This is a genomic window from Janthinobacterium kochi, assembly GCF_051380715.1.
Taxonomy (GTDB): Bacteria; Pseudomonadota; Gammaproteobacteria; order Burkholderiales; family Burkholderiaceae_D; genus Janthinobacterium.
Window position 1 is genome coordinate 297,069 of sequence record NZ_JBNYXO010000005.1, and the last position, 113,573, is coordinate 410,641.

Annotated in this window: 95 protein-coding genes, 10 tRNA genes and 1 pseudogene (1 of these 106 only partly in view); 67 read left to right on the top strand and 39 right to left on the bottom strand. The window is 62.1% G+C overall.

The annotated features are described in order from the left end of the window. Positions 1-536 precede the first annotated feature (536 nt). The 10 genes from ACQ4WL_RS13995 to aqpZ all read left to right on the top strand — a co-directional run bounded on the left by ACQ4WL_RS13995 (position 537) and on the right by aqpZ (position 6,599). Positions 537-612, top strand: a tRNA-Glu gene (locus ACQ4WL_RS13995). A gap of 122 nt (positions 613-734) precedes the next feature. Continuing rightward, positions 735-810 (top strand) — tRNA-Glu (locus ACQ4WL_RS14000). Between the two features lie 57 nt (positions 811-867). After that, positions 868-943, top strand: a tRNA-Glu gene (locus ACQ4WL_RS14005). Between the two features lie 102 nt (positions 944-1,045). Beyond that, positions 1,046-2,215, top strand: coding sequence for an elongation factor P maturation arginine rhamnosyltransferase EarP (gene earP, locus ACQ4WL_RS14010; protein WP_436510306.1), 1,170 nt, complete (start codon positions 1,046-1,048; stop codon positions 2,213-2,215). A 135-nt stretch (positions 2,216-2,350) separates the two neighbouring features. Beyond that, on the top strand, positions 2,351-2,926 hold the full coding sequence (locus ACQ4WL_RS14015; RefSeq protein ID WP_100876390.1) for an elongation factor P: 576 nt from the start codon (positions 2,351-2,353) through the stop codon (positions 2,924-2,926). A 207-nt stretch (positions 2,927-3,133) separates the two neighbouring features. After that, on the top strand, positions 3,134-4,309 hold the full coding sequence (locus tag ACQ4WL_RS14020; protein ID WP_436510307.1) for an amidase family protein: 1,176 nt from the start codon (positions 3,134-3,136) through the stop codon (positions 4,307-4,309). Positions 4,310-4,344: 35 nt separating this feature from the next. Further along, positions 4,345-4,755, top strand: a complete 411-nt coding sequence (locus tag ACQ4WL_RS14025; RefSeq protein WP_436510308.1) for a hypothetical protein — start codon at positions 4,345-4,347, stop codon at positions 4,753-4,755. A 65-nt stretch (positions 4,756-4,820) separates the two neighbouring features. Then, positions 4,821-5,279: an Ivy family c-type lysozyme inhibitor gene (locus ACQ4WL_RS14030; protein WP_436510309.1), complete on the top strand. Its 459-nt coding sequence runs from the start codon at positions 4,821-4,823 to the stop codon at positions 5,277-5,279. Then, complete coding sequence (locus ACQ4WL_RS14035) at positions 5,279-5,689, top strand: GNAT family N-acetyltransferase (protein ID WP_436510310.1); 411 nt, start codon at positions 5,279-5,281, stop codon at positions 5,687-5,689. The genes ACQ4WL_RS14030 and ACQ4WL_RS14035 overlap by 1 nt, the downstream gene beginning before the upstream one ends. Before the next feature lie 220 nt (positions 5,690-5,909). Beyond that, positions 5,910-6,599 (top strand): aquaporin Z, encoded by a 690-nt coding sequence (aqpZ, locus tag ACQ4WL_RS14040; protein WP_102121034.1) that lies wholly within the window; start codon positions 5,910-5,912, stop codon positions 6,597-6,599. 39 nt (positions 6,600-6,638) lie between these two features. Here the strand turns inward: aqpZ and ACQ4WL_RS14045 are convergent, their stop codons facing one another. Continuing rightward, positions 6,639-7,469 carry an AraC family transcriptional regulator gene (locus tag ACQ4WL_RS14045; RefSeq protein ID WP_436510311.1) on the bottom strand — a complete coding sequence of 277 codons (831 nt, stop codon included), beginning with the start codon at positions 7,467-7,469 and terminating at the stop codon, positions 6,639-6,641. A gap of 127 nt (positions 7,470-7,596) precedes the next feature. Between ACQ4WL_RS14045 and ACQ4WL_RS14050 the strand changes: the two genes are divergently transcribed. From ACQ4WL_RS14050 to ACQ4WL_RS14065, 4 genes are all read left to right on the top strand, one after another. Then, positions 7,597-8,838 carry an MFS transporter gene (locus ACQ4WL_RS14050; RefSeq protein WP_436510312.1) on the top strand — a complete coding sequence of 414 codons (1,242 nt, stop codon included), beginning with the start codon at positions 7,597-7,599 and terminating at the stop codon, positions 8,836-8,838. 236 nt (positions 8,839-9,074) lie between these two features. Next, a complete protein-coding gene (gene cysS / locus ACQ4WL_RS14055; RefSeq protein WP_436510313.1) occupies positions 9,075-10,451 on the top strand; it encodes a cysteine--tRNA ligase in 1,377 nt (458 codons plus the stop codon). Between the two features lie 38 nt (positions 10,452-10,489). Further along, positions 10,490-11,086, top strand: a complete 597-nt coding sequence (locus tag ACQ4WL_RS14060; RefSeq protein WP_436510314.1) for a hypothetical protein — start codon at positions 10,490-10,492, stop codon at positions 11,084-11,086. After that, positions 11,079-11,630 (top strand): hypothetical protein, encoded by a 552-nt coding sequence (locus ACQ4WL_RS14065; RefSeq protein ID WP_436510315.1) that lies wholly within the window; start codon positions 11,079-11,081, stop codon positions 11,628-11,630. Before ACQ4WL_RS14060 ends, ACQ4WL_RS14065 begins: the two co-directional genes overlap by 8 nt. On the opposite strand, the gene dbpA is transcribed toward ACQ4WL_RS14065, so the two are convergent. The 6 genes from dbpA to ACQ4WL_RS14095 form a co-directional block, all read right to left on the bottom strand. Beyond that, complete coding sequence (dbpA, locus tag ACQ4WL_RS14070) at positions 11,617-13,044, bottom strand: ATP-dependent RNA helicase DbpA (protein ID WP_436510316.1); 1,428 nt, start codon at positions 13,042-13,044, stop codon at positions 11,617-11,619. The two genes, ACQ4WL_RS14065 and dbpA, sit on opposite strands and share 14 nt — an antisense overlap. Positions 13,045-13,146: 102 nt before the next feature. Continuing rightward, positions 13,147-13,383, bottom strand: a complete 237-nt coding sequence (locus ACQ4WL_RS14075) for a hypothetical protein (protein WP_436510317.1) — start codon at positions 13,381-13,383, stop codon at positions 13,147-13,149. A 205-nt stretch (positions 13,384-13,588) separates the two neighbouring features. After that, the gene (locus ACQ4WL_RS14080) at positions 13,589-15,253 is read right to left on the bottom strand and encodes an acid phosphatase (RefSeq protein ID WP_436510318.1); all 1,665 of its coding nucleotides are present in this window, start codon (positions 15,251-15,253) and stop codon (positions 13,589-13,591) included. Between the two features lie 114 nt (positions 15,254-15,367). Then, the gene (locus ACQ4WL_RS14085; protein ID WP_436510319.1) at positions 15,368-17,863 is read right to left on the bottom strand and encodes a TonB-dependent siderophore receptor; all 2,496 of its coding nucleotides are present in this window, start codon (positions 17,861-17,863) and stop codon (positions 15,368-15,370) included. A 102-nt stretch (positions 17,864-17,965) separates the two neighbouring features. Next, complete coding sequence (locus tag ACQ4WL_RS14090) at positions 17,966-18,973, bottom strand: FecR domain-containing protein (RefSeq protein ID WP_436510320.1); 1,008 nt, start codon at positions 18,971-18,973, stop codon at positions 17,966-17,968. A 1-nt stretch (position 18,974) separates the two neighbouring features. Further along, positions 18,975-19,493: a sigma-70 family RNA polymerase sigma factor gene (locus tag ACQ4WL_RS14095; RefSeq protein ID WP_436510321.1), complete on the bottom strand. Its 519-nt coding sequence runs from the start codon at positions 19,491-19,493 to the stop codon at positions 18,975-18,977. Positions 19,494-19,813: 320 nt separating this feature from the next. On the opposite strand from ACQ4WL_RS14095, the gene ACQ4WL_RS14100 reads away from it, so the two are divergent. Next, on the top strand, positions 19,814-20,374 hold the full coding sequence (locus ACQ4WL_RS14100) for a hypothetical protein (protein ID WP_436510322.1): 561 nt from the start codon (positions 19,814-19,816) through the stop codon (positions 20,372-20,374). A gap of 68 nt (positions 20,375-20,442) precedes the next feature. Here ACQ4WL_RS14100 and ACQ4WL_RS14105 read toward each other — a convergent pair. The 5 genes from ACQ4WL_RS14105 to ACQ4WL_RS14125 all read right to left on the bottom strand — a co-directional run bounded on the left by ACQ4WL_RS14105 (position 20,443) and on the right by ACQ4WL_RS14125 (position 23,179). Further along, a tRNA-Met gene (locus ACQ4WL_RS14105) sits at positions 20,443-20,519 on the bottom strand. A 144-nt stretch (positions 20,520-20,663) separates the two neighbouring features. Continuing rightward, positions 20,664-20,740: transfer RNA gene (locus ACQ4WL_RS14110), tRNA-Met, on the bottom strand. A 56-nt stretch (positions 20,741-20,796) separates the two neighbouring features. After that, positions 20,797-21,975 (bottom strand): methyltransferase, encoded by a 1,179-nt coding sequence (locus ACQ4WL_RS14115; protein WP_436510418.1) that lies wholly within the window; start codon positions 21,973-21,975, stop codon positions 20,797-20,799. A gap of 58 nt (positions 21,976-22,033) precedes the next feature. Next, positions 22,034-22,909, bottom strand: coding sequence for a hypothetical protein (locus tag ACQ4WL_RS14120; protein WP_436510323.1), 876 nt, complete (start codon positions 22,907-22,909; stop codon positions 22,034-22,036). Positions 22,910-22,969: 60 nt separating this feature from the next. After that, complete coding sequence (locus ACQ4WL_RS14125; protein WP_436510324.1) at positions 22,970-23,179, bottom strand: hypothetical protein; 210 nt, start codon at positions 23,177-23,179, stop codon at positions 22,970-22,972. A gap of 178 nt (positions 23,180-23,357) precedes the next feature. Here ACQ4WL_RS14125 and ACQ4WL_RS14130 point away from each other — a divergent pair, with 178 nt between their 5' ends. Continuing rightward, positions 23,358-23,525: a hypothetical protein gene (locus ACQ4WL_RS14130; protein WP_436510325.1), complete on the top strand. Its 168-nt coding sequence runs from the start codon at positions 23,358-23,360 to the stop codon at positions 23,523-23,525. A 16-nt stretch (positions 23,526-23,541) separates the two neighbouring features. On the opposite strand, the gene ACQ4WL_RS14135 is transcribed toward ACQ4WL_RS14130, so the two are convergent. The 3 genes from ACQ4WL_RS14135 to ACQ4WL_RS14145 form a co-directional block, all read right to left on the bottom strand. After that, positions 23,542-27,300 carry an AAA family ATPase gene (locus tag ACQ4WL_RS14135; protein WP_436510326.1) on the bottom strand — a complete coding sequence of 1,253 codons (3,759 nt, stop codon included), beginning with the start codon at positions 27,298-27,300 and terminating at the stop codon, positions 23,542-23,544. Positions 27,301-27,316: 16 nt separating this feature from the next. After that, entirely contained in the window at positions 27,317-28,543 is a 1,227-nt protein-coding gene (locus tag ACQ4WL_RS14140) for an exonuclease SbcCD subunit D C-terminal domain-containing protein (protein ID WP_436510327.1), read from the bottom strand. Positions 28,544-28,655: 112 nt separating this feature from the next. Next, positions 28,656-31,676, bottom strand: coding sequence for a PAS domain-containing protein (locus ACQ4WL_RS14145; protein ID WP_436510328.1), 3,021 nt, complete (start codon positions 31,674-31,676; stop codon positions 28,656-28,658). A 282-nt stretch (positions 31,677-31,958) separates the two neighbouring features. Here ACQ4WL_RS14145 and ACQ4WL_RS14150 point away from each other — a divergent pair, with 282 nt between their 5' ends. Continuing rightward, complete coding sequence (locus ACQ4WL_RS14150; protein ID WP_034755042.1) at positions 31,959-32,330, top strand: YajD family HNH nuclease; 372 nt, start codon at positions 31,959-31,961, stop codon at positions 32,328-32,330. Positions 32,331-32,350: 20 nt separating this feature from the next. Continuing rightward, complete coding sequence (locus ACQ4WL_RS14155; RefSeq protein ID WP_436510329.1) at positions 32,351-33,019, top strand: response regulator; 669 nt, start codon at positions 32,351-32,353, stop codon at positions 33,017-33,019. A gap of 29 nt (positions 33,020-33,048) precedes the next feature. Here the strand turns inward: ACQ4WL_RS14155 and ACQ4WL_RS14160 are convergent, their stop codons facing one another. Next, positions 33,049-35,202: a TonB-dependent receptor domain-containing protein gene (locus tag ACQ4WL_RS14160; protein ID WP_436510330.1), complete on the bottom strand. Its 2,154-nt coding sequence runs from the start codon at positions 35,200-35,202 to the stop codon at positions 33,049-33,051. A gap of 285 nt (positions 35,203-35,487) precedes the next feature. Here ACQ4WL_RS14160 and ACQ4WL_RS14165 point away from each other — a divergent pair, with 285 nt between their 5' ends. The 8 genes from ACQ4WL_RS14165 to ACQ4WL_RS14200 all read left to right on the top strand — a co-directional run bounded on the left by ACQ4WL_RS14165 (position 35,488) and on the right by ACQ4WL_RS14200 (position 48,585). After that, positions 35,488-36,771, top strand: coding sequence for a winged helix-turn-helix domain-containing protein (locus tag ACQ4WL_RS14165; RefSeq protein ID WP_436510331.1), 1,284 nt, complete (start codon positions 35,488-35,490; stop codon positions 36,769-36,771). Beyond that, positions 36,768-37,760, top strand: coding sequence for a DUF2804 domain-containing protein (locus ACQ4WL_RS14170; RefSeq protein WP_436510332.1), 993 nt, complete (start codon positions 36,768-36,770; stop codon positions 37,758-37,760). Before ACQ4WL_RS14165 ends, ACQ4WL_RS14170 begins: the two co-directional genes overlap by 4 nt. Positions 37,761-37,873: 113 nt before the next feature. Continuing rightward, a complete protein-coding gene (locus ACQ4WL_RS14175; protein WP_436510333.1) occupies positions 37,874-40,540 on the top strand; it encodes a bifunctional acetate--CoA ligase family protein/GNAT family N-acetyltransferase in 2,667 nt (888 codons plus the stop codon). 114 nt (positions 40,541-40,654) lie between these two features. Continuing rightward, positions 40,655-41,329 (top strand): hypothetical protein, encoded by a 675-nt coding sequence (locus ACQ4WL_RS14180; RefSeq protein ID WP_436510334.1) that lies wholly within the window; start codon positions 40,655-40,657, stop codon positions 41,327-41,329. A 179-nt stretch (positions 41,330-41,508) separates the two neighbouring features. Next, positions 41,509-44,094 carry a DUF349 domain-containing protein gene (locus ACQ4WL_RS14185; RefSeq protein ID WP_436510335.1) on the top strand — a complete coding sequence of 862 codons (2,586 nt, stop codon included), beginning with the start codon at positions 41,509-41,511 and terminating at the stop codon, positions 44,092-44,094. Next, positions 44,091-44,564, top strand: coding sequence for a molybdopterin synthase catalytic subunit MoaE (moaE, locus tag ACQ4WL_RS14190; RefSeq protein WP_436510336.1), 474 nt, complete (start codon positions 44,091-44,093; stop codon positions 44,562-44,564). The genes ACQ4WL_RS14185 and moaE overlap by 4 nt, the downstream gene beginning before the upstream one ends. Before the next feature lie 121 nt (positions 44,565-44,685). Next, positions 44,686-47,292 carry an ATP-dependent chaperone ClpB gene (gene clpB, locus ACQ4WL_RS14195; RefSeq protein WP_436510337.1) on the top strand — a complete coding sequence of 869 codons (2,607 nt, stop codon included), beginning with the start codon at positions 44,686-44,688 and terminating at the stop codon, positions 47,290-47,292. A 171-nt stretch (positions 47,293-47,463) separates the two neighbouring features. Then, positions 47,464-48,585, top strand: a complete 1,122-nt coding sequence (locus ACQ4WL_RS14200) for a polyamine ABC transporter substrate-binding protein (protein WP_436510338.1) — start codon at positions 47,464-47,466, stop codon at positions 48,583-48,585. A gap of 69 nt (positions 48,586-48,654) precedes the next feature. On the opposite strand, the gene ACQ4WL_RS14205 is transcribed toward ACQ4WL_RS14200, so the two are convergent. From ACQ4WL_RS14205 to ppk1, 3 genes are all read right to left on the bottom strand, one after another. Further along, complete coding sequence (locus ACQ4WL_RS14205) at positions 48,655-48,783, bottom strand: hypothetical protein (protein WP_257224845.1); 129 nt, start codon at positions 48,781-48,783, stop codon at positions 48,655-48,657. 171 nt (positions 48,784-48,954) lie between these two features. Beyond that, a complete protein-coding gene (sixA, locus tag ACQ4WL_RS14210) occupies positions 48,955-49,413 on the bottom strand; it encodes a phosphohistidine phosphatase SixA (protein WP_436510339.1) in 459 nt (152 codons plus the stop codon). A gap of 25 nt (positions 49,414-49,438) precedes the next feature. Then, positions 49,439-51,532 carry a polyphosphate kinase 1 gene (gene ppk1 / locus ACQ4WL_RS14215; RefSeq protein WP_436510340.1) on the bottom strand — a complete coding sequence of 698 codons (2,094 nt, stop codon included), beginning with the start codon at positions 51,530-51,532 and terminating at the stop codon, positions 49,439-49,441. Between the two features lie 271 nt (positions 51,533-51,803). Between ppk1 and pstS the strand changes: the two genes are divergently transcribed. The 14 genes from pstS (at position 51,804) to ACQ4WL_RS14285 (ending at position 66,151) form a co-directional block, all read left to right on the top strand. After that, positions 51,804-52,853 carry a phosphate ABC transporter substrate-binding protein PstS gene (gene pstS, locus ACQ4WL_RS14220; RefSeq protein WP_436510341.1) on the top strand — a complete coding sequence of 350 codons (1,050 nt, stop codon included), beginning with the start codon at positions 51,804-51,806 and terminating at the stop codon, positions 52,851-52,853. 210 nt (positions 52,854-53,063) lie between these two features. Beyond that, the gene (pstC, locus tag ACQ4WL_RS14225; protein WP_436510342.1) at positions 53,064-54,035 is read left to right on the top strand and encodes a phosphate ABC transporter permease subunit PstC; all 972 of its coding nucleotides are present in this window, start codon (positions 53,064-53,066) and stop codon (positions 54,033-54,035) included. Next, positions 54,032-54,928 (top strand): phosphate ABC transporter permease PstA, encoded by an 897-nt coding sequence (pstA, locus tag ACQ4WL_RS14230; RefSeq protein WP_071078204.1) that lies wholly within the window; start codon positions 54,032-54,034, stop codon positions 54,926-54,928. The genes pstC and pstA overlap by 4 nt, the downstream gene beginning before the upstream one ends. Before the next feature lie 38 nt (positions 54,929-54,966). Beyond that, positions 54,967-55,749 carry a phosphate ABC transporter ATP-binding protein PstB gene (gene pstB / locus ACQ4WL_RS14235; protein ID WP_010396817.1) on the top strand — a complete coding sequence of 261 codons (783 nt, stop codon included), beginning with the start codon at positions 54,967-54,969 and terminating at the stop codon, positions 55,747-55,749. Between the two features lie 48 nt (positions 55,750-55,797). After that, positions 55,798-56,508 carry a phosphate signaling complex protein PhoU gene (phoU, locus tag ACQ4WL_RS14240; protein ID WP_070218051.1) on the top strand — a complete coding sequence of 237 codons (711 nt, stop codon included), beginning with the start codon at positions 55,798-55,800 and terminating at the stop codon, positions 56,506-56,508. A gap of 5 nt (positions 56,509-56,513) precedes the next feature. Next, positions 56,514-57,203 carry a response regulator gene (locus tag ACQ4WL_RS14245; protein ID WP_034755074.1) on the top strand — a complete coding sequence of 230 codons (690 nt, stop codon included), beginning with the start codon at positions 56,514-56,516 and terminating at the stop codon, positions 57,201-57,203. Positions 57,204-57,214: 11 nt separating this feature from the next. Next, positions 57,215-58,531 (top strand): phosphate regulon sensor histidine kinase PhoR, encoded by a 1,317-nt coding sequence (gene phoR / locus ACQ4WL_RS14250; RefSeq protein ID WP_436510343.1) that lies wholly within the window; start codon positions 57,215-57,217, stop codon positions 58,529-58,531. A 71-nt stretch (positions 58,532-58,602) separates the two neighbouring features. Further along, positions 58,603-59,799, top strand: a complete 1,197-nt coding sequence (senA, locus tag ACQ4WL_RS14255; protein WP_436510344.1) for a selenoneine synthase SenA — start codon at positions 58,603-58,605, stop codon at positions 59,797-59,799. Between the two features lie 33 nt (positions 59,800-59,832). Beyond that, a complete protein-coding gene (locus tag ACQ4WL_RS14260; protein ID WP_436510345.1) occupies positions 59,833-61,779 on the top strand; it encodes a UvrD-helicase domain-containing protein in 1,947 nt (648 codons plus the stop codon). A gap of 93 nt (positions 61,780-61,872) precedes the next feature. Beyond that, positions 61,873-62,787, top strand: coding sequence for an NAD-dependent epimerase/dehydratase family protein (locus ACQ4WL_RS14265; RefSeq protein ID WP_436510346.1), 915 nt, complete (start codon positions 61,873-61,875; stop codon positions 62,785-62,787). Positions 62,788-63,139: 352 nt separating this feature from the next. Continuing rightward, entirely contained in the window at positions 63,140-63,523 is a 384-nt protein-coding gene (locus ACQ4WL_RS14270) for a LiaF transmembrane domain-containing protein (RefSeq protein WP_243420173.1), read from the top strand. Then, positions 63,513-64,328 carry a LiaI-LiaF-like domain-containing protein gene (locus ACQ4WL_RS14275; RefSeq protein ID WP_436510347.1) on the top strand — a complete coding sequence of 272 codons (816 nt, stop codon included), beginning with the start codon at positions 63,513-63,515 and terminating at the stop codon, positions 64,326-64,328. Before ACQ4WL_RS14270 ends, ACQ4WL_RS14275 begins: the two co-directional genes overlap by 11 nt. A 6-nt stretch (positions 64,329-64,334) precedes the next feature. Further along, on the top strand, positions 64,335-65,411 hold the full coding sequence (locus tag ACQ4WL_RS14280; protein WP_436510348.1) for a sensor histidine kinase: 1,077 nt from the start codon (positions 64,335-64,337) through the stop codon (positions 65,409-65,411). Between the two features lie 11 nt (positions 65,412-65,422). Then, a complete protein-coding gene (locus ACQ4WL_RS14285; protein ID WP_436510419.1) occupies positions 65,423-66,151 on the top strand; it encodes a LytR/AlgR family response regulator transcription factor in 729 nt (242 codons plus the stop codon). Here the strand turns inward: ACQ4WL_RS14285 and ACQ4WL_RS14290 are convergent. The 3 genes from ACQ4WL_RS14290 to ACQ4WL_RS14300 all read right to left on the bottom strand — a co-directional run bounded on the left by ACQ4WL_RS14290 (position 66,137) and on the right by ACQ4WL_RS14300 (position 70,853). After that, positions 66,137-68,401 carry an ATP-dependent DNA helicase gene (locus tag ACQ4WL_RS14290; RefSeq protein ID WP_436510349.1) on the bottom strand — a complete coding sequence of 755 codons (2,265 nt, stop codon included), beginning with the start codon at positions 68,399-68,401 and terminating at the stop codon, positions 66,137-66,139. The genes ACQ4WL_RS14285 and ACQ4WL_RS14290 overlap by 15 nt on opposite strands. Continuing rightward, complete coding sequence (locus ACQ4WL_RS14295) at positions 68,398-70,050, bottom strand: VRR-NUC domain-containing protein (RefSeq protein ID WP_436510350.1); 1,653 nt, start codon at positions 70,048-70,050, stop codon at positions 68,398-68,400. The genes ACQ4WL_RS14290 and ACQ4WL_RS14295 overlap by 4 nt, the downstream gene beginning before the upstream one ends. Positions 70,051-70,148: 98 nt before the next feature. After that, a complete protein-coding gene (locus ACQ4WL_RS14300) occupies positions 70,149-70,853 on the bottom strand; it encodes an SMI1/KNR4 family protein (protein WP_436510351.1) in 705 nt (234 codons plus the stop codon). A 160-nt stretch (positions 70,854-71,013) separates the two neighbouring features. Between ACQ4WL_RS14300 and ACQ4WL_RS14305 the strand changes: the two genes are divergently transcribed. Continuing rightward, on the top strand, positions 71,014-72,231 hold the full coding sequence (locus ACQ4WL_RS14305) for an MFS transporter (RefSeq protein WP_436510352.1): 1,218 nt from the start codon (positions 71,014-71,016) through the stop codon (positions 72,229-72,231). Further along, on the top strand, positions 72,228-72,851 hold the full coding sequence (locus tag ACQ4WL_RS14310; RefSeq protein WP_436510353.1) for a helix-turn-helix transcriptional regulator: 624 nt from the start codon (positions 72,228-72,230) through the stop codon (positions 72,849-72,851). The genes ACQ4WL_RS14305 and ACQ4WL_RS14310 overlap by 4 nt, the downstream gene beginning before the upstream one ends. A 55-nt stretch (positions 72,852-72,906) precedes the next feature. Here the strand turns inward: ACQ4WL_RS14310 and phaP are convergent, their stop codons facing one another. The 4 genes from phaP to ACQ4WL_RS14330 form a co-directional block, all read right to left on the bottom strand. Next, on the bottom strand, positions 72,907-73,518 hold the full coding sequence (gene phaP / locus ACQ4WL_RS14315) for a TIGR01841 family phasin (protein ID WP_436510354.1): 612 nt from the start codon (positions 73,516-73,518) through the stop codon (positions 72,907-72,909). Between the two features lie 107 nt (positions 73,519-73,625). Continuing rightward, positions 73,626-73,820, bottom strand: a complete 195-nt coding sequence (locus ACQ4WL_RS14320; RefSeq protein WP_436510355.1) for a hypothetical protein — start codon at positions 73,818-73,820, stop codon at positions 73,626-73,628. A 47-nt stretch (positions 73,821-73,867) separates the two neighbouring features. After that, positions 73,868-76,120 carry an ATP-binding protein gene (locus tag ACQ4WL_RS14325; protein WP_436510356.1) on the bottom strand — a complete coding sequence of 751 codons (2,253 nt, stop codon included), beginning with the start codon at positions 76,118-76,120 and terminating at the stop codon, positions 73,868-73,870. Positions 76,121-76,223: 103 nt separating this feature from the next. Continuing rightward, a complete protein-coding gene (locus ACQ4WL_RS14330; RefSeq protein ID WP_436510357.1) occupies positions 76,224-76,649 on the bottom strand; it encodes a winged helix-turn-helix transcriptional regulator in 426 nt (141 codons plus the stop codon). A 115-nt stretch (positions 76,650-76,764) separates the two neighbouring features. On the opposite strand from ACQ4WL_RS14330, the gene ACQ4WL_RS14335 reads away from it, so the two are divergent. After that, positions 76,765-77,616: an NmrA family NAD(P)-binding protein gene (locus tag ACQ4WL_RS14335; protein WP_436510358.1), complete on the top strand. Its 852-nt coding sequence runs from the start codon at positions 76,765-76,767 to the stop codon at positions 77,614-77,616. A gap of 87 nt (positions 77,617-77,703) precedes the next feature. Here ACQ4WL_RS14335 and ACQ4WL_RS14340 read toward each other — a convergent pair. From ACQ4WL_RS14340 to ACQ4WL_RS14355, 4 genes are all read right to left on the bottom strand, one after another. After that, positions 77,704-77,788 (bottom strand) — tRNA-Leu (locus tag ACQ4WL_RS14340). A gap of 75 nt (positions 77,789-77,863) precedes the next feature. Continuing rightward, positions 77,864-77,948, bottom strand: a tRNA-Leu gene (locus ACQ4WL_RS14345). Between the two features lie 67 nt (positions 77,949-78,015). Then, positions 78,016-78,100, bottom strand: a tRNA-Leu gene (locus ACQ4WL_RS14350). A gap of 321 nt (positions 78,101-78,421) precedes the next feature. Continuing rightward, positions 78,422-78,506, bottom strand: a tRNA-Leu gene (locus ACQ4WL_RS14355). A gap of 406 nt (positions 78,507-78,912) precedes the next feature. On the opposite strand from ACQ4WL_RS14355, the gene rnr reads away from it, so the two are divergent. The 6 genes and pseudogenes from rnr to ACQ4WL_RS14385 all read left to right on the top strand — a co-directional run. Next, positions 78,913-81,486: a ribonuclease R gene (gene rnr, locus ACQ4WL_RS14360; protein ID WP_436510359.1), complete on the top strand. Its 2,574-nt coding sequence runs from the start codon at positions 78,913-78,915 to the stop codon at positions 81,484-81,486. Between the two features lie 15 nt (positions 81,487-81,501). Continuing rightward, positions 81,502-82,245: a 23S rRNA (guanosine(2251)-2'-O)-methyltransferase RlmB gene (gene rlmB / locus ACQ4WL_RS14365; RefSeq protein ID WP_071078185.1), complete on the top strand. Its 744-nt coding sequence runs from the start codon at positions 81,502-81,504 to the stop codon at positions 82,243-82,245. A gap of 172 nt (positions 82,246-82,417) precedes the next feature. Next, positions 82,418-83,167, top strand: a complete 750-nt coding sequence (gene cysE, locus ACQ4WL_RS14370) for a serine O-acetyltransferase (RefSeq protein ID WP_436510360.1) — start codon at positions 82,418-82,420, stop codon at positions 83,165-83,167. 10 nt (positions 83,168-83,177) lie between these two features. Further along, positions 83,178-83,888 carry a YceH family protein gene (locus ACQ4WL_RS14375; protein WP_436510361.1) on the top strand — a complete coding sequence of 237 codons (711 nt, stop codon included), beginning with the start codon at positions 83,178-83,180 and terminating at the stop codon, positions 83,886-83,888. Positions 83,889-83,996: 108 nt separating this feature from the next. After that, a complete protein-coding gene (gene udk, locus ACQ4WL_RS14380) occupies positions 83,997-84,638 on the top strand; it encodes a uridine kinase (protein WP_436510362.1) in 642 nt (213 codons plus the stop codon). Between the two features lie 33 nt (positions 84,639-84,671). Further along, a pseudogene (locus ACQ4WL_RS14385) lies at positions 84,672-84,956 on the top strand (IS1595 family transposase); the annotation flags it as partial. 80 nt (positions 84,957-85,036) lie between these two features. Here ACQ4WL_RS14385 and ACQ4WL_RS14390 read toward each other — a convergent pair. From ACQ4WL_RS14390 to ACQ4WL_RS14400, 3 genes are read right to left on the bottom strand one after another with little or no spacing between them, the layout of a single operon-like run. After that, positions 85,037-86,038, bottom strand: coding sequence for a hypothetical protein (locus ACQ4WL_RS14390; protein WP_436510363.1), 1,002 nt, complete (start codon positions 86,036-86,038; stop codon positions 85,037-85,039). Further along, complete coding sequence (locus tag ACQ4WL_RS14395) at positions 86,035-86,907, bottom strand: ABC transporter ATP-binding protein (RefSeq protein ID WP_436510364.1); 873 nt, start codon at positions 86,905-86,907, stop codon at positions 86,035-86,037. The genes ACQ4WL_RS14390 and ACQ4WL_RS14395 overlap by 4 nt, the downstream gene beginning before the upstream one ends. Beyond that, entirely contained in the window at positions 86,904-87,284 is a 381-nt protein-coding gene (locus ACQ4WL_RS14400; RefSeq protein WP_219116129.1) for a GntR family transcriptional regulator, read from the bottom strand. Before ACQ4WL_RS14400 ends, ACQ4WL_RS14395 begins: the two co-directional genes overlap by 4 nt. 719 nt (positions 87,285-88,003) lie before the next feature. Between ACQ4WL_RS14400 and ACQ4WL_RS14405 the strand changes: the two genes are divergently transcribed. Together ACQ4WL_RS14405 and ACQ4WL_RS14410 are read left to right on the top strand one after the other, a co-directional pair. Continuing rightward, positions 88,004-88,996, top strand: coding sequence for a MerR family transcriptional regulator (locus ACQ4WL_RS14405; RefSeq protein WP_436510365.1), 993 nt, complete (start codon positions 88,004-88,006; stop codon positions 88,994-88,996). A 76-nt stretch (positions 88,997-89,072) separates the two neighbouring features. Then, on the top strand, positions 89,073-90,149 hold the full coding sequence (locus tag ACQ4WL_RS14410) for an NAD(P)/FAD-dependent oxidoreductase (protein WP_436510366.1): 1,077 nt from the start codon (positions 89,073-89,075) through the stop codon (positions 90,147-90,149). 29 nt (positions 90,150-90,178) lie between these two features. Here the strand turns inward: ACQ4WL_RS14410 and ACQ4WL_RS14415 are convergent, their stop codons facing one another. Together ACQ4WL_RS14415 and ACQ4WL_RS14420 are read right to left on the bottom strand one after the other, a co-directional pair. Next, complete coding sequence (locus ACQ4WL_RS14415; RefSeq protein ID WP_436510420.1) at positions 90,179-90,874, bottom strand: SDR family NAD(P)-dependent oxidoreductase; 696 nt, start codon at positions 90,872-90,874, stop codon at positions 90,179-90,181. A 307-nt stretch (positions 90,875-91,181) separates the two neighbouring features. Beyond that, entirely contained in the window at positions 91,182-91,580 is a 399-nt protein-coding gene (locus ACQ4WL_RS14420; protein WP_436510367.1) for a thiol-disulfide oxidoreductase DCC family protein, read from the bottom strand. A 153-nt stretch (positions 91,581-91,733) separates the two neighbouring features. Here ACQ4WL_RS14420 and ACQ4WL_RS14425 point away from each other — a divergent pair, with 153 nt between their 5' ends. From ACQ4WL_RS14425 to ACQ4WL_RS14435, 3 genes are all read left to right on the top strand, one after another. Next, positions 91,734-92,240, top strand: coding sequence for a DUF3429 domain-containing protein (locus ACQ4WL_RS14425; protein WP_436510368.1), 507 nt, complete (start codon positions 91,734-91,736; stop codon positions 92,238-92,240). A gap of 296 nt (positions 92,241-92,536) precedes the next feature. Beyond that, on the top strand, positions 92,537-94,183 hold the full coding sequence (locus tag ACQ4WL_RS14430; protein WP_436510369.1) for a methyl-accepting chemotaxis protein: 1,647 nt from the start codon (positions 92,537-92,539) through the stop codon (positions 94,181-94,183). A gap of 147 nt (positions 94,184-94,330) precedes the next feature. Next, complete coding sequence (locus ACQ4WL_RS14435) at positions 94,331-94,639, top strand: GAF domain-containing protein (protein WP_436510370.1); 309 nt, start codon at positions 94,331-94,333, stop codon at positions 94,637-94,639. A gap of 246 nt (positions 94,640-94,885) precedes the next feature. Here ACQ4WL_RS14435 and ACQ4WL_RS14440 read toward each other — a convergent pair whose 3' ends face one another. The 4 genes from ACQ4WL_RS14440 to ACQ4WL_RS14455 form a co-directional block, all read right to left on the bottom strand. Continuing rightward, positions 94,886-95,629, bottom strand: a complete 744-nt coding sequence (locus ACQ4WL_RS14440) for a DUF72 domain-containing protein (RefSeq protein WP_436510371.1) — start codon at positions 95,627-95,629, stop codon at positions 94,886-94,888. A gap of 69 nt (positions 95,630-95,698) precedes the next feature. After that, entirely contained in the window at positions 95,699-96,454 is a 756-nt protein-coding gene (locus ACQ4WL_RS14445; protein ID WP_436510372.1) for a UDP-2,3-diacylglucosamine diphosphatase, read from the bottom strand. Positions 96,455-96,540: 86 nt separating this feature from the next. Beyond that, the gene (locus tag ACQ4WL_RS14450) at positions 96,541-97,032 is read right to left on the bottom strand and encodes a peptidylprolyl isomerase (protein WP_099759823.1); all 492 of its coding nucleotides are present in this window, start codon (positions 97,030-97,032) and stop codon (positions 96,541-96,543) included. A 71-nt stretch (positions 97,033-97,103) separates the two neighbouring features. Continuing rightward, a complete protein-coding gene (locus ACQ4WL_RS14455; protein WP_436510373.1) occupies positions 97,104-97,742 on the bottom strand; it encodes a peptidylprolyl isomerase in 639 nt (212 codons plus the stop codon). Positions 97,743-98,018: 276 nt separating this feature from the next. Here ACQ4WL_RS14455 and cysS (ACQ4WL_RS14460) point away from each other — a divergent pair, with 276 nt between their 5' ends. The 13 genes from cysS (ACQ4WL_RS14460) to ACQ4WL_RS14520 all read left to right on the top strand — a co-directional run. Next, positions 98,019-99,413 carry a cysteine--tRNA ligase gene (gene cysS / locus ACQ4WL_RS14460; RefSeq protein WP_436510374.1) on the top strand — a complete coding sequence of 465 codons (1,395 nt, stop codon included), beginning with the start codon at positions 98,019-98,021 and terminating at the stop codon, positions 99,411-99,413. After that, positions 99,410-100,132: a DNA-3-methyladenine glycosylase family protein gene (locus tag ACQ4WL_RS14465; protein WP_436510375.1), complete on the top strand. Its 723-nt coding sequence runs from the start codon at positions 99,410-99,412 to the stop codon at positions 100,130-100,132. Before cysS (ACQ4WL_RS14460) ends, ACQ4WL_RS14465 begins: the two co-directional genes overlap by 4 nt. 54 nt (positions 100,133-100,186) lie before the next feature. Beyond that, positions 100,187-101,161 carry an acetyl-CoA carboxylase carboxyltransferase subunit alpha gene (locus ACQ4WL_RS14470; RefSeq protein WP_436510376.1) on the top strand — a complete coding sequence of 325 codons (975 nt, stop codon included), beginning with the start codon at positions 100,187-100,189 and terminating at the stop codon, positions 101,159-101,161. A gap of 152 nt (positions 101,162-101,313) precedes the next feature. Continuing rightward, a complete protein-coding gene (tilS, locus tag ACQ4WL_RS14475; protein WP_436510377.1) occupies positions 101,314-102,732 on the top strand; it encodes a tRNA lysidine(34) synthetase TilS in 1,419 nt (472 codons plus the stop codon). Positions 102,733-102,928: 196 nt separating this feature from the next. Next, complete coding sequence (locus tag ACQ4WL_RS14480) at positions 102,929-104,176, top strand: aspartate kinase (protein WP_096234796.1); 1,248 nt, start codon at positions 102,929-102,931, stop codon at positions 104,174-104,176. 110 nt (positions 104,177-104,286) lie between these two features. After that, a tRNA-Ser gene (locus ACQ4WL_RS14485) sits at positions 104,287-104,379 on the top strand. 304 nt (positions 104,380-104,683) lie between these two features. Then, positions 104,684-105,880 (top strand): tyrosine-type recombinase/integrase, encoded by a 1,197-nt coding sequence (locus ACQ4WL_RS14490; protein WP_243136321.1) that lies wholly within the window; start codon positions 104,684-104,686, stop codon positions 105,878-105,880. Between the two features lie 945 nt (positions 105,881-106,825). After that, complete coding sequence (locus tag ACQ4WL_RS14495) at positions 106,826-107,215, top strand: DUF2946 domain-containing protein (RefSeq protein WP_436510421.1); 390 nt, start codon at positions 106,826-106,828, stop codon at positions 107,213-107,215. A 239-nt stretch (positions 107,216-107,454) separates the two neighbouring features. Then, positions 107,455-107,634, top strand: coding sequence for a hypothetical protein (locus ACQ4WL_RS14500; RefSeq protein ID WP_133250737.1), 180 nt, complete (start codon positions 107,455-107,457; stop codon positions 107,632-107,634). 11 nt (positions 107,635-107,645) lie between these two features. Continuing rightward, positions 107,646-108,158 carry a copper uptake system-associated protein gene (locus tag ACQ4WL_RS14505; RefSeq protein WP_099759816.1) on the top strand — a complete coding sequence of 171 codons (513 nt, stop codon included), beginning with the start codon at positions 107,646-107,648 and terminating at the stop codon, positions 108,156-108,158. 43 nt (positions 108,159-108,201) lie between these two features. Next, positions 108,202-110,112 carry a TonB-dependent receptor gene (locus ACQ4WL_RS14510; RefSeq protein WP_099759815.1) on the top strand — a complete coding sequence of 637 codons (1,911 nt, stop codon included), beginning with the start codon at positions 108,202-108,204 and terminating at the stop codon, positions 110,110-110,112. A 128-nt stretch (positions 110,113-110,240) separates the two neighbouring features. After that, complete coding sequence (locus ACQ4WL_RS14515; RefSeq protein ID WP_436510378.1) at positions 110,241-112,253, top strand: TonB-dependent receptor; 2,013 nt, start codon at positions 110,241-110,243, stop codon at positions 112,251-112,253. A gap of 80 nt (positions 112,254-112,333) precedes the next feature. Beyond that, positions 112,334-113,573: the 5' portion of a TonB-dependent receptor gene (locus ACQ4WL_RS14520; RefSeq protein ID WP_436510379.1), read on the top strand. 914 nt of this gene lie beyond the right edge of the window; 1,240 of the gene's 2,154 nt are visible here — the first part of the coding sequence; its start codon is at positions 112,334-112,336; the stop codon falls past the right edge of the window.

Genomic DNA, 113,573 nt, shown 5'->3' on the forward strand with positions numbered 1-113,573 from the left:
CAAAGTCGCCTTGAGCGGCTTTTTTTATTTGCGTCAGCGATTTCTTCGCTAGGGGGAATATGGCTAAGCTGTTAGCGCGCTTGCATGGCGTGCAAGAGGTCAGCGCTTAGCTCCCGCTTACCTACACCAACAGCGCAGAAACAGGTAGTGAATAAATCAAAGTCGCCTCGAGCGGCTTTTTTTATTTCCGAGACACTTTCCGCCATACCCCTCGGGGGAGTGTGGCGTAGGTCGGATTAGCGGGGCCGCCGAGGCGCAGCGTAATCCGACAACACCGTCGCCTTAAATTAACATCCATAGTCATGTCAGGTCGCTGATGCGGCTTTTTTTTGCGCCTGCTGAAATTGCAATGACGCAGTATTTCCATATCGTATGAGTATCTTCTGTTACATAGGGAGATCTCTGCAAATAAGATGGAAAATAAGAGGCCAGCAGTTGATTTCGTGAATCGCTTCGTGTTAAACTTCGCGCACGCTTTTTTGAGGGGCTAAGAAAAGCCTTCAACGAAGAGTCCGCTGAGAGTCAAGCCAGCACAGGTCCCCATCGTCTAGAGGCCTAGGACATCACCCTTTCACGGTGAGTACAGGGGTTCGAATCCCCTTGGGGACGCCAGGATTTAGTTGTAAAGCAAGAGTGCAGTGCTGAACGGGCCTGACAAGTCAGGCTTTTTTTGTTTCTGCGATTGCTGCAGTACCAGGTCAGGATGCAAAGTAATGCATTCAGGACAGATTTCTGTCCCCATCGTCTAGAGGCCTAGGACATCACCCTTTCACGGTGAGTACAGGGGTTCGAATCCCCTTGGGGACGCCAGATTCGCAAGTAGTAACAGGTCGGGATGCAAAGCAGCGCATCCAGGACAGATTTTCTGTCCCCATCGTCTAGAGGCCTAGGACATCACCCTTTCACGGTGAGTACAGGGGTTCGAATCCCCTTGGGGACGCCAGACCGGCTGAATCAGCCAACAAAAAAGCCGCCTGGGTAACAGTGCGGCTTTTTTGTTATTTGCCGGCATCCCAACGTTTTCCCCTTGATTTCTTGCCTGCTCATGCCATTACCTAGCGATCGCGCACCATCTCTGGCTATCTTCTGCAAAGTCGTCGACAACTACGGCGACATCGGCATTTGCTGGCGCCTGGCGCGGCAGTTGAGCGGCGAGCACGGCGTGGCTGTCACTTTGTGGGTTGACGATCTTGCAAGCTTCCAGCGCATCTGCCCCGGCATCGACGTGGCTGTGGAAATGCAGCAGGCCAGCGGCGTGACGGTGCGCCACTGGCGCGGCCAGGATGGCGCGTTTGCGCCGGCCGATATCGCCGATATCGTCATCGAGTTTTTTGCCTGCGACATTCCGCCTGGCTACATCGCCGCCATGGCGCAATGCACACCGCACCCGGTGTGGCTGAACCTGGAAGGCTTGACGGCGGAAGAGTGGGTCGAGGGCTGCCACGCATTGACTTCGCCGCGCCATGGCATGATCAAGCATTTTTTCTTTCCCGGCTTCACCAATAAAACGGGCGGCTTGCTGCGCGAAGCGGCGCTCGACGAGCAGCGACTGGCGTTCCAGGCCGATGCGGCCGCCATGGCGGCATTCCTGGGGCAATTCGGCGTGAGTCCGGCGGAAATGTCTGCTTTGAAAGTATCGCTGTTCTGCTACCCGTCCGCGCCCGTCGCCGAGCTGTTCGGCGTGTGGCAGGCTGGCAGCGAGCCCGTGACGTGCCTGGTGCCGGAAGGCGTCGCGTTCGATGCCGTTCAGGCATTTATCGGCGACGATGCGGTGGTGGCTGGCGCGGCGCGCACGCGCGGCGCGCTGACCGTGCGCGTGCTGCCTTTTGTGCCGCAAGACGATTACGACCGCTTGCTGTGGGCCTGCGACGTCAATCTCGTGCGCGGCGAGGATTCCTTCGTGCGGGCGCAATGGGCCGGCCGGCCTTTTCTCTGGCATATCTACCTGCAGGATGAAAACTTGCACCACGTGAAATTGCGCGCCTTCTTGCGGCGCTATGCGGCGGACGCGGATGGGCCGATAGCCAGCCTGGTGCAGGCAGCGCTGGCCTGGAATGGTGCCAGCGCGGACGCCTTGCCCTGGACGCAGTTGTGGCCCGCCTTGCAGGCCGATCTGCCGCGCATCAGCGCGCGCACGCACGTGTGGCAGCGGCAGATGCAGTCCAATGGCGATCTGGCAAGTAACTTGCTGGCGTTCGCCGGCGCGACGAGATAGGCGCTTGCCAAAAATTAAGGTAAAATGCCCGGTTATTTCTAACGTATTTTTAACCGATCAAACGCAAGCTTGCGGCGCTGATGGCGCCCAGGCGGCAGATGGTCTTCATGCAACCCACTTTTTACGTACATTCCTATGAAACCCGCAAAAGAAATTCGTGTTGGCAATATCATCATGGTCGACAGCAAGCCAATGATCGTGTTGCGTTCTGATGTCAACGGTTCGAGCCGCACGGGCTTCACCTACAAATGGAAGATGAAAAATCTTCTGACGAACACCCCGATGGAAAACGTGTTCCGCGGCGACGACAAGTTTGACGTTGTTGTTCTGGATAAAAAGCCAGTGACGTATTCGTACTTCGCCGACCCGCTGTTCGTCTTCATGGACACCGAGTACAACCAGTACGAAATCGAAGAAGAAAACCTGGGCGATGCATTGCATTACCTGAAAGATGGCATGGAATGCGAAGCCATTTTCTACGACGGCAAAGCCATCTCCGTTGAACTGCCTACGACCATCGCCCGTCAAGTGGTGTACTCGGAGCCTGCAGTCAAGGGCAACACTTCGGGCAACGTCCTGAAAGAAGCCAAGATCGAAAACGCCATCGACGCGCACCGCCATATCGTGCAAGTGCCGCTGTTCGTGGCACAGGACGACGTCATCGAAATCGACACCCGTACCAACGAATACAAGCGTGTCGTACGCAACTGATAGATCGTCACGCTGCGCTGCTCGCAGGGCCCGGCAAACGCCGGCCTGGCTTGCCCCAGTGCTTGACCATCAAGAAACGCTGCCTTCGGGCGGCGTTTTTTTTTGCTTAAAAAATAATTCCCTTCGACAACAATTGAGTTGCAAGGACTGCTATGCTATGGCTAGCACACTATTGCGTTAGAAACATTGAGGTTTCCTGGAGGTACCATGCAGCGTAGTCATATGTTGCGCAACGGCGCATATCGGGGTGCGGCGCCTGCCGCGGCGGCCGTGCCGGCGCGCGTGTCGCGCCCCGTACTAACCCGTGCCACAGCGCCCGCCAGCCCCATGGCTCATCTGCTCGATGCGGGCGTCTTGCCACAACAGCAGATGATGCAGGCAGGCAAGCTCAGTTCCCATGCGTTGACGTCGCAGTACCTGGCCCGCATCCGCTCGCTGTCGAGCACCGGCGCGCGTGCTTATCCCGGCATTGAAATCAATCCCGATGCGCTGAAAATTGCCCTGGAAATGGACCGCGAGCGGCAGGTGCGCAAGGTGCGCGGCCCCTTGCATGGCATCCCCATCGTCTTGCGCGACAATATTGCCACGGGCGACCGCATGAAGACGCGCACCCAGGCGCCCCTGGCCACGCAGGCCAGCTGCGATTCCTTTGTCGCGGCGCGCTTGCGCGCAGCCGGCGCCGTCATCATCGGCAAAAGCAATTTGCGCCAGTGGGCTGCCGTCAGCGTGCCGCATGCCAGTGCCAGCTGGGCCGGCCTGACCATTCTGGCCGTGGACAGTGCGGCGGACGGCTCCATCGTCGCGCCTGCATCAACGTGCGGCCTGGTTGCCATCAAGCCCACGGGCAGGGCTGCCAGCGGGCAGGACAGCGAGCCAACCACGGCAGGACCAATGGCGCCCAGCGTGCGCGAGGCGGCCTGGCTGCTCGCTGCCCTGAATGGCGAGCGTCTGGCCGATGGCATGGTGCTCGATGTCGCCGGCTTGCGTGGGCGCCGCATCGGCGTGGCGCGCTACCTGTTCGGCCAGTGTGCCGGGACCGATGCCGCGATCGAGCAGGCTCTGCTGGTGCTGCGCGAACAGGGGGCGGAACTGATCGAGCCGCCGGCCGCGTTTGAGCCTGGCGGCATCGCAGCGTTGCTGTGCTCGCATAAGCTCGATGCGCTGGTGGGGCCCACATGTCATGGGGTATCGCAGGCGCAGTCCGCCTTGCCGCATATCACGGTGCCGGCTGGCGTGGTAAAGGGCTTGCCCATCGGTTTGTCCTTCATTGGCCCTGCCCACGGCGACATGCCGCTCATTGCGATGGCCTATGCCTACGAGCAGGCGACGTTGCACCGGCGCACGCCCGCATTGCCATCCAGCATCACGCAGGCGCTGCGTTGACCATGATGATACCTTTCGTTTTCATTCGATAAACTATGCTTGCAACCTTGCTGCTGAGTGCGGCCGCGGCCGCCACCCCGACTCCTTTTGATGCTGCGCAACTGTCAGGCAGCTGGTCCGACAGCGTGAATACCAGTAGTGTTTGCGAAGAAGCGCGGCACTTTACGCGCATGCAGTTGTCTGACGACCATCAGCGGCTGGCGATCTTCAGCGACCGCACCTGGAAAAGCAAGCTGGGTGAAACCAATCGCTTTGCCGCGACGGTGGTGGCGGAAACGGAGCATAGCCTGATTCTGCGCTATGACAATGAAACCCGCTTCAATGCCGCTGGAAAGCTGGTGGAATGGCAGATGATCATCGTCGCGCCCGGCATGTACCGCTGGCGCGAGACGGGCTGGCCGGAAGGCAAGGTCAACGGGGTCGTCGGCATCCGCTGCTCTCCCTGATGCCGGTGTGTAAGGATGTCATTCTGCTATGCTGCCCACCTTAGCCGATGTTTTTAGGAGATTGCATGTCCGCACGTTTGCTGTTCACCCTGTTCCTGGCCGCCACCGTGGCGCTGGCCGCCATGCCGGCGCAAGCGCGTACGCCCAGGCAGTCGCTCATTGAGCAAGCGCAAAGCTGCGACGGTGGCCATACCTGTCCGTATTTCCCCGACGTCTACAAGGCGGACTACGCCTTTCGCAAGGCCTTCAATGTGGGATTGAAAAAGGCTGGCCTGAAGCGCCAGCGCTGGGTGCCGGATGGCGTTGCCAGTCCGCTCAAACCCGTCGAGATCGACGGCAAGACGCGCCTGCTCAGCAGTGTCTGCGAACCGCACAATTGCGGCCACCACTACACCATCCTGTATGACCCCGTCGAGCGCAGCATGACGGGCGTGTATATGGGCAGCGATGCCAAGGGCGGCTTGCGCACCGTGTACTTCGGCGAGCCCAGCATCGCCGAAGCCGACCTGCTGTTGAAGAACTGATGCACGCGCCACTGCGCATCTCCAGCGAGCGCGATGCACTGGACGTGCCCATGATCCACCGCTACCTGAGCGAGCAGTCGTACTGGAAGCCCGGCGTGGCGATCGAAACGGTGCGCAAGGGGATTGCCAACGCGCTGTGTTTCGGCGGCTATGTCGATGGCCGGCAAGTGGCGTTCGCCAGGGTCATCACCGATTACACGGATTTCGCCTATCTACGCGATGTCTTTGTGCTGCCGCAATATCAGGGGCGGGGATATGGCAAGCAGATGGTGGCCGCCGTGCTCGGCGATGCACGCTTGCGCGATGTCGCCTGGATGCTGGGGACCGATGACGCGCATGGCCTGTATGCAGGCTTTGGTTTTGTGCCACTGGAGGCGCCACAAAAATACATGCGCCGCCCCGCGCCGTAGAAATTATCAAAAAACCTCTAAGTAGCAAGAGAACAATTAGCATTATTACATTAAATAATGTTGCATTGACAATGGCATCATGTCATTATTCGCGCTTTGCAGCGTGCGCTGCGTTGCTGGTGCTGTGCTTTGTCGTCGCCCCCTGGGCGCAGGCAAAGGTGGTGTGCGGTCCGATTGGTCGTCCCTGGCACGTTTTCTCTTTACTTTAAAGGAATACATCATGAAACAATATGGAGCCGAGTTCCTCGGCACGTTCTGGCTGGTGCTGGGCGGTTGCGGCAGCGCAGTACTTGCCGCTGCCTTTCCCGGCCTTGGCATCGGCTTTGCCGGCGTGGCGCTGGCGTTTGGCCTGACGGTGCTGACCATGGCTTACGCCATCGGCCACATCTCGGGTTGCCATTTGAATCCCGCTGTCTCGATCGGTCTGTGGGCCGGTGGCCGCTTTCCCGCCAATCAACTGTTACCGTACATCATCGCGCAGGTGCTGGGCGCCATCGTGGCCGGCGGCGTGTTGTACGTGATCGCCAGCGGCCAGGCCGGCTTCGATGTCAGCAAGGGCTTTGCCTCGAACGGCTATGGCGCCCATTCGCCGGGCGGTTATTCGATGCTGTCGGCGCTGGTCATTGAAATCGTGCTGACGATGTTCTTCCTGATCGTCATCCTGGGCGCCACCGACAAGCGCGCGCCGGCAGGTTTTGCCCCGCTGCCGATCGGCCTGGCGCTGACCCTGATCCACCTGATCAGCATTCCCGTGACGAACACTTCCGTCAACCCGGCCCGCAGCACGGGCGTGGCCCTGTACGTGGGCGACTGGGCTACCAGCCAGCTGTGGCTGTTCTGGCTGGCACCCATCATCGGCGCCTTGCTGGGCGCGCTGGCCTATCGCTTGATCGCGGGCGAAAAAGAGTAGGTATCAGCATGAACAAAAGCAGCCTGCAGGCTGCTTTTGTCAATCGGCGGCGCGCCACTCGCTCAGATAGTGCTGCGGCGTGCGGCCCAGGATGCGGCGGAACATGGCGCTGAAGGCGCTGGGGCTGGCGTAGCCCAGCGCATAGGCGATGGCCGCCACGCCTTCGCCCCGGTCCAGGCGGCAGAAGGCCTCGGCCAGGTGGACTTGCTGCAGCCATTGGCGGTAGTGCAAGCCCGTTTCCTTGGGGAATAAGCGGATCAGGGTGCGCGCGCTGGCGCCCGCGTCCTGCGCCCATTCCTCGATGCTGCGCCGGCTGCCGGGCGCGTCCATGATGGCCGAGCAGACGGCCACCAGGCGGCGGTCGCGCGGCCAGGGTATGGCGAGGGGCACGGTGTCGGCCGCCGTCAGTTCCGACAGGATCAGGTGGGCCAGCCAGTCGCCGCGTCCCGCCAGCGCATATTCGATCGGTTCGGCCAACAAGGCCAGGATTAGCTCGCGCAGCAGCCGGCTCACTTCCAGCACCTTGCAATCGGCGCCATATGGGGCCGCCACCTGCGCATCGATATACACGGTGCGCATGCTCAGTTCGCTCAAGATGTGGACTTCATGCACGACACCCACGTGTATCAGCAGGGCGCGCCGGGGCGGCAGGATCCATACGCCATGCTCGGTGGAGACGCGCATCATCCCTTCCGTCGCATACAGCAGTTGCGCCCGCACATGGCTGTGCGGCGCCGTGTAATCGCCCGCCGCATATTGCCGGGACATGGCCGTCACGGGGCGCGGCACGTGCTGGTAATCGTGCGAGCTGGTGCTGCGGCTGAACGGCACGCCATCTGGGTGGGTCTGGGCGGTTGGGGGGCTGTACATGTGGGGCGTTGGCTTGTCTCTTGGTTGTCACTTGGGCGACGATTATTGGAAGTTGTCAGTTCAGCGACCATACTATACTGGCTTCTTTGCCGGGCCGCCCGCCGTGCCCGATTATTGCGGAAGACACATGCACACAACCACACCTGCTCCAGCATTGGCCAAGTCCGTGCCGGCGGCCCCCTCGCTTCATCGTTCCCAACAACCATCCGGTCTGGCCATGCACATCCTGGGCGCCGTCGCCTTCGTGCATTTGCTCAATGACTTGATCCAGGCATTATTGCCGTCGATTTACCCGATGCTGAAAGCCGAGTTTTCACTCAGTTTTACCCAGGTCGGCCTTATCACCCTGACGTTCCAGTGCACGGCATCGTTGCTGCAACCCTGGATCGGCTTGTACACGGACCGCCGTCCGCTGCCATTCCTGCTGCCCATCGGCATGTGTTTTACCCTGGCCGGCGTGCTGATGCTGTCCATCGTCTCGACCTTCCCGACCCTCTTGATCGCTGCGGGCCTGATCGGTGTCGGTTCCTCGACTTTCCACCCGGAAGCGTCGCGCGTGGCGCGCATGGCTTCGGGCGGGCGTTACGGCTTTGCGCAGTCGCTGTTCCAGGTGGGTGGCAACGTCGGCTCCGCCCTGGGACCGCTGCTGGCGGCGGCCGTCATCGTGAACCGCGGTCAGGGCAATATCGCCTGGTTCAGCCTGCTGGCCGTGCTGGCCATCGGCGTGCTGTACAAGGTCAGCCACTGGTACAGCGGCCACCTGGCCACCTTCAAGCCGAAGGCGGGCGGCCATGGGCCGAACTTGTCGCGCAACAAGGTCTTCCAAGCGCTGGGCGTGCTGGCCCTGCTGGTGTTCTCGAAGTACATCTACATGGCCAGCCTGTCGAGCTACTACACCTTTTACCTGATCGACAAGTTCCACCTGTCCATCGGCGCAGCGCAGCTGTACCTGTTCCTCTTCCTCGCCGCCGTGGCCGCCGGTACCTTCATGGGCGGCCCCATCGGCGACCGCATCGGCCGCAAGCGCGTGATCTGGATTTCCATCCTGGGCGCCGCGCCGTTCACCCTGCTGCTGCCGTATGTCGACCTGTTCTGGACGGCCGTGCTGACCGTGATCATCGGTTTCGTCATTTCCTCCGCCTTTTCCGCCATCGTCGTCTTTGCGCAGGAATTGGTGCCGGGCAAGGTGGGCATGATCGCGGGGATTTTCTTTGGCCTGATGTTCGGCGTGTCCGGCATCGCGGCCGCCGCCATGGGCCACCTGGCCGACGTGGCGGGCATCGCCTATGTGTATAAGCTCTGCTCTTACCTGCCGCTGCTGGGCATCCTGACGGTGCTGCTGCCGCATATCGAGCAGGCGAAAAAATAGCCAGCGTCGCGGGAGGGCTTGACGGCCCGCCCGCGCGCATGCGATATTTGCTCCATGATCTCTTCCATCCTCCTTCCAGTCCCTGCCCACCGCGCCGCCGCTGCGCTGTGTCCGTGTACCTGGCTTCGTGAGGATGCGGCCCGGCGCCGTTAAACTTTTTACTCCTCATTCGATGGCCACAGTGTTGAAAAACCTGTGGCCATTTTCTTTTTCCGCAGCGCTAATGAAAGTCCCGCATGACACTCCATTTGTACGACACGTATAGCCGCAGCCTGCGGCCCTTCGAGACCATCGCCCCTGGCAAGGCGGGCCTGTACGCTTGCGGTCCCACCGTCTACGACTATGCGCACATCGGCAACCTGCGCACCTATCTGTTCGTCGATGGCTTGCGCCGCGCGCTCGAATTCAACGGCTTGCAGGTGCGCCACGTGATGAATATCACGGACGTGGGCCACCTGACGTCGGATGCGGACAGCGGCGACGACAAGATCGAGGCGCGCAGCACTCGCAGCGGCAAGTCCGCCTGGGACATCGCTGCCGAATTTACCTGCGCGTTCGAGGGCGATCTGCGCCAGTTGAATATCCTGCCGCCCACCGTCTGGTGCCGCGCCACCGACCATATCGTGGAACAGATCGCGTTCATCGGCGACCTGGAGGCCAAGGGGTATACCTACCGCACCGACGACGGCATCTATTTCGATACCACGCGCCAGGACGATTATGGCAAGCTGGCGCGCCTGAAGCGCGATGGCCTGCAGGCGGGCAAGCGGGTGGACCTGGGAGAGAAGCGCGATATCTGCGATTTTGCGCTGTGGAAGTTCAGCGGCGTGCCGGGCCAGCGCCAGATGGAGTGGGACAGCCCGTGGGGCCTGGGTTTTCCGGGCTGGCATATCGAATGCTCGGCCATGGCGGAAAAGCACCTGGGCACGTATTTCGACATCCATTGCGGCGGTGAAGACCACGTGGCCGTCCACCACAGCAACGAGATCGCGCAGACGCAGGCGCGCCACGGCACGCGCCTGGCCAATTTCTGGCTGCACGGCGCTTTCCTCAAGACGCAGGATGCGAAAATGTCGAAATCCTCGGGTGACTTTTTGCGCCTGCAAAGCCTGGTGGAGCAGGGCGTCGATCCGCTGGCTTACCGCTACCTGTGCCTGGGCGCCCATTACCGCAGCAGCCTCAATTTTACGGACGACGCCCTGCGCGCCGCCGCCAGCGGTCTGGCGCGCCTGCGCGTGGCCGTGCATGGCCTGGGTGATGCGGACGGCGATGCCGACCCGGCGTGGCTGGCGCGTTTTATGATCTGCATCAACGATGACCTGAATTATCCGCGCGCGCTGGCCGTGGTCTGGGAGCTGCTGAAAAGTGATGTACCCGATAGCGCCAAGAAAGCGACCTTGCTGCGCTTCGACGAGGCCTTGGGTTTGGACTTGCTGCACTGGCAGCCGGCGCAGGTGGACGTGCCGCAGCAGGTGCGGGCGTGGATGGCGCAGCGGGCTATCGCCCGCGCGCAGCGCCAGTGGACCGAGGCGGACCGTTTGCGGGCGCTGGCGCGTGTGGCAGGCTATGACATTGAAGATACGCCGCAGGGCCAGCAGGCGCGCGTCTTGTGAGTGCCTTATGCGTGCCGGCGGGGCATAATGACCGCCTGATGAACACGGGAGATGTCGTGAAGCGTAGCGTGCTGTTATTGAGTTCTTGTCTTGCCTTCCCGTCTGCCCAGGCGGTCAGCGAGTGTCCCGGCTTTCCCGCCCTGGCCACGTCGGGCGAGGCGCTGCTGGCGCAAGTGCGCGCGCTGCCCCCCGTCGGCATCGACCGCGAACGGCAGGCGTGCGCGCCGGCGACCGTCATCGATTTCGCCTACAGCGGCGGGACATTATGCAGTTTCGGCGTTGACAAGGAGAGCGTGGAGGCGGCGACGGCCGCCGTCACGCGCCTGGCGGAGGGCGGCGAACTGGTCGAATATCTGTATCTGTTCCCGTATGCGCCCGCCTCGCACGCGCGCTTGCTGGCGCTGCTGGTCGCGCGTTTTAGCCAAGTCGACAAGGTGGCCTGGCCGGCCTTCCTGCAGGCTGCCAGGCCGGGCAAGGAAACCACGGCCCTGTTTGCGCACGGCGCTTACTATATTTCGCTGGGCAAGCCCACCGAAGGCGATTCCGCCGCATGGTATTCGAATGTGATCTTTGAAAAGGTGGACAAGCCCGCGCTGGGCGTGCGCAAAGTCTGCCGGGAAGGGAGTGATGGCTGAAGCCGAGGCCTTTCCGGCGGCATTGGCCGGCACGATGGCGCAGCTGCTGCCGGTGCTGTCCACAGGCCAGCTGCACGCACCGTCGGCACCGTTTGACGTGCATCAGGATGGCCGCCTGCTGCGCATCCCCATGCGCACCTATTATCACCGTGAGCAGCTGCTGGCCTGTACGCATCTGGCAGACGACGCGGGTGTGCTCGCCCTTTGCCTGGGCACGCGCCATCATGACGGTCATCTGCGCGAAGCCTGTTTAAGACAGTTGTTGCTGCAGGAGCGGGCCTGGACGATACCCTTCGTCGTGCACCTGTGCGGCGAATACGTGCTGGAGATTGTCGAGGCAATTGAAGCGGCGCTGCCGGCCTGGAATGGCGAGGCGCTGGCGCGCTATCTGCGGGAGAACCCCGCGTATGTGGACACGCTGGAGCGGCGCACGATCAGTTACTGGAGTTGTTATTACCGCCGGCGCTACCCGGTGTGGGAAGATTATCCGGCACGCAGGACCATGGCGGCCCTGCGTGCACTAGCGTTGCTTACGCCTCGATAAAACGCATCTTGAAGCTGCGGCCCTTGATGTTGCCGAAGTCGCGGCCCAGGGAGTTACCGGCGTTGAGGCGCTTGAAGGCTGCTTCGGCGACCTTGCGATCGAGTGCCACGTAGGTCATGAACTCGAAGACGTTGATCTTGCCCACTTGCTCCTTGGTCAGGCCCGCATCGCCCGTCAGCGCGCCCAGCAAGTCGCCCGGACGCAGCTTGTCCTTCTTGCCGCCCATGATGCACAGGGTGACCATGGGCGCCGGCAGCGCCTCCATACCGTCATCTTCCGCCAGTTCTTTCAGGTCGTGCCATTCGGCGGCACTGTTCTGGTACTGCTCGATCAGCTTGACCCATTTTTTCTCGTTCGGCGCGCACAGCGACAGGGCCAGGCCCTTCTTGCTGCCGCGGCCCGTGCGGCCGATGCGGTGGATGTGCACTTCCGTGTCTTTCGAGACGTCGACGTTGATCACGGCGCCCAGGTCGGAAATATCGAGCCCGCGCGCGGCGACGTCGGTGGCGACCAGCACGGAGCAGCTGCGGTTGGCGAACAGCACCAGGATTTCATCGCGCTCGCGCTGTTCCAGCTCGCCATACAGGGCCAGCGCGGAAAAGCCTTGCTGGCGCAGTTCTTCGGCCAGTTCGCGGCAATGCACTTTGGTGTTGCAGAAGGCCAGGGTCGATTCCGGCTTGAAGTGTTTCAGCAGCTTGCCGACGGCGCTATTGCGTTCGTCGAAGCCGATTTCATAGAAGCGCTGCTCGATCTTGTCGTTGTCGTGCTGCGCCTCGACCGTCACTTCCAGCGGATTGACGAGGAACGACGCCGTGGCGCGGCGGATATCTTCCGGATACGTGGCCGAGAAGAGCAGGGTCTGGCGGCGTGCGGGACAGGCGCTGACGATGCCGGCGATTTCCTCGTAAAAGCCCATGTCCGTCATGCGGTCCGCTTCATCGAGCACCAGCGTTTGCACGTGGTTCAGGTTGATGGTGCCGCGGCCCAGGTGGTCGCGCATGCGGCCCGGCGTACCGACGACGATGTGGGCGCCGTGTTCCAGCGAGGCGATTTGCGGGCGCATCGGCGCGCCGCCTGTCAGGGTCAGGATCTTGATATTGCCGGCTGCGCGGGCCAGGCGGCGCAATTCATTGGCCACCTGGTCGGCCAGTTCGCGCGTGGGGCACAGCACCAGGCCCTGCACGGCAAACCAGGCCGGATTGAGCTTGTGCAGGATGCCGATGCCGAAGGCGGCTGTCTTGCCGCTGCCCGTCTTGGCCTGGGCGATCAGGTCGCGGCCATCGAGCACCGCCGGCAGGCTTTGCGCCTGGATGGTGGTCATCTCGTGGTAGCCGAGCGAGTCCAGATTGGCCAAAAAGGCGGGCGTCAGCGGCAGGCTGGAAAAAGAATTGGTGGTGGCGGTGGTGGTGTTCATAGGGGCGGAGCCGGTAAAAAGCGGGTGGATGGGCACAGTCTACAGGCTTACGCCCTTGTGCGGTGGTGTGGAAGCCAGCGGCAAACGGCCGCCGGCATGGGGTTAATTATCGGGTGCCCAGATGGGCAAGCCGGTCAGATCCAGGCCGGCGTCGCGTGTCCACACGGGGAGGCCCGTGGCGTCGGTCGGCTCCAGCAATTCGAGCTGCACCTGCTTCAAAGCCACCTTGCGCGCACGCGTGCGGCGCTGCGGTTCCGGCGCCTGGTCTGGCGCCTCGTGCGCTGGCAGCGGGCCGAAGCCGGGCAAGTCGATGGTGGCGTTGTCTTTTTTATCTCTCATTTACTAACCTCTGTCCCTGGCCTGCGAAAGCCAAGGGGCGGGCAAGGTGCTGCCTGCCTATGTCTATACGCTTTAACTTCATCCACAAAACAAAAGCCCGGCTACTGGAGTCGGGCTCATTGTGGATGCAACCGTCAGGAATACCTGTCCTGCGGATTTAAGTGCGGCACGCAGTGTATCACAGGCGTGCCGCACTGTGGGAGGCTTAGCGGAAGCTCAAGGCGCCAGTCAAGTCGCCCGGCGGCAGCGCGCCGCGGGCCGCAAAGGCGTCGTTGCGCACTTTCAGGCCTTCGAGCAGCGGCAAGTCATGCAGGCGCGTGATCAGGCGCAGGATCGACGTGGTGTCGTAGAAGCTGTGGTCGACGGCGCCTTTTTTTGCGTACGGCGAGACGACGATGGCGGGAATACGCGTGCCCGGACCCCAGCGGTCGCCTTTTGGCGGCGCCACGTGGTCCCACCAGCCGCCGTTTTCGTCAAACGTGATCACCACGATCATGTCTTTCCACTGCGGCGATTCCTTCAAATGCTGGATGATGTTGGCCACGTGCTGGTCGCCCGACTCGATGTCCGAATAGCCGGCGTGCAGGTTCAGATTGCCCTGCGGCTTGTAGAAAGTCACGGCCGGCAGCTTGCCCGCCACGGCGGCGGCGAGGAATTTGTTCGAGATCGGGCTGTCGCCCGTGCCGCCGTCGCGCAGGTGTTCGGCGCGCGCCGCCGTGCCAGGGGCGAACTGCTTGAAGTAGTTCAGCGGCTGGTGGTGGAACTGGAAGTTCGGCTTGCTGCCGCCGCCCTTCTGGTCGAGCGCCGCTTGCCAGCCGCCGCCATACCAGGCCCAGCTGACACCCTGGCGCGACAGCAGGTCGCCGATGGTGTCATAGGTTTGTGGCGGCAGGGTGTTGGCGTCGGCCGGGTCGGCATGCAGCGGGTCGCCGTCGAAGGCGGGGCGGACATAGCTGGGCTGGTACGGCGGCGCCATGGTGTTGACGGCATAGCCGTCCGGCGTGAGGGCGCCGTCGTTGACGTATTTCGGCTTGCCATCGAGCGCGGAGGCGGGGCACTCGGGAGAAATGGCCAGGCGCACGCCTTGCGGGCCATCGGACAGCACGGCGATCTTTTTCTTCGCCGCCGTTTCGGCAGCATTGAAATATTCGTTGGCGCGGCCCGTGACGAGGAACTGGTGGTTCATGTAGGAGCCGCCGAAGGCCGCCATGAAGAAGTTGTCGCACAGCGTGTACTGCTCGGCGATCTGCCACAGGTTCAGGTTTTTCGACGTTTCGCCGTAATGGCCCATTACCAGGCCACCGCTGTCGGCCCACGCGGCAAAGCCGTCGTTCTTGCCGCCGTTGATCTGCATCTGGTTGTTATAGAAGCGGTGCACCAGGTCGCGCGTGATGATGCTCTCGGGCAGGGGCTTGCCGGCCGCGTCGCTCAATTTGTAGGGCGCGTTCGGCAGGCCGGAAATCTGGTCTTCCTTGATCAGGTAATCGATGCCGCCGATATTTTGCTGGTTCGGCACCAGGCCGCCCCAGATCTTGGGCAGGGTGGCCAGCGGCTTGCCATCGCGGTCCAGTTGCTGCGCCTGTTCTGGCGTGACGGCGGACAGGGGCGCGCTGGTGCCGGGGAAGTTGGCGAACAGGTTGTTGAAGCTGCGGTTTTCCAGGTAGATCACCACCACGTTCTTGACGTGCGCCTTGAGTTTCGCGTCGAGCGAGCCCCTGGCGATGGTCTTTCTGGCTGGCGCGGCATCGGCCAGCGCCGGCAGGCTGGCGGCCAGGCCGACTGCGGAAGCGGCCTGGAAAATGCGCCGGCGCGAGGGATTGGCGGGTTGGTCGGCCGGATCGGCTAGCAGGGCGGGGGCGAGGTCCTTCACACATTCTCCTTGGGTAATTCTGTGGCACGGGGCAGTATCTGTGCCCGTGAAGCGGAAAATTGTATCACCGGCCCCTGGATGATGCGAAATATTCGGCCCGCCCCGTTCAGTGCATCAGAACTGATACCGCACGGTCAACGCCACCTTGCGCGCCGGACCATGCATGCCCGAGTACCACCAGTCCGATACGGAAGCCGTGTACTGCTTGTCGAACAGGTTGGCCACGTTGACGGTGGCAGAGAGCTTGTCGCTGACGTCGTAGCGCGCCATCAGGCTGGCCACCGAGTACGCCTTCTGTTCCCAGTGCAGGGTACTGTTGATCTGCCACGCGTCGATGTCGGAATGCACGCGGCTTTGCCAGTTCACACCGCCGCCCAACATCAGGCGATGCAGCTCGCCGGGCAGGCGATACGTGGTCCACAGTTTCACCAGGTGGCGTGGGAAGGTGGTCAGGATCGCCTTGCCGGTATTGTTTTCCGTCTGGCTGTAAGACCACGACGCCGAGATGTTCCAGTCCGGCGTGATGGCGCCCGTCGCTTCCAGGTCCACGCCCTGGGTTCTGGCGCCCTTGATGGTGCGGTTGGCGGGATTGTTCGTGCCGGGTACGGTGTAGCCGGGATCCGATTCGGCCAGGTTGCTCTGGCGGATCTGGTACAGCGCGGCAGCCGTGTTCAGGCGGCCATCGAGCCAGCCGCTCTTGACGCCCGCTTCAAAGGTCTTGCCTTCGCGCGGCGCCAGCAGCTTGCCGTAGCGGTCCTGCGATGCCTGCGGCTGGTAGATGGTGGAGTAGCTGGCGTAGGCGCTGTGCGTGCCGTCGATGTCGAACACCAGGCCGCCATACGGCGTGAAGACCCGGCTTTCCGAGGCTGGCGACGCGCTGTAAAAATTCACGGAAGGTGCGTCCGAGATGTAGTTCTCGCTGTAGCGCAGCACTTTTGCCCCGGCGATCAATTTCAGGCGCTCGGATAGCGTAAAGCGGCTGGCCGCGTAGGCGCTGGCCTGGCGGCGCGTGCTGTCGTAAGTGACGACAGCATTGCCAAACGCGGGTGTTGCCGTGCGGTTCCAGCGGTACAGGTTAGCGGGCGTGCTTGCGACGCCGCCGCCGAAGCGGCCATCCGTCGTGCTTTGGAATTCGCTGTAGTCCATGCCCAGCACCAGGTCGTGCTGGCGGCCGAACGCGCCGAACGGGCCGCGTACATTGACGTCCACGCTGTTGACCTGGAGCTGGTAATCGCGGTAGTCGGCGTTTAACCGCAGGCCATCGCCCGTGGCCTGGTCGGGAAAGCCGCCACTCACGTCCAGGTAGATGGAGCGCTCTTCTTGCGACGACTGCACGCGGTTGGTCGAGATTTTCAGCTTCCAGTCGTTCGCCAGTGCGTGTTCCACAGTGGCGAAGAGGTCGGTCGAATTGCTGTCGAAGCGATTCGACGTGGCCGCCGGGCTGAAGGAGCGCGGCAGGTCCGTCATGGCGCCATTGCTGTAGAACAGGGGGAAGCCCAGGTAGGACAAGGATCCGTTCGAGCGCTTGCGCTGGTGCGTGACGCCGGCTGTCAGTTTCGTGTCGGCGGACAGGTCCGCCTCGACCACGCCGTAGACCACTTTCTTGTCGCGGCTGTAGCCGTCGATGATGCCGTCGCCTTCCTCGTACACCGTCACCAGACGGGCGCGCACGGTGCGCGCTTCGTTGAGCGGGCCGGCAACGTCGGCCAGGACGCGCCGTTCATTGTAGGAGCCCAGCTCGCCCTCGACGGATGCCTGGAACTGGGGCGTCGGCTTTTTGCGCACCATGTTGATGGCGCCCGAGGCGTCGCCTGCGCCCGTCATCAGGCCCGAGGCGCCGCGCAGCACTTCGATGCGGTCATACAGCGCCATGTCGGCCAGGCTTTGCGACGGTATCGCATTGAGGCCCAGGTTTTCCGAATGGGTGTTGACGCCATCGAGCTGGTAATTGGTGATCGAATAGCCGCGCGAAGTAAAGCCCGTACGCTCGCTGCCTAGCGAGAACAGGGTGATGCCCGGCGTTTGCGCCATCACTTGCGCAATCGTGCTCAAGCCCTGGTCCTGCATGCGCTGCTGCGTGATGACGCTGACCGACTGCGGCGTTTCCCGAATCGACAGGCCCAGCGGCGTGGCCGTGGCGATCGGCAGGGCGGAGACATACGCGCCCGAGCCTTCCGTCGCATCCTGCTGCGCCTTGACCGACACTTCCGGCATCATCGAGAGCGCCTGGCTACCCGCCGCCGCATCGGCCGGGCGCAGCACATAGCTGCCATTGGCGCTGCGCTCGGCCTTCAGGCCCGTGCCGCGCAGCACGCCGTTCAGGGCGGCCAGCACATCGTGGCGGCCCGTGAGGCCTGCCGACGTCTTGCCGCGCGTCTGTTCCGGCGTGAAGCTGAGGATGACCCGGGACTGGCTGGCGACCTGGCGCAGCGCCGCGGACAAGTCGCCGGCCGGCACCTGGAAGTCCTGGCTGGCCGCTGGCGCTGCGGAGCTTTCCTGCGCCAGGGCTGGCGCCTGGGCGTTCAGCAGCAGGGCCGAACCGATAAAGACGAGTTGGATGGCATACGCCATGCGCTTGATGCGCGGCTTGGAATGAATGGCAGGAGACATGGTTACCTTGTGGTGTAGTCGTCAAAAAGAACGTTGCCTACACAGGTCACGCGAGAAACGCAAACGGGTAAGGTTTTTTTGCGGTGGACTCAAGATAAATGTCTAGCGCTGCCGGCGCGCCTCCACCTGCACCCAGTAGCGTGTGCGCAGGCGCACGTCGACGGGCAGGGAATTGGGCAGCGACAGCAGCACGGCTTCCAGGTCGGCCAGCGGGAAGACGCCGGAGATGCGCAGGCCGGCGACGGCGTCGTCGCAACCCAGCAAGCCGTGGCGGTAGCGGCTCAGTTCATTCAGGAACTCGCGCAGCGGCATGGCGTCGGCCAGCAGCAAGCCCTGGCGCCAGGCCCAGATGTCGGGCGAGACGGCGTGCGCGGGCAGGATTTGTTGCGCCGTCATGCCGCCGCCCTGGCCCGCCTGGATCACGCGGTTGCCGTCGCCATGGCGCGGCGTCAGCCGCACGGCGCCTTCTTCGACGGCGACCAGGGTATTGCCGTCCGCCTGGCGCACCGAGTAGCGCGTGCCCAGCGCCTGCGCCTGGCCTTGCGCAGTGTCGACGAGGAAGGGACGGTAGGGCAGGCCCGTTTCGCGGGCGGTGGCGATGAAGACTTCGCCCTGCACCAGTTGCAGCAGCCGTTGCGTGCCCGTGTAGCGGATGTTGACGGCGCTGCCGCCATTCAGGTGCAAACGGCTGCCGTCGGGCAGGGTCAGCTCGCGGCGCTCGCCCACGCCCGTGGCCATGTCGGCCAGTGCGGCGCGTGCCATGTCGGGCGCATATTCCGAGCGCGCGCCGAACCAGCCCGTGATGCCGATGGTCGATACCCACGCCAGCAGCTGCAGGCTGTTGCGCCGCGAGACGGAACGCGAGTTGGGACTTTGCAGCAGCGCCTTGCGGCTGGCTTGCCCATCGAGTTGCCGCAAGCCGCCGCTGGCGCTTTCGATGTGTTTCCACGCCCGTTCATGGTCGGGGTGTGCCTGGCGCCACTGGTGCCAGGCCGTCTTTTCCGCCGGCGTGGTGGCGCCGCTCATCAGGGTGGTCAGCCATTCGGCTGCCTGCATGGCGATGGCCAGGTCGATGGGCTGGCCCAGTGCATAGACGGTGGCGGTGCGCATGTCAGGCGGCGGCAAAATCGGGCACGGCAAAAAAGCACAGCAAATTGGCCTTGCTCAGGTATTTTTTGACGGAATGCGTGCTGGTGCCCAGTTCGGCGGCGATCTCGGCGTAGCTCATGCCGTCCAAGTGGGCCAGCAGGAAGGCGGCCCTGGCCTTGGTGGAGAGCTGGTCCAGTGCGCGGTCGATCAATTGCAGCGATTCGAGCAGGAGGGACATCGCTTCCGGCGAGGGCGCGCAGGCTTGCGGCTGATGCCGCAGGGCGTCGAGGTAGGTCCGTTCGAGCTCTTCGCGCCGGCAGTGATTGGCCAGCAGGCGTTTGGCGATAGTAGCCAGGAAAGGGCGTGGCTGCGCGATTTCAGCACTGCTGCGCGCAAGGAAAATCTTGAGGAAGGTATCCTGCGCCAGGTCGCCCGCCAGCCCCGCATCGTGCAGGCGACGCTTCAGCCAGTGCAGCAACCAGGAGTGGTGCGCGGCATACAGGGCCTGGAAATCGGACGGCGGGGAAGGGGCGGACAGCATGTGTACAGTACTGCTTAATCTAAATGAGAATTGTTCTCATAATAACGCAGCAGCGCACGCCAGGCAATCAGGAAAATGCGGCGTTGCTGAAATGCGACTGCGCGCCCGGCCCGCGCGCGGTGGTAGCTTTGCGCTGCCGCACGGCAGATGTAAAAGTTTCCTTGGCGCAAGCTTTCATGTGAGAAAATGCGGGTTGTCGATGTGGTGCGGAGCGAAAAATGATGTGGATGGTTGGCGGTGTCCTGGTTCTTTTGGTCGCCAGATTTTTATGGTTGGCCTTTTTTCATCGGGTCAACGCGATGTCGCGCCAGGCGGAACTGATGAACTGGCTCGACATCGGCCGGGTGTCAAATGCCGATGGCGGCAAGGATATTTTGTTGGCGAGAAATGAGCGCGGCGCCCGGATCGACTGGCGCACGGGCGAGGTCTGGTTGATGAATCCCAAGGTAGAGCAGCCGTTTGCCGACTTTCTCGCCGTCGAGCGCTGGCTGACTTTGCGTGACATGCCGACGGCGGGCAAGCCGGCGCCAGCTGCGCCAGCGGAGCCTGAACCAGAACCAGCGCCTGAACCCGGGCCGGTGCGCGATACCTTGCCGGCCTTCCAGCAAAAGGTCGACGATTGCCTGGCCAAGGCGCAGGGTGGCCAGGAATTGCTGGAAACGAAGCAGGCCTTCGAGGCTGGCAGCGAGCCTTACCTCGAGGCGTCGACTGAACTGAGCAAGACCGCGCTGGAGCTCGATGTCTCGCCGGCGATGGTGGCCACCTTTCATATCAGCGCGTTTGCCGCCCTGGCTGAAACGGCGGGAGCCGACAAGCTGGAAAGAGTGGCGGCCAGCCTGCAAGCGGCGGCCAGGCAGATCAGGGCCAGCGTTGCCGTGTAAAAATATGGGCAAGTCTAGAAATGAAAAAACCGCTGAATCCCTTGCAGGAGTCAGCGGTTTTTATGTATTGGTTGCGGGGACAGGATTTGAACCTGTGACCTTCGGGTTATGAGCCCGACGAGCTGCCAGACTGCTCCACCCCGCAGGCGAATTATAACCGAGTTTGTTGCATTGCGAAAGAGCGGATTGGCACGGAGGGTATTTCGCTTGCATGAGGGCGCTGGGCATGTTGCGCCGCAATAGAAAAAGCCGCCGATCCCTTTGCAAGGATCAGCGGCTTTCATGTATCTGGTTGCGGGGACAGGATTTGAACCTGTGACCTTCGGGTTATGAGCCCGACGAGCTGCCAGACTGCTCCACCCCGCAGGCGAATTATAGCGGGGTTTGCTGCAATGCGCAATGGCCTTACAGCAGATAGGAAATCAGGCAGCTGCCAGGCGCCACAGCGACGTGATTTCCTTCGAGCGGGCCGCATGCAGGCTGTCCGTCGCATCCTGCGCGCGCGGGTGCGTGGGTTTCACGTCCAGGCGGTCGATCACTTTCAAGCCCGCCTGTTCTATCCATTCGAGCAATTGTGCGCGTGGGCGCAGGCCCAGGTGCTCGGCCAGGTCGGATAAAATCAGCCAGCCTTCGCCGGCGGCTTCCAGATGCTCGGCCAGGCCGGCGAGGAAGCCGCGCAGCATGCGGCTGTCCGGATCGTAGACGGCGTATTCGATGGGCGAGCTGGGACGGGCCGGCAGCCATGGCGGATTGCACACGACGAGTGGCGCGCGGCCCGCAGGGAACATGTCGGCCTGCAGCACCTCGACCTTATCGAGCAAATCGAGGCGGGCCAGGTTTTCGCGCGCGCAGGACAGGGCGCGCGGGTCCTGGTCGGTGGCGACGATGCGGTCGATGCCGCGCTGCGCCAGCACGGCGGCCAGCACGCCCGTGCCGGTGCCGATGTCGAAGGCCAGGTTGGCGCGCGGGGGCAGGGGTGCGTCGGCCACCAGGCCAACGTATTCGCCGCGGATCGGCGCGAACACGCCGTAATGCGGGTGGATGCGCTGGCCCAGGGCCGGCAGTTCCACGCCCGTGCGGCGCCATTCGTGCGCGCCGATCAGGCCCAGCAGCTCGCGCAGCGAGGCGACGAACGGCTCTTCGCCGCGGCCATACGCTTCATTGCAAGCCAGTTTCACGTCCGGCGCGCGGCGCAGCGGAATCGTGTAGTCGGCGTCAAAAGGTAGCAGCAGCATGGCCAGGGTGCGGGCGCGTTGCGACTGCGCCTGGCGGTGCAGATGGAACGCTTGCGTGGCGGATGGTTCGGGTTGCGCCAGCTTGGTGGCCTTGGCCTTTTTGCTCGGTTTGTCGTTTTTGTGGTCGGCGCGCCGCGCCAGCGCCTGCAGCAGCTGGCGCGCGTTCTGGAAGTCGCCACGCCACAGCATGGCCGTGCCTTCGCAGGCCAGGCGGTAAGCCTGGTCGGCCGTCGTGCGGTCATCGGCGATGACGACGCGCTTGGGCGGCGGCATGCCGCTTTCCGAGCGCCAGCGGGCCGAATGCTCGGCGCCGTTTTCGCTCCAGTGGATCTGCGGATGAACGGTAGGTGAAGAAGTGTCGGACATGGGATTCAATCGATAGAAGGGGGCGCGCGGCATGGTCGCCTGCGCAGGCCGTCTTCCATTATACGTCGCTGGCCGTGCTGTTTGCCGTGTCGGTACCATAGGCGAGTGCCAGCGCGCGGGCGCGCGCCTGCTCTTCGGGCGTGGATTCCGCGGCTTTCTTGTCAGCTTTGGCGGCCTCGGCGGCATGGTCAGGCTGCACCAGCTTGAGCAAACGCAAGCTCAGGCTGCCCGCCAGGTCGCCATCCTTGCCGCTGGCGCTGGCGCCGTCGGACATGCCCTGATACAGATTGCTTTGCAATTGCTGGCCCAGCAGCTTGAACAGGTCGTGCAGGTTGCCGCCGAAGTGGGTGGCGGGCAATTCCTTGGCGGGCAGGGCGGCGTCATCGGCGGAGCTTGCTTCCTCAGATGCCTCTTGCGTTTGCTCAAGGACGCTCGCGCTGATGTTCGATTGATATTGCACTTCCACTTCGAAGTCGAAGGTCTGGCCATCGGCCGTAGTGATCTTGCCCTTGCCGATGAAATGCGCGTTTTCATCGAGACTGAAGGCGGCTGCGCGGCTGCTGCCGCCAGCGCCCGAAACGCTGGCACTGCCGCTGCTGAAGCTGGAACCGGCTTGCAGGTCGACCGAATCGAAGGCGACAGTGGCGCCGTCGCCGAACAGCTGGCGCGTCATGTTGCTCAGAAAATCTTGTGCCACGTCGACGGTGGCGTTGCCCAGCGCATCGGTCCGTTGCGAGAGTCCCTTGGCCGACAGGTCCAGGCCATTTTTCGACAGGGCCACCACGTCTTGCGCGGTGCGCTGCATCAAGGACGAAGCGGCCAGACCGGCCGCGCCGGCGCCCGCTTTTTGCGACGCTTGCCCTGTCAGGGGTGTGGCGGCAGGTTGGCGCGAGCCGGGAGCGAGGGGGGGAACGAGGGCGGGAAGCTGGGACATGAACAAATTCCGAATGAGCAAGTACTCAGTTAACGGCAGTCGTGTCCCATTCTTTAACCATTAGTGATGGTGCGACCAGCTACCGTCGGGCGACTCCAGGTAGGACTTGACGGCATCGGCCTGGCCCGTGGCGTGGCGCTTGAGTTCGCCGCATGCGCAGATGCCCTGGTAAGGCTGGATATGCGAGCAGGCGGAGACTTTTTGCAGGTAGACCTGCATGGATTTGTGACATTTTACGCACTTGAAGGTGAGGCTGCGGGCGGCTTTCATGGGTTTCCTTGAACTGTTGCGGGGCGTAGGCGGTGCCTGCGCGAAGGCGGCGATTTTAACGCACTCCGGCCATCGTTACACGTTGTTGCATCTGCGCCACGCGCAGGTCAACTGAATCCGCGCCATGACGTTGAACGTATATAGGAGGTCGTCTGACCGCCATTGAAGAGGTAGCACCATGGACAAGCATGACAAGGAAAAGCCTGTACAGCCCGCCAAGGAGCTGGTCAGGAAGTGGTTGAAAGCGGAACTGGAACAGCGCCGCCCGCCGCCCGACCCCGAGCAGATCCGTCGCGAACTGGGCTGGGATTTGCTCAGGCTGGGACGGGAACCCCTGCTTCGCTGACGCCCTTGCCACTCCGTTAGCGCACCGTCACCACGCTCTTGCCGCCGGACCCCGGCTGCACGAGGATACGGGTGGCGATGCGCTCCGTCATTTCCTGGACGTGCGAGATGACGCCTACCTTGCGTCCCATCGCTTGCAGGCCGTCGAGCGCATCCATGGCCACGCGCAGGGTTTCCGTGTCCAGGCTGCCGAAGCCCTCGTCGATGAACAGCGATTCCACGCGCACCCGGTTCGAGGACAGCGAGGCCAGGCCCAGCGCCAGTGCCAGCGAGACGAGGAACGATTCGCCTCCCGACAGCGAGTGCACGGAACGCAGTTCGCCGCCCATGTCCTGGTCGCGCACCATCAGGCCGAGAGACGGATTGTTCGGGTTGTCGATGCGTTCGAGCTGATAGCGGCGCGCCAGGTGGTTCAAATGCGCGTTGGCATAGCCGAGCAGCACTTCCAGCGTGAATTGCTGGGCATAGTTGCGAAATTTCTTGCCGTCGGCCGAGCCGATCAATTCGTTCAGGCTGGCCCAGCGCCGCTCGATGGCGGCCTGCGCCTCGATCTGCGCCAGCATCGCCTGTGCGCTGTGGCGCCTGGCGTCGTCCTGCGCGATGGCCAGGCGTAATCGCGTCGCTTCCTGGTTGGCTGCCTGGCGTTCCGCGCCAAGCGCGTCGAGCGCCGCCTGCAGCGCGGCCACATCCGTTTCCAGTGCTTCCGGCGGCCGCTCCAGGTGGTCCGCATGCTGTTGCCGGCGTTCGGCCAGCACGGAGAGCGCCGCCGTGTGGCCGTCGGCGATTACTTGCAGGGCATCGCGTTCGGCGCGCATGGCTTCCGGCGCGATGGACAGATGCGCGCGCAAGCCGGCCATGTCGGCGGGCGCATGGGCCGGATGGGCCAGCTGGAAGCGGCGCAGCCAGTCCTCCAGCGCTGCCGCGGTATCGCTGTCTTGCTGGCGCAAGGTATCCAGGCGCCGGGCCGCTTGCGCACACGCTTCGTCGAGCCGCGCGCGCGCCTGGCTGGCCGACTGCGCCGCCGCTTGCTGCTGCGCCAGCTGATCTTTTGCGCGCGCGACGGCGCCTGCCAGCGCGCCTTCCACCTCGGCCACGGGCAGGCCATCCCACAGCGCCGCGCGCTGCGCTTGCAGCGCCTTCAGCTGCGCATCGAGGGCGGCGTATGCCGCATGCGCTTCCAGTGCCAGTTGTTGTGTCGTGTGCGCAGCCGCATTGGCCGCGTCCAGCTGCGCGGCCAGGGTCGCCAGCGCGTGGAGGCGGCTATCCTGCTCCGCCTGCTGTTTCAGCCATTGGCGGCTTTCCGTTTCGCGCGCCGCACGGAAGGCGGCAGGGCCGGCGCGCCAGCCATCCTTCCAGTCTTCGGCGCCATCCGTGTCGGCAAAGGCGGCATCGAGCTGCGCCAGCAAGCCATCGAGGGCGCTGCGCGACGTCTCCGCCTTGTCCTTGCTGGCCACCTGCTGCGCCTGCAACTGCGCCAGCCGTGTCTGCGTCTCGGCAACGGCGGCCGTCAGGCGCGCGTGTTCGGTGCCGGCCAGTTCGTGCGCCGCCTGCGCTTGCTCGCGCCGCGCGCTGGCCTGGCGCAGCGCCGTCTCCTGCTGTGCCAGCGCCTGCAAATCGGCCGCATCGGCCGCCATCTGCTGCGTGAACCAGTCCGCGCGCTGGTTTGCCGGCGGCAGTTGCAAGGTAGCGCCATGCGGCTGCCACTGCGCCTCCAGGGTGGCGATGGCGGGCGGCAGGGTCGCCAGTTCGGCTTCTATTTGTGCCTGTTCGCGCGCATAGCCGGCCAGCGCCGCCTTGTGCGTGGCCAGCTGCTCCAGATTATTGCGCGCCTGCGTGCGGCAAGCCAGCACTTCATCTTGCAAGCTGGCCAGCATTGCGTGCAAGGCGTGGTCGGCATGACTGTACGGGTGCTCCAGCGCGCCGCAGACGGGGCAGGGCTGCTGGTCCTGCAAGGTGGCGCGCAGCTGTTCGACGCTGGCCGCGCATGCCGCTTCGGCACCCTTCAAGGATTTTTCCGCCTGCGCCAGGCCAGCTTCCAGCAGCGCCGTCCGGGCGGCTTGCGCCGCCAGCGCCGTGTTTTCCGCCAGCGCGGCCTGGGCCAGTTGCGCGGCCCGTGCTTGACCATGCGCCAGTTCCTGCTGCTTGCGCGCCAGCTCCGTCCACGTCTTTTCTGCCGCATTCAACTGGCGCGCATGGTCTTCCAGCTGGCCGCGCTGTTGCTGCAGCAGCTGTCCGTCGATGGCTTGCACGGCGCCAGCCGCTGCCCGCCGCTCGGCATCGCGCGCGGCCAGCGCCAGTGCGGCAGCGGCCAGCGCGGCGTGCTCTTCACGCGCAGAATCGCTGGCGTGGCGCATCAGCTGCGCCGAAGCGGCCACGCTGGCATCTGCCGCATCGGCTTGCGCGGCGGCCTGGCCGGCCTGGGCGAACAGCTGGTCCGACAATTGCCATGACGTGGCCAGCGCCTGCCAGTGCTGGTGCGATGCCAGCCACAGGCGGCCCGTTTCCTGCTCCACCTGCATGGCGTGCTGGCGCTGCTGCAGTACCTGCAACGCGCTGCGCGCCGACTCGTTGGCCTGGTCGGCGCCTTGCGCGGCCTGCCTTGCCTGGCCATGTGCGGGCAGTTGCGCGAGGATGCTGGCGTCGAGCGCCTTGGCGGTATCGAGCAGGGGCGCAGCATCGCGCTGCACCATTTCCTGCGTCTGCAAAGCGGCTGCCGTTTGCTGCACGCTGGCAGCCAGTTGCGCTTCGGCGGCAACGGCTTGCGCCGCCTGCACGCGCGACGCTTCCAGCGCGGCGCCGGTGCTGGCGATCTCGCTTGCCAGGCGCGCCACGTCGTCGACCAGGGGGCGCGCCGGCTGCAGCAATTCCCACTGCGCCAGCGCCGTGCGGCGTTCTTCCGCGGCGGCGCGCTCAAAGGCCGCGCTGTCGAGCGCCTCTTGCGCGGCAGTTACCTGGGTTTGCAGCTTGTGCGTCTCCTGGTGCCAGCGCTGCTGCAGTTCCAGCACTGCCTTGCGCAGGTCGATGTGTTGCAGCGTGGCCTCGGCTGCGCTGCACAGCGCCTCGGTGTCGGTGCGCTCTTGCGGCGACAAGGGCCGCTGGTCGGCCAGTTTTTCGCCCAGGCGTTCGAGGGCCTGTTTTTCCTTTTTCGCCCGCTCGAAGGCGCGCACGGAAATATCGGTATAGATGCTGCTGCCCGTCAGGGTTTCCAGCAATTCTCCCCGTTCATTGTCTTCCGTCTTGAGGAAGGTGGAAAACTCGTTTTGCGCCAGCAGCACGGCGCGCGTAAACTGGTCGAAGGACAGGCCGATGCGCTTTTCGATCTCTTCCTTGACTTCCGTCTTGGTGCCGCCGATGGGTTGCAGCGCGGGCAGCTGATGCAAGCTCATGGCGGTCGCTTGCAGCGCGCCTTCGGCCCGGGTACGCGAGCGGCGCACGCTCCAGCGCGCGCGGTAGCTGGCACCATCGTTGCCGACGAAGTCCACTTGCGCATAACCGTCTGGCGTGCCGCGGCGCAGCAGGGTGCGCGTATCCTGGGCGTTGACGGTTTCCTTGCCCACGTCGGGTAGGGCGCTGCCCCGGCCCAGCACTTTCAGCAGGCGTGGCGTGGCGTCGTACAGGGCCAGGCACAGGGCGTCGAGCAGGGTACTCTTGCCCGCGCCCGTGGGACCGCTGATGGCGAACAGGCCGGCGGACGCCAGCGGCTCGTGCTGGAAGTCGACTTCAAATTCGCCGGCCAGCGAGGCCAGATTCTTACCGCTGATTTTCAGGATTTTCATGGTTTTTCAGGTGCGCTCAAGCGCCGGGCAGCAGCAGTTCGGCCAGGGCCGAGAGGAGTTCTGGCGGCGCTTCCCTGGCGTATTTTTGCAGGTACAGGCGGCGGAAGATGTCGTCGGGTTGCAGCTGGCCCAATTGGTCGAGCGTCATGTTCTCGGGCGCGCTGCTGCGCGCAGCGCTCGACGTTTCGATCTTTGCCAGGCGTACTGGCTTGCCGTCCAGGGCGGTTTCGATGCGCGTGCGCAGGCCCGGCTCGGGCGCGTCCAGGCGCACGCGCACTTCCAGGAACGGTTGCGCTTCGGCCGGTGCATCGGGTACGTCGAGGGCGGCCAGCTGCGCCAGCACTTCGTTGATCGGCGCCGGCGTGGCGGGCACGCGCAAGAGGGGCACGGCGCGCGGCACTTCGATGACGCGTACCTCGCTTAATTGCTCGCCGTCGATATCGAGGCATAGCACCTGGTGGCGGTAGCTCACTTCGGCGAAGGACAGGGGGATCGGGCTGCCGCAGTAGCGGATGTGTTCCTGTCCGCCCACGGCCTGCGCCTTGTGCAGGTGGCCCAGCGCCGCATAGGCGATGGACGCATCAAAAATCCCCGACGGCAGCATCTCGGTGCCGCCGATGACGATGCGGCGTTCGGAATCGTTCGACATTTCGCCGCCCACCATGTGGCAATGGCCCATGGCAAGGATGGCTTGTCCCGGCTGGCGGCGCGCCAGCGCCAGATCCGTCAACTGGCGGTACAGCAGGGCGATGCCGCCCAGGTAGGCATCCTGGGTATCGCCGGCCGGCAGCTTCGGCACGTCGCCGGGGCGCAGGAAAGGCACGGCCAGGCACCAGGCCTGCACCTGCCCATCGGCGCCCGACAAGGGCAGCAGCAGGCGTTCCAGGTCGATCTGGCCATCTTCGCCGCGCAGCAAATGGCCGACGACGTGCGTGCCATGCGCGGCCAGCAGGGGGCCTGGCGCTTCGAGCCGTCCGGCCGAATCGTGGTTGCCGGCGACGATGAACAGTTGCAGCGCGGGCAGGCGCGCGCGCGCCTGCTGCAGGAACGCATACAGCTGCTTTTGCGAGGCAGCGGACGGATTGGCATTGTCGAACACGTCGCCCGCCACCAGCAGCACGTCGACGCGTTCGGCCACGAGCGTGTCGAGCAGCCAGTCGAGGAAGCGCTGGTGTTCGTAGCCCCGTTCATAGTTGTGCAGGGTCTGGCCCAGATGCCAGTCGGAAGTGTGCAGCAGGCGCATGGTGGGGCAAGGGTAGGGAAGACAGGCGCCAATATAGCAGGAATGACAGGAATGAGAGGGGTCAGACCCTCTGGGTCTGACCCCAGCCTTCAGTTGGGCTTGCCCTCAACCATCAAGCCGTCAATGCGCCGGCCCTGTAGGTATTGCGCCCATCTTGCTTGGCCTGGTACAGCAGCACGTCGGCGCGCTGCAGCAGCACGGCAGGGGGGATGTCTTCGTCGCGGTAGAAGGCCAGGCCGATGCTGGCGGAAATGCGTACGGTGATGCCGTCGAGTTCGAACGGCTGCCGCATGACGGCGACGATCTTTTCCGCCAGCGCGGCCGCGTCGTCGGGCTTGGCGATCTGTTCCATGATGATGGTGAATTCGTCGCCGCCCAGGCGGGCGATGATGTCGGTGACGCGCATGGTCTGCGTCAGGCGCTGGGCGAAGGCGCGCAGCAGGGCATCGCCGGTGCCGTGGCCATGCGTGTCGTTGACAGGTTTGAAACGGTCGATATCCATGTACATGACGGCCATCAGGTGCTGCTGCCGACGGCTCGCGTGCATGGCGTCGCTGAGTTTTTGCTGGAAGCCGGCGCGGTTCGACAAGCCCGTCAGCACATCGACCTGGGCCAGTTGCAGCAGGCGCTGCTTCTCGCGCTTTTGCACGGTGATATCCTGGCGCATCACGTGAAAGCCCACTACCTGCAGCTTGTCTTCGCCGATCTGCGGGATGTAGATCACTTCCATGCAGCGCTCGATGCCTTCCTTGTCGTCTACTTCCTCGAAGCTCAGGGTTTCGCCCGCCAGCACGCGCTCGATATACGGCGTCACCGTGCGGTAGCGCGCTTCGCCCACCGTATCGCGCACGCTGCTGCCCAGCGCCTGCCGGCCCGTCAGGCCGAGTTCGCGTTCATAGGCGATGTTCAGGAAGCGGTAGACCAGGTCGGCGTCGATGTACGCGATCATGGCCGGCAAGGTGTCGGCAATGGTGCGCAGGCGCGCTTCGCTTTCCAGCAGCGCCACTTCCGATTCGCGCAAGGTGGTGATGTCATCCAGGCTGCCCACGTAGCCTTCGATCCGGCCGTCGATGAGGATGGGGGCAATTTTGACGGAGACCCAGACCAGCCTGCCGTTGCGCTGCAGGTAGCGCAGGGTGGACTGGAATGGCGCATGGCTGCGCGTGAGCTGTTCCAGCGCCACATGCATCAGCGGATAGTCGTCCGGGTGCAGGGCGCTGGTCCAGCCGGCGCCCAGGGCGGTAGCGCGCGGCAGGCCCGTGATCGATTCGAAGGTGCGGTTGACGTAGGTGCAGCGGCGCTGGCGATCCAGGCGCACCAGGCCGAGCGGCGAGGCGTCGTTGACGGCGGCCAGTTCGGCCTGTTTCTTGCGCAGTTCCAGTTCCTGCTGGCGGCGCTGCGAGATATCCTCGGCGATGCACAGGATATGTTCGATCTGCTGGCGCTCGTCGAACACGGGCACGGAGATGGCGCGCAGGTAGCGCAGGCTGCCATCGCGCAGGCGCAGCGGCTTTTCCGTATGGTCGATGACGCCGCGCTCGGCCAGGATGGCGCGGTCGTCCTCGGCATCGTGCAGGCCGAAGCCGGGCGGGAAGGCCTGGCAATCGGTCTTGCCGATGACGTCGGCGGCCAGGTGGCCGGTGATATCCTCGGCCGCCTTGTTCCACACTTCCATCTGGCCGAAATTCTCCGGGCGTGCGCTTTTCACGTAGACCAGCACGGGCAAATGGTCGATCAGCGACTGCAGGAAACTGCGGTTATCCTGCAGCGCCAGCTCGTCATGCTTGCGCGCGCTGATGTCGCGCGAGGTGACGGCCACGCCGTCGGTGATCGGCACCACCTGGTGGCGCAGCCAGCGCGTGCCGCCCAAGGCCAGCGGCAGCTCGAATTCATCTTCCAGCGGCTGGCCCGTTTCCATCACCAGCACGAAGCGCTTGAAGAAACGCTCGTCGAGCAGCAGCGGCACCCGCGGCAGCACGCGCTGGCCCAGCAGTTCGGCGCGTGGCTTGCCCAGCATGTCGGCGGCCCGTTCGTTGAGGTCGGCGAAAATGAAGTCTTCCACCGGCTTGCCCGGTGCGGGGCGCCAGGCTTTCAGCAGCAGCACGGAGTCGAGGCTGCCCTGGTGGGCTGCGCGCAGCAAGGCTTGCGTTTCCTTGGCCTGGCGGATGCTGCGGCGCAGGCGTGCGCTCTGGCGCATCAGCAGGGCCGTAAAGCCGGCAATGAGCACGCTGGCGGCAAGCAGTGCGCCGACATACACCAGGCGGCGGTGTTCGAAGCGCGTCAGGGCGACGGCACGGCTGACGCCCACCACGGCCAGCAGCGGGTAGCGCGGCAGCTCGTGGTAGCTATAGATGCGCGCCGTCGTGTCGATGGGTGGTTCTATCAGCAGTTCTTCGGGGGCATGCTGCGGCGGTCCGGGCATGCGGAAGTCGATGCGGTCGCTGAGGATCAATTGCTCGCCGATGCGCCCGACCGTCAGGCCGCTGTCGCGCGCCACCAGCATCAGGGCGCCATGCTCATCGAGGTCCAGGCGGTCGTAATCGTCGATAAAATAGGTCGGGTCGACGAGGATGATGATCGCGCCGGCGAAGCGGCCCTGTCCATCGTTCAGGCGGCGCGCCAGACGGATGGTCCAGCGCTTGCTGGCGGCGTCGAGCATGGGCGTGTCGACCAGGGCCGTGTCGGACGCATTGGCGGCCAGCGCCCTGAAAAATGCCTGTGTGGCCAGGTTTTCCGGCAAATACGCGTTGGCGCTGTCGAGCACATTGCCCTGCGCGTCGATGAGGGCGATCGGCAGTGCCAGCTTCGACGGCAGCACGCTGTCGAGCAAGCCCTGGCGGCGCGTGAATTCATGCAGGCGCAGGCCGCCCTCCGATTCCTCGTACTTGAGCTTGAACAATTGCGTGGCGTGGTCGGTCTGGCGCAGGGTGAAACTGGTATGGTCGGCCAGGGTACGCGCCAGCGACTGACTGACGGCCACGGCGTCGCGCACGGCGCTGACGCGCTCCTGGCCCACCTGGTAAAAGACGGCCGCCCAGAGCGCCAGCAGCAAGATGAGCGCAAACAGGGGCACCAGGCTGAGACGGTACAGGTGGCGGGCAAGGCGTTGCAGGGGTCTTGTTATCGCTATCACGGGCGCTTGCAGGCTAGATTCATGAAAAAGGGGAAGGGCGGCGTGGCGCGCATGATAGCCGATTCGGCTGCCTTGCGCGTAACCTTGTTGCCGCCGCTTCCATCGTCTGTTCGCGGTCTGTCGCTAGACTTATTCTGCGTTAAATCAAGTATCTGTGGTGCTGCGCATGCTAAAAAAAAGCGCCGCAGTGGCGGCGCGGGCATGGGAAGTGGCAGAAAAAGTACAATTTGACCTGCATCGTCATTAAAATGGTGGCTTCTTCCTCCCATATTGAAAGTTGTCATGCAGAGTAAAAAGCCCGACGCGGCAAGACTGGACAAGATCGTGGCCGAAGCGCGCCGCGCCGCCGACCAGCGCGAGAGCGGTTACCGCGAGCGCTCGCTGAAGATGTATCCGTGGGTATGCGGCCGCTGCATGCGCGAATTCACGCGTGCCAACGTGCAGCAACTAACGGTGCACCACCGTGACCATAACCATGACAACAACCCGCCGGACGGCAGCAACTGGGAATTGCTGTGCCTGTATTGCCACGACAATGAGCACTCGCGCTACCTGGAAGCGGACCGTGGCGCCGGCCTGCTGTCGGCCGAGGTGGCGCCCGCGACGCACAATCCCTTCGCCGCGCTGGCCGGCCTGATCAAGAAGAAGGACTGAGCGGGCCGCGCCGCTTCCCCATGCGTATCTTGCTGACCGAAGACGACCCGCAACTGGGCCGCGCCACGCAGATCGGCCTGGAACAGGGCGGCCATGCCGTCGACTGGGTCACGAGCGCTGAACACGCGCACACGGCAGTGCGTCTGCACGACTATGGCTGCATTTTGCTTGACCTGGGCTTGCCGGGGCAGGACGGCATGCAGGCGCTGGGCATGCTGCGCGACAATGGCTACAGCGGCGCCGTGCTGATCATCACGGCGCGCGACCAGGTGGGTGAGCGCATCGCCGGGCTGGACGCGGGCGCCGACGACTTCATCGTGAAACCATTCGACCTCGACGAGCTGGCCGCGCGCATCCGCAGCGCCTGCCGCCGCTCCGCCGGCCGCCTGCGCGAAAACCTCGTGCATGGCAATCTGGTGCTCGATATCGCCGACCGGCAGGTGACGCAAGGGGGATTGCCCGTGACCTTGACGGTGAAGGAATTTCGCATCCTGCAATTGCTGCTGGAGCACGGTGGCCGGGTGCTGAGCCGGGAACAGATGGAGAAAAATCTGTACAGCTGGGGGGATGAAGTGGAGAGCAATGCCGTGCAAGTGCATATCCACCACCTGCGCAAGAAGCTGGGGCGGGACTTGATACGCACCGTGCATGCGATCGGTTACTGCATCGACAAGCCTAAAGCGGCTTGACGAAGGCGGCCCGCAGGCCGCCCGCTTGATCAGAAATCGACAGTGGCTGACAGCCACAGTCGGCGGCCATCCAGGCTGTTGACATAGCGGTTGGCGTAGGTCAACGTCGGCGCCGATGAGCCACGGTAAGGCTGGTAGTCGATGAAGTCCTTGTTGAGCAGGTTGTACACGGCCGCGTTCAGGGTGATGCGCTGGTTCAGCTGATAACTGGTGCCGACGTGTAGCATGGTGTAGCCCTGGTAGTCGCCCAGCGCGGCCTTGGCGGCACGCGTGGAAGCCGAGGTGCCCGGATCGCGGAAGCGCTCGCTGCGGTACTCGGCGCGCAGCCAGCCGTTCCACTCGCGCGCGATATCCCAGCTCAGGCGCGCGTTGACGGCGTGCTTGGGCGTGTCGCTCAGCGGCTTGCCGGCGTTGCTGCCGCTCTTCTGTTCGCTTTCCGTGTAGGTGTAGTTGGCGCTGGCCGACAAGGTCTTGCCCAGCGGGAAACTGGTGTTCAGCTCGACGCCGCGTGTGACGGCCTCATCCACGTTGACCGATTGGCCAAACGCGTCGACGTTGGGCCAGTTGCCGAAGCTGACGCAGCCGGGACGGTTCGGCGACGGACGGTAATCGCAGTTGACGAGGCCCGTGCCCGTGGTGATCTTGTCCTTGAATGCATTGTTGAACACGCTGCCGCTGGCGGTCCAGCCGGCCAGGTTGTCGAAATACGCGCCGATTTCCGTCGTCGTGCTCGTTTCCGGTTTCAGGTTTGGGCTGCCGACGAGGGGAATCGTGCCCTGGCCGCCGAAACCGTTGATGCCTGGCGACAGTTGTTCCACGCGCGGCGTCTTGTAGCCCTTGCTGACGCCGCCCTTGACGGTCCAGCTCGGCGTCGCGTTCCACACGGCATAGGCGCGGGGGCTGGTCTGGCCGCCGAAGATGCTGTGATCGTCATAGCGGGCGCCGAAGGTCAGCGCGAGATTCTCCTGCACCTGCCATTCGTCTTCCACGAACAGGGCTTTTTGCGTGAATTCGAATGTCTTTGGCGCCACGCCATCTGTCATTTCCGCTTTCCACCATTGCGCGCCGACGGTGGCCATGTGTTTGCCCAAAGGCATGACCAATTTGGTGTCAAACACCTGGCTTTCCACTTCCAGCGTGCGCGCGCTGCCGGCCACGGCGCCCGGCGTGCCTGGCGGAATCGTGCGGCCCAGGGTTTCCGTCTTGTTCAGCATGTAGCTGCTGTCGAGGGTGCCGAAGCCGAAGCGGCCCGTGTGCGACAGGGTCCACTGGTCGCGCTTGTATTTCTGTTCCGCGCCGTAGCCGCCCTGCACGCTCTTGGTGCCGAGCTGGCCCTTTGAATTGTCGTAGGTCTGGCGGCCCGCGTCGGCGTCGAGGATGACGGTGTGGTGGCGGTTCGGCGTGAAGGCCAGGCGCGCGCCAAAGTTTTCAATGTCCGCGCGCACGGGGTTGGCTCCCATGCTGGTGGATTTTTCCTCGCCGGCCGCATTGCTGTAGCGGATGTCGGCCGCATCGCGGCGCTGCTTGCTGCCGCGCAGGGACAGGCCGAGCAGGTCGGTGGCGATGGGACCGCTCAGGTAGAAGCGGCCATTTTTCACGTCGCCAAAGTCCGATTCCTGCTGCAAGGTGTAGTCGGCCGAGACGGAACCCATCCATTGCTTGCCCACCTTGCGCGTGATGATGTTGATCACGCCGCCCATGGCGTCCGAACCGTACAGGGTCGACATGGGGCCGCGGATGATTTCGATGCGCTCGATGGCGGCCAGCGGCGGCATGAAGCTCGTCTGCGTGCCGCCGAAGCCGTTTGGCGTGACGTTGCCGGCCGCGTTCTGGCGGCGCCCGTCGATCAGCACCAGCGTGTAGTCGCTGGGCATGCCGCGGATGCTGATGTTCATGCCGCCCGTCTTGTCGCCCGCCGCGCCCACGTCGATACCTTCCACGCTTTCCAGCGCCTGCGTCAGGTTGCCGAAGCGCTCCTTCGACAGCTCTTCGCGCGTCAGCACGGTAATAGAAGCCGGCGCCTGCCTGATATCCTGCTCGAAACCGGAGGCGGAGACCACCACTTCGGGCAGGCTGGCAGGCGTGCCCGTCTGGGCGTAGGCCGGCAGGCAGGACAGGGCGGTCAAGGCCAGGGCCAGAGTGGTGGGACGCGGCAGGCGTGCGCGGCGGGTGCGGTTGGACATGCAAACTCCTGGAGGGTGGATCAATGATTGGTCTGTATTGTTTTGGTAATGGGAATCATGAAAGCAATAAGAATCATTAACAATTGCGGGCATGGCTTCCCAAAAAATATCTCGTTCCGGATCATGCGCAGAAGTTCTTAAGAGATTCTTAACAAGCTGGCCGGGAATGCGCCGCGCTTGCTTGGTGTCGGTTGCGGCGTCGTGTGCCTGGGCTGCGTGCATTGCCGGGCAAGCCGATAGCGATAAAACGTGCAAGTGTCACGCGGAATGCGGTATCTTTCAGCTATGCACAGCCCAGACAAGCACCTTTCTCCCGACCTCCCCCCTTTAACGCTGGCCACCGCGCGCGCCTTGCACCTGGCCGCGCAGGGCTTGCTGCAGGCGCAGCGCAAGAAGGCCGTGAAGGCCGACGTGCTGGCGGCCGTGCGGCAGATGGGCGTGCTGCAGATCGACACCATCCACGTGGTGGCGCGCAGCCCGTATCTGGTGCTGTGGAGCCGGCTTGGCGATTATCCGCAAGCATGGCTGGAGCAATTGCTGGCCGAGGGCGCGCTGTTCGAATACTGGGCGCATGAAGCCTGCTTCGTGCCCATCGAAGACTATGGCTTGTACCGCCACCGCATGCTCGACCCGGCCTCCATGGGCTGGAAGTATTCGGTCAAATGGATGGCCGAGCAGGGCGAGGCCGTGGCTTCGGTGCTCGAACACATCCGCGCCAACGGCGCCGCGCGCTCGGCTGACTTCGAACGCACGGACGGCAAGGCGGGCGGCTGGTGGAGCTGGAAGCCGGAGAAACGTTCGCTCGAAGTGCTGTTTACGTCGGGCGTGCTGATGATCGCCAAGCGCCACAATTTCCAGCGCTATTACGACCTGGCCGAGCGCGTGCTGCCCGGCTGGCACGATGGCTTGCTGCCGCCCGAAGAGCAGGTGCGCCGGCACTTGCTGCTGGCCAGCGTGAAGGCGCTGGGCCTGGCGCGGGCCAGCTGGATCAGCGACTACTTCCGTACGAAACAAGCGCGCGCCAGCCTGGCGCACGATTTGCAGGCGCTGGTGGACGAGGGCGCGCTGCTGCGCTGCGCTGTGGCCGGCTGGGATGATGCCGTCTACGTGCATGCCGGGCATGGGCAATTGCTGCGCGACGCGGCGGCCGGCAAGCTGGCACCCACCCTGACGACGATCTTGTCGCCATTCGATCCCGTCGTCTGGGACCGGCGCCGCGCGCTGGAATTGTTCGGCTTTGACTACCGGCTCGAATGCTATACGCCCGCTGAAAAACGCCGCCATGGCTATTTTAGCTTGCCGATTTTGCGCCGCGGCGCGCTGGTGGGGCGCCTGGACGCCAAGGCGCACCGCGCGCAGGGGCGCTTCGAGATCAAGTCGCTGGCGCTGGAAGACGGTGTGCGCCTCAGTGCCCGCCTGGTGCAGGACGTGGCCGGCGCCGTGCAGCGCCTGGCGCTCTGGCATGCCTGTCCCGCGATTGATATTGCGCGAGCGCAGCCTGCAGCCTTCGGCGCGCAGCTGGCCGAGGTCCTGCAGGATGCTGGCCAGACGGCAAGGCGGGCTGCATGATGCTGCCGCCGGCCCCACCCGAACTGCTCGACGCGAATGGCGTTCCATGCTTTGGCCGCTACACGGGGCAATTGAACGCCTTCGACTGGGCCGCGCTGGCGCCGCCGCATGCGCGCGGCGCCCTCTGGCGCCTGTTCCACCACAAGCGCTGGCATTATGTGGCGCTGTCCACGCCCACCCTGTTCTGCGGCGTGGCCATCGTCGATCTGGGCTGGACCAGCACGGCGTTCGCGTATGCCTTCGACCGCCACAAGGGCAAGATCGTGGCCAGCTTTTCGCAGGATGGCATCCCCGGCCTGTGCGCCACGCTGGCGCCGCATGCTGGCGCCAGCAGCCGTTTCCGCTTCCTCTCGCAAGTGATCGCCATCGAGGCCCAGCCGCAGCAGCGCTACCGTTTGCAGCTCGACTGCGGTCATTTCGGCATCGATGCGGAATTCGGCCCGCCCGTGGCGCCCACCTTGCTGGCCGTGGGACCCGTGGGCGAGGGCGGCTCCGTGCACGCCACGCAAAAGTCGGGCGGCTTGCCCTTGTGGGGCAGCGTGCGCTGCGGCGCCATGGGCTACAGCCTCGATGACGGTGTGGCCAGCTTCGATTATTCGAACGGGCTGCTGGCGCGCGAGACGGAATGGCGCTGGGCCTCGGCGCACAGCCTGGACCTGGGTTTCAACCTGCAGGCCGGCTATTTCGGCGCGCATGAAAACGCGCTGTGGCTCGATGGCCAGCTGTATGCGTTGGGCCGTGCGCATTTCGACTTCAATCCCGACAACCCGCTGGCGCCATGGCATGTGTGGACGGATGACGATCTGCTCGACGTGCATTTCAAGCCCGAGGGCGCGCGGCGCGAAGACAAGAACCTGTGGCTCGCGGCCAGCCGCTACATCCAGCCCATCGGCACTTTCAGCGGCTGGGTGCGTACCAGTGCGGAGTCTCCCAAGCGCATCGTGGCACATCTGGCGGGCGTGACGGAAAGCCACCGCTCGCGCTGGTAGGTGCGCGCGGATTTTTTGCGAAACGCGCGACAAGGTCAAGTTTTTTTGGCAGCGCATCCTATACACTGGGGTGTTACCAAGTAAGCCACTCCGGCAAACCATGAGGCCAGAACATGAGTATCCGTAATCTCGACAAGCTGTTCAAGCCAGCCTCGGTGGCCCTGATCGGCGCCACGGCGCGCGAACACAAGCTGGGCGCCATCGCGCTGGCCAACCTGCTGGGCGGCGGCTATCAGGGTGAGATCTGGCCCGTCAATCCCAAGTACGACGAGCTGATGGGCCTGAAATGCTACCGCAAGCTGGCACAACTGCCGAAAGCGCCGGACCTGGCCATCATCTGCACGCCGCCCGCCACCATTACGGCCCTGATCCGGGAACTGGGCGCGCTGGGCACGCGCGCCGCCATCGTCATGACGTCCGGCCTCGACCCCGTGCGCGAACAGTCGCTGCGCCTGGCCATGCTGAAGGCAGCCAAGCCGCATCTGCTGCGCATCCTGGGACCCAACAGCATGGGCTTGCTGGTGCCGAAACTGGGACTCAACGCCAGCTTCGCCCACCTGGGCGCGACCAGCGGCAAGATCGCCTTCGTGTCGCAATCGGGCGCGCTGGTGTCTGGCGTGCTCGATTGGGCCAATGCGCACGGCGTGGGCTTTTCCAAGTTCATTTCGCTCGGTGGCAGCTATGACATCGATTTCGGCGACTTGCTCGACTACCTGGCCGGCGACATCGACACGGCCGCCATCCTGCTGTACATGGAAGACATTCAGGCAGCGCGCAAATTCATGTCGGCGGCGCGGGCTGCCGCGCGCAGCAAGCCCGTCATCGTCTTGAAGGCGGGACGCGAGGCGGAAGGCGCGGCCGTGGCGGCCTGGCATACGGGCGCGCTGGCCGGTTCCGACGCCGTGTATGACGCGGCCATCCGCCGCGCCGGCATGCTGCGCGTGTATTCGGCAGAGGAACTGTTCGATGCCGTGGAAACGCTCACGCATATCCGCGCCCAGCGCGGCGAGCGTCTGGCGATTTTATGCAATGGCGGGGGACTGGGCGTGATGGCCACCGATGCGCTGGTGGGCAGCGGCGGCAAGCTGGCAGATTTGTCGCCGGACACCGTCATCGCCCTGGAAAAGGCCCTGCCACGGGGCTGGTCGCACGACAATCCCGTGGGCTTGCCCGGCGACGCGCCCGTGCAGCGCTATGTCGACGCCATCAAGCCGCTGCTCGACGAGCCGCAGGCGGACGCCTTGCTGCTGCTGCACGCGCCCACGGCCATGGTCTCGTCGATCGACATCGCCGAAGCCGTCACGCCGCTGATCAAGGCTACCTCGCGCACGGTGCTGTCGTGCCTGTTGGGCGGCACCACCGTGGCGCCCGCGCGCCAGGTCTTCAACCGGGCCGGCATCCCCACCTACGACACGCCGGAGAAAGCCGTGCATGGCTTCATGCAGATCGTGCAGTACCGGCGCAACCAGGAAACCCTGATGCAGGTGCCGGCGCAGCTGCCCATGTCGGCCACGCCGCGCCGCGCGCGCGTGCGCGAAATCGTCGCCGCCGCGCTGGCGGCCGGCCAGACGGTGCTGGGCGAATGCCGTTCGAAGGAAATCCTGGCCGCCTACGGCATTCCCGTGGCGATGACGCGCATGGCGGCCGACGTGGAGGAGGCGCTGGCCGTGGCGACGGACATCGGCTACCCGGTGGCGCTGAAAATCCATTCGCCCGACATCGCCCACAAATCCGACGTGGGCGGCGTGGCGCTAGACCTCGACACGCCCGACATCTTGCGCACGGCCGCTGCCGCCATGCTCAAGCGCGTGCGCCGCATGCGCCCCGATGCGCTGATCGACGGCTTTACGGTGCAGCAGATGGCGCGCCGGCCGCAATCGCATGAACTGATCGTCGGCGTCACCACGGACGCCGCGTTTGGCCCCGTCATCCTGGTGGGGCAGGGCGGCATCGCCGTGGAAGTGACGGCCGACCATGCTATCGGCTTGCCGCCGCTGAACATGGTGCTGGCGCGCGACATGCTGGCGCGCACGCGCGTGTCGAAACTGCTGGCCGGCTACCGCAACCAGCCGCCGGCCGACATCGACGCCATCTGCTACACCCTGATCCAGGTGGCCGAACTGGTGGCCGACATTGGCGAGCTGGCCGAACTCGACATCAATCCGCTGGTGGCCGATGCCGACGGCGTGATCGCCCTCGACGCACGCATCCGCCTGCAGCCGGGCCAGAAGAGCGACCGCCTGGCCATCCGCCCGTATCCGCAGGAGCTGGAAGAGCAGGTGACGTGGATGGGCCAGTCCATCCTGCTGCGCCCCATCCGCCCCGAGGACGCGCCGCAGCACATGGACCTGTTCAATGCGCTGGACCCGGACGACGTGCGCCTGCGCTTCTTTACTTCCATGCGCGAACTGCCCGTGTCGCAGCTGGCGCGCCTGACGCAGATCGACTACGACCGCGCCATGGCCTTCATCGCCACGCACACGGGCCCGGACGGCAAGCCGGAGACCCTGGGTGTGGTGCGCGCCGTGGCCGATCCGGACAATATCCACGCCGATTTCGCCATCGCCGTGCGCTCGGCCCTGAAAGCCAAGGGCCTGGGCCATATCCTGTTTGAAAAGCTGGTCGACTACTTCCGCAGCCGCGGCACGGAAGCGCTGGTGGGCGAGGCGATGGCGCGCAACAAGGGCATGCAGCGGCTGGTGAAAAGTTTTGGCGGCGAAGTCTCGCCGTCGGAAGAGCCAGGCGTGGTCAACCTGCATATCGGATTGCGCGCACCCTGAGAAAATGCAGGCGCGATGGCAGGGGTTTGTGCAGGATCAAACTGCCCCCTGTCGGTAGTCTTTACACTTTCACTTCCAGGATCAGACATCCAGCGCGTTTTCGGGAGTGAGTGCATGCTTACGGCAACATACATATTGGTTTCCCTGTCGGTGGAACAGACCAGCATCCGCATGAGTTTGTTGGCTTTTCAAAAGTACATGCAGGTGCAGCTGCGCCAGCAGAGCCGGCTCAGCCTGGCGCAACTGCAGTACGCGGGCGACTGGCTGAACCGGCTGTACCAGGGCGGCTACTGGCGCAAGGTGGAGATGTATCTGATCCCCGCCATTCGCCGGGCAGCGCCGCATACCGACGGTTTGCTCAGTGGTTTGCTCAATGAGCTCAATGGCTTGAACCACGCGGCGCTGGAAAGCATCAATGTCGTGCAGCAGCGCGCGGGCGCCGCCATCGATCATTCCGAATTGCAGGCCGAGCAGCTGTGCGCCGCCATCGATACCTTTTGCGCGGCCTTGCTGCAGCGCCTGGAAAAAGAAGAGCGCGAACTGTTTGCGCTGGCGCGCAAGGTCATCGTGGGCGAAGCGTGGTTTGCCATCGCCTACCAGTTCCTCGCCCACGATGCGCGCGCGCAGGAAGCACGCCGTGGCAAGGCGCAAGTGCTGCCCTTTGTTTTGCCAGTGCCTTTGCCGGCACCGGGCGCGCCTGATGGCGCCGCTGAAACCGCGGGCATCGCCGGCACCGCCGTCGCGGATACCTTGCCTGCCGTGCCACAGCCGCTGCGCGCGCAGGCTTGAACGGGTAGCGAGCGCACACCCCTGCCCACCCGTCTGCGCCGCTTCCACGCCCCTGATTTTGTGCTGGCGCCAGCATGGGAGTCATGTTGCGTTACTCATTTGGTAACTTGTGCAGACCTGTCCGATGCAATACCCCGGGCTTTGTTATGATGGTGGTTTTGATCCACGCGAAACCCGTCATGTTCGAATTTCTTTTCAAGCGTTCTGCCAGCAAGCCTTCCGCACCAGACCCTGTCGTGGCAGAACAGGCCGCCGCCTCGGCGCAGAGCGCATCGCGCCGCGCCGAACAGGTTGCGCGTGCCCACGCCGTGGCGGGCGACGAAGCCGCCGCCTTTGAATTCATTGTGTCCAGCGAATTTGCCGATGCCCGCCTGATCGCGGCCGAACACGTCCATGCCTTGCCCCTGTTGGAAAAAGTCCACCAGGCCATGCGCAATACGGACCGCCGCGTCGCCAAGCTGATGCAGGGCCGCATCGACCTGATCCGCCATCAGGCGGCGGAAACCCAGCGCGCCCAGGCCAGCATCGACACGGCCCAGCGCCTGTTGAACGATGACAAGCTGAGCCCGAATCAGGTAGCCGAACTGGACCGCCAATGGCAAGTCATCAAGGCCACGCCCGAACTGGCGACCGCCTTTACCGCTGCGCGTGCCGCGCTGGGAGCCCGCCTGGAAGCGCAAGTGGTGTTGCAGCGCGCCGTGATCGACGCCGTCGCCGCCGCGCGTGCGCTGGCGGGCAATGCCCAGTCCGCCGGGGAGCTGGCGCAGGCGCTGGCTCGCCTGGATGCGGAACATGCGCAACATGCACAATCGCCCGAGTGCGCTTCGCTGCCGAGACACCTGGAAAGTGATTTCATCCAGGCGCGCGAACAGGCGCAGTCCGCCTTGCAAGCCTTGCAGCAGCACCAGGCCGTGTTCGACGCGCGCCAGGCCGCGCTGGCCGAATGGCAGACGCAGGATGCTGCCACCCTCGATGTGGATGCCCTGAAACGCGCTTGGCAAGCCCTGCCGCGCCTGCCTGAGTCGCCGCTGTCCGACAGCCTGCAGCAGCAATTTGCGGCCCTGCTGGCCAGTGCGCCGGCGCCCGTGCAGGCGGCAGCGCCAGAAACCACACCGGCCCATGCCGAAGCTTTACCTGCGCCGCGCAAGCCGCGCCAGGAGCACGCACCCGTGTCGAAAGAAGCGACGGAGCAGTTCTTCAAGGTGCTCGACGCCATGGAAGCGGCCCTGCAGGATGGCTTGCTGCATGTGGCTTCCGAGCATGACAAGACTTTGCGTGATAACAAACACGGCCGCCTGACGCCTGCGCAAGCGGACCGCCTGGCCCATGTGCGCGGAGAGTTCAAGCGCCTGGCCGACTGGGCGCGCTGGGGCGGCAACGTGTCGCGCGAGGAACTGGTCAAGGCGGGCGAGGAATTGCCGGCACAGGAACTGCCAATGGCCGAGCTGGCCAAGAAAGTGGGCAGCCTGCGCGAGCGCTGGAAGTCGCTCGATACCTTGTCCGGCCCCGCGCCCAAGTCCCTGTGGGAGCGTTTCGACGCCGCCTGCAGCCTGGCGTATGCGCCGGCGGCCCAGCATTTCAAGCAACTGGCCGACGAGCGCCACGGCAATGCGGCCAAGGCCCAGGAATTGATCGCGGAAACGGCGGCCCTGGCCGCCGAAGAGAGTACCGACTGGAAACATGTCGCGTCAAGCTCGCAGCGCCTGCGCCAGGCCTGGACGCGCCTGGGCACCATCGACCGCAAGGAAAAGAAACGCCTGGATACGGAATTTGGCGCCGCGCTGGACGCCCTGTCGAAGCCGCTGGACACGCAGCGCCAGATCGAGACGGCGCGCCGCGAACAATTGATCGTCGAAGTAGGTTTGCTCAAGCCGTCCGAGCGCAACACGGTCGACATGCTGAAAGCCTTGCAAGACAAATGGCAGGAACTGGCGAGAGCCTTGCCGCTGGAGCGCCGCGCGGAACAGGCGCTGTGGCAGCGCTTCCGCGCCGCCTGCGACGATATTTTTGCCAGGCGTAAGGAAACGGCCCATGCGGCCGATCACGAGCGCCGCGAACACCTGCATGCGCGCGTAGCGCTGTGCGCCGCGCTGGAAACGGCCGTCGTGCCCGAGGGCGACGACAAGACCCGCAGCGCCTTTATCCAGCACTTGCTGCGCGACACGCGCGCCGCCTGGAACGCCTCCGGCCCTGTGCCACGCGCCAGCGAAGCGAAGATCGAGCAGCGCTACCAGGCCGCTGTTGCTGGCGTGCAAGCGCAAGCGGACGCCATCGCTGAACGGGCCGGTGCGGCCCAGGCCAACGCCTTGCGCGACAAGCTGCGTCTGGTGCAATCGCTGGAAGCCGCACTGGCTGATGGCGACGCCGGCGCCGACGCGCACGCGTGGGGTGAGCGCTGGAGCGCCTTGCCGCCGCTTGAAACCCAGTATGAACGCAGCCTGCAGCAGCGCTTTGCCGCAGCCCAGGCCGCACTGGGCGAGGGGAGCGCCGCTTACCTGCAGCAATTGCAGGCCAACCAGGAGCGCTTGCGCGATGAAGTGTTGCGCCTGGAAATCGTCGCCGGCGTCGACAGCGGCGCCGAATTTGCCCGCGACCGCCTGAAAATGCAGGTGGAAGTGTTGCAATCGTCGCTCAAATCAGGCCAGAAGCCGCTCACGCAAGTGGCGCAGCTGATGCAGCTGTGCGCGATAGCCGCCACCACCGATGCGCGCACGGCCAGCCGTATCGAAACCTTGCTGCGCCGCATTGGGGGCCACGCCAAATGAGTACAACCGTGCGCGTCCAGCAAGCTGATTTTGACCTCGGTCAAGAAATTGCACAATTGCGTGCAGGCAACCCCAAGGTGGGCGCCGTCGTCGGCTTTGTCGGCACGGTGCGCGACATGAACGAGGGGCTGGACGTGGCCGCCATGGAGCTCGAGCACTATCCGGGCATGACGGAAAAGTCCATCGAAGCGATCGTAACGCAGGCGGGGGAGCGCTGGCCCATGCTTGGTGCGCTGGTGATTCACCGCGTGGGGCCTTTGCTGCCGCAGGAGCAGATCGTGCTGGTGGCGGTCTCGTCCGCCCACCGGGGCGAGGCGTTTGCCGCTTGCGAGTTCATCATCGACTATCTGAAGACGGAAGCGCCGTTCTGGAAGAAGGAAGACACGCCGGAAGGCGCGCGTTGGGTCGATGCGCGTGACAGCGACGAGACTGCCCTGGACAAATGGACGGCAAAAGCACCCGCCATTTGAGGCGTTTTTGCCGCGCACGTCAGCATTTGCAAGAATGCATCAGTTTTCTGTTTTGTGTATGCTTGAAAAGTACTGCCTCACCCCAATTTGGTTAACAACTAATTAACCGGGAGCGCTTCTCATGCGACAAGACAAACTCACTACCAAATTACAGGAAGCCCTGGCCGATGCGCAAAGCTTGGCCGTGGGCAACGACAACCCCTATATCGAACCAGTCCACCTGCTGACGGCCCTGTTGAACCAGGACGACGGCGGCGCTCGCTCGCTCTTGCAGCGAGCCGGCGTCAACGTGGGCGGCCTGTCCAAGGCCCTGGGCGCCTCGATCGAACGCCTGCCGAAAGTATCGGGCACGGGAGGCGACGTGCAGGTCAGCCGCGAATTCGTGGCCTTGCTGAACCTGGCTGACAAGGAATCGCAAAAGGCGGGCGACCAGTTCGTGTCCAGTGAAATGGTCTTGTTGGCCATGACGGACGACAAGTCCGACTGCGGCAAGCTGGCGCGGGAAAACGGTCTGACCCGCAAGGCCCTGGAAGCGGCCATCGACGCCGTGCGCGGCGGCAACAAGGTCGACTCGCAGGAAGCCGAAGGCCAGCGTGAAGCCTTGAAAAAGTACACGCTGGACCTGACGGAGCGGGCGCGCAAGGGCAAGCTCGACCCTGTGATCGGGCGCGACGATGAAATCCGCCGCACCATCCAGATCCTGCAGCGCCGCAGCAAGAACAACCCCGTGCTGATCGGCGAACCGGGCGTGGGCAAGACGGCCATCGTCGAAGGCCTGGCGCAGCGCATCGTCAACGGTGAAGTGCCGGAATCGCTGAAAGGCAAGCGCGTACTCTCGCTGGACATGGCCGCCTTGCTGGCCGGCGCGAAATTCCGCGGTGAATTCGAGGAACGCCTGAAATCCGTGCTGAAGGAACTGGCCATGGATGAGGGGCAAACCATCGTCTTCATCGACGAGATGCACACCATGGTGGGCGCGGGCAAGGCTGAAGGCGCGATGGATGCCGGCAATATGCTCAAACCGGCGCTGGCGCGCGGCGAGCTCCATTGCGTGGGCGCAACCACCCTCGACGAGTACCGCAAGTACATCGAGAAGGATGCCGCGCTGGAACGCCGCTTCCAGAAAGTGCTGGTCGATGAACCGACCGTGGAAGCGACGATTGCCATCCTGCGCGGCTTGCAGGATAAATACGCGCTGCACCACAAGGTGGAAATCACGGACGCGGCCATCATCGCCGCCGCCGAGCTGTCGCACCGCTACATCACGGACCGTTTCCTGCCCGACAAGGCGATCGACCTGATCGATGAAGCGGCGGCGAAGATCAAGATCGAGATCGATTCGAAGCCGGAAGTGATGGACAAGCTGGAACGCCGCTTGATCCAGCTGAAGATCGAGCGCGAAGCCGTCAAGAAGGAAAAAGACGAAGCATCGTTGCGCCGCCTGGCCCTGATCGAGGAAGAAATCGTCAAGCTGCAGCGCGAATACAACGACTTCGAAGAAATCCTGAAGGCGGAAAAAGCCGTGGTGCAAGGCAGTACGCACATCAAGGAAGAGATCGAGAACGTCAAGCTGCAGATGGAGCAGGCCACGCGCGAGAGCAACTGGCAGAAAGTGTCGGAGCTGCAGTATGGCAAGCTGCCGCAACTGGAAGCCCAGCTCAAGCAGGCTGACAGCGGTATCCCGAAACGCGATCCCGACGAGCCGAAATTGCTGCGCACGGAAGTGGGCGCCGAGGAAATCGCCGAAGTGGTGTCGCGCGCGACGGGCATCCCCGTGTCGCGCATGATGCAGGGCGAGCGCGACAAGCTGCTGCATATCGAAGAGAAGCTGCATGAGCGCGTCGTGGGCCAGGATGAAGCAATCACGGCCGTGGCTGACGCCATTCGCCGCTCGCGCGCCGGCCTGTCCGACCCGAACCGTCCATATGGTTCCTTCATGTTCCTGGGACCGACGGGTGTCGGTAAAACCGAGCTGAGCAAGGCGCTGGCGACCTTCCTGTTCGATACGGAAGAATCGATGATCCGCATCGACATGAGCGAGTTCATGGAGAAGCATTCCGTGGCCCGTCTGATCGGCGCGCCACCGGGCTATGTCGGTTACGACGAGGGTGGCTACCTGACGGAAGCCGTGCGCCGCAAGCCGTACAGCGTGATCCTGCTCGACGAAGTGGAAAAGGCGCATGCCGACGTCTTCAACGTGCTGCTGCAAGTGCTCGACGACGGACGCATGACGGATGGCCAGGGCCGTACGGTGGACTTCAAGAATACCGTCATCATCATGACCTCGAACCTGGGTTCGCATAAAATCCAGGCCATGGAAAGCGATGATCCCGGTGTCGTGAAGCTGGCTGTGATGGCCGAGGTACGTTCGCACTTCCGTCCCGAATTCGTCAACCGCATTGACGAAATCGTCGTGTTCCACGGCCTCGACGAGAAAAACATCGGCGCCATCGCGAAGATCCAGCTGAAGATCCTCGAAGAACGCCTGGCGCGCATGGACATGCAGCTGAGCTTGACGGACGCGGCCTTGCAGCAAATCGCCGAAGCGGGCTACGACCCGGTATATGGCGCCCGTCCTTTGAAGCGGGCGATCCAGCAGCAGATCGAAAATCCGCTGTCGAAGCTGATCCTGGAAGGCAAGTTCGGCCCGAAAGACGAGATCCGCATCGATGCCCAGAACGGCAACCTGGTGTTTACGGGCGCCACGGTGGGGCTGGACAAGGTGTAACGTTGGCAAGGGCCGGGGTCAGACCCTCGTCACTGTCAGCGCTGATCTTTGCGTTGGCGGTGTTGGGGGTCTGACCCCAGCGGTGAAAGCAGGGCGGTATCAGGCTAGACCTGACACCGCCCTTCTTGCTATCATCGTCACTATTTTCTGACTAATTCCGGAGGCGGTACGATGGCAAACACATGGCAAGCAGGGCGGCGCATTGGAGTGGGGTTGACCTTGGCGGCGGCCGTGCTGGCATTGCCTGCCCAAGCTCAGGCTCAGGAAGAAAAAGTCCTGAACATCTATAACTGGTCGGACTATATCGGCGACGATACGATCAAGAATTTTGAGAAGGAAACGGGCATCAAGGTGCGCTACGACGTTTTCGATAATAACGAAATCCTCAATGCGAAACTGGTGGCGGGCAAGTCCGGCTACGATATCGTCGTGCCGACGGCCCAGTGGGCGCGCCTGCAGATCGACGCGGGCTTGCTGCGCAAACTCGACAAGAGCAAGCTGACGAACCTGGGCAACCTGGACCCCAACCTGCAGGCCAAGCTGTCGAAGATCGACCCGAACAACGATTACCTGGTCGACTGGCTGTGGGGCTACACGACGGTCGGCATCAACGTCAACAAGGTCAAGGCGGCGCTGGGCGGCATGCCCATGCCCGACAACGCCTGGGACTTGGTCTTCGACCCGAAATATGCAGCGAAGCTGAAGTCGTGCGGCGTGTCCTTCCTCGACTCTCCGTCGGAAGTGCTGCCGGCCGCCCTGCAATACCTGGGCAAGCCCGCGTATTCGAAAGCGGCCGCCGACTACCAGGAAGCGGGCAAGGTGCTGCAAGCCATCCGTCCTTACGTGACCCTGTTCAGCTCGTCAGGCTACATCAATGACATGGCCAATGGTTCCGTCTGCGTCGCGCTGGGCTGGTCGGGCGACATCAATATCGCGCGCCAGCGCGCCATCGATGCGAAAAATGGCAATGTGATCCAGGTGCTGGTGCCGAAGACGGCCGCCCTGATGTTCGATACCATGGCCATCCCCGCCGACGCGCCGCACCCTAACAATGCGCACCTGTTCATCAACTATATCTTGCGTCCGCAAGTGCATGCCAGCCTGAGCAACAAGGTGTTTTACGCGAATCCAAATCCGGCCAGCATCAAGTATGTACGCAAGGATATCGGCGAGAACAAGGCCATCTTCCTGTCGGACGCCGACAAGCAGCGCATGGCCGCGCCGGAAGCGACCACGGCCGATATCCGCCGCCTGATGACGCGCATCTATACGAAGTTCAAAACGGGAGTGTAAATAGAATGATGGCGCGATGGACGGGCTGGTGGCCGTCGCTGGCGCCATGCGATATTGCCGAGGTGAACACTACTCGTGGTAGCGGTCCATCAGCTTGTGGTGGCTGCCGCGCATTTCTTCGATCAGTTCAAAGGCGACGAAGCCGATGATGGCGGCGAAGATGGCGATGAAGAGAAAAACGAGGAAGGTGATTAACATGGTCTTTCAGCCGCCGTTGGACGGCCGTCCGCTGGGTTGCTCAGGTGCCAGAGCAGTGCTCCAACACGTAGTTGATGCAATTAAACTCTAGCAGATCGGCAGCGCTTTGCAAGGCTGCTGAGTTGTAATTCCTGCTAGTATTTGTCCCAGCGCACTTTTTGCGCATTTCCCTTATTTCACCACAAGGTCATGCGCCATCACGGCTTTTAAATAGACGCTGATGGGGTCGCCAGGCTCGTGTTGCGAAAACCACCAGGCGCTGGCCTTGCGCATTTCCCATTCCTGCTCCTCGCCCGTCAGCAGCAGGGCGGCCGCCTGTCCCAGGGTGGGCTGGTGGCCGACGATGAGCACGGTTTCCTTGCCGCCGGGCCAGTTGGCCGCCTTGAGGATGTCTTCCGCCTCGGCGCCAGGCGCCAGTTCCGGCATCAGCTTGAACTTGCGTCCCAGCGCTTCCGCCGTTTGCAAAGTGCGCAGGGCGGGACTGACAAGGATGCGGCAATTTTCCGGTAGTTGCGAAGCGAGCCATTCGCCCATGCGGCGCGCCTGTTTCTGGCCTTTGACGGTCAGGGCGCGTTCGAGGTCGGGCAGGCCCGGTTCCGCTTCTGCGTGTCGCCACAAGATGAGATCCATGCTGTGCTCCTCTGTGTAGAATTGCCTATTCGCCGACCTCCGCGACCGGCGTGCCCAGTGTGTGCATCAAATACTGCTGGGCGCTGAACGGCGTTTGCTTGCCGCGCGGCTTGCGGCGCGCGTAGTGGCCCGTCGGCTCCAGTTCCCATGCATTGGTATTATCCTTCAAATACGGATTGAGGCCCTCGGCGATCACGCGCCGCTTCAACGCCCGGTCCAGCACGGGGAAGGCCACTTCCACGCGGCGGAACAGGTTGCGGCTCATCCAGTCGGCGCTGGCCAGGTAGACATCGTGCGCCAGGTCGTTGCGGAAGTAGTAAATGCGGCTGTGTTCGAGGAAGCGGCCTATCACGGAGCGCACCTTGATGTTTTCCGACAGGCCCGGCACGCCCGGCTTCAGGGTGCAGGCGCCGCGCACGATCAGGTCGATCTTCACGCCATCGGTCGAGGCCGCATATAGGGCGCGGATCACGGATTCATCCACCAGTGCGTTGACTTTGACGATGATGCGCCCGCGCCGGCCAGAGCGGGCGATCTTCGCCTCGTTGCGGATGGCTTTGATGATCTCGCTTTGCAGGCCGAACGGCGCCAGCCACAGGTGGTTCAGGTTGTGCGGCTTGGTCAGGCTGGTCAGGTGGATGAAGACTTCATTGACTTCCACGGCCAGGTCCTGGTTGGCCGTCAGTAAACCAAAATCGGTGTACAACTTGGTGGTGGTGGGGTGATAGTTGCCGGTGCCCAAGTGGGCATAGAAGCGCAACGCGCCTTCTTCGCGGCGGATGACGAGCGCCACCTTGGCATGGGTTTTCAGGCCCACCACGCCGTACACGACTTGCGCGCCGGCCTGCTCCAGCCTGTCGGCCCAGTTGATATTGGCTTCTTCGTCGAAACGCGCCATCAATTCCACGATGACGGTCACTTCCTTGCCCATCTTCGCCGCCGTAATCAGCGACTCCATCAAGTCCGAATTCATGCCCGTGCGGTAGATCGTTTGCTTGATGGCGACGACGGACGGGTCGTAGGCAGCGCTGCGGATGAAGTCGATGACCGTCTGGAACGATTGGTACGGGTGGTGCAGCAGGATGTCGTGCTTGTTCAGGGCGGCAAAGATGTCATTGCCGATGGCTTTATGCGCCAGGCCTGGAAAGAACGGCGGGAAGCGCAGCTCCGGCTGCTGGACGTGGTCGATCATTTCTGACAGCCGCACCAGGTTCACGGGGCCGTTGACGCGGTACAGCCGGCTTTGATCCAGGCTGAACTGGTCGAGCAGGAACTGTGACAATTCTGGCGGGCAATTGCGCGCCACTTCCAGGCGCACCGAGGTGCCGAACTGGCGACCCACCAGTTCACCCTTCAAGGCCTGGCGCAGGTTCTTGACTTCGTCCTCATCCACCCACAGGTCGCTGTCGCGCGTGACGCGGAATTGCGAATAGGCGATCACTTCGCGCCCGGCGAACAGGTCCGAGATGTGCGCGTGGATGACGGACGACAATAAACAGAAGGACACGCCATCGCCGGAAATTTCGTCCGGCAGCTTGATGACACGCGGCAAGACGCGGGGCGCCTTGACGATGGCGATCGCCGTGCCGCGCCCGAACGCATCCTTGCCGCTCAGCGAGACGATGAAATTGAGGCTTTTATTCACCACTTGCGGGAACGGGTGGGCCGGGTCGAGGCCGATGGGCGTGAGCAGGGGGCGCACTTCGCGGTCGAAATATTGCTTGACCCAGGCGCGCTGCGCCTCGTTGCGGTCGCTGTCGCGCAGCAAATGCACGCCCGCTTCGCGCAGGGCCGGCAAGACGTCGTTATTTAATATCTCGTACTGGCGTTCCACCAGCGCATGGCATTCCTTGCCGATGCGCTCCAGGTTGGCTGCCAGGGCGGGGTGGCCGGCCAGCGAACCGCCGATGCTGCCGGCCGCCAGCAGGCTGGCCACGCGCACCTCGAAGAACTCATCCATGTTACTGCTGACGATGCACAAGTAGCGCAGGCGCTCGAGCAGCGGAATGTTCGGGTCTTCCGCCTGGGCCATCACGCGCCGGTTGAAAGTCAGTTGCGACAGCTCGCGGTCAAGCAGGATGCCCGATTTGGTCACTTCCATGTGCAGTTCAGGTTTCATATTCTTTTGTCTTTGCAGATAGTTAATTCTAGCCGTATTTCATCATGTATGACGCGCTGTGAGTGTAATCATGAAATATGACATAAGCGTGACATATACTGTCATAAAGCGTCGCGAGCCTTGTCATTTTTCGCGCCGAGAAGGGCATTTCTCGGGGCGTAGCCAATTATTTCAAGAATTTTTATCCATGTCATAAAGCTGTCATATTCACTTGCTAGACTGCGCAGCATTCAACCGGGACTTTGCGCCCTAACAACCCTGAGGACTTGATATGCAAATGAAGCAAATGTTCAAATTTATCGTCGTGGGCGCTTCGGCAGCGATGGCATTTTCTTCCGCTTCCGTCATGGCGGCAGATATGACAGGTGCTGGTGCTACTTTCCCGTACCCGATCTACGCCAAATGGGCCGAGACGTACAAAGCCAACACCGGCAATGGCCTGAACTACCAGTCCGTCGGTTCCGGCGCTGGCATCAAGCAAATCAAGGCCAAGACTGTTGAATTCGGCGCCTCGGACATGCCTTTGAAGGCGGAAGAGCTGGAAGAAGCGGGCCTGATGCAGTTCCCGGCCATCATGGGCGGCGTGGTCACCATCGTCAACCTGGACGGCGTGAAGCCCGGCCAGCTGAAAATGACGGGTAAAGTCGTTGGCGACATCTACCTGGGCAAGATCACCAAGTGGAGCGCTCCTGAGATCGCCGCACTGAACACGGGCGTCAAGCTGCCAGACACGGAAATTACCGTGGTACACCGCGCCGACGGTTCGGGCACCTCGTTCCTGTTCACCGACTTCCTGTCGAAAACCAACCCGGAATTCAAATCGAAAATCGGTGCTGGTACGGCTGTGAAATGGGCCGTGGGCGTGGGCGGCAAGGGTAACGAAGGCGTCGCCGCCAACGTACAGCGCATCAAGGGTTCGATCGGCTACGTCGAGTGGGCTTACGCCAAGAAAAACAAAATGTCGCACACCCAGCTGCAAAACAAGGACGGCAACTTCCTGCAGCCTGACGATGAAAACTTCAAGGCAGCAGCCGCTTCGGCACCTTGGACGCAAACCCCAGGCTTCGGCGTGGTCCTGACCGACCAGGCTGGCAAGAACAGCTGGCCTATCACGGGCGTGTCGTTCATCCTGATGCACAAAGTCCAGGCTGACGCAGGCAAGGCAAAAGAAGTTCTGAAATTCTTCGACTGGGCCTACAAAAACGGCGGCGCCGCTGCCGTTGAACTGGACTACGTGCCGATGCCAGCATCGGTCGTGAAACTGGTGCAGGAATCGTGGAAAGCCAATTTGAAAGATGCATCGGGCAAAGCGATCTATTAATTTGCTAGCTTGACCATGTAAGTACTGCACTATCCTTGCCCCGCCAGCAGCACGGCGGGGCAGGGAGTTAGCCAGGACCGCCCGCAAGCCCTTGCAGGCGCTCCTGGCTAAAAGAGCAAGATAAAAATAGCAATACCTGCAGTACCACCCATATGGCACACTATGAGCGCACAATCTACCTCCTCCACGATCCCCATGCCAGGCGGCACCATGACCGATTCCATCAGTCACGCGCAAATGCTTTCCACCATGCGCAAGCAGCGTTTCCAGGATTTCATGTTCCACAAGGTGACGATGCTGTTCGCCCTGTCGGTGCTGATCGTCCTGGTCGGCATCATCATTTCGCTGATCATGGAATCGATACCGGCCTTCAAGACCTTCGGCCTGCACTTCGTCGTCTCGGCCGAGTGGGACCCCGTCAATGACCAGTATGGCGCCCTGATCCCCATCATCGGCACCTTGGTGACGTCCGTCATCGCCTTGCTGATCGCCTTTCCCGTCAGCTTCGGCATCGCCCTGTTCCTCACGGAAATCTGCCCAGCCTGGCTGCGCCGCCCGCTGGGCACGGCTGTCGAGTTGCTGGCTGGCGTGCCATCGATCATCTACGGTATCTGGGGCCTGTTCGTGTTTGCGCCCCTGTTTGCCGACCACGTCCAGCCTGTCCTGAAAGCCACGCTGGGCAACGTGCCCGTCATCGGCCAGCTGTTCAGCGGCCCCATGATGGGCATCGGCTTGCTGACGGCCGGCCTGGTGCTGGCCATCATGATCATCCCCTTCATCGCGTCGGTGATGCGCGACGTGTTCGAGATCGTCCCCGCCGTGCTGAAGGAATCGGCCTACGGCCTGGGCTGCACGCGCTGGGAAGTGGTGCGCAAGATTGTCTTGCCTTACACCAAGACCGGCGTCGTCGGCGGCGTCATGCTGGGCCTGGGACGCGCACTGGGCGAAACCATGGCCGTCACCTTCGTCATCGGCAACGCGAATAAACTGTCGTGGTCGCTGTTTGCCGCCGGTAACAGCATCACCTCTTTGCTGGCCAATGAATTCGGCGAAGCGCAATCCGAGTTGCATGTGGCATCGCTGTTCTCGCTGGCCTTGATCCTGTTTGTGATCACCTTTATCGTCTTATCCGCCGCCAAGCTGATGCTGGCTGGCATGTCCCGCAAGGAAGGCACGAAATGAGCCAGCTCAGCCAAGTTAGCACCCACGATGTTCCGGCCAAGCCGGCCATGAACCCCGTCTACCGCAAACGCCTGTTGATGCACCGCATCGGCATCGCCCTGTCGGTGGCCGCCATGGCACTCGGCCTGGCCGTGCTCGTGTGGATCCTGTTCACGCTGGTGATCAAGGGTTTCGGCGCCTTGTCCGTCGACCTGTTCACGCAAACGACGCCGGCTCCCGGCAGCGAAGGCGGCGGCCTTATCAATGCCATCGTCGGCAGCGCCCTGATGGTCGGCCTGGCCACCGTGGTCAGCACCCCGATCGGCATCCTGGCCGGCATCTATCTGGCTGAATACGGTGAAGAAAACAAGTTTGCGCAAGTGACGCGCTTTGTCACCGACATCATGTTGTCGGCGCCATCGATCGTCATCGGCCTGTTCGTGTACGCGCTGTACGTGGCGCACGTCAAGCATTTCTCCGGTTACGCGGGCGCCATTGCCCTGTCGCTGATCGCCGTGCCGGTGGTGGTGCGCACAACGGACAATATGCTGCGCCTGGTGCCGAACAGCCTGCTCGAAGCCGCGTTTGCCCTCGGTGCGCCGCGCTGGAAGGTGGCCACCCTGGTGCGCTTGCGCGCCGTCAAGGCTGGCGTCATCACCGGTGTGCTGCTGGCATTGGCCCGCATCGCCGGCGAAACGGCGCCGCTGCTGTTCACAGCCCTGAATAACCAGTTCCAAAGCTTCAACATGAATGCACCGATGGCCAACTTGCCGTCCGTCATTGCATCGTTTGCGATGAGCCCGTACGACAACTGGCGCTCGCTGGCCTGGGGTGGCGCACTGCTGATCACCTTCAGCGTGCTGGCCTTGAATATCCTGTCGCGCACCGTGTTCAGCCAAAAAGTCCCTAATTAAACAGATATCGAGCGAAGCGAACCCACATGAATACGCAAATGAATCCAGCCCAAGACTTGGCACCAAAGAAAAAAACCATCGAGATTTCGGGCCTGAACTTTTTTTACGGCAAAACGCAAAGCTTGCATAATGTCAACCTGGACATCCATGAGAAGAAGGTGACGGCTTTCATCGGCCCGTCCGGTTGCGGCAAGTCGACCCTGCTGCGCACCTTGAACCGCATGTACGACCTGTATCCGGGCCAGCGCGCAGAAGGCTCCATCCTGTACCGCGGCCGCAACGTGCTCGACGCCGACCAGGACGTCAACATGCTGCGCGCCAAGGTTGGCATGGTGTTCCAGAAGCCGACGCCGTTCCCCATGTCGGTGTACGACAACATCGCCTTCGGCGTGCGCCTGTATGAAGACTTGTCGAAAGGCGAGATGGACGAGCGCGTCGAGTGGGCCTTGAAAAAGGCTGCGCTGTGGGGCGAGGTCAAGGATAAACTTTCGAAGAGCGGCCTGTCGCTGTCGGGCGGCCAGCAACAGCGTTTGTGCATCGCGCGCGGCGTGGCCGTGAAGCCGGACGTGTTGCTGCTCGATGAGCCGACCTCGGCGCTGGACCCGATTTCGACCTCGAAAGTGGAAGAGCTGATCAGCGAACTGAAACAGGATTACACGATCGCCATCGTGACGCACAATATGCAACAGGCAGCGCGCTGCTCCGACTACACGGCTTATATGTACTTGGGCGAGCTGGTGGAATTCGGCGAAACGGACCAGATTTTCATGAATCCGGCCCGCAAGGAAACGCAGGATTACATCACGGGCCGCTTCGGCTGATCCGTCGCGCACCGCTATATACAAGACAACTGAATACGGAGAGACAGCATGATAGGCGAACATTCATCCAAGCAATACGACAACGAACTCGAAGCGATCCGCTCGAAAGTGCTCCTGATGGGCGGCATCGTTGAAACCCAGTTCCTCGACGCGATGACGTGCTTTCGCATCGGCAATCCGGAACGCGCCGACCGCGTGATGCGCGAAGACGACGTCGTCAACCAACTGGAAGTGTCGCTCGATGACGCCTGCAGCCATTTGATCGTGCGCCGCCAGCCGGCCGCCAACGATTTGCGCACCATCATGGCCACCATCAAGGTGATTACCGACCTCGAGCGCGTCGGCGACGAGGCGACCAAAATCGCCCGCGTAGCGAAGAATCTGCACAAGCGCGGCAACGCCGTCGTCAACCATTACGAGATGGTGCGCGGCATTGCCAACACGGCCACCGACATGCTGCACGACGCGCTGGACGCGTTTGCCCGCAACGACGGCAAGCAGGCCTTACAATTAATTGCACAAGATGCCATCATCGACCATGAGTTTCGGTCTATCATGCGCAACTTGATCACCTTTATGATGGAAGACCCGCGCACGATTTCGGCGGCGCTCGACACCCTGTGGGTGGCCAAGGCCATCGAACGGATCGGCGACCATGCGAAAAACATCGCCGAATACGTGATTTACGTGGTTGAAGGCAAGGACATCCGTCACACCAAGGTGGCTGCTCCCGCCATTTCCGAGGAGCTCCCTGAGTAAGCTTTATGGCATCTGATAAAACCACGGTATTGATTGTTGAAGATGAGCCGGCCATCGTTGAACTGGTGACCTATTCGCTGCGCGAATCCGGCTGGAATTGCTGTTCTGTACAAAACGTTGCCGATGCCTGGGAATTCATCCAGCACCGCACGCCGCACCTGATCCTGCTGGACTGGATGTTGCCGGACCAGACGGGCTTGCGCCTGCTGTCGCGCATCCGCGCCGACCGCAATTTCGCCGCCATCCCCGTCATCATGCTCACCGCCAAGAGCATGGAAGAAGACAAGCTGGCTGGTCTGAACAGTGGGGCCGACGATTACGTCACCAAGCCGTTCTCGCCGCGCGAGCTGTTGGCGCGCGCCAAGGCGCTCTTGCGACGCAAGAGTCCGGAACACGCGCAGGCGCCCATGCGCGCCGGCAACGTGGCCTTGGACCCCGTCAGCTGCACCGTGATGATGGATGAACAGAAGATCGATATCGGCCATGCCGAATACAAGCTGCTGAAATTCCTGCTGGCCCATCCGGAGCGCGTGTTTTCGCGCAGCCAGCTGCTCGACAAGGTGTGGGGCGACCATGTGGTGATCGAGGAACGCACGGTCGATGTGCACGTATTGCGCTTGCGCAAAGCCTTGAAAGAGGCGGAAAGCCTGATCAAGACGGTACGCAGCGTCGGCTACATGTTGTCTGAAAAGTAAAGCTGGCCTCTATGAATCCGAAATTGCTGTTCTGGGTACCGGCCGCCTTGCGCATGGTGCTGGCGCTGCTGGGCGTTGCCGTCGTCTGGTATCTGTTTGGCGCCACGTATGCGCTGGGCATCGCTTTCATGCTGATGGCCATGATGGTGTTCGTGCAACTGTCGTATCTGTTCCAGCTGAGTAACTGGCTGGACAATCCGCAAAGCGCCAAGCTGCCCGACGGCTGGGGCGCCTGGACCAGCATCTTCGCGCGCCTGTACCGCATGCGCCGCGACGACGAGAAAAACCAGGCCGAGTTGACGGAATGGCTGGCGCGTTTCCGCCAGGCCATGCATCTGCTGCCGGACGGCGTCGTCATCATGGACGATGTGCTGTTCCTCGAATGGTGCAATCCGGCCGCCGAGAAACACCTGGGCCTCACGCACGAGCGCGACAAGGGCATGCGCGTGACGAACTTGATCCGCAGCCCCGAGTTCATGGATTACATCATCCTGGGCCGCTACGACCAGCCGCTGACGATCACCTTCCGCAACCGCAAGCTGATCGTGCAAATCATTCCGTTTGAAAACCGCCGCCAGATTCTCGTCACGCACGATGTGACGGAGACGGAACGCATCGAAATGATGCGCCGCGACTTCATCGCCAACGCGTCGCACGAATTGCGCACGCCGCTGACGGTCATCGTGGGCTTCCTGGAAATCGCTTCCGCCGAGCTGGACCTGGACGCCGCCACGCGCGCCGCCCACCTCAAGCTGATGACGGAGCAGGGCCACCGCATGCAGCATTTGATCGAAGACATGCTGACCTTGTCGCGCCTGGAATCGGTCGACTATCCGCTGCGTCCCGAGCCCGTGGATGTCAAAAAGCTCATGCAGCAAGTCTTGCGCGACGCCAAGGGTTTGTCGGCCGGCAAGCATGACGTGACCATGGAATGCAACGGTCCCGACGTGCTGGGCAGCTACGATGAACTGTACAGCGCTTTCGGCAACCTGGCTTCGAACGCTGTGCGCTATACACCGGCCGGCGGCAGCATCACCCTGCGCTGGCAGGATGGCCCGGCCGGACCGCAATTCATTGCGCAAGATACGGGCATCGGCATCAGCCCCGAGCATATCTCGCGCCTGACGGAACGTTTCTACCGCGTCGACAAGAGCCGTTCGCGCGAAACCCAGGGTACGGGCCTGGGCCTGGCCATCGTCAAGCACGTGTTGCTGCGCCATGGAGGCACTCTGGCCATCCAGTCCGTGGCCGACAAGGGCAGCAGCTTCATCGTCAGCATGCCCAAATCCGTCGTCACGCCGCTGCAGGGCGAGTTGCTGGTCAAGTAGCCGAGGGGGCACGCGCCCCTTGTTTCCTGTGCGACTAGTGCAAGGTTGGCATAAGTCGTTACAATCAGGCCATGACTTTAATCAACACTTCTTTTCGCCACGCCGGCGCCCAGCAACTGGCCCAGTCGCTGCAGGCTGCGCGCCAGGATACCCTGTCTCTGTTCGACTGTTATGTCAGTGCCGGCCTGGACGTGGTGGCGGGCCTGCCCCGCCATCCACGCCTCAATCCGCCGTTATGGCAACTCGCGCATATCGCCTGGTTCGCCGAGTGGTACATCCTGCGCGAAGCCGCTTCGAGCCATCCGGCTGACGCCATTTATAACTCCCTGCTGACGCGCGGCGACGACCTGTTCGACGCCAACATGGTGGAGCACCGTGCGCGCTGGAAGCTGGAACTGCCCAGTCCGGGCGCCGTGAAAACGTATTGCCGCGAAGTGCTCGACCGGGTCTTGGACAAGCTGTCGCGCGAAGCTAATGTCGACAGCGCCCTGGCGCCGTACCGGCTGGCGCTGGCGCATGAGGATTTGTGCGGCGAGGAAATGCTGGCCGGCTTGCAATGGCTGGGTCTGGAAGCGCCGGAGTCCCTGGCTACCAGTTCCGCCTTGTCGGCAGGGGCCGGGGAGGTCGCCTTTCCTGGCGGTTCCATCGAACTGGGCTCGCCACGCGGGGCCGGGTTTGCCTTCGACAATGAATCTCCACCCTATAGCTGCTACGTGCCGCCGTTTTCCATCGATGCTTGCGCCGTATCCAACGCCCAGTTTGCCGATTTTGTCGCCGATGGCGGCTACCAGAACCGCCAGTTCTGGAGCGCGGCCGGCAGCGCCTGGCTGATGCGGCAGGAGCGCTCGTCGCCTTTGTACTGGCTGCGCGAAGCGACGCAGTGGCGCACCATGCGTTTCGGCCAGCGCACGACCTTGCCGCCGAATGAAGCCGTGCGCCACATCAATCTGTATGAAGCGCAAGCGTACTGCGCCTGGGCGGGGCGGCGTCTGGCGACCGAGGCGGAATGGGAGTATGCTGCGCTGTCCGGCCATCCGCGCTTTCACTGGGGCCAGGTGTGGGAGTGGACGGCGACGCCGTTCGAGCCGTATCCGGGCTTTGCGCCCGATGCCTGGCGCGAATATTCGGCGCCGTATTTCATGCAGCACCAGGTGCTGCGCGGCGCCGCCTTCGCCACGCCGCCGCGCCTGCATTCGGCGCGCATGCGCACCTTTCATGCGCCCGAACGGGGCGACATCTTTGCCGGCCTGCGCACCTGCGCCTGGTAGCGTGCCGAGAACAGACATCATTTCAGGATACCCTTGAGTACAGATAACGCCCCACAGTTCATTCCCAAACGCATCACGCCCACGCCGGAGCAGGTCGCCATCCAGACGTCGCAAAAGAAAGTGGTCTTGATCGATGCCAATGCCGGCGCGGCCAAGACGACGACCCTGGCCCTGCGCTTGGCCGAGGCGCTGCACCGGGGCCGCGCGCCCGAACGCATGCTGGCCCTCGTGTTTACCGAGGCGGCGCGCGTGGCCCTGCGCCAGCGCCTGCTGGAAGTGGGTGTGCCGCTCGGTGTCGTCAAGCGCCTCGTCATCGACACCTTCGACGCTTTTGCCGCCAAGGTGCTGCTGCAGCTGGAAAACATGCAGGTGGCATCCATGCGCAGCGATGAAGAGCTGCGTCCCGTGGCCAGGGAAGCGCTGGAAGTCGTATCGGAAAAGTACGCTCACCGTTATCCGCTGGAAATCAATACGACCAACGGAGCGATTGCCGAGTTTTTGAAATTGCAGTTGCGTACCAAGGCGCGCCTGGATTTTCAAAATCCTGACTTCGAGAGCAACTCGCTGGACGACAACCTGGAAATGCTGGGCATGTCGCGCACGCACTATCTGTGGCTGCGCGAATACGAAGGCTTGCGCGGCGCCGACACGGGCGATATCCAGTTCCGCGCACCATTCGATGCCACCTACGATCTGGTGCGCATGCTCGACGGCGACGAGCCGCTGCGCCAGCAGTTGCCGGCCTTCCAGATCATCGTGGCCGATGAATTGCACGACTTGAACGAAGCGTCGTTCCGCCTGCTGACCATGCTGATACGCCGCGGCAACGCGTTTTTCTGTGGCGCCGGCGACAAGGATCAAGTCATTTACACGTGGTCGGGCGCCGACCACCGCTTCCTGCGCCAGCGCTTCGAGCAGGAATTCCCCACCTTGCAGCGCTTGCCATTGACGGCATCCTACCGCTACGGCCCGCAGCTGGCGCAGGCCGTCGGTATGCTGAAAAACAAGGCCAGCGTGTCGGCCCTGTCGCGCGCCACCCATATCGAAGTGCTCGAGTATGACCATGCGCAGCCGCAGGCGTGCAGCGCCCAGCTGATCGCCGCGCTCGAACGCGCGCATGCTGGCACGACGGCCATTTTGCTGCGCGACCGCGATCAGGCGATCCGCGTGGAAACGGCGCTGTTCCAGAGCGGCATCGCGTATGGCTTGGTGGACATGAACAGCTATCTGTTGAGCCTGGAAGTGCTGATGCTGCGCGGCATGGTCGCCATCGCCCGCAAGGACTTGCATGCAATCAAGAGCGGTCCGCGCCGCGGCGACATCCTCGAAGCCCTGGTGGCGTTCGCGGAAATCCCGTTTACGCGCGGTGAGCTCCAACAAGCCAAGGCCGACGTGGCCAACTACCCGGACTTGCTGGAAGGCTTTTTGACGAACCAGCTGGCCAAGTCGCATAACCAGGACAAGGCGGCGCTTACCCTGGCCGCCGTCGATTACCTGCGCGCGCTGCCTCCCGATGCGCTGGCGGGCGACGCCCTGCAGCACATCTTCGGCCTGATGCAACTGGAACAGACGGCGCGCCGCATCTATGTCGACCCGGCGCAGGCGCGGGTCGTGGCCCGTTCCCTGCACGGCTTTATTGCCGTGTGCCGCGAAGCGGGCGTGGCGCTCGGTGGCTTTGCCGGCTGGCTGGGTGAGATGGAAGAGGCCGTGACGGTCTCGACCGGCAAGGCCAGGCTGGTCATCGCCTGCATCGACCAGATCAAGGGCCTCGAGTACAACCACGTGATTTTGCCCTACCTGGCCGTCGATGAATTCCCGCGCAGCAAGACCGACCCGCTGGAAGAGGAAAACCGTTTTTATGTGGCCGCCACGCGCGCGCGCGACAGGCTCACCTTGCTGACACCGCAAGACCCCGCCTACCGGAGCCGCTACATCGCCGCCCTGCAGCTGAAAAACAAGATTGTTGCGCCCAGGGCATAAATCTTTTGCTCCACGGCCGCTTTTTGCGAAAGACGAAAATGGGCATACTGGACTGGTGTGATTGACAGCAATCTAACCAGACAGGAGTAAGGCATGAAGATTTTCTTGACAGGCGCGGCAGGATTTATTGGCAGTTCCATCGCGGCGGGCCTCGTGCGCGCCGGCCATCAGGTCACGGGCCTCGTGCGCAAACCGGAACAGGTGGCCGAGCTGGCCAAGATCGGCGTGTTGGGCGTGCAGGGCGATTTGAACGACCGCGCATTGCTCATCGAGCAGGCAAAGGCGGCGGACGCCATCATCAATGCGGCCAGCAGCGACCACCGGGGCGCCGTCGAAGCCATCCTCGACGCGCTGGCCGGCACGAACAAAGTGTTCCTGCACACGAGCGGCTCGTCCATCGTGGGCGACGCCTCGGGTGGCGAGGGGACGCAACAGATTTATTATGAAGACAAATTGCCTGCGCCCACGGCCGACAAGGCGGCCCGGGTCGCCATCGATGACTTGATATTGGCCAGCGCAAGCCAGGGCGTGCGCGCGAGCGTGCTGTGCAACACCTTGATCTACGGCCATGGCGCCTTGCCGCGCGACAGCGTGCAATTGCCCCGTTTGCTCAAGCAGGCGCGCAAGAGCGGCATCGTGCGCCACGTGGGGCCTGGCCGCAATATCTGGTCCAACGTGCATATCGACGACGTCGTCAGCCTGTATTTGCTGGCCTTGGAAAAGTCGCCTGCTGGCACGTTTTACTTTGTCGAGTCGGGTGAAGCGTCCTTCCGCGACATGACGGCCGCCATCGCCAAGGCACTGCACCTGGGTCCCGCGCAGGATTGGCCGCTGCCCGAGGCGGTTGCCGAATGGGGCTACGAAATGGCTTCTTACGGCCTTGGTTCCAACAGCCGCGTGCGCGGTGCACGGACGCGCACCCTGCTGGGCTGGCAGCCGCAGGGGCCATCGGTGCTCGAGTGGATCGAGAACGACATGCTGCAGCCGCCACACGCCAACGCCGTTTGATGCAGCTCAGCAAAGCCGCATCTGTGTGCGCTAGCGAACGGTGCTATGTGACGATCAGGAGTATGATGGTTTTGCTTGGTTGAGACGCACTGCCGTGAAGTTGGCGGCATGTTCGATCTTCCAGCAGGTCAGCCGGTCGCCTCAAGGATCGGCACCAGATTTCTGCCCGCGTTTGCGCCCTGCGCCACGCGGCTTTGCACTGCGAACCCCTTCTAGGCCGGCGCCAGCCGGTCTGCCTGTCGTTTCCGCCGCTGCGCCATTCACCGCCACCTGTCCGCCATTCGCCGAAGCGCAGTTTTCGCGCGCCCGAATTGCGCGTATCTTTACGATCAACCAACTCAAAGGTGGGACCGTGAAACCTGAACCAGCTTATTGCCGCCGTACCCAGCTGCTGTGGGGCGTGCTGCTGATCGCCATCGGCGCCGTGATCCTGCTGGACCGCCTCGATGTGATCTATCTCCACGATTACTATGCACTATGGCATTATTGGCCGCTGATACTGGTCGTCTTCGGCCTGAACAAGCTGCTCACGCCCGTGTCCGCCAAACAGGTGCTGAGTGGCTTGTGGCTGATCTTTTTCGCTGCCTGGTGGTATGTCTCGTACGAAGAACTGTGGAACTTGAATTTTTACAATAGCTGGCCAGCCTTGCTGATCGCCTGGGGCGTGGGCCTGGTGCTGGAACCGCTGCTGAACAAACATTTTATTGCCTATCGGGAGTCCGAGCATGAAAAATAGACCGCCGCTGCACTCGCCATCGCAGATCGTGCTGGGCGTCATCGTCATCGGCCTGGGGCTGCTGTTCCTGCTCGACAACCTCGGTTTCATCGATGTGCGCTACACCTTCCGCTTCTGGCCCACGGCGCTGATCGTGTTTGGCTTGCTGAAACTGTCGCAAAGCCGCAGTGCGAACGGCTATTTACTGGGCGGTATGCTGGTGCTGCTGGGCGTGGCCTGGACTCTCAAGCACATGGGCATCTTTTACATGAACTGGGACTTGCTGTGGCCCCTGCTGATCATCGGCCTGGGCGTGGCCGTGGTGTCGAAGTCCTTGCCCGGCGCGCAGCAACGCCAGCGCCGCCGGCGCTTTGCTGCACAGCAAGACAGCACCGCAGCGCCTGACTCTTTCGGTCAGGCCAGGAATGGCGCCGTGTCGCTGGACAAGGACGTCGCCGATACCAGTGCAGCGCCCGGCGCCAGCGGGCAGGCGGACGATGACAGCATCATCGAAGTGACGGCCATCCTGGGCGGCTATGTGCGGCGCGTGTCGTCGCAACGCTTCAGGGGCGGCGATATCAACGTCATCATGGCCGGCTGCGAAATCGACTTGCGCCAGGCCTCGATCGAAGGCGAGGCCGTGCTCAACGTATTTGCCCTGTGCGGCGGCGTCACCATCAAGATTCCGCCCGACTGGAGCGTGGTGCTGCAGGGCACGCCCATCCTCGGCGGCTTCGAAGAAAAGACCATCGTGCCGCCGAACCAGGCCAAGCGCCTGTACGTGACGGGCTACGCCATCATGGGCGGCCTGGAAATCCGCAACTAGGCGCGCATGTCGGGGCCCTTGTCGACGCGGCGCGGCGCCGTGGTGGTATTCCTGGTCTGCATCGCGCTGGGCCTGGCCCTGGCCTCCGTCCTGGCCAGGGTGGCCCACGCGCCCTGGCTCAATGCCGTCGTGCTGGTGGTGCCCGCCACGCTCGTGTATGCGATCGGTTCGGGTTTCTCCGCATTTTACCTGTGCCGCGCCTACCCCTTGCACGCCCGCCATCCGCTCGCCATTGCCGGGGTGATGGGTGTGGCCGCCCTGTTCGCGGGCTTGCTGTGGGCCACCTTGCTGCAATTTTTGAACAGCGTCAGCCTGTTGCTGGAGCTGCGCTGGCTGGGCGTGAACCTGACGCAGTCGCTGCTGGCCCTGTTCTTCGGCCTGGGCGTGCTGCTGTATTGCCTGGCTGCCGCCGTGCATTATCTGTTGCTGGAATTCGTGCGCGCCAGGATGGCCGAGCAGCGGGGCCTGGAAGCGCAGCTGATGGCGCAGGAAGCGCAACTGCGCATGCTGCGCACGCAGATCGATCCGCATTTCCTGTTCAACAGCCTGAACTCCATCAGCGCCTTGACGTCCATCAATGCGGCGGGTGCGCGCCAGATGACGGTGCAACTGGCCAGTTTTTTCCGCCAGAGCCTGAGCCTGGAAGCGCACCAGCACATCACTGTGCAAGAGGAACTGGTGCTGATCCGCCATTTTCTCGCCATCGAACAAGTGCGTTTTGGCGAACGCCTGCAAGTGGATGAGAGTATCGACGCGGCCGCGCTGGCGTGTCTGCTGCCGCCCATGCTGATACAGCCGCTGGTGGAAAATGCCGTCAAACATGGTATCTGCGGCTTGACGGAGGGCGGCATGATCGCCATCGAGGCCCGGCGCGCGGGCAGCCTGCTGCAGATCGCCGTGCGCAATCCGGTGGATGCGGATCAAGCGCCTGCGCGCGGCAATGGCGTGGGCCTGGAGAATGTACGCCAGCGCCTGGCCGGCGCCTATGGCCACCAGGCCAGCGTGCACTGGGGCCGGCGCGATGGCCATTTCGAGGTGATGATTTCCATGCCGGCGCAGACCAGCGACACGGAGGAAGCATGATGCAGGCAAGAATGCGGGTCGTCATCGTCGACGATGAATTGCTGGCGCGCAGCGTGCTGCGCGAATACCTGGCGCGCCATGACGATATCGACATCGTGGCCGAGTGCGCCAACGGCTTCGAAGCCGTCAAGGCCATCGCGGACCTGGAACCGGAACTGGTGTTTCTCGACATCCAGATGCCGCGCCTCGATGGTTTTGAAGTGGCCGAACTGATCGGCGCGAAGACAAAGCTGATCTTTGTCACGGCCTACGACCAGTACGCCTTGAAAGCGTTCGAATGCCATGCCCTGGACTATCTGCTGAAACCGTTCAGCGAACAGCGCTTCGAGCAGGCGCTGGCCCATGCGCGCGCCAACCGCAGCACGCCCGACACTGTGCAAACGCTGGCAGGCGAAGCGGCCACGCGCGCCGCGCCCCTGGACCGCGTGCTGATACGCGATGGCGCCAAGGTCCACGTGATCGCCAGCGCCCGCATCGATTACATCGAGGCGCAGGACGATTACATCAGCATCCGTTCCGAGGGCAAGTCCTACCTGAAAAACCAGACCCTGGCGGAGCTGGAAGCCCAGCTCGATCCCGCCAAGTTCCTGCGCGTGCACAGGTCGTATCTGCTCAATATCGACGGCATCCGCCGCATCGAGGCAGCCACCAAGGACAGCCACGTGGCCATCTTGCGCGATGACACGAGGATACCCGTGAGCAAGGCGGGGTATCAAAAGCTGAAGTTACTGGTTGGCTAGCTGCACATCCCACCAGGTGGGCAAGAGCTGGCGGATTTCCGGGCGCGAAAAACGGTCGTCGATCAGATACACGACGCCCTTGTCCGACTGCGTGCGGATGACGCGACCGGCGGCCTGCACCACCTTCTGCATGCCCGGATACAAATAGGTGTAGTCGTAGCCGGCGCCGAAGATATCGCCCATGCGTTGGCGGATTTGCTCGTTGACGGGATTGATCTGCGGCAAACCCAAGGTGGCGATGAAGGCGCCGATCAGGCGCGCGCCCGGCAAGTCGATGCCTTCGCCAAAGGCGCCACCGAGCACGGCAAAGCCGATGCCGCGCGTGTCCAGGCCGAAGCGGCCCAGGAATTGCGCGCGGGCACTATCGTCCATGCGGCGCGGTTGCTGCCAGATTGGTACGTCCGGATAATGCTGGGCAAACAGGGTCGCCGTCTTTTCCATGTAATCAAAACTGCTGAAAAAGGCCAGGTAGTTACCCGGCGTTTCTGCGTATTGGCGCGCCATCAGCTGGGCGATGGGCAGCAGCGAGGCGGCGCGGTGCTGGTAGCGCGTGGAAATGGTGTCGGCCACGCGTACGGACAATTGCTCCGCCTGGAACGGCGATTCCACGTCGACCCAGGCCGTGTCGGCCGGCATGCCCAGGGTGTCGCTGTAGTAATTCCACGGACTCAGGGTGGCGGAAAACAGGGCCGTGCTGTGGCTGGCCGCGAAGCGCTCTTTCAAAAAAGGGGCCGGGATGATGTTGCGGATGCAGACGGTGGAGCCAGTTTCCGTTTTACTGACGTCGAACAGCGAATGCGTGCCGAAGCTTTCCGCCAGGCGGTTGATCAGCAGCACGTCGAAATAAAAGCGCTGCAAGTCCTCGTCCAGTGCGGCAGCATGCTCGGCCAGGTAGTCGCCGAAGGCCGTCGCCACGCCTTGCAGGGCGCCAAAGAACTTGTCCGGCAAGGCGGGATGCACGTGATAGTCGCCGTCCTGTTCCTTCAGCAGGGCTGTCCACTGGCGCGCGAGGCGGTCCAGCGGCTTCTTCAGTCCCTCGGGCGCGAACTTGCGCAGCGTTTTCAGGTCGATCTGCGCCAGTTCGGCCGAATACATGCTGCGCGCGCGCGACACCATATTGTGCGCTTCGTCGACCAGCACATTGACCTTCCAGTCGTGGGCCAGGGTCATGCCGTACAGCATGGCGCTGAGGTCGAAGTAATAATTGTAGTCACCGATGACGACGTCGCTCCAGCGCGCCAGCTCCATGCCCAGGTAATACGGACAGATACCCTGCTGCAAGGCGATGGCGCGCACGGCTTCCTTGTCCAGGATCAAGCCGCTGGCCAGCGCCACTTCGCGCGCCAGCGGCAAGCGATCATAGAAGCCGCGCGCCAGCGGACACGATTCACCGTGACAGGCCTTGTCAGGATGTTCGCAGGCACTGGTCTTGGCGCTCAGTTCCAGCACGCGCAGGGGCAGCAGCGGGGCGCTATCCTTGAGGATGGCGCAGGCGTCGAGCGCCATTTGCCGCCCCGGCACCTTGGCGGCGAGGAAAAACAGTTTATCGAGGCCATGCGCGGCCGTCGCCTTCAACATGGGAAACAGGCTGCCCACCGTCTTGCCGATGCCTGTTGGCGCCTGCGCCAGCAAGCCGCAGCCACGGCTGCTGGCCTTGTACATGGCTTCTGCCAGCTGGCGCTGGCCCGGGCGAAAGTCGGCATGGGGAAAGACCATGGCCGTGAGTTGCGCGTCGCGGCTGGCGCGGTGCGCCATTTCTTGCTCGGCCCAGTCGAGGAAGAGGGCGCAATGCTGCTCGAAGAACAAGCGCAGCGCCTCGTCCGTGCATTCCTCATGCATCACCGTTTCTTTCTGGCTCACGATGTCGAAATACACGAGCGCCACGCGCAGCATGGGCAAGTTCAGTTGCTGGCACAGTAAATGGCCGTAGATGCGCGCCTGCGCCCAATGCAGCTGGCGGTGGTTGGCGGGCATGGCATCCAGGTCGCCCCGGTACGTCTTGATTTCTTCCAGCTGGCGCCGCGCGGGGTCGTAGCCATCGGCGCGGCCCCGCACATGCAGTGGCCCGAAGTCGCCGGAAAGCCTGATTTCGCGCTGGTAATCGTCGTCGCGCCGGCCGGTGACAGTGGCGTGGCCGGCCATGCCTTCCTGCGCCGTGGGCGAGGGCGTAAAACGCAAGTCCAGGTCGCCTATCTTGGCTGTGAATTCGCACAGGGCGCGCACGGCGATCGTGTACCTCCTGGCGCTCATGTGGCCACCTGCCATTGCAGGTAGCACACGCTGACAGGCATGGCATGCTCGGCGCAATATGCGATCCAGCGCAGCTGGTTGTCTTGCAGGCGGTCGCCCGGACCCTTGACTTCGATCATGCGGTAGCGCTGTTCGGCCGGCCAGAACTGGATCAGGTCGGGCAAGCCGCTGCGATTGCTTTTGATATCGAGCAAGATGCGCTCGAACGCCTTTTTCAGGTGGGCAGCCGGGATGCAAGTCAGCGCCAGGTGCAGCAAGCCACCGTCGAGCACATCCCAGCTGACGAAAGGCGAGACGATGCCGTGCTTGGCGGCATGCGTGGCATGGATGGCGGCCTGATAGCTGCCGTCGTCCAGCTGCGCCAGGCAGGCGGCGAAGTCCGTGCTGCGGCGCTGGTAAAAATCGGCGCTATGCAAGTCAGCCGGGCCACGGTGGAACGGGTGGAAGAAGGCGCCCGGCATGGCCTTGAAGATGGCGGGCCAGCATAGCAGGCCGAACAGCGAGTTGATCAGGGTGTTTTCCACGTAATACACGGGTGCGTCGTCCTGCATCAGGTGTTGCTGCACCACGCTTTCCACGTAGTACGCTTGTTCAGGATACGGTAGCAGCAGGTCGATGCGCTCGACGCTGGCCGCCGCGTTGGCCGCCTGTTTCGCATGGCCCAGCTTGCGCCGCAAACGGGGTGCCATGCGCAGCAGCAATTGCTGTTCCGCTTCGCTTTCCGGCGCGGCCAGCGCGATCATCAGGCGTTCGTAGGCCGCTTGTGGCTGCTCATCTTTTTCCAGCACGCGGATGGCGCGGCCCCGCGCGCCCGGATAGCGGCAATCGGCGTAGGCGCGATAGGCGGCGGTCCAGTCCTGGCATTTCTCCAGATGCTGGGCGATCTGGAAACGCAGCTTGTCGCGCCGGCTGGCCAGCCAGGTATTGTCCTCGGACAAGGGTAGCGCCGCCAGCTCCTGCAGCACCTCGTCTGCCGGCACGCTGTCGTTGTAGCGCTCGCGGCACTGGTGCAGCACTTCATAGTGCTCGATATCCTGGCGCGTGCGAAAGCCGCGCGATTGCGGCGAGAATTCCACTTTTTCGTATTGGTACACGCCGAGGTCGGACAGCACGAATTCCGACCAGTCCTGGTGATAGTTGCCAAAGTAAATCAGGCGCAGGCGGTCGCAAAGGGGTTGCAGGCCGATGCGGTACAGCACGTCGCTGGAGGTCGGATGCCATGCGGAAAACGGTTTCTCGTCCGCATGCTGTTCGCGCAAGGCGTCCAGTTGCTCGGCCTTGCGCGCCGTCTTCAGGGGCGCGGCGAGGTCGAAGGCCTGGGCGATTTCCCCTTTCAGCAGTTGCTCGAACAGTTCATCGAGCGAGATGACGGGATCGGCGACCACCCAGCCCGTGGCCAGCAAGGGCTGGGCGGCTGCGCGCGTGTCGCCGATTTCCGGGTAATTGAGCTTGCTGGCGCGAAATAGACAACCCTTGCGCATGACGAGGCGCACGAACAGGGCGCGCGACGGCTGCGGCAGTGCGCCGAATGCGGCGATGAACTGCGTTTCTTCAGCACTCAGCAGATCGGCGTAACGCGCGCTGATCCAGCTCAGCACATCCTGGAAATTATCCAGATAGTACAGGGGATTTTCCAGGACTCTCAACATGGGGGAAAGGGAAAAAGGACAAGTTGCAAGGTGATAGGTTGTACTGTGTTTATATACAGTTTAAACCTTCCGCCGCCGCTTGCCCAGCGATTTTATGTTCAGCCAGTCGTGCTGTAGGCAAAACAGCTGTCGAACTTTTCGTAGGGAATGAGTTCCTCGCGCAGGCTGGCCAGCTCGGTATCGGTCAGCAAACCCCGGTGCGCTTCTTTTCTGCCCTTCGGCAGTGTCACTTCGTAATTGATGATGTCCCTGGCCAGCAGCGCGGACAGGACTTGCGCCTGTTCCGGCGTCAGGTAGCGCGCATGCGTGCCCAGGGTTTTTTCCAGCTGGTCCCTGAAGTCCTCGTCACCGATCTCGTTGTACGTATCCTGGTCCGCCATGCTGTTCAATATCATGTGAAACATGAAATCTTGCAGGTTTCTCGCCAGGTACTGGGCTTCATTCTGGTCGTGCCACAGCAGCACGATGGGCATCTCGGCATCCTGCGCGCTTGCAGCAAAAAAGCAGTAGTGGTCGCCCGCGCCCGTTTGCGCGAACGGGATGAACTGGAAGGCGGGGGCTATCTGCCGATAATCGTCTGGATCGGCCAGTTCTTCCATGGCTGCCGCTACGGCCTTGACGCTCAGCAACTCGAAATCGTCGGCGTGCAGGAGCAGGGTGGGCCGGTTCTTCAATGTGGGATACACCAGCTTGTACCAGTCGGGGCCATATTCGCCCACGTCCAGCATGCCGTCGCGCTCCAGCTGGCGGTATAGCGAGGGGTAAGTAACGCCGTGTTGCTGTTCAATTTCTGACAGTGTCATGTGTGCCTTGTTAAACGTGATTCATGGGGCAATGATAGCCGAGGCGATGGCGTGCACGGTTAGTGCCATGGTAGCAATGATGGGTATAATTAATAAACATTTTAGTTTACTAATGTGGCGCGGTCACGTAGTCTTGCCAGACACTATCCATCGAGCCCGCATGAAAAATATCATCCTGATTTCCGCCGCCTGCCTGCTGGCGCTGCTGTCGACCATCGGTGCTTCCTTGCCGTACCCGATCCTGCCGCCCCTGTTTGCGGCCGAGGCGCCCAATGCCTTCAACAATTTTCTCGGCTTGCCGTCGAAACTGTTGTTCGGCCTGGCGCTGACCATCAACCCGCTGGGCTTGCTGATCGGCTCGGCTTTGCTGGGACCGCTGTCCGACCGCTATGGCCGCCGCCCCTTGCTGATGCGCACTGCCGTGGGTGCCGCCATCGGCCACGCCATCACGGCCTGGGCGCTGGTGATCCAATCCTATCCGCTGTTCATCGTCGCCCGTTTCATCACGGGTTTGCTGGAAGGAAACGGCGCCGTGGCACGCGCCATGCTGGCCGACCAGTTGACGGGACCGCTGCGCCTGCGCGCCATGTCCTGGCTGAACGGCGCGTTTTACCTGGGCTGGCTGGTGGGCCCCATCTTGGCGGGCGCGACCCTGCATTGGGGCGTGACGGTGCCGTTCTGGATCGCCGCCGCCGCCCTGATGCTCGTTGCCGTGCTGGTGACCGCCGGCTTGCCGCGCGAAACACCTTCGCTATTGACGACGTCGTGGTGGCAAGTGGCGCGCGACCGCCATTCGCTGAACCTGCTGCGCCATGCGGAGCTGCGTACCCTGTTCATCGTGCAACTGGCGCTGACCTGTGGCGTGGCCAGTTTTTACGAGTTTTATCCGCTGTGGCTGGTCGAGACGGCCAGTTACCGTGCGCAGGAGATTGCCTGGGTGAATGTGGGTTTGTGCGGCACGATGACCATCACGTCCTTGCTGGCGGGCGGTCCCAGCCGCCATGCGCCCTTGCTGCGCGCCAGCTGGTATGCCTGCGGCGTGGCGCTGGCCGTAGGGGTCTTGGCGTTAGGTAATATCTGGGTGGGCATTGCCGCCATCGTGCTGTTCGGCATTCCGAATGCGCTGTACAACACGGTGATACAGGGCTGGTGCGCCGAGCGCTTCAGCATGCACGGGCAGGGCGCAGTGATGGGCTTGTTGGCCACGACCTTTTGCATCGCCAACATCGTCGTGGCCCTGAGCGGCTCCGTGCTGACCCTGATCGACACGCGGCTGATTCTCGTTGCGGGTGCCGTGTCCGCCGCCTGGGCTGCCTGGCGCATGGCGGCCTGGCGCCGCCAGCTGGACGGCGCCGTTGATGCCAAGGCAGTGGCATGAACACGTCCGGGCAGACGCTGTTCCTGCTGAAGATGCGGGGGCCGCAGACGGCGCAGCAGTTGGCGGCCTTGCTCGATATCACCTCCATGGGCGCGCGGCGCCAGCTCGAGGCGGCGCAGGACAAGGGCCTGGTGGCGCACGAGGACGTGGCCGACAAGGTGGGGCGTCCGTCGCGGCGCTGGGCGCTGACGCGCGAGGGCCATGCGCGCTACCCCGACCGCCATGCCGACCTGACGCTGGAATTGATTACGCAAGTGAAAACCCTGTTCGGCGATGAAGGTCTCGATAAATTGATCGGCGCGCGCGAGCGCAGCAGCGAACTGGCCTACGGCAGGCTGGTCGACCCGCAGCTTGCGCTGGCGCAAAGAGTGGACAGTCTGGCGCGGGTGCGCGATGGCGAGGGCTACATGGCCCATGCCGAGCCGCAGGATGATGGCAGTGTCTTGCTCGTGGAAAACCATTGTCCGATTTGCGCGGCCGCCACGGCATGCCAGAATTTCTGCCGCTCGGAGCTGGCCATCTTTCAGCGGGTATTGGGGGACGATTGCACGGTGGAACGCAGCGAGTATCTGCTGGAGGGGGAAAGGCGCTGCGTGTATCGGATCATGCCGGTGAGGTGAGCCCATTCAAAGGCTGGGGTCAGACCCGGCGGGTCTGACCCCACATTGAGTCAACTTACTTCTTGGCAGCCTTCGGCTTGGCAGCCGGCGCCGCCTTTTCAGCCGCAGCTTGTGCGCCGGCCGTGGCTTTTTCCGTGGCCTGTGCCACTTGCGCGCTTGCCTTGGCAATTTGATCTTCCACGGTTTTCACGGCTTGCTTGGTGGCCTTGGTCACTTGCTCGTAGCCGAGGAAGGCATTGTCGATGGCGGCCTTGACGATGGCCACGGCGTTTTCCGAGCCTGGCGGCACGTTTTTCGTGACATCGTAGATCAGGGCGCTCAAATTGCTTTTCGCTTCGGCCACGTGGGCTTCTGCGGCCGTGGTGAATTCCGTGTGGATTTCCTTGATGATGTCGTCGAGTTGCTGTTTATACGCTTTTGCGCCGGCCACGCCCGGTTGCAGCTGGGCAGCAGCGGCGGCCATGGCGGCCTTCGGATCCTTGGCCTGGCTGATTTCCTTGCCGGCGGCAAGGCCATCCTCGATGCCGGACTTGGCGGTGGCCATGTTCAGTGCCAGCACCTGTTCCACGCCTTGCACGGCCTTGGAGGTCAGGGTGTTGAAGGTCATCAGCTGGAATTCAAACAGGGCCTTGGTGGCCGATGCGAATTGTTCGGGATTCGTAAACATGTGGTCTCCTCGGTTTGAATAGATACGTTCTTATCGTTCCATACTCTTTCGACGCCGCAATGCCATCGCTTGATCTCAAGCCGGTGCCCCGTGTGGTCATGGCCCCATTATTTAACAAGCGCCGGTTTTTCGCAACGGCTATCTTTGTACGGTCCCGAGGCCAGCTCCCAGCCAAATCCCAGGGTGGACTGGGCGCACGACAGGGTGCCGTCGATCTTGCTGCGCCACTGGTACCAAGGCGCCGGTCCGGCCGCTGCCCAGGCACAGGCGGCCAGCAGGGCCGTGGCGATCAGGTATTTCATAAGTGCTCCGAAAGAAAAGCCTGCGTGCATTGTAGCGCGCTTGCTGTTCAGGGCGCGGGCGATTGCGGCGCCGCAGCGGGCAGCTGCAGGGTGAAGGTGGTGCCGCTGCCGGCTCCGGTGCTGCTGGTGGCGTCGATATGGCCGCCCAGCACGCCCGTGACGATGTTGTGCGCCACGTGCAGGCCCAGGCCCGAACCGCCCGAACCGAGCTTGCTCGTGAAGAAGGGGTCGTAGACATGTGCCAAGTCGTCGGCGGCGATGCCCACGCCCGTGTCGCTGATGGACAGGGTGATCGTCTGCCCGTCGTCGCTGCCGCGCGCGGTGATGGCGATACTCCCCCCGCTGCGGCCGTCGAAGGCATGGCGCAGGCAGTTTTCCAGCAGATTGCTCAGCACCTGGCCCAGCGGACCGGGGTAGCTGTCCATGGCCAGGTCGTCCGGCACGTCTTGCGTCAGGCTCAGGCCGGCGGCCTTGAGCGGCGTGCACATGGGCAGCATCAGTTCGGCGATGAACTGGCGCAGCAGGAAGTGGCGGCGTTGCGAGCTGGCGCGGTCGACGGCGATCTGCTTGAAGCTCGAGACCAGGTCGGCGGCGCGCTGCAGGTTGCGCAGCATGATGGCGTCAGCCTCGCTGGCCTGGGTCAGGTAGGCGCCCAGTTCGGAGCGGCGCAAGCCGTCGAGGAAGCTGGCCTGGATTTCGCGCGTGCGTTCGGCCATGGTGGTGGCTACCACCAGGCCGTTGCCGATCGGCGTATTGAGTTCATGCGCGATGCCGGCCACCAGCGCACCGAGCGCGGCCAGCTTGTCGCGGCGCACCAGTTCTTCCTGCGTGATGGACAGGTTTTCCAGCGCCGCGGCCAGTTCGCGGTTCGCCTGTTCGGACTGTTCCTTGGCTAGCGTCAGGGCGGCCGTGCGTTCGTCCACCAGCTCTTCCAGGTGGGCGCGGTGGCGCTGCAGCTCGCGTTCATGGCGCATGCGGCCGATGGCGATGCCGGCCAGGTCGGTGGCCGTGTCGATCAGCTCCAGGTCGCGCGCATCGGGCTGGCGCACTTCGCGGTAATACATGGCGAACGAACCGAGCACAGCGCCATCCTGGCCGAAGATGGGGCGCGACCAGCAGGCGCGCAAGCCGAACGGCGCCGCCAGCTCGCGGTAGGGCGCCCACAGGGGATCGCGCATGATGTCGCTGACTACTACCGGTTCGCGCAGGAACATGGCCGTGCCGCACGAACCCACGCCAGGGCCGATGGCCACGCCTTCGAGCAGGGCCATGTAGTCGGGCGGCAGGCTGGGACCGGCCGCGCTGTGCATGTGGACGCCGTCATCGTCGAGCAGCATGATGGAGCAGAGCACGCCGCGCGACTGGCCTTCGATCAGCAGCAGCAGCTGGTTCAGGGTGGGGATCAGGGGCGCCCCCTTGGCGACCATTTCCAGCAGGGTGCTCTGGCCCGCGCGCATGGCTTCGGCGAGATTGCGTTCGGTCAAGTCGATGATGCGCGCATGCACGAGCTGCCGGCCCGGCACGGATAAGCGCATCAAGCGGATTTCGCAGGCGATCGGGTGGCTGTCGCGGTGGCAGCAAGTGGCGCGGAAGACGACGATCTTGCCTTGCAAGGTATCGCGGATCTTTTCTTCCAGCAATGGCGGCGAAGCGCGGCCATCGTCCTGATGCCTGGGGAACAGCGGCTCCATGCCTCCTTGCAGCAGCTCGGCCAGCGGCATGCCGAACAATTCTTCGGCCAGGTGGTTGGCGTCGATCAGCAGGCGGTTGTCGATATCGAACAGCAGCACGGCGTCGGGCGAGCCGGCCAGGATGGAATGGTAATTAACTTCCAGCGTTTGCGGATGCAGGGGCCGCGGTGGCGTGGCGGGAATGGCGGAGGAGTGGGCGGCGGGCGCCTCGGCCTTGTGCAGCGCCAGTTCCATGAGGATTTTTTCCGCCACGTCGCGCGCATTGAAGGGCATCTTGATGTAGTCGCTGGCGCCTGCTCCCACGCTGCGGCCCTGTTCCTCGGCGCTGGGGGTGGCCGACATCAGCAGCAGCGGCACGCCATGGCGTCCGCCCGCATTACGCAGACGCATGCAGGTGGCGCCGATATTCGTTCCGGCCAGGGCCGCGTCGAGCAGGATCAGGTCCGTGCCGCCGGCCGCCAGTTCCACCCCTTCGTCGATATCACCCGCCAGCCCCGTGCCCAGGTTATGCCGGTCCAGCACATACAGCAGTTCGCGCACATCGTTAGGCGAATTGCTCACCAGTAGCACTTTGGCCCGGTCGGCGATGGAGGAAATCAACTGATTCATGGTGTCGCGCCCTTACGCGTATCGTGAGGCTAGTATTACATCAAGGCAAGTAGGAGTAAACGATAATTCTTGATGACCAAAAGCAATGCGCTTGCGTGCTGTTTTACGCTGCGGTTTGTGCGTACGGCAGCGCGAGTTCGGCGCGCGCCTGTTCGACGCGCGGGTAATTGTCTTCGATCCAGTCGACCAGCACGGCCAGGCGTTCGGCCGCTTCGCGTCCCAGCGGCGTGAGGCTGTATTCCACCTTGGGCGGTATCACCAGATACGCCTGGCGCAGCACGAAACCGTCGCCCGCCAGCGCTTCCAGGGTTTGCGCCAGCATTTTTTCGCTCACCCCGCCCACTTCGCGGCGCAGCTCGCTGAAGCGCCGCGTGCCGCTCAGCAGTAGTACCAGTACCAGCACGGCCCAGCGGCTGGTCAGGTGGCTGAGCACGGCGCGCGACGGGCAGGCGGCCACCAGCAGTTGCGCGCCCTGGTTTTGCCGGGCGAGAGCGGCGCGCAGGCTGGCGCCGGGAGTGTCTGTGGACATGATAGTTGGCCTTCAATTGTCGCTTCAATTAATACTTACCAAAAGGTACGTACTTACAATAAGTAAGTAATAGTCCTATTATAGGGTCTTACCACCCACCCTCCAAGGAAAAATCATGATCGTCATCACCGGCGCCACAGGCAATCTGGGCCAGCACGTCATCGCCAGCCTGCTCACATCCGTACCCGCAGCCAGTATCATCGCCGCCGTGCGCGACCCGGCCAGGGCCGCCAACCTGGCCGCACTGGGCGTGCAAGTGCGCCAGGCCGATTACAACGATGGCGCCAGCCTTGACGCGGCGTTCAAGGGCGCAACGAAGATTTTGCTGATTTCGTCGAGCGAAGTGGGCCAGCGCGCGCAGCAGCACCAGAACGTCATCGATGCGGCCAGGCGCGCCGGCGTGGCCCTGCTGGCCTACACCAGCGTCTTGCGCGCCGACACGTCGCCGCTGGGCCTGGCTGCCGAGCATGTCATCACGGAGGCGGCCATCCGCGCGTCAAGCCTGCCGTACGCTTTCCTGCGCAACGGCTGGTACCTGGAAAACCATACGGAACATCTGGCGCCCGTGCTCGAGCATGGCGTCGTGCTGGGCGCGGCGCAAAATGGCCGTTTCTCGTCGGCCGCGCGCGCTGATTACGCCGCCGCCGCTGCCGCAGTCCTGACGGCGGCCCAGCCGCAAACCGTATATGAACTGGCGGGCGATCAGGGCTTTACCCTGGCCGAGTACGCAGCCGAAGTGGCGCGCCAGTCGGGCAAGGCGATTGTGTATAAAGATTTGCCGCAGGCCGACTTCAAGGCGGCGCTGGTGGGCGTGGGCGTGCCGGAAGGCTTTGCCGATCTGCTGGCCGATTCCGATGCCGGCGCGGCCAGGGGCGGGCTGGAAGACAATGGCAAGCAATTGAGCGCGCTGATTGGCCGTCCGACGACGAGCCTGCTTGAAGCCGTCAAGGCGGCGCTGGCCAAATAAGGGGAAGGTGCCGCAGGGATGCTGCATTCTGGAATGAAAAAAGCCGCAAACTCGTGAAAGTTTGCGGCTTTTTTGCGAATTAGGTAATGGTGCCCACGAAGGGACTCGAACCCCTACACCCGAAGGCACATGGACCTGAACCATGCGCGTCTACCAATTCCGCCACGTGGGCACTGATGCTGCTTGTTGCTTACTGCGATGTCTCACTACTGTACTGCGGACTACAACGAAAACAACTCGTTGCTGGTGGTGCCCACGAAGGGACTCGAACCCCTACACCCGAAGGCACATGGACCTGAACCATGCGCGTCTACCAATTCCGCCACGTGGGCATTGTGCTGCTTGCTTCAACTGCTTACTGCTTTACTGCGGATCACAACGAAAACAACTCGTTGCTGGTGGTGCCCACGAAGGGACTCGAACCCCTACACCCGAAGGCACATGGACCTGAACCATGCGCGTCTACCAATTCCGCCACGTGGGCATTGTTGCTGCTTCTTGCTTTACGCTGCGTGTTCTGCAGCGAGGACAAAATCATAAGGGCTGGCGCGCATTCGGTCAATCAACATTTTGCACTTTTCTTCAAGAAACATGTTTTTTTGCCTGAAAAGGGCCGTTACCTATGAGAAAAGGCAAAATATGCCTCTTTTTTCAGCGATTTCCCGCCTGCCTCTGTCCCCGGGAGGGGGGTGCTGCCTGGCTGCGGCAGTGTGAGTGACTGGCGGGAGCTAAGGCGATTTTTGTCTCGGAAATGAAAAAAGCCGCAAACTCGTGAAAGTTTGCGGCTTTTTTGCGAATTAGGTAATGGTGCCCACGAAGGGACTCGAACCCCTACACCCGAAGGCACATGGACCTGAACCATGCGCGTCTACCAATTCCGCCACGTGGGCACTGATGTTGCTGTAACTTACTACTTTACTGTTCTAGCTTGTTGCAAAATAACTTAGCAACAATTCTGCTATTATAGCGACTTGAAGAGTTTTGCGCCAGATGAGCTTTCGCTCCATACTGCACATCAACCCTGTACCGCTTTCCTGCAACTGCATTCCCGTGAAGGTTTGTCGCTGCAAGAGGGCTAGATTATAGAGCAATATTTGCCGAAGTCAAATGCATTGCGCAGCTTTTCTCCTTTTTTTCATCGGCGGGGCACTTGTTCGGTTTCCGCTACGCTGTCCGTTAGGCAAACCAAGGCGTCCTCCGGTACACTATCGAACATCACCGTGTCAATATTGACGGTGATGTCATCGGTCTTTGTTCTCCGTTTGATCACTGTCAATAACAACTATAGAAATACTTTTGAGCCAAAATACCCACACCATCCCCAGCCGGGAGGACATTCTCGGCATATTCCGCAGCGTCAGCGCGCCTCTCGATCCGCAGTCTCTCGGGAAAACGCTGCAAGTGCATGCCGATTCCATGGATGTCCTGGTCCGTCGCCTGAAGGCGATGGAGCGCGACGGCCAGCTCAAGTCTGATGCCAGCGGTGTTTTCAGCCTGGCCGACCAGAGCGCGCTTGTCGCCGGTCGCGTCACGAGCCACCGCGATGGCTTCGGCTTCGTCATTCCCGACGATGCCAGCGCCGACCTGTTCCTGCCTGAGAAAGAAATGCAGAAAGTCCTGCATGGCGACAAGGTCATGGCCCGCATCGTCGGCACGGACCGCCGCGGCCGCCCGGAAGGCACGATCGTGGAAGTCACTTACCGCGCCAATAGCCACGTCATCGGCCGTTTGATCCAGGAAAACGGCACCTGGGTCGTGGCGCCGGAAGACCAGCGCATCGGCCAGGACATCCTGGTGACCGGTTCGGTGGGCAAGGCGAAGGCTGGCCAGATCGTCAGCGTCGAGCTGACCGAGCAACCGATGCGCTTCAAGCAGCCGGTCGGCAAGATCGTCGAAGTGCTCGGTGCGCTCGATGATCCCGGCATGGAAATTGAAATTGCCGTGCGCAAATTCAACGTGCCGCACATCTTCTCCGCCGCCGCCCTGAAACAGGCGGAAAAACTGCCGTTCGAAGTGCGCGACGCCGACCTGAAAGACCGTGTCGACCTGCGCGACGTGCCATTGGTCACCATCGACGGTGAAGACGCGCGCGATTTCGACGATGCCGTGTACTGCGAACCCGTCAAGATTGGCCGCACCAACTGCTTCCGCCTGATCGTGGCGATTGCCGACGTCAGCCATTACGTGAAGCCGAACGACGCGCTCGACGCCGATGCGCTCGAACGCAGCACGTCCGTCTACTTCCCGCGCCGCGTGATCCCGATGCTGCCGGAAAAACTGTCGAATGGCCTGTGCTCGCTGAACCCGGCCGTCGACCGCCTGACCCTCGTCTGCGACGCCGTCGTCAGCGACAAGGGCGAGCTGAAGGCGTACCAGTTCTACCCGGCCGTGATCCATTCGGCCGCGCGCCTCACGTATGACGAGGTCGCTGCCGTGCTGGGCAACACCAAGGGACCCGAAGCGGCACGCCGCGCGGACATCCTGCCGCACCTGCAAAACCTGGAAGCCGTCTACCTCGCCTTGCTGAAAGCACGCACTGAGCGCGGCGCCATCGATTTCGAGACGACGGAAACGTACATCGTCTGCAATAGCGCCGGCAAGATCGAAAAGATCATCCCCCGCACGCGCAACGACGCGCACAAGATCATCGAAGAGTGCATGCTGGCGGCCAACGTTTGCGCGGCCGATTTGTTGCTGCGTAACAAGCATCCAGGCACGTACCGCATCCACGCCAGCCCGACCAAGGAAAAGCTCACGCAAGTACGCACCTTCCTCAAGCAAGTCGGCCTGAACCTGACGGGTGGCGACACGCCATCGGCCTCCGATTACCAGGCCCTGATGCAGCAGATCAAGGCGCGTCCCGACGCGGCCCTGCTGCAAACGATGCTGTTGCGCTCGATGCAGCAAGCCGTCTACAGCCCGGACAATATCGGCCACTTCGGCCTGGCCTACGAGGCGTATGCCCACTTCACCAGCCCGATCCGCCGCTATCCGGACCTGCTGACGCACCGCGCCATCAAGGCTATTTTGCAAGGCAAGAAATACGAGCCGAAGCTGTCCGACAAGACCGTGCTGAACACCAACGTGTCGAATGCCACGCGCAAGCAGCAGGCGAAGGACAAGGCCGACGGCAAGCCGAAGAAAACGGATCTCACCATCTGGGACGCGCTGGGCGTGCATTGCTCGGCCAACGAGCGCCGCGCCGACGAAGCGTCGCGCGATGTGGAAGCGTGGCTCAAATGCTACTTCATGCAAGACAAGCTGGGCGAAGAGTTCACCGGCACCATCACGGGCGTGACCACCTTCGGCGTGTTCGTGCAGCTCGACACCCTGTTTGTCGAAGGCCTGGTGCACGTCACCGAGCTGGGCACCGACTACTTCCAGTACGACGATGCGCGCCATGAATTGCGCGGCGAACGCACGGGCAAGCGTTATCAGCTGACGGACCGCCTGACGGTGCAAGTGGCGCGTGTCGACCTGGAAACGCGCAAGATCGACCTGCGTCTGGTCACCGATGCGGAACTGGCAGGCGAAGAAGCGCCGGCCAAACAGTCGGGCGGCAAGCGCAAGGGCGAGAAGAAATCCATGGTCAAGCCAGGTCCCGCGACCGAGCAGCGCCACGAGATCAAGGCCAGCGTGAACACCGGCACCAAGGCCGGCGGCAAGTCTGGCAATGGTTCCGGCGGCCGCTCCAATGGCGCCAAGGCGCAAGCCAAGCCTGCAACCAAGGCAGCCCCGAAGGAAGCCCCTAAGGCGGCGGCCCCCAAGGCAGCCGCGTCCAAGCGCAGCAATAAACCAGCCGCGGCACCCGCTGCTGCGGCACCACGTGCAGCAAAAACTGTATCAAAAACAAGCAAAAGCAAGCGTTAAAAGAAGCGATAACACATGAAGAATAAAATGATTTTCGGCTTCCACGCCGTCACCTCGCGCCTGCGTCACGAAGCGTCGTCTGTGGAAGAAATTTTCGTCGATGCCAGCCGCGTCGACGGCCGCATGAAAGACATGATCGCCGCCGCCAAGGCTGCCAACGTGCGTGTCATGCCCGTTGACTCGTCGCGTCTGGACAAGATCGTCGGCACGCGCCGCCACCAGGGCGTGATCGCGTTTGCGTCGCAGCTGTCGCTGGCGCGCAATCTCGATGAGCTGCTGGATGCCATCGATGGCCCGCCACTGCTGTTGATACTCGACGGCATTACCGACCCCCACAACCTGGGTGCCTGCCTGCGCGTGGCCGACGGCGTCGGCGCACATGCCGTCATCGTGCCGAAGGACCGCGCCGTGGGTTTGAATACCACAGCCGCCAAGGTCGCCAGCGGCGCCGCCGAGACCGTCCCGTACATCACCGTGACGAATCTGGCGCGCACCATGCGTGAACTCAAGGAGCGCGGCATCTGGCTGATCGGCACCACCGACGATGGCGAAAAAGGTTTGTACGAAGCCGATTTCACGGGCCCGACGGCCCTGGTCATGGGTTCCGAAGGCGAAGGCATGCGCCGCCTGACGCGCGATACTTGCGACATTCTGGTCAGCATCCCGATGTTCGGCTCCGTCGAGAGTCTGAACGTGTCGGTCGCTTCCGGCGTGTGCCTCTACGAAGCCCGCCGCCAGCGCATCGCTTTAGAAGCATAAGTCAGCATCACTTGGGGTCAGCTCCGACGGGGTGATGCGTTCCAATGGAACGCATCACGATTCCGAAGGAACTGACCCCAGCTTGCCGTTGAGGGGCCTCTCGACGTCAGCCCCTTCAGCATTCCCCCTCCGAATACGCTACCATTTGCGTTCCACCTTATCCATTGTCATTATGTTCCACCACCTGCGCGAAGACATCAACAGCATCATCGAACGTGACCCGGCCGCCCGCAATGGCTGGGAGGTGCTGACCTGCTATCCTGGCTTGCACGCCATCGTCATGCACGGCTGGGCGCACTGGTGCTGGACGCGGCACATGAAGTGGGTGGGGCGCTTCATTTCGTACATCGCCCGCATCATCACGGGCATCGAAATCCACCCTGGAGCCACCATTGGCCGGCGCGTCTTCATCGACCATGGCTTCGGCGTGGTGATCGGCGAGACGGCCGTCGTCGGCGACGACTGCACCATCTACCAGGGCGTGACCCTGGGCGGCACCTCGCTGCACAGCGGTGCCAAGCGCCATCCGACCCTGGAACGGGGCGTCATTGTCGGCGCCGGCGCCCAGGTGCTGGGCAGCTTCACGGTGGGCGAGTACGCCAAAGTGGGCTCGAACGCCGTGCTGTTGAAACCCGTGCCGTCCGGCGCCACGGCCGTGGGGAACCCCGCGCACATCGTGCAAAAGGATGTCAACGCCTTGCGCGAGGGCAGCACGGCCCACCTGTTCGCCGCGTATGGCGTCACGCCCAACGGCGACGATCCGCTGTCGAAAGCCTTGCAAGGCTTGATCACGCATGCTGTGGCGCAGGAACAGCGCATCGAAACCATCCTCGCCACCCTGAAGGCGGCGGGCATATGCTGCCAGGCTGTGCCTGAGTGTGATAAATTTGATTCCGAGCAAATGAACAAGCTGGTTGATTAAGGATACAGGCATGACTACAGACGTAAACATAGCTGAAAACGCAGCAGAAAAGGGCAGTGACAATCCGAATCTGCTCGACCCCTTCGAGATCCGCGTGCTGGCCGTGCTGGCCGAAAAGGAAGCGCTGACGCCGGACAGCTATCCGCTGTCGCTGAATGCCCTGACCAATGGCTGCAACCAGTTATCCAGCCGCGACCCCGTCATGGCTCTCTCCGAGGAAACCGTCTACGATGTGCTGCAGCGCCTGATGCAGCGCAAATTCGTCAACGGTATCACGCAGGCGGGCGCGCGCGTTGCCAAGTATGAACACCGCATGCGCATCAAGTGGTCGCTGGAACAGGATAAACTGGCGATCCTGACGATATTGATGCTGCGGGGCTTGCAGACGGCCGGCGAAATCCGCAGCCGCAGCGGCCGCGTGCATGAATTCAAGTCCGTGGCGGAAGTGGAATCCGGCCTGCAATTCCTGATCGATAAATACCCGCCGCTGGTGGCCAAGCTGGCCGTCGCCCCCGGCGCCAAGGAACCGCGCTACGGCCACTTGCTGGGCGGCGCAGAAGCGCTGGCGCAGATCGAGACGGCGGCCGGTTTTGCCGGCGCTGTCAGCGCGCCGCAGCAGGGCAGCCGCGTGGCCCAGCTGGAACAGGAAGTGCTGCAATTGCGCAGCGACTTCGATGGCCTGGCGGCGCAGTTCGAAGCGTTCCGCAAGCAGTTCGAATGATGGCGCAGCCCGGATGACGCGGCGTGCCGCCGCGCATCCGAGCTGCGCAACATGATGCAGGATCAGCCGCTCCCTGTCAGTCCGGTCACGTTTCCGGTATCATTCGGCATGAATACTATTTCCTTCCAACCGTTTGTTATTGGTGTCGCTGGCGGAAGCGGCAGTGGCAAGTCCACCGTATCCCAGCAAGTGCTCGCGTCGTTCGGCGCCGACATGGTCTCGGTCGTGATGCAAGACGATTACTACTGCGACCAGACCCATCTCTCCCCAGAAGTTCGCCGCCAGCAGAATTACGACCATCCGCAGGCGTTCGAGTGGCCATTGCTGGTGCAGCATATCCAGGCATTGCGCAATGGCGAAGCGATCGAGATGCCTGAGTACGACTTCACGCTGCACAATCGCTCCAGCAGGACCATTCTGGTCAAGCCGGCGCCGGTGATCGTCATCGAAGGCCTGTTTGCCTTGTATGACGAAGACTTGCGCAACATGATGTCGCTGAAGATCTTTGTCGATACGGCTTCCGACGTGCGCTTCATCCGCCGCATGCAGCGCGATATCACCGAACGCGGGCGCTCGGTGGAAAGCGTCATCGAGCAGTATCTGGAAACAGTACGCCCGATGCACAAGCAATTCATCGAACCCACCAAGCGTAATGCCGATGTCATTTTGCCGCATGGCGCCAATGGCCCCGCGGTCGACATGATTACGGCCAAAGTGGCCAGCGTCATCGGTCAGTTGACGCGGGCCTGATTCCAGCCGGCCAGCTGCGCTTATGCCGGGCCGGGATCAAGCTTGCAAGACCGTTTGCACCAGGCTCGTGCGCCGCATACGATCCAGGGTCATCAACGCGGCATTTTCAATGAACAAGTCTGCATCCTGATGGCGCGCGACCGCACGGGCTAAACCCTCGATTTCGTCATTGACAAGGACGTTTTGCTCGTGCGCGATGGCCTTGCTGCCCATCGGGCCTTCGCCAGGGAGGCCGGGATCAGCCACCAGACCGTCAACTTGCCGGTCGGCACACGCGTGCAGGGCGCCGCCAAGGTTCGCCGACGGATGTGGGGAGGTGCCTTGTGTGTGCGAGCTGGCGTGCATGAAGAACGCCCCGACGGGCGGGGCGTTTTGATGGGGCAGTGATCGCGCGCTTGTCAGCCTTCCTCGCGCCAGCGGCGCAGGCGGATGGCGGCGTAAATCAGCACCCCGCCTGCCGCCGCTCCCAGCCAGACGGCTGGCAGGGCCAGGCTGGACCAGGAATTGCTGAACACATCGATGCGTGTCATGTGCGATCCCCCTTCTGCCAGGGCGTGCATTTGCGGCAGCAGTTCCGGTTCAAACAGATACCAGCTGCCGGGGAGGGTGCCCAGCAGGGCGCGTCCGATGACATTCATCTGTATCCAGCTGACGTCGCTTTCCGTCTGCGTCAGCTTGCCGGCCCAGACTGTCAGGATGAGCAACAGCAGCGGCAGGCCGACGGCCCAAAGGAAGACTTTCGACTTGGCCCAGCTCGAGACCATCAGCAACCAGCCAACCGTCGGCAAGGCCCACAGGCAATACACGGGCAGCAAGCCGAACACGCGCAGCGGTCCCAGGTACAGGCCGGGAGAGCCGAGCAGTTCGGCAAACACGTGGATGCCGTTGGCCGCCAGCACGCCGCTCAGTATCAGGATCAGGGCCAGCGAAGTCAGGCTGGCGGTGGCGGCCACGATCAGCGGCGCGACCAGCAGGGCGATGGCCGCTTTTGACAGCACCGTCTGCGCATCCGAGATGGGCAGCGATTTCCAGAACAGCACGCTGCGGTCGCGGCGGTCGTCATGCAGGGCGCTCAGGCAATAGAAAAACACCAGGAAGCCCAGTGCCAGGAACAGCGGCGCCGCCGCGTACGTATAGTTGTTGGCGACGGCGTCGATGATTTCCGTGCGGCGCGGACTGAAGGTGCGGGTATTGAAGATGGTGCTCCAGGAAATTTCCTCGCCATTGACGATGAGCGCCGTGTGCATTTTGGTGCTTGCGACGGTGGCTGCCGCCATCAGGGTACCCAGCACCGTCATGACGACGCCGATCAGGGCCGGCGTCCACACCAGCATGCCTTTGTGTTCCCACAGTTCACGCCGGAGCAGCCATTGCAGCTTGTTTGCAGGGGAAATACTCATTGGTACGATCCTTTCATGGTCGCGACAAACAGGTCAGCCAGGCTGGGCGTGCGTACTTCGCCCAGGGCGGCCAGTTGGGTGCGGGCGACGCCATCGAACAGCATCACCGACTTGCCGAACACGCTGCGTTCGCTGATCGGCTGCAGGGCGCGCGCCGGATTGACGTGCTGCGGGCCCACCATCACCTCGATGTAGCGCTCGCCCACCTCTTCCATGCTCGAGGCCAGCACGATCTTGCCGTCGCGAATGAACATCAGGTCGCTGAGGATGTGTTCCACTTCCTCGATCTGGTGCGTGGTGATGACGATGGTCTTGTTTTCATCGAAATAGTCTTCCAGCAGGTTCTGGTAGAACTGCTTGCGGTACAGGATATCCAGGCCCAGGGTCGGCTCGTCGAGCACCAGCAGTTTGGCGTCGATGGCCATCACCAGCGCCAGGTGCAGCTGCACTATCATGCCTTTCGACATGGCCTTGACCTTCATTTTCGGCGCCAGCTTGGTGTGGGCCAGGTAGCGTTCGGCCTTGCTGCGGTCGAAACGTGGATGCACGCCAGCAACGAAATCGATGGCGTCGGCCACGCGCAACCAGCCCGGCAGGATGGCCACGTCGGCGATGAAGCACACGTCCTCCATCAGCGCGTCGCGCTGCACGCGCGGATCGCGCCCCAGCACCGACAGTTCGCCTTCGAAACCCGTCAAGCCCAGGATGGCTTTCAGGGTGGTGGTCTTGCCGGAACCGTTAGGCCCGATCAAGCCGACGATGCGTCCTGGCGCGATATCGAAGCTGATGCCATCGATGGCGACGTGCTTGCCATACTGCTTGTGCAGGCCGCGCGCGCTGATGACGCTGTCCTTGTTCAATCCATTCATGCGTTCTCTCCGTGTGCGCCATTGTCGCGGCTCGCTTGCAGTAGTTGATCGAGGTCCAGGCCCAGGCGGGTGATATGTTCCAGCAAGGCTGGCCATTCTTCGCGCAGGAAGCGCTCGCGTTCACTGGCCAGCAATTTGTCGCGGGCGCCTTCCAAGACATACATACCGAGTCCTCTGCGTTTTTCCACCAGGGCATCGTCGACCAGTTCCTGATAGGCGCGCGAAACCGTGATGGGATTCAATTGATAGTCGGCCGCCACCTGGCGCACCGAAGGCAGGGCGTCGCCGGACTGCAGCACGCCATCGAGCATCATGCCCACTACCCTGGCCTTGAGCTGGCGGTAGATGGGGCTATTGTCGTTCCATTCCGCGCTCATGGGATGCGCTCCGATAGGGGCGGGGCGGTGCAGCGCGTAAAAAATGCTGTAGGCATCGAAGCTCCGTGATGTATTGAGTTGGTGTTGTAGTTAACTATAACAGTAAAAAATCGGATGTCAATACAATCGATGTATTTTCAACATTGTTATTCCGGCCAAAGATAGTCGCAAACAGCTAAATATTGTCGAAAATGAGCAAATATAGTCGAGAACAAATAATTGAGGCCGCTTCTCATGACAGAATCTGCGGCCTGGATGAACAGCTGTGTCCAATTTCCGGGCCAGTACTTGATTGCTTGCATGGGGAGAGCCTATTCAGCCTGATTGCTAGGAATCACTATTATCGTGGACACCAAAATCCAGTCCATACGATCCACGCTTTTTTCTGCACGCTGAATGGACGAAGGCCACAGGATGGTAGGACCGAACTCGATGTGTTCGTAGCCAAAACTGATGGCTGGCGCTGCGGTCCTTGGTCGGGCATAAGGGCGACGCGCCATCTCATCTGTACGGAATCTGTCGAGTAATCAGCCGTTTGCGGCGGGTTCATGTTCAATTTTGTTGCATCTAACTCAAGAAAAGTCGAGCCTGTCCCCGTCTCACCAGGAGTTGGTGTGGCGATGAACTGGATTTGTAGCGGTGTATTCGGCGAGTTTCGTCAGTTGTCTGCCAATTACGCGATATAATCAGAAATTATAGGTTCATTATCGGTTCGGTTTATGGTCCAGTCTTTACTCCCTCCTCAGCTCGCCAACGGCCAGCCTGTTCAATATCGCAGCGGGGTCGCCGCCAGACTTGCTGGCTTGCCGGTTGAAACGTTGCGGGTGTGGGAGCGTCGTTACGGCATCTCCGACACCGGCCGTAGCGCGCATGGCCAGCGTTTGTATTCCGAGGATCAGGTTCGTCGGCTGCGGCTGATGAAGCAACTGGTCGACCAGGGTCATCCAATTGGCGCGCTGGCGAAGCTGCAGTTGGAACAGTTGGAACAGTTGGGCCAGTTTGCGTTGGGACAGGAGCCTGGCGCTCCTTTGCAGCCTTTGCAGCCTCTGCGCCTGGCGCTGATGGGCACGGCTCTGGCGCGACGCCTGGCCGTCGGCGGGCGAGAGCTACTGGTGCTCGATATCGTCGCCAACTTTCAGAATCTGGACGATGCGGCAGCGACATGGCCTGGCACCGGCGCGCAACTGCTGTTGATGGAAATATCGGAACTCGATGAGAGCGTGGTGCCGGCGATTTGCGCGCTGCGTCAAAAACTGGGGATGGCGGTGGTGGTGTTGTACCGTTTCGGCGCCAGCGCGACCATACGCCAGTTGCGCGCTCAGGGCTGCCTGGTTGCGCGCGTACCCAGCGATGTTGCAGAAATAGTGTTGCTGTGCCAGGCGGCGCTGGCTGCGTTGCCCATGGCGCAAGCTCAGCTTGCGCGGCAGCGCCCGGCGGCGCCTGCCCCGCGCCGCTTCGACGACCGGGCGTTGGCGGAGCTGGCGGCGGCCAGCAGTACTGTCCAATGTGAATGCCCGCGCCATCTGACGGAGATCCTGTTGATGATCAACAGTTTCGAGCGTTACAGCGAACAATGCTCGTCGCGCAATGTGGCCGACGCGCTGTTGCATGAGCAGTTGGGGCACGCCGCCGCAACCGCACGCATGATCCTGGAGGAAGCGCTGTTGCGCCTTGCTCGGGCGGAGGCCCTGCCTCTGCCGGCGGGCCTGTAAGCGGAAAGTCATCACTTATCAGGAGCACTATGCCGTATTGCACCATCACGAAAGCCCAGTGCTGCCCGCACATTTCATGGCACTCGCCAGCCTGGCGCATGTCTGGTCACGCGGGAACGGTGCTGCGCTTGCAGCCGGGCATGTTGCTGCGCAGAAGACTGAGCATCTCATGATGAGCTCTGCTCGCATCGCCATCATTGGCGCCGGCATCGCCGGTCTGGCCTGTGCCACGGCCTTGAGTCAGGCTGGCTTCCCGGTCACTCTGTTTGACAAGAGCCGCGGTGCGGGAGGGCGCATGAGCACACGGCGCGGCGCCGACTGGCAATGCGACCATGGCGCACAGTACTTTACTGCGCGCAACCCTGAATTTCGGGCCGAGGTGACGCGCTGGGAGCAGGCCGGCGTGGCTGCGCATTGGCAGCTGCAACTGCGCGGCTTCGATGCCGACGGATGCAGCGGCGGTGCACCGGTCGAGCGCTTTGTCGGCGTTCCGTGCATGTCATCTATCGCCGCGTGGCTGGCCGCAGATCTGGCATTGCACACAGGGATAGCGATCAGTGCGTTGCGACGTGAAGACGGCGCTTGGCGCTTGCATGTGCAGGATGAGGGGCCTCTTGCGCAGCGCTATGACATGGTAGTGCTTGCGGTGCCGGCGCCGCAGGCGGTGCCACTGCTGAACCAGGTGGCGCCATTGCAGGCCGCGCTGGCGGCCGGGACAAGCATGGCAGGCTGCTGGGCAATGATGCTGGAGTATGCGCAGCCGTTGGCATTGGACTTCAATGCGGCTTTCCTCAACTCCGGCCCGCTGCGCTGGGTGGCATGCGACAGCGCCAAGCCTGGTCGTAGCGGTCGCGAAAGCTGGCTCTTGCATGCCAGTGCTGAATGGAGCGAGACGCACATTGAGCTCGATGCCGATAGCATTGCCGCGCAGCTGCTTGCAGCCTTTCTCAGTTTGGGCGGGCAGGTGCCGCAACGCTGGAGCGTACACCGTTGGCGCTATGCCAGTACGCCGCAGGCGCGTGACGATGTCTGCCTCTGGGAGGCAGGGCAGGGTCTGGGTATCTGCGGCGATTGGCTGAACGGTGGCACAGTAGAGGCTGCCTGGCTTAGCGGTCATGCACTGGCGCAACGCATCATTGCCGGCTGCGCTTAAGCGTGGCGCGCGGTGCGCTGCGGTGCGTACTACCAGGGGAGGCGCGTGCCGTCGTAGGCCAGGAATGCGCCGCTGTCAGACGGCCTCAGTGTGTTCAATACGGTGAGCATGTCGCTGGCGGCGTCATGCGCCGGACGTCCGATAAGCTCACCGCGAAATGGCTGCGACAAGCGAGAGTTGACGGTGCCCGGATGCAGCGCGACCAGCACGCAGTGCTTCTGCTTGCGTGCCAATTCAATGGCTGCCGTCTTGACCAGCATGTTGAGCGCGGCCTTCGATGCGCGGTAGCTGTACCAGCCGCCTAGCTGATTATCGCCTATGCTGCCCACTTTCGCCGATAACATGGCCATGATGGCGCGTTCACCATCGAGTAGCGGCGAGAAATGGCGCATGAGCAGTGCCGGCCCCATGGTGTTGGCCTGGAAAATTGCCTGCATCTGCTGATAATTCAGGTCAGCCAGGCGTTTCTCAGGCATGAGATTGCCGTCGTGCAGCATGCCTGCGGCGTTGATGATCAGGTGATAAGGAGGCTTGTTGGCAAGTTCTCGTGCGGCCTCGGCAATGCTGTTTTCGTCGGCAAAGTCGAGTCGTGGTGTCGAATGGCGATGCAGGCCGCACACAGATGCGCAGCGTGGCATGGCGCTCAACAGGTCGACGAATGCGGCGCCGATCGCGCCCGACGCTCCAAGCACTAGCGCGTTAAACTGCTCAGGAAGACTCGACATCATGGCATGCTGCTCCAGTCAAAGGGTGGGGGTTACCTATCTGTTTCCACAAGTGCCTGCGAGCGTTGCCCGAGTTCTCGATGTCGACGCCGCTGTCTGTACGCGGCCGGCGCAAACTGTGCGCCAGCTGATATCGAGCTTCAGCTTATCGACCGGCGTTGTACGTGTCCAGCGTGTTTTGCTCTTCCTTGCGTCTGAAGCGGTTCATTTTCGGTTCACCAGATCGAATTGTTGAACTGTAAGGATGGCCTTTTGCCGTGCTGGAGCCTGTTTCGCCCGAGTTGTGCCATGCCCGACAATACTTGCACTACTGCCGCTTGGCAGTGGCGAATTGTCTGACCAGCCACTGGATGCCGGGACGCAGGTGCAAGAAGCCACGATAAAGCAACTCCAGCAGCGCTTGCATGCCGGGTAAGGAGCCCAATTTTCCTAACCAGCGCCACGACGGGTATAACAGCCAGAGGGCAACGAACGCCGCCGCGCCGCTCAGCATGGCGCCTTCCTTCGTTTGCACATGAAATCGCGCCATCAACTCCCTGCAACTGCAACCCTCCATTGCCGTTTGCTTGGTATTGCTGACATCGACCCATTGGATGGGACTCGTCGGCACAGCACCTTGATAGAGGCTGATTTCCCATCGGCATAAAGGGCAGGAGCCATCAAAAAAAACTGTTGTCGTGACACTGTTTTCGTCAGGATTGGGCATGACATGGCCTCTTCAAATATATAGCACTTGTTGTGATGAACCTACATTGAACCATTTAATATTGGACTATGCGGTTCATTATAGCTACAATCTCATCATACTTGCTAGTGCAGCGATAAACGACGCACGACATTGATAAACAAAGAGGGTTGCATGAACAAGCTAGCATTGAATGCGGCTGTGGTCGACGAGCTGGAGTGGGCGCGTCAAATGAGCCGGGGCCGCACGCCGCGCATCGTTGCCTGCCTGGCTTACGCTGGCCTGATACCGTTCCTTGCCTTATTGGCGGCGAGCTGGCTCGATACGCAGCGTAGCGGTGTCTGGCAGCAATTATCACTTCAATACGGCGCTGTGATCCTCAGTTTTGTAGGCGCGCTGCATTGGGGTTTTGCCATGAGCGTGCAATTCGTCAGTGATCGTAAGCGCAACGTCTGCTTTGCCTGGAGTGTGATTCCCGCCTTGCTGGCCTGGTTGGCCTTGGCGCTTGACCCGCTTGCCGGCAGTGCCTTGCTGGCCACCGGCTTTGGCGTCCATTCCTTCCAGGACTGGCGGCTGTTCAGACACGCCGGGCTGCCCATGTGGTATTTACCGCTGAGGTTGCAATTGTCTGTCGTCGCTGCTGCGAGCTTGCTTGCCACCAGCTTCGCCAGCCATGTGTGAGGCAAGGTAGGGTGAACCATCAGACCGCTGGTCGCCCAACTTTCATTCTCGAAAACAGGAAACGCTGCTCCGGCAACGGTTGGCAAATAGATAGGCAGTTGCCGTCCTGCATAAATTGATACTTTTTAGAAAAATCCTGTCTTTCCGCGCTGCGTATCCATTGCAAGAAGCTAAATGTTGCAAATTTAAAATTTGCAACCGCTATCTGCTCGCCAAAGACGTTGCCGCAAAGAATCATCATTTATCGGACAATGGCTTTCTTATTGCCCTGTCCTGCAAACTACATAAAGACTTGAATGAACAATTCCACTCAAACCGTCGGCACCCGTCTGGCAATAGGTTTCGGCATTACTTTCGCGCTGACAATCTTACTCACCGGCCTAGCCATGAATCGAGTCGGCAGTATCGATCAGACGCTCAGCCGCGTCAACGATGTCAATAACGTTAAACAGCGCCACGCGATCAACTTCCGTGGCAGCGTCCATGACCGTGCGATTGCCGTGCGCGACGTGGTGTTGGCCACTGACGCCGCCGCCATCCAGGTGCAGGTGAGCAAAATCAAGGCGCTTGATGAAAAATATCAGCAATCGGCGGCACCCCTCGATGCCTTGTTTGCCGGTGCCGTGACTGCCGATGAAAAAGCAGCCTTGAGCAATATCAAGGATACCGAGCGCCGCGTGCAACCGTTGATCGCCAAGGTGATTGAGTTGCGGAGTGCCGAGCAATTTACGCAGGCTTCCAGCCTGCTGGCGCAACAGGTCGGCCCGGCCTTCGTAGGCTGGTTGGCGTCGGTGAATAAACTGATCGACCTGGAGGAAAAGATGAGCCAGGACGCTACCGCCGGTGCCCGTGTGCTGAGCAGCAGCTTCTTTACCTGGATGCTAGTGCTGTGTTCGGTTGCCATTGCCGCCGGCGTAAGCAGTGCCTGGTATATCGGTCGCGGGCTGCTGAAGCAGCTCGGCGGACAACCGGATTATGCTGTCAGTATCGTCACCCGCATCGCTGCTGGCGACCTGTCCGTCGCGATTCACACAGCGAAAGATGACCACAGCAGCCTGCTGTTCGCCATGAAAAAAATGCGCGACAACCTGGTCGATATCGTTGCGCAGGTGCGGACCGGCACCGAAACAATTTTCAACGCTTCGACCGAGATCGCAGCCGGAAACTTTGATCTCTCATCGCGCACCGAACGCCAGGCAGGAACGCTTGAAGAGACCGCATCGTCTCTGGAGGAATTAACTAGCACCGTGCGTCAGAATGCCGACAATGCGCGGCAGGCCAATGTACTGGCCGAGTCCGCATCCGAAGTGGCGGTACGTGGGGGGGCCGTGGTAGCGCAAGTGGTCGAGACTATGGCTGCAATCAACGAATCGTCAAAGAAAATTGTCGACATCATCGGCGTGATCGACTCGATTGCATTTCAGACCAATATCCTGGCGCTCAATGCCGCCGTGGAAGCGGCTCGCGCCGGCGAGCAGGGCCGCGGCTTTGCTGTCGTGGCAACCGAGGTGCGTAACCTGGCTCAGCGTTCGGCTTCGGCCGCCAGCGAAATCAAGGCCTTGATCGGCAGTTCGGTGCAGCGGGTCGACATCGGTGCGCGCCTGGTTGACGATGCCGGCACTACGATGGAAGAGATTGTGCGTAGCGTAAAACGCGTAACCGACATCATGGCAGAGATCAGCCTGGCCAGCCAGGAACAAAGCACCGGCATCGAATCGGTCAACCAAGCCGTAGGCGAGATGGACGAAGCGACCCAGCAGAACGCCGCCATGGTCGAACAGGCCAGCAGCGCAGCCGCATCGCTGCAGAAAGAAGCGCAGATGCTAGCCGAAGTTGTCGGCGTTTTCCAGCTCACCGCCGATCCCGAAGGTAGCCGCATTATTGCTCATGTCTCCAACAACACGCCTCGCACGCGGGCCGCCGTCAAGCTGGCAGCTAAGTAATCGTCAGGAAACTATTGTGAAATTACGACGAACGTAGCCGGATGCCATGCAAGGCGTCCACCGCTCGCAGTGCGAGCACTGCGAGCGGTGGGCAACGCCGCAGAGCGCCGGCTAAGGAAGTCATGTGGGTTACATAGCCGTTTGACGATGCCGACATTGGTGCGTGTACCTGCCAAGGCCGAGCCAATAAAGGTCGTGCGATCAAAGCAGCATGCCCCAGCCAGGTGTGCTGACGACTGGGAAATTATCTGGCCGCATCGAATTCTTGCACATCCAGACGCACTGCTCGATCCTCGGTTTCAGAACAACCCGCCGGTTACTGGCGAACTATATATTCGGTTTTATGCTGGGTTTCCGCTTAAAGATAGAGACGGCTATCCTATTGGAGCCCTTTACATTCTGGATCGGGGGCCACGCAAGTTGCGTGATCGCGAAGTACGCGCGTTACGTGAATGAAGCACGCTAGCGTCCGAGGAAATTCATCCCCGCGCCGGTTTCTAAAAGCGTCAACAAGTCGTCCTGTTCAGATCGCCTAAACGTCGCGTTGCTCAAAGATCCATCATATGTGCCGCCAACGGACACTGTTTCACTCGGTCTGCCTATGACACTGGGTTGGGGCTCTCCTGTATTGAGTACCTTCGCCATTGGCAGGCGCGTGTTATATGGCTTTACTGCTCAGGCCTTGATCCAGGCGCCCTTGCCCTAGGTGCACAGTTGTGCGGCTGGCAAGCCCGTCAGCCGCGCCTGCAAGTCCAGCGCATGGAACAGGGCGGCCCCGGCCGCCGTATTGTCGAAGATACACCAGCTGCCTGCCTGTGCCGGCTCTTGCAAGGAGGTGGCCAGGTTTGCCAGATAGTCGGGCGGGTAGGCAGAGTAATAGATTCTCGGGCTGCCGTGCAGGCGCAGGTAGGCCACGCTTGTTGTCGGCACGTGCGGGCCCGGCTGGCCGGCGGGCGGATCGGCGCGCACACGCGTGATGCCTTGCATCGTCAAAAGCTCGGTCGCGCCTGCCTCGAACCAACTGGGGTGGCGCGCCTCGCAAGCGAGCATGCCGTCGAAGCGCTGGCGCAGCGCATGGAAAAATGTGGCGACCACGTCCGCCTCGAAACCCAGGCTGGGCGGTAGCTGCACCAGCACGCAGCCCAGTTTTATTCCCAGTTCCGATACTTCTCCCGCAAAGCGATCCAGTTCCGCCGTGCCATCGCGCAAACGCCGTTCGTGCGTGATGCTGCGTGGCAATTTCACGCTGAAGCGGAAATGGTCGGGCACGCTGGCGGCCCAGCGCGCGTAGGTGGCGCTCTGGTGCGGACGGTAGAACGAGCTATTGATTTCCACGCAGGGCAAGACGCTGGCATAGCGCTGCAGATGGCTGCCATCAAGGGGAAAGTGGCTGGTGGCGGCGCTGGAAAGGCTCCAGCCGGCCGTGCCGATGTAAACAGTGTGCATGGCGCCATTACAGCAAGACCAGGCGGGCGCGGCTATCGGACAAACGCCCGTGCGGTGGTCGGCGCAAGCCTAGTCGATGATGTCGCCGTTGAGAGCATGGCGCGTGATGTTGCCGCGCGTATCGATGGCGATCCAGCCGCCGCGTGGCTGTTCCGGCGCCGTCACGTCGCACTCCCAGTCGGGCAGGACATAGCGCAAGGTATTGTCGACTTTATGCACGGCTGGGCGGTGCGTGTGGCCGTGGATCATGACGGTGCTGGCGTGTTCGGCAAACACTTGCGCCACCGCATCGGGGGTGACATCCATGATATCCATGGATTTTTCGCCATTGTGCTCGCGACTGCTTTGGCGCAAACCGTCGATGATGGCCTTGCGCTGCGCCAGTGGCATGGACAGGAATTGTTTTTGCCACGCGGGCTGGCGCACCATGGCGCGAAACTCCATGTATTGCACATCTTTTGTGCATTCGGCGTCGCCATGCAGCAAGACGATGCGCTGGCCGGCAATGTTCGCCACATGCGGTTCGCTGAGCAGGGTGGCGCCGGCGGCGGCGGCAAAGCCGGAGCCGACGAGGAAATCGCGGTTGCCGGCGATCCAGTACACGTGCACGCCAGCATCGCTGATGGCGCGGATGGCAGCCGTCATGTGCGCATTGAACGGTTCTTCCAGGTCATCGTCGCCGGCCCAGTATTCGAACAGGTCGCCTAATAGATACAGCGCTTGCGCATATTGCGCATGGTGTTCCAGGAATGAAAGAAACGCCGCGCTGGTGCGCGGGTGCGAACTCTGAAGATGCAGGTCGGAAATAAAGAGTGCGGCAGGCATTGTCATCGTTCAACGCTCCCAAAAAGTGATGTGCATGGAGAGGCGAAAACGCTGCAATGCCTGTTATTCATGATGCTGAAGCCTGATTACGCGGCTTCTACCTTCTCGATGATGACGTCCGTCACTGGCACATCGGCGAACATGCCGGTGCGCGAGGTTTTTACGGCGCGGATGGCGTCGACGACTTCCTTGCCTTCGGTGACTTTACCGAACACGGCGTAGCCCCAGCCGTCCTGGCCTGGATAGTCGAGGAAGCTGTTGTTCTTGATGTTGATGAAGAACTGGGCCGATGCCGAGTGCGGGTCCGACGTGCGGGCCATGGCCAAGGTGTAGGTGTCGTTTTTCAGGCCGTTCTTGGCTTCGTTTTCGACGGTGGTGTCGGCAGGTTTTTGTTTCATGCCTGGCTCGAAACCGCCGCCCTGGATCATGAAGCCGTCGATGACGCGGTGGAAAATCGTGTTGTCATAGTGGCCGGCTTGCATGTAGGCCAGGAAATTGGCAACCGTTTTCGGCGCTTTCTCGGCGTCCAGTTCAGCGGTGATCTTGCCCAGATTGGTGGTGATGATGACGGAGGTCATGATGATCCTTAGTAAATTAGATGAAGAATGATTCGACGGCCCCCGTGGTGCAGGGCCGCAAAAACGCTATTTTACAGTTTTGCGGGCGCTGATTTGAGTAAAGTCGCCGATTCGATCACCACGGGGGTGACCGGCACGTTCTGGTGCGGTCCCTTGTCGGCCACGGGCACGGCCTTGATCTTGTCGACCACGTCCATACCGCTGACGACTTTGCCGAACACCGTGTAGCCAAAGCCGTCGCGGCCAGGGTAGTCGAGCGCGCCGTTATTGTTCACGTTGATAAAGAACTGCGAGGTGGCCGAATGCGGATCGCCCGTGCGCGCCATGGCGATGCTGTAGGTGACGTTCTGCAAGCCGTTTTGCGCTTCATTCCTGATCGGCGCCTTGGTGGCTTTCTGCTTCATGTTCTTGTCGAAGCCGCCGCCCTGTATCATGAAGCCATCGATGACGCGGTGAAATACGGTGCCCTTGTAGTAACCGCTGTTGACATACCGCAAGAAATTGGCCACGCTTTGCGGTGCTTTTTCCTGGTCCAGTTCCAGCACGATCTCGCCCATGCTGGTTTTCAGGGCCACGTGCGGCGTGGGGTCGGGGGTAGCCGAAGCGGGTGCTGGGGCGGCTGCCACGACGGCGCTGCCCAGGGTGAGGCCGGCAAACAGGGTGCAAAAGCGGGCCAGGAAAGACAGGCGTTTCGATTTGATTTCTTGCATGAAGGTGTCCTTGATCGTTATTTTTCTCTAAACTTGCTGTCGTGCTAAAGAAATGAGTTTCGGTTGAACATCGTAAAAACCTGATCCATATCGGGCCAGTATGGTTTTTATCAATGTTATACTTGACCGCTACCGCCCTAATTCTAACAAACAAGAACAACACTATAGCGGCTCGATCAGTCTTGGCGCACACGGCAGTTCAGTGGCGCGGCACCCCGGTGTCCGCGCCTGTCTGTCGTTTTGCCAGGCTGGCGACCGCTCCACTTGCAAAGCACGATGAGCAATCTAAAGATTTACAACACCCTGGCTCGCGAAAAGCAGGTATTCGTCCCGATGGAAGCTGGCAAAGTACGCATGTACGTCTGCGGCATGACCATCTACGATTATTGCCATATCGGCCATGCGCGCATGATGATGGCCTTCGACGTCATCTACCGCTGGCTGAAAGCCTCCGGTTTCGACGTCACCTATGTGCGCAACATTACGGACATCGACGACAAGATCATCCGCCGCGCCGTGGAAAACGGCGAGACGATTTCCCAGCTGACGACGCGTTTCACCCGCTACATGGATGAAGACACGGCCGCGCTGGGCATTTTGACGCCCGACCATACGCCGCGCGCCACCGAGTACGTGCCGCAGATGCTGCGCCTGATCGAGCAGCTCGAAGCGAAGGACCTCGCTTACCAGGGGCTTGACGGCGACGTCAATTACGCCGTGCGCAATTTCCCCCATTACGGCAAGCTGTCGGGCAAGTCGCTTGACGATCTGCGCGCAGGCGAACGTGTCGACGTGAACACGGGCAAGCGCGATCCGCTCGACTTCGTGCTGTGGAAGTCGTCGAAAGAGTCTGAGCCGGAAGAAGTCAAATGGGACTCGAAGTGGGGCAAGGGTCGCCCGGGCTGGCATATCGAGTGCTCGGCCATGTCGTGCGCCTTGCTCGGTGAACAATTCGACATCCATGGCGGTGGCGCGGACTTGCAATTTCCGCACCACGAAAACGAGATCGCCCAATCCGAAGGCGCGTTCGGTCACACCAGCGTGAATTACTGGATACATAACGGTTTCGTGCGCCTGGACAATGAAAAAATGTCCAAGTCGCTCGGTAACTTCTTCACCATCCGCGAAGTGCTGCAAAAGTTCGATGCCGAAGTGATCCGCTTCTTCATCCTGCGCGCGCACTACCGCAGCCCCTTGAATTACTCGGACGTGCACCTCGATGATGCGCGCCTGTCCTTGACCCGCTTGTACACGGCGCTGACCGACGTGGTGGTGGAAGAGGGTGCCATCGACTGGAGCGAAGCGCATGCCGTGCGCGTGCGCGAAGCGATGGACGACGATTTCAACACGCCGCTGGCCGTGGCCGCCCTGTTCGATTTGGCGACGGAAGTCAACAAGAGCAAGTCGCCGGCTTTGGCGTGTCAATTGAAGGGCCTGGCGGGCGTGTTCGGCTTGCTGGAGCGCACGCCGCAGCAATTCCTGCAAGCGACCGTCGGCGCCGCCGGTGGCGAGGACGAAGCTGCCGGTATCGAAGCGGCCATCGCGGCGCGCAGCGCGGCGAAAAAGGCGCGCGACTTTGCCCAGTCCGACAAGATCCGTGCCGAACTGTTGGCGGCCGGCATCATTCTCGAAGACAAGCCTGACGGCTCGACCAACTGGCGCCGCGCATGATGCCAACGTCCAGGGAAAACGGGGAAGCGCCCAAGGTGACGGACTTGGCGCAAGCGATCCAGGTGCCGCACTACTGGGAAGAGGCGAAGATCGAGCTGATGAAGCGCGACCGCATCATGAAAAAGCTCATCCCGCAATTTGGCGACCTGCACCTGGTCGGCCATAGCGACCCGTTTACCACCCTGGCCCGTTCGCTGGTGGGGCAGCAGATCACACCCAAGGCGGCGGATGCTGCCTGGAAAAAGCTGCTGGCCGCTTGCCCGAAATGCACGCCTTCGCAAGTATTGAAGGCCGGCGCCGAGCAACTGTCGGCCTGCGGCTTGTCCAAACGCAAGACCGAATACATCCTCGACCTAGCCGACCATTTCAAGGCCAAGCGCGTGCACGCCAGCCAGTGGGACCAGATGGATGACGAAGCCGTCATCGCCGAACTGGTGCAGATCCGTGGCATAGGGCGCTGGACAGCCGAGATGTTTTTGATATTTAATCTGCTCAGGCCGAATGTCTTGCCGATCGACGACCCCGGTTTGATCCAGGGCATCAGCGTCAATTATTTCTCCGGTGAGCCAGTTTCCCGCAGCGATGCGCGCGAAGTTTCCGCCAATTGGGAACCGTGGCGCACCGTGGCGACGTGGTATTTGTGGCGCAGTCTCGACCCTGCAGCCGCCCCTGCCGCAACCGATGCAGCCCCCGGCGCAGCAGCCGGTACGGTAAAATAAACATAGATGACGCCGCGCGCCCTGGCGCCGTGGCCGGTAAAACCTGGAGGTACAATGACTAAAACGACTTTCCTCAATTTTGAACAGCCGATCGCGGAACTCGATTCCAAGATCGAAGAGTTGCGCTTCGTGCAAGACGATTCGGCCGTCGACATCTCGGAAGAGATCGACCGCCTGGCCAAGAAGAGCCAGCAGCTGACCAAAGATATCTACGCCAAGCTGACGCCGTGGCAAGTGGCGCAGATCGCGCGCCACCCGCAACGCCCCTACACCATGGATTATGTGAATGAAATCTTTACCGATTTCCACGAATTGCATGGCGACCGCAGCTACGCGGACGATCTGTCCGTCGTCGGGGGCCTGGCCCGCTTCAACGGCCAGCCGTGCATGGTCATCGGCCACCAGAAGGGCCGCGACACGAAAGAGCGCGCCATGCGCAATTTCGGCATGCCGAAGCCGGAAGGCTACCGCAAGGCCATGCGCCTGATGAAAGTGGCTGAGAAGTTCAACTTGCCCATCTTCACCTTCGTCGACACGCCAGGCGCCTTCCCCGGCATCGACGCGGAAGAGCGCGGTCAGTCGGAAGCCATCGGCCACAACCTGTACGTGATGGCGGAACTGAAAGTGCCGCTGATCGCCACCATCATCGGTGAAGGCGGTTCCGGCGGCGCACTGGCCATCGCCGTGGGCGACGCCGTGCTGATGCTGCAATATTCGACCTATGCCGTGATCTCGCCGGAAGGCTGCGCCTCGATCCTGTGGAAGAGCGCCGAGCGCGCCTCCGACGCGGCCGAAGCGCTGGGCCTGACTGCCCACCGCCTGAAAGCCATGGGTCTGATCGACAAGATCATCAACGAACCGCTGGGCGGTGCCCACCGCGATCCGAAACAGATGGCGACCTTGCTCAAGCGTGCCCTGGCCGACACCTTGCGCCAGTTCCACGGCATGAAAACCAAGGACTTGCTGCAAGCGCGCCATGAAAAACTGCTGAGCTACGGCAAGTTCAAGGAAACCACGCCGAGCGAGTAATTTATTTAAACCCAACGGCAGAGTCTGGGGTCAGACCTTAAGGTCTGACCCCGGCTTTTCAAGGTCTTGGGTTGAGACAACACCAGGGACAGTCCGCTAAACGACACCATCCGTTTAGCAGCCTGTCCCTCTTTGCATTCCCGGAGTCCTGATTGAAAAAGCAACAAACCGTCACTGTCGCCGATATCTTCGCCCGCGCGCTGGAAACCTGCGGACCGCAAGCAGGCGAGACGATCGGCATCGCCTTGAGCGGCGGTCTCGATTCCGCGGCCCTGCTGCACCTGGCGCATGCCTGGGCGCAGGAGCACAGCGTGGCTCTGCACGCGTTTCACGTGCACCACGGCCTGAGCCAGAATGCGGATGCCTGGCTGGCGCACTGCGAGCAAACGTGCGCCGGCATGGGCATTGCCTTTGAAGCACGCAAGGTCACCTTGGAAAAGAATGCAAAGACGGGCACGGAAGAGGCGGCCCGCAAGCGCCGTTACGCGGCCCTGGGCGAGCTGTGCGCGGTGCACGGCGTGCGCCTGCTCCTCACAGCCCACCACCAGGATGACCAGGCCGAGACGGTGCTGCTGCAATTGCTGCGCGGTTCCGGCACGGCAGGGCTGTCCGGCATGGATGGCGCCAATAGCGCGCCCGAGCTGCTGGGCAACCCGGACCTGGTGATGGCGCGCCCGCTGCTGTCGGTGTCGCGCAAACAGCTTGAAGCGTATGTGGCGCACCATGCGATCGCACACATCCACGACGAGTCGAACGACGATCCCCGCTTTGCCCGCAATGCTCTGCGGCATCAGGTGATGCCCGTGCTGGCGCAGGCCTTTCCCGGTTTCCAGGAACGCTTCGCCCGCAGCGCCCAGCATGCGCAGTCGGCGCAGCGCCTGTTGACGGAACTGGCGACGCAGGATTTGCTAAATTGCCTCGATGGCGACTGCATCGAACTGGCGAAGTTGCGCGAGCTGAGCGCGGACCGCTGCTACAACCTGCTGCGCCACTGGTTCGGCACGCGCGGCTTGCGCATGCCGTCGACGGCATGGCTGGCGGAAATGCTGGCGCAATTGCTGGAAGCGCGGCCCGATGCGCAATTGCTGGTGACGCATCCCGAATGCCATGTGCGGCGCCACCGCGACCGTTTATATCTGACGCCGAAGCTCGATGACCTGGCCGGCATGCGCGAGCGTGACGACGCGGGCATTCCCGGCCTGGAAAAGGCTGGCCAGCAATTTGTGTGGAAAGGCGAAGCGTGCCTGGCGTTTCCCGCGTATGGCGGCGTGCTGCATTTCGACACGGTGGAAGCGGGCGGCCAAGGCATCGATATTGCCTGGTTGCAAGCTCAAACCTTGAAGATCGACTTCCGCCAGGGCGGTGAGCGCTTGAAACTGGCCTTGAACCGTCCCACCAGGAGCTTGAAATACCATTATCAGGCATTCGACGTGCCCGCCTGGGAGCGCGAACGCCTGCCACTTGTCTGTGCGGCGCAACAATTGCTGTATGCGGCTGGTATAGGCCTCGATTGTCATTGCCTGGGCCTGCTGGATCGTCCCCGTGTGGCCTTGCGCTGGCGCTCCTGCTGAGCGTAAGGGCAGCTGCCACGGCCACTCTCGGGGAGGCTGGCAAGTGGCTGCCCATGCGCTCCCGACTGCATGGATTGCTTATTTTCATATGCGTAATCGGTATGAGCTAATGCGCTTTTTAGCTTGTTATTTTGCATTGCGGCATGTAGAGTAAAGCCCTCCTTTTTTATTCTTCTTGAGCGGAAACTTCACTCTTATGGCTTTAATCGTCCACAAATATGGCGGTACGTCGATGGGCTCGACTGACCGTATCAAGAATGTCGCCAAGCGCGTTGCCAAATGGCACGACGCTGGGCATCAAATCGTGGTGGTGCCATCGGCCATGTCGGGCGAAACGAACCGCCTGATTGGACTGGCCAAGGAAATCATGGATCAACCCGATCCCCGTGAACTTGACATGATCGCCTCGACAGGCGAACAAGTGTCCGTCGGCCTATTGTCGATGGCACTGCTGGCGATCGGCAAACAAGCCGTATCCTATGCTGGCTGGCAAGTCGCGATCAAGACCGATTCCGCCTTTACCAAGGCACGCATCCAGTCGATCGATGACGAAAAAGTCAAACGCGACCTCGATGCGGGCAAGATTGTCATCATTACCGGTTTCCAGGGCGTCGACGAGAACGACAATATCGCGACCCTGGGCCGCGGTGGTTCCGACACCTCGGCCGTGGCGATTGCCGCCGCCATGAAGGCGGCCGAGTGCCTGATCTTCACGGACGTCGACGGCGTCTACACGACCGACCCGCGCGTTGTTTCCGAGGCGCGCCGCCTGAAGACCATCACCTTTGAAGAAATGCTGGAACTGGCTTCGCTGGGTTCCAAAGTGCTGCAAACGCGTTCGGTGGAATTTGCCGGCAACTACCGCGTGCCCACGCGCGTGCTGTCGTCGCTGACCGACCCGATGTTGCCGCTGGAAATAGAAGCCAATTCAGGCACCCTGATTTCGTTTGAGGAAGATACAAACATGGAACAAGCAGTCATCTCCGGCATCGCCTTCAACCGCGATGAAGCCAAAATCACCGTGCTCGGCGTGCCCGACCGTCCAGGCGTGGCGTACCACATCCTGGGACCGGTGGCGGACGCGAATATCGAAGTCGACATGATCATACAGAATCAGTCGGTCGACGGTAAAACGGACTTCACCTTCACCGTCTCGCGCGGCGAATACACGCGCGCGCTGGCCGTGCTGGAAGCGAACCGCGAATCGCTGGGCGCGGCCAGCATCACGGGCGACGCGAAAGTGTCGAAACTGTCCGTCGTCGGCGTGGGCATGCGCAGCCACGTTGGCGTCGCATCGCAAATGTTCCGTACCCTGTCGGAAGAGGGCATCAACATCATGATGATCTCCACTTCCGAGATCAAGATCTCCGTGCTGATCGATGAAAAGTACATGGAACTGGCCGTTCGCGCGCTGCATAAGGCGTTCGAGCTGGAAAAAGCTTAAATATCCAAAAATATTGCCCCACGCCCTTGACCAAAGGGGGGGCAATCGATATTATGACGTTCGTCGCTGCAGCGCAGTTAGCTACAGAGACATAGTTGAGTAATCAGCTAGGAGACGTGGCCGAGTGGCCGAAGGCACATCCCTGCTAAGGATGCATACGGCTTATACCTGTATCGTGGGTTCGAATCCCACCGTCTCCGCCAGTATTTCTAAAAACCCGCTTCGGCGGGTTTTTTCATTTCCGCTCCTCATAGGAGAAACCACGTAAATCCATCCGCCAGCGTCCGCTGCCTGCCGCGTCAATCCTGCATCTGCTGGGGGGTAGGCTGGGGGGTAGGTATGGCTGTGTGCGCTGCCTTCAGGCGTACGTCACCGGTCCTGTTATGTCCAGCCTGTTGCCGCAACTTGCCTTGTGCAGGATCAAGTGTCGTTGCCAGCACGCGCTTGATCGCGCGCTAAAATTAGTACCGGTTCTCGCAATGCGGGAGTGGTGTCATGGCAATCAGGATGAACAAGCTGTCGGCGCTGGTCGTCGGTCGCACCAGGGAGCCAGGGTATTACGGGGATGGCGGCGGACTGGTGCTGCAAGTATCCGGCGCTGGCGCCAGGAGCTGGCTGTTTCGTTACAGCGTAGCTGGCAGGCGTCACGAAATGGGGCTGGGTTCTTGTCTGGCAGTCGATCTGGTCGAGGCGCGTAAAAAGGCGCGGCAATGCCGTTTGCTGCTGAGCGAAGGGCGCGATCCGCTGGCAATGCGCCGCCAGGAAAAACAGGCCGGGATGCTGGCGCGTGCGCGTCAAATGACCTTTGAACAGTGTGCGGCGTCGTATATCGCGGCGCACCGGCATGGCTGGAGAAATGCCAAACATGTGGCGCAGTGGGAAAACACCCTGGCCGCCTATGTGTTCCCATTGGCGGGGGCGCTGCCTGTCGCGGCGATCGACACCGATCTGGTCGTCAAGGTGCTCGATGCAATCTGGTTGTCAAAGACGGAGACGGCAACGCGCATACGCGGCAGAATCGAATGCATACTCGACTGGGCAACGGTCAGCGGCTTTCGTCAGGGAGAAAATCCGGCGCGCTGGAAAGGCCATCTGGAAAATCTGCTGGCCAATCCGAACAAGGTTTCTCCGGTGAAAAACAGGCCGGCCCTGCCGTGGCAAGAGATCGGCAGATTCATGGCCGCCTTATCGGGTCAGAAAGGGATTGCTGCCAGGGCGCTGGCGTTTGCCATCCTGACGGCTGCGCGCTCAGGAGAGGTCAGGGGTGCGCGGTGGCCGGAGATTGACCTGGAGGCGGCCCTGTGGACGATTCCAGCGCAGCGCATGAAGGCAGGCAAGGAGCATCGCGTGCCGCTCTCTGGTGGGGCGCTTGCGCTGCTGCGCGCAGTGCCGCGTCAGGGGGACATCATCTTTTCAGGCCGTAAGCGTGGCACGCAGTTGTCGGACATGAGTTTGACGGCAGTCTTGCGCCGCATGCAGTTTGACGACATCACCGTGCACGGTTTCCGTTCTTCCTTCCGTGACTGGTGCGCCGAGGCGGCGGCCAATGCCTTTTCACGTGAGGTATGCGAGCATGCGCTGGCGCACCGCTTGCCGGACAGGGTGGAAGCCGCCTATCGGCGCGGCGACTTGTTCGACAAGCGTATCGTGCTGATGCAGGCATGGTCTGACTTTTGCAGCAATCCCGCACCGTCTGTCGTGTGATGGCATGCCCCATGGAGTATCCTTGCGCGGGCTGAGGACTGGCATGCGTGTTCAGGCGCCTTGCAGCCACTGTCCGCATCCCGTGCTGGCACGCGTTCCTGAACCAGGCCTGCAAGCGGCCCTGGAGTCTTACGGAGGCCAGGACGGTAGCTTCCTTGGCGCTTGCTTAGATCCTGCTACCCCATTTTCCGCTGCTTGCCGACACTCCAGGCAGGCGGCTGAAGCGCGCCAAGGTACTATGGCGGGAGGTAGGAGTCACTTGGGACGTGTTTCTCTTCAACGGTGAGGCAGGATCGGTGCCAGTACGACGGCACTGGCGCAGAGCGGATCGCCATCCTGGCGTCACCAGTTGCTTGTTGCTGCGGGTATCGTCGCTGAAGGCCAGAAATGCGACGAAATCCTGGACGCGCTTCGCTGATGGTGGCGTTTGAGCCAGGCATGCAGTTGTTCTGCACAGGATTCTTCATGGTATTTAATCGCCCTCATGTCGTGCGGAACTTGCACGGTTAAACCACAAATCTGCCACGGTTGAACCACAAATCTGACACGGTTGAAGCCTAAAATGCCACGGTTGAAGCAGATATGGCACAAATAAGGCCTTATAAGGCCTTATTTGCTTTCCGCCGTGCCAAAAAAGGGGTTTGGTCGACGTTGCGTCCGACGATTTTAGTGGTTCAGTCGCTGCGCGAAGCGGGGCAGGATAGGTGAAGTTAGCTAACCTTCGGTTGGCTAACTTCACACCTGCTTATTCGCACTTCGTGCTCAACGGTAGCCTGCTCTGCGAGGCCCAGCGGCCGAAGGAGGGCACAGAATGTGGCCCTGGCGACTTGCCAAGGCAAGCCGGTTGGCGGTCAGACGGGCCACAAAATATGCGTATCCTTTAGGCAAGTAGCGTTAAAGGTGGCGATAGAAACCAGTTATTGGCTATAATGCAGCATGCATAAAATGGTAAGAAAACGCGTGTTGCACATATGGCTGGCCGTATTGGCCGTGCTGTTCGCTGCGCTCGCGCCTACCATTTCACATGCCTTGGCCGCGTCCTCACCATCGGCGATGCCTTCGGCGTTGCTGCAAATTTGTACTGTCGATGGCCTCAAGGCGGCGCCTGCAGGCGATGCTGAACGACAGCCTGCAGTCGCCCCTGTCGTACACGCGTTTGAACACTGTCCGTATTGTTTCACGCATGCAGGCTCCTTTGCCTTGCTGCCAACTTCAGACCTGCCGTTAGCCATCCCTGGCACGCGTGCCATATTTCCTCCCTTATTCTATCGTGCCCCCCGCACGCTCTTCGTCTGGTCGTCGGCGAATCCCCGTGGGCCTCCGCTAGCAATGTAAATGCTTGCCTGCGGACGTCACGTCAACCGGTTGTGACGCTGCAGTTCAAAGTCGCCCGCGCCTGTTGACTCCTGGCTCTGATGTTTGCATGGTTGTTCCAAGGACGGTGTCATACCGTCTGCCGATAGCAACGTCCGCAATTGCTGCCCGGCGATCATGCTGACGCGCGCGATCCCAAGATGATGGTCGGCAATGCCTCTCTCAATGGGAGAGTTGCCGCTATGTCCCAGGAAGACAAGATGACTTCTTCACGCAAGAATCTGCCGCTCCTCGCGGTGCTGCTGCATGCCGTTCGCTGTTTCAATACGGCCGCATTTATCGCCCTGGCTTGTTATTACTTCGCCGCCTATTGCCTCAACAACGCGCCAGCGGTCCATCTGCCGCTGACGCCGCTGCCGTTGTCGTCCACCACCACCTGAAGGAGATTTTCATGCCTTATGCTATCGACCCACAACGTCCGTCGCCGTTCACTTCGGACACTTTGTTCGCCCGCGCTCCATCTGGCACTACCTTCGTCGCAACTGCACTATTGGCTTTGCTTTTCTTCACGGCGCCGGTCGGCGCTGCGCCAGCGACGGAGCGCGCCGACCAGCAGCAAGTGCGCGGTCTGATTGCGCATACCTATGATCAACCTGCGCACAAGGTCGAAACGGATCCCATCGCTATTACTGGCAACTACGCCATTGCCGACTGGATACAGGGAGAACGCGGTGGGCGGGCCCTGCTACGTAAGACAGGCGGCGCATGGGAAATCCTTGTTTGTGGTGGCGATGGACTGAAGCAGGCTGATGCCCTGCACGACGCTGGCATTCCGGCCAAGGACGCCAGCGAACTACTGCGCAAACTTGGCGAGGTGGAACGCACTGTCAGCAAAGAGCGGCTGCGTCGCTTCGGCCTGTTCGACCAGCAAAGCAGTACAGATGCCCATCACGCTCACCATTAAAACAGTAACTCATTTTTAAAAAACAACATTCCATTCTTAAAATATGAAACCACACCACATTGCGCTGGCCCTTTCCCTGGCCTTTTCCAGCACCGCGCGCGCGCAAACCGATGTATTGCCAACCGTGACCGTCACAGGACAACCCATTGTTGAAGAAGTCGATATTGACGGTTTTTCCAGCAATACTGCCATCATCACCGAAGCGCAGTTGCGCGATCAGAACGCCGTCGATCTCGCCTCGGCACTACGCCGCACGCCTGGCGTACAGGTGTCGCGCTACAATCCGGTCGGTGCTTTTGGCGGCGACCAGGGTGGCGCGGTATTTATCCGTGGCATGGGCGTGAGCCGTCCTGGTAGCGAGATCAAGACCTATATCGATGGCATACCGTTTTATATGGGCGTCTGGAACCACCCCTTGCTCGACCTGCTGCCCATCAACGGCATGCGCGCAATCGAGGTGATGAAAGGCCCCCAGCCCCAGGTCAATGGCAACAATTTTGCCTCGATCAACCTGGACACCAAGCAGGCAAGCGAAGAAGGCGTTCACGGCTTCGGAAAAATCTCCGCCGGCTCCTTCGGTACGTTGATCGAACAGGCCGATATCGTCGGACGCCAGGGCAACCTGGATTTCTTGCTGGCCCAGGGCCATGCCAAGTCGGACGGGCACCGCCGTGGTGCCGATGGCGAATTGAATAATCTGCTGGGACGCCTGGCATGGCGCCTGGATCCCCATTGGACGCTGGGCGCGGGCTTTTTGTACGTCGACAACAAGGCACGCGATCCCGGCGACAACCGCCAGCCAGCCCTAACGCAGATACCCGAATACAACACGCGCGCCAACATGTTGCACGCGTCGCTAGCGCACGTGCATGGCGAACTGTCCGGCGAGCTGAAGGTGTACCACAACAGCGGCGACGGCAATTGGCTCAAGCAGCCAGCGCCCGACGGCGACACGCCGAGCCATTTCAGCATGAGCGGCGCACGCTGGAAGGAGCAGTATGTGCTGGGTAACGGTGCCACGGTGCTCGGAGGAATCGATTACGAACGCCTGTCCGGCGATGTGCAATTCCTGCGCATCGCGCCGGCGCCGCAGGCGCGCTTCGATGCGCCCACTTTTACATTGACTTCGCCGTATTTTGCTTACACACAGAAATGGGCGCTGGACCAGCGCTGGAGTCTGGTGCCATCGGCAGGCATCCGCTGGTATGAGCACAGCCAGTTCGCCTCGAAATCGGCGCCGCATGCGGGGCTGTCCCTGGTATCGGACAAATTGACTGTATTCGCCAGCCTGTCGCGCGGTATCAACTATCCCGGCCTGGAAGCGCCGCTGCTGGCCTCGCTCATCCCCGCCCTGGGCAGCAGCTGGAAACAGCTGGCGCCGGAGCAGCTGGACCATCTGGAGCTGGGCGCGAAGTTTTCACCTGTCCCGGCCACGCAAGTTGATCTGAGCCTGTTCCAGGACAAGGTCAAGAACCGCTATGTGTTTGGCTTCCCGCCGGATGTGCCACCGCCGCCGCAGTTCCTGAATCTGGGATCCTACCGTATGCGCGGCATGGAATTGTCTTTGCGCCAGGCGATTGCCACAGGCTGGTCGACATTTGCAGGAGTGACTCTGCTCAATCCAGAGATTGACAATTTGCCGTACACCCCGAAACGCGCCTTGACTGCGGGACTGAACGGCAACCTGGGCCTGTTGCGTGTTGCTGTCGATGCGCAATATCAATCGGAAGTATGGGCGCTGAACCGCACCCGCACCGCCGGGGCCGTGAACAACGAGCAGGTGTCCTCCTTCGCCATCGCCAATACGCGTATTGCCTATCCCGTGCCTGCACTTGGCCGCAAAGGGGAAGTGTTTTTGGCGCTGGAGAATCTGTTTGACCGCAAGTACGCCTACCGTCCGGGCTACCCGATGCCCGGACGTAGCGCACAGATAGGTGCTTCGGCCAGTTTCTAATACCGGTGTTCTTTATTACCCCTTGCGTCTGCCAGCCATCGCTGGCGGCGCTTTATTGGATGTTTATGTTGAATCAAAATTTTCCTGTTTCCCCCCTCCGCCGGAGCGTTACAGCGCCGCGCGTTTTGTTGCTGTGTGCACAGATCGGTGCCATCGCGCTCCCGGCTTTTTCCCATGCGCAGGAGCAAGTACAAGGCGATGACGCCGTGCTGCAGATGGGCAAGGTCGAAGTCAATGCACGCAGCAGCGGCCCGCTGTCGTCGCGTAACATACTGAGCTCGGTGGATATCCTCGCACCGGAAGTGATCCAGCAACAGCAGGTCAATCACACCTGGGAACTGCTGACGCGCGCGCCAGGCGTGATGCTGACCCAATTCAGGCAAGGCAATGAATCGGGAAAACTGTCGTTCCGCGGCTTTAACGGCGAAGGCGAGGTTAACGCTGTCAAGCTCCTGATCGATGGCATACCCAGCAATGACAACGGCGGCGGCATGCCCTTCCTGGACATGCTGTTCCCCCTGGAGATCAGCCGCATCGAAATCGTGCGCGGCACCAACGATCCGCGCTATGGCCTGCATAATATCGCCGGCAATGTCAATATGCATACGCGCACGGGAGGTAATGACGGCGAAGCGCGGCTCAGCTATGGCAGTTTCCGCACCCGCGAAATGCAGCTGGCCCAAGGCATGGAACAAGGTAACTGGACGCAAAATTACTTCGCCGGTTATCTGCAGTCTGCCGGCTATCGGCAGAATTCCGCCTTTGACAAATATACACTGTCGGCGAACTTGTTTTACACCACCAACGACGCGCGCACCCGCATCGGCGTGATCGCGCGCCACACGCAAAGCCATGGCGACGAGGCGGGCTATCTGGAAGCGGCCGATGCGCATCGCACGCCGACCGCCTCTTATCCGTATGCGCAGTCGGACGGTGGCAACCGTGAGATGAGCCAGTTGAGTGCGCACCTCGATTCCGACCTGACCCCGAGCCTGTCGCTGTCGGCCAAGGCATATGTCAACAGCGTGCGCGACCAGCGCTGGCTACGTTATTCGCTACTTGCATCACAGCAAGAGCGCATCATCGACGAAAGGCATGTTGGCGTACTGGCAAGCCTGACATATCGGCCACAAGCACTCTCTGCAGCATGGGCGCGCGGCATGTCGGTCGAGGTTGGCGCGAATGCGGAACATCAGCAAGACCGCAGCCCGCGCTACAGCACGGTGGACAAGGTACGCAAGGCCACGACGCGCGACCAGCGCTTTGACTTCGATACCTACGGCACCTATGTTCAAGCGGTCTTCCTGCCTGTTCCCGGCCTGAAGATCATTCCAGGCTACCGCGTCGACAAGGTGCAAGGCGACTTCTCGGACCCTTCCAAGCAAGTGCACTACCCGATTCAGGATTATGGCCTGATCCGGCAACCGAAGTTCAGCGCCGTCTACAGTCCATGGCAGGCAGCCAGCATCTACGCGAACTGGGGCAAGACGTTCCAGGTTGGTGCGGGTGCGGGGGCATATCAGTCCAATGCGAACCGCTTGCGTCCCTCGATGAATGAGGGCTGGGAAGCCGGCGTCAAATTCAAGCCCATAGCCTGGGCGGATGGCCGCATTGCCCTGTGGCGCCAGGACGCCTCCGATGAGGTCAAGCGCAAGCTCAACGACCCGACGGGAGACTCGGAAAACGTCGGCAAGACCCGTCGCGAAGGCATTGATCTGCAACTGAATGTGCACCAGGGCGAACGACACAGCGCCTGGTTTGCCTATTCACGCCAGCGCACACGCATCGTCGAGCCGGATCCGGCTGCGCCGGCCACACTGGGGAAAGAAATCGATCATGTGCCTGGCCATCTTTATTCTGCCGGCTACGACTTCCAGCTGAGTCCGGCAGTCAAGCTGTCCGCCTGGGCCAACGGACAGGGCGACTACTTTCTGACGACCGCCAACACCGGCGCCAAGTACGGCGCCTATGCCTTGCTCAACCTGGGCCTGACTTACCGTGTTTCCCGCTCGCTCTCGTTGGACATGCAACTGAAGAATCTGGCTGATCGCTACTACGAATATGTCTGGATCAATGACGTCACCCGTCATGCGCCAGGTGATGGCCGTGCCCTGTACGTGTCGGCGACCATGCGCTTCTAAGCCGCTGCGAACCTCTTTTTTTGCCTGCCGCCGGATATGACCTGCGGCAAACCCCATGCCTCTTTTTTTGTAGACTTATCATGATTAACTTACGCAAGACCCGATTAACGGAACAGTTGCTGGCCCGGGTAGCACTGTGTGCACATGGTGCGTTATCGCTGGCCATGTTCTCTGGCGGCGCCTGCGCCGCCGAAGCACCGACCCTGCCAGCGGTGCTGGTGACGGCTGACAAAGCGGTCACGCTCAAGTCGCCAGCATCGACCGGCTCGAATCTGGACCTGACGCCGATGCAGACGCCGGCCAGCGTCGACGTCATTTCCCGCGCCCAGATCGAAGAGCGCGGCGACAGCAACCTCGTCGACGCGATTACCCGCTCGGCGGGGATCAGCGGCATGGCACATCCTGGTAATGGCGGCAGCTCGCTGTCGGCACGCGGCTTTACGGACACCACGTCCGTCATGCGCCTGTATGACGGTGTGCGCCAGTACGGCGGCATCGGCCTGACGTTTCCTTTCGATACCTGGTCAGTGGAACGCATTGAAGTGCTGCGCGGACCGGCCTCCGTCGTGTACGGCGACGGTGCCATCGGCGGCGTGGTCAACGTCATTCCCAAAAAGCCCACGCCCGGGGCCATCCGCAACGAAGTGCAGGCGACGATCGGCAGTGACAATACGCAGCGTATCGGCCTGGGCAGCGGTGGCGCCATCAATGACAAGCTGTCGTATCGCGTCGACCTGAGCGGCAACCGTTCGGATGGCTGGGTCGACATGGGGCAATCGCGCGACCTCGCATTTGCGGGCGCTGTGCAGTTCGATGCGACACCGCAGCTGCGTCTGAAACTGAGCTATGCCCAGGGCTTGCAGCATCCCATGCGCTACTTTGGCACGCCGCTGGTGAATGGTCGTCAACTGCCGGCACTGCGCGAAAAAAACTACAACGTGAGCAACAGCGTGATTCGCTATGATGACCGCTGGGGCGAACTGGGCATGGAGTGGACGCCATCGAACGACACGACCGTGCGTGCGCGCTTGTATGACATTCGCAGTGCACGTCACTACCGCAACGCCGAAACCTATGCCTACAATGCCACCACTGGGCTGATTGACCGTTCCGGCGACACGGAAATCTTCCACGACCAGGACCAAACCGGGGCGGGTGCCGACATCAGCCACCGCAGCGTGTTGTGGGGCCTGAAAAACCAGGTGTCCGTGGGCTTCGACCTGAACGCCAGCACCTTCAAGCACACCAATAACACCTATGTTGGCAGCCCGGACCCGGCTGCGGTCGATCCATACCTGCCGGTGGCGGGCGTGTTCGTGA

What these genes read in the sequence shown, in the direction of transcription:
- earP (WP_436510306.1), top strand. Translation starts at nt 1,046, where the DNA reads ATGCCATTACCTAGCGATCGCGCACCATCTCTGGCTATCTTCTGCAAA.
- ACQ4WL_RS14015 (WP_100876390.1), top strand. Translation starts at nt 2,351, where the DNA reads ATGAAACCCGCAAAAGAAATTCGTGTTGGCAATATCATCATGGTCGAC.
- ACQ4WL_RS14020 (WP_436510307.1), top strand. Translation starts at nt 3,134, where the DNA reads ATGCAGCGTAGTCATATGTTGCGCAACGGCGCATATCGGGGTGCGGCG.
- ACQ4WL_RS14025 (WP_436510308.1), top strand. Translation starts at nt 4,345, where the DNA reads ATGCTTGCAACCTTGCTGCTGAGTGCGGCCGCGGCCGCCACCCCGACT.
- ACQ4WL_RS14030 (WP_436510309.1), top strand. Translation starts at nt 4,821, where the DNA reads ATGTCCGCACGTTTGCTGTTCACCCTGTTCCTGGCCGCCACCGTGGCG.
- ACQ4WL_RS14035 (WP_436510310.1), top strand. Translation starts at nt 5,279, where the DNA reads ATGCACGCGCCACTGCGCATCTCCAGCGAGCGCGATGCACTGGACGTG.
- aqpZ (WP_102121034.1), top strand. Translation starts at nt 5,910, where the DNA reads ATGAAACAATATGGAGCCGAGTTCCTCGGCACGTTCTGGCTGGTGCTG.
- ACQ4WL_RS14045 (WP_436510311.1), bottom strand. Translation starts at nt 7,469, where the DNA reads ATGTACAGCCCCCCAACCGCCCAGACCCACCCAGATGGCGTGCCGTTC.
- ACQ4WL_RS14050 (WP_436510312.1), top strand. Translation starts at nt 7,597, where the DNA reads ATGCACACAACCACACCTGCTCCAGCATTGGCCAAGTCCGTGCCGGCG.
- cysS (WP_436510313.1), top strand. Translation starts at nt 9,075, where the DNA reads ATGACACTCCATTTGTACGACACGTATAGCCGCAGCCTGCGGCCCTTC.
- ACQ4WL_RS14060 (WP_436510314.1), top strand. Translation starts at nt 10,490, where the DNA reads ATGAACACGGGAGATGTCGTGAAGCGTAGCGTGCTGTTATTGAGTTCT.
- ACQ4WL_RS14065 (WP_436510315.1), top strand. Translation starts at nt 11,079, where the DNA reads ATGGCTGAAGCCGAGGCCTTTCCGGCGGCATTGGCCGGCACGATGGCG.
- dbpA (WP_436510316.1), bottom strand. Translation starts at nt 13,044, where the DNA reads ATGAACACCACCACCGCCACCACCAATTCTTTTTCCAGCCTGCCGCTG.
- ACQ4WL_RS14075 (WP_436510317.1), bottom strand. Translation starts at nt 13,383, where the DNA reads ATGAGAGATAAAAAAGACAACGCCACCATCGACTTGCCCGGCTTCGGC.
- ACQ4WL_RS14085 (WP_436510319.1), bottom strand. Translation starts at nt 17,863, where the DNA reads ATGTCTCCTGCCATTCATTCCAAGCCGCGCATCAAGCGCATGGCGTAT.
- ACQ4WL_RS14090 (WP_436510320.1), bottom strand. Translation starts at nt 18,973, where the DNA reads ATGCGCACCGCCACCGTCTATGCACTGGGCCAGCCCATCGACCTGGCC.
- ACQ4WL_RS14095 (WP_436510321.1), bottom strand. Translation starts at nt 19,493, where the DNA reads ATGCTGTCCGCCCCTTCCCCGCCGTCCGATTTCCAGGCCCTGTATGCC.
- ACQ4WL_RS14100 (WP_436510322.1), top strand. Translation starts at nt 19,814, where the DNA reads ATGAACTGGCTCGACATCGGCCGGGTGTCAAATGCCGATGGCGGCAAG.
- ACQ4WL_RS14115 (WP_436510418.1), bottom strand. Translation starts at nt 21,975, where the DNA reads ATGTCCGACACTTCTTCACCTACCGTTCATCCGCAGATCCACTGGAGC.
- ACQ4WL_RS14120 (WP_436510323.1), bottom strand. Translation starts at nt 22,909, where the DNA reads ATGTCCCAGCTTCCCGCCCTCGTTCCCCCCCTCGCTCCCGGCTCGCGC.
- ACQ4WL_RS14125 (WP_436510324.1), bottom strand. Translation starts at nt 23,179, where the DNA reads ATGAAAGCCGCCCGCAGCCTCACCTTCAAGTGCGTAAAATGTCACAAA.
- ACQ4WL_RS14130 (WP_436510325.1), top strand. Translation starts at nt 23,358, where the DNA reads ATGGACAAGCATGACAAGGAAAAGCCTGTACAGCCCGCCAAGGAGCTG.
- ACQ4WL_RS14135 (WP_436510326.1), bottom strand. Translation starts at nt 27,300, where the DNA reads ATGAAAATCCTGAAAATCAGCGGTAAGAATCTGGCCTCGCTGGCCGGC.
- ACQ4WL_RS14140 (WP_436510327.1), bottom strand. Translation starts at nt 28,543, where the DNA reads ATGCGCCTGCTGCACACTTCCGACTGGCATCTGGGCCAGACCCTGCAC.
- ACQ4WL_RS14150 (WP_034755042.1), top strand. Translation starts at nt 31,959, where the DNA reads ATGCAGAGTAAAAAGCCCGACGCGGCAAGACTGGACAAGATCGTGGCC.
- ACQ4WL_RS14155 (WP_436510329.1), top strand. Translation starts at nt 32,351, where the DNA reads ATGCGTATCTTGCTGACCGAAGACGACCCGCAACTGGGCCGCGCCACG.
- ACQ4WL_RS14160 (WP_436510330.1), bottom strand. Translation starts at nt 35,202, where the DNA reads ATGTCCAACCGCACCCGCCGCGCACGCCTGCCGCGTCCCACCACTCTG.
- ACQ4WL_RS14165 (WP_436510331.1), top strand. Translation starts at nt 35,488, where the DNA reads ATGCACAGCCCAGACAAGCACCTTTCTCCCGACCTCCCCCCTTTAACG.
- ACQ4WL_RS14170 (WP_436510332.1), top strand. Translation starts at nt 36,768, where the DNA reads ATGATGCTGCCGCCGGCCCCACCCGAACTGCTCGACGCGAATGGCGTT.
- ACQ4WL_RS14175 (WP_436510333.1), top strand. Translation starts at nt 37,874, where the DNA reads ATGAGTATCCGTAATCTCGACAAGCTGTTCAAGCCAGCCTCGGTGGCC.
- ACQ4WL_RS14180 (WP_436510334.1), top strand. Translation starts at nt 40,655, where the DNA reads ATGCTTACGGCAACATACATATTGGTTTCCCTGTCGGTGGAACAGACC.
- ACQ4WL_RS14185 (WP_436510335.1), top strand. Translation starts at nt 41,509, where the DNA reads ATGTTCGAATTTCTTTTCAAGCGTTCTGCCAGCAAGCCTTCCGCACCA.
- moaE (WP_436510336.1), top strand. Translation starts at nt 44,091, where the DNA reads ATGAGTACAACCGTGCGCGTCCAGCAAGCTGATTTTGACCTCGGTCAA.
- clpB (WP_436510337.1), top strand. Translation starts at nt 44,686, where the DNA reads ATGCGACAAGACAAACTCACTACCAAATTACAGGAAGCCCTGGCCGAT.
- ACQ4WL_RS14200 (WP_436510338.1), top strand. Translation starts at nt 47,464, where the DNA reads ATGGCAAACACATGGCAAGCAGGGCGGCGCATTGGAGTGGGGTTGACC.
- ACQ4WL_RS14205 (WP_257224845.1), bottom strand. Translation starts at nt 48,783, where the DNA reads ATGTTAATCACCTTCCTCGTTTTTCTCTTCATCGCCATCTTCGCCGCC.
- sixA (WP_436510339.1), bottom strand. Translation starts at nt 49,413, where the DNA reads ATGGATCTCATCTTGTGGCGACACGCAGAAGCGGAACCGGGCCTGCCC.
- ppk1 (WP_436510340.1), bottom strand. Translation starts at nt 51,532, where the DNA reads ATGAAACCTGAACTGCACATGGAAGTGACCAAATCGGGCATCCTGCTT.
- pstS (WP_436510341.1), top strand. Translation starts at nt 51,804, where the DNA reads ATGCAAATGAAGCAAATGTTCAAATTTATCGTCGTGGGCGCTTCGGCA.
- pstC (WP_436510342.1), top strand. Translation starts at nt 53,064, where the DNA reads ATGACCGATTCCATCAGTCACGCGCAAATGCTTTCCACCATGCGCAAG.
- pstA (WP_071078204.1), top strand. Translation starts at nt 54,032, where the DNA reads ATGAGCCAGCTCAGCCAAGTTAGCACCCACGATGTTCCGGCCAAGCCG.
- pstB (WP_010396817.1), top strand. Translation starts at nt 54,967, where the DNA reads ATGAATCCAGCCCAAGACTTGGCACCAAAGAAAAAAACCATCGAGATT.
- phoU (WP_070218051.1), top strand. Translation starts at nt 55,798, where the DNA reads ATGATAGGCGAACATTCATCCAAGCAATACGACAACGAACTCGAAGCG.
- ACQ4WL_RS14245 (WP_034755074.1), top strand. Translation starts at nt 56,514, where the DNA reads ATGGCATCTGATAAAACCACGGTATTGATTGTTGAAGATGAGCCGGCC.
- phoR (WP_436510343.1), top strand. Translation starts at nt 57,215, where the DNA reads ATGAATCCGAAATTGCTGTTCTGGGTACCGGCCGCCTTGCGCATGGTG.
- senA (WP_436510344.1), top strand. Translation starts at nt 58,603, where the DNA reads ATGACTTTAATCAACACTTCTTTTCGCCACGCCGGCGCCCAGCAACTG.
- ACQ4WL_RS14265 (WP_436510346.1), top strand. Translation starts at nt 61,873, where the DNA reads ATGAAGATTTTCTTGACAGGCGCGGCAGGATTTATTGGCAGTTCCATC.
- ACQ4WL_RS14275 (WP_436510347.1), top strand. Translation starts at nt 63,513, where the DNA reads ATGAAAAATAGACCGCCGCTGCACTCGCCATCGCAGATCGTGCTGGGC.
- ACQ4WL_RS14280 (WP_436510348.1), top strand. Translation starts at nt 64,335, where the DNA reads ATGTCGGGGCCCTTGTCGACGCGGCGCGGCGCCGTGGTGGTATTCCTG.
- ACQ4WL_RS14285 (WP_436510419.1), top strand. Translation starts at nt 65,423, where the DNA reads ATGCGGGTCGTCATCGTCGACGATGAATTGCTGGCGCGCAGCGTGCTG.
- ACQ4WL_RS14290 (WP_436510349.1), bottom strand. Translation starts at nt 68,401, where the DNA reads ATGAGCGCCAGGAGGTACACGATCGCCGTGCGCGCCCTGTGCGAATTC.
- ACQ4WL_RS14295 (WP_436510350.1), bottom strand. Translation starts at nt 70,050, where the DNA reads ATGTTGAGAGTCCTGGAAAATCCCCTGTACTATCTGGATAATTTCCAG.
- ACQ4WL_RS14300 (WP_436510351.1), bottom strand. Translation starts at nt 70,853, where the DNA reads ATGACACTGTCAGAAATTGAACAGCAACACGGCGTTACTTACCCCTCG.
- ACQ4WL_RS14305 (WP_436510352.1), top strand. Translation starts at nt 71,014, where the DNA reads ATGAAAAATATCATCCTGATTTCCGCCGCCTGCCTGCTGGCGCTGCTG.
- ACQ4WL_RS14310 (WP_436510353.1), top strand. Translation starts at nt 72,228, where the DNA reads ATGAACACGTCCGGGCAGACGCTGTTCCTGCTGAAGATGCGGGGGCCG.
- phaP (WP_436510354.1), bottom strand. Translation starts at nt 73,518, where the DNA reads ATGTTTACGAATCCCGAACAATTCGCATCGGCCACCAAGGCCCTGTTT.
- ACQ4WL_RS14320 (WP_436510355.1), bottom strand. Translation starts at nt 73,820, where the DNA reads ATGAAATACCTGATCGCCACGGCCCTGCTGGCCGCCTGTGCCTGGGCA.
- ACQ4WL_RS14325 (WP_436510356.1), bottom strand. Translation starts at nt 76,120, where the DNA reads ATGAATCAGTTGATTTCCTCCATCGCCGACCGGGCCAAAGTGCTACTG.
- ACQ4WL_RS14330 (WP_436510357.1), bottom strand. Translation starts at nt 76,649, where the DNA reads ATGTCCACAGACACTCCCGGCGCCAGCCTGCGCGCCGCTCTCGCCCGG.
- ACQ4WL_RS14335 (WP_436510358.1), top strand. Translation starts at nt 76,765, where the DNA reads ATGATCGTCATCACCGGCGCCACAGGCAATCTGGGCCAGCACGTCATC.
- rlmB (WP_071078185.1), top strand. Translation starts at nt 81,502, where the DNA reads ATGAAGAATAAAATGATTTTCGGCTTCCACGCCGTCACCTCGCGCCTG.
- cysE (WP_436510360.1), top strand. Translation starts at nt 82,418, where the DNA reads ATGTTCCACCACCTGCGCGAAGACATCAACAGCATCATCGAACGTGAC.
- ACQ4WL_RS14375 (WP_436510361.1), top strand. Translation starts at nt 83,178, where the DNA reads ATGACTACAGACGTAAACATAGCTGAAAACGCAGCAGAAAAGGGCAGT.
- udk (WP_436510362.1), top strand. Translation starts at nt 83,997, where the DNA reads ATGAATACTATTTCCTTCCAACCGTTTGTTATTGGTGTCGCTGGCGGA.
- ACQ4WL_RS14390 (WP_436510363.1), bottom strand. Translation starts at nt 86,038, where the DNA reads ATGAGTATTTCCCCTGCAAACAAGCTGCAATGGCTGCTCCGGCGTGAA.
- ACQ4WL_RS14395 (WP_436510364.1), bottom strand. Translation starts at nt 86,907, where the DNA reads ATGAATGGATTGAACAAGGACAGCGTCATCAGCGCGCGCGGCCTGCAC.
- ACQ4WL_RS14400 (WP_219116129.1), bottom strand. Translation starts at nt 87,284, where the DNA reads ATGAGCGCGGAATGGAACGACAATAGCCCCATCTACCGCCAGCTCAAG.
- ACQ4WL_RS14405 (WP_436510365.1), top strand. Translation starts at nt 88,004, where the DNA reads ATGGTCCAGTCTTTACTCCCTCCTCAGCTCGCCAACGGCCAGCCTGTT.
- ACQ4WL_RS14410 (WP_436510366.1), top strand. Translation starts at nt 89,073, where the DNA reads ATGGCACTCGCCAGCCTGGCGCATGTCTGGTCACGCGGGAACGGTGCT.
- ACQ4WL_RS14415 (WP_436510420.1), bottom strand. Translation starts at nt 90,874, where the DNA reads ATGTCGAGTCTTCCTGAGCAGTTTAACGCGCTAGTGCTTGGAGCGTCG.
- ACQ4WL_RS14420 (WP_436510367.1), bottom strand. Translation starts at nt 91,580, where the DNA reads ATGCCCAATCCTGACGAAAACAGTGTCACGACAACAGTTTTTTTTGAT.
- ACQ4WL_RS14425 (WP_436510368.1), top strand. Translation starts at nt 91,734, where the DNA reads ATGAACAAGCTAGCATTGAATGCGGCTGTGGTCGACGAGCTGGAGTGG.
- ACQ4WL_RS14430 (WP_436510369.1), top strand. Translation starts at nt 92,537, where the DNA reads ATGAACAATTCCACTCAAACCGTCGGCACCCGTCTGGCAATAGGTTTC.
- ACQ4WL_RS14435 (WP_436510370.1), top strand. Translation starts at nt 94,331, where the DNA reads ATGCCGACATTGGTGCGTGTACCTGCCAAGGCCGAGCCAATAAAGGTC.
- ACQ4WL_RS14440 (WP_436510371.1), bottom strand. Translation starts at nt 95,629, where the DNA reads ATGCACACTGTTTACATCGGCACGGCCGGCTGGAGCCTTTCCAGCGCC.
- ACQ4WL_RS14445 (WP_436510372.1), bottom strand. Translation starts at nt 96,454, where the DNA reads ATGCCTGCCGCACTCTTTATTTCCGACCTGCATCTTCAGAGTTCGCAC.
- ACQ4WL_RS14450 (WP_099759823.1), bottom strand. Translation starts at nt 97,032, where the DNA reads ATGACCTCCGTCATCATCACCACCAATCTGGGCAAGATCACCGCTGAA.
- ACQ4WL_RS14455 (WP_436510373.1), bottom strand. Translation starts at nt 97,742, where the DNA reads ATGCAAGAAATCAAATCGAAACGCCTGTCTTTCCTGGCCCGCTTTTGC.
- cysS (WP_436510374.1), top strand. Translation starts at nt 98,019, where the DNA reads ATGAGCAATCTAAAGATTTACAACACCCTGGCTCGCGAAAAGCAGGTA.
- ACQ4WL_RS14465 (WP_436510375.1), top strand. Translation starts at nt 99,410, where the DNA reads ATGATGCCAACGTCCAGGGAAAACGGGGAAGCGCCCAAGGTGACGGAC.
- ACQ4WL_RS14470 (WP_436510376.1), top strand. Translation starts at nt 100,187, where the DNA reads ATGACTAAAACGACTTTCCTCAATTTTGAACAGCCGATCGCGGAACTC.
- ACQ4WL_RS14480 (WP_096234796.1), top strand. Translation starts at nt 102,929, where the DNA reads ATGGCTTTAATCGTCCACAAATATGGCGGTACGTCGATGGGCTCGACT.
- ACQ4WL_RS14490 (WP_243136321.1), top strand. Translation starts at nt 104,684, where the DNA reads ATGAACAAGCTGTCGGCGCTGGTCGTCGGTCGCACCAGGGAGCCAGGG.
- ACQ4WL_RS14495 (WP_436510421.1), top strand. Translation starts at nt 106,826, where the DNA reads ATGGTAAGAAAACGCGTGTTGCACATATGGCTGGCCGTATTGGCCGTG.
- ACQ4WL_RS14500 (WP_133250737.1), top strand. Translation starts at nt 107,455, where the DNA reads ATGACTTCTTCACGCAAGAATCTGCCGCTCCTCGCGGTGCTGCTGCAT.
- ACQ4WL_RS14505 (WP_099759816.1), top strand. Translation starts at nt 107,646, where the DNA reads ATGCCTTATGCTATCGACCCACAACGTCCGTCGCCGTTCACTTCGGAC.
- ACQ4WL_RS14510 (WP_099759815.1), top strand. Translation starts at nt 108,202, where the DNA reads ATGAAACCACACCACATTGCGCTGGCCCTTTCCCTGGCCTTTTCCAGC.